We start from the raw sequence: 111,414 nt of genomic DNA, 5'->3' as shown, positions 1-111,414 counted from the left end.
TCATATCGGCCGCGGAGCGTTTGCACCTGACGCAGACGGCGGTGAGCGCGCGCATCCGCACCCTGGAGGAACAGCTGGGACGCCGCCTGTTCGTGCGCAACAAGGCTGGCGCCCGTCTGACGACGGCAGGGGAACGCTTCGTCCGGCATGCAACGACCCTCGTGCAGGTGTGGGAACAAGCTCGTCAGCATGTGGCGCTCCCGCCCGGACGCGAAGAGGGTGTCAGTCTGGGCGGCGAACTCAGCCTGTGGCATCCGCTGCTCGCCGACTGGCTCATCTGGATGCATCGCGAATGCCCGCAGATCGCACTGCGCGCGGAGGTGGACAGCCCGATGCGCTTGCTCGACCGCGTGCATGAAGGCTCGCTCGACATTGCCGTTCTTTACAACCCTCCGCAACGTCCCGACCTGGTTTCGGAACTGCTCGTCGAAGAAAAGCTGGTGATGGTGACGAGCGCGCCAGATGGCGCGATGGACCCCGCCCAGTATGTCTATGTCGACTGGGGGCCGAGCTTTCAGGCAAACCATCAGGCGGCCTTCCCTGAACTCGGTAGTCCACCTGTGTCCATTTCGCTCGGACCGTTGGCGCTGACTTATCTGCTGTCAGTTGGCGGATCGGGCTACTTTCGCATCGGCACCGCCGAGCCGTTCTTGCGGGACGGCCGTCTGCGCCTCGTCACGGGCGCGCCGGAATTCTCATGGTCGGCCTACGTGGTGTACGCGAGACGCCAGGAAGGCAACGTTATCGACCGGGTCCGGCAGGGGCTGCGGGCCGTCGCCACTGTATTTGACGAACCGCGCGCGGACCACGAGGTGGGCTCACGGCCGACCGTTCGCGGTAGCAGGCGGCGGGCGGATCGGGGCGAATCCGTGTCACAGCGGTGACGACCGAATTGGTCGGACTATCATCGGGCGGAGCCGACCGTTATGAGCAGCGTGACGTCTTGCGGCATGTCCACCGGGTCCGGCCCGGCCACACCCGCCGGCAAATGAAACGTGCCGCCGTAGTGAATCTTGTGTGAGCCGGCAGGTAGCGGCTCCAGTAACAGGAAGTAGCCGTCGCCTACGGCCGTGCCCTGACCGCCGACAGTATTGAAAATCCACGGAGAAGGAGCCGTAAACGTGAACTGGTCGGTTATCGTCCGATACGCGCTGACATTGGCGATTGGGACATCGTCGACAGTCACGAACACGTCCTGGATGTAGTTGGCGAACTGATGCGCAATCGCCCGTTGATCGGCCGCCGTCGTTGCATGGAAGGGATCGGCGTCGAGCGACGAAGCCTCCACTTCGAGCGTCGTCAAAAAGATAGCCGTCCCTGCAGGAATAACGTTTGCAGACTGGTTGCAGATTTGGCCCGGGAGGGGGGGCGCCGACCAATACCAAACATGACCCGATTGCCCCGCCGAAATAGGACGGTTAGTGCAGTCATTAAAAGGATGTGGAAGCGGACCGAGAGGCAACGCTAACGCCCACTGCCAGAACGACGCCTCCCACTGCGCGTAGGTCTTGCCCCCAAAGCGCGCATTGAGCGGCACCACGTGAGGGCTCGCAGCCCCCGCGGGCGGTGCAGCTTTATGCGCCACCGCCGATTCGCCAGCACTATCACTACCGCCTCCACCGCATGCGGTCAATGCCGCCGCAATCGATATCACAAGCGCGGATGCCTGCAATACTCTATTGAGTCGTGGAATGAAGGTCGCGATATCTCTTCCTGCATCTTGATCATTCATGACGCTCTCCAACCGTATTTGTGCTTCTTAACTGGGAACCATCGACTCGGTCGATGGCAACGTTGAAAAGCCACTCGGATTTGCAAACCTGATCAGCCACGAAAGACAACTTCTCTAATCGCAATATCGAGCGAAAGTCTGCGAAGCTATTTGCGGTCGATCATTCGCATAAACCGAAAGGCAATAGAGGTCGCATCGACATTCACCTGAGCGGGCGAATGTGAAAAATGGGCGCACGTTGATCGCGCGGAGCCACGTATTTGCTGTGACGCAAATCATCGGCGACCGGAACCAACATATAGGGAGGACTACCTGGTCACTAAGCCAACGCAATGAGCTGAGTGGTGGCAGATGCGTGCAGAAGTTTTGCACGGAAGTCTGCTCGTGGTGACTTCATGAGTCATGCAACGCCAATAAGATTTGCATTGCATGACGTCGTTATAGCAGGGGTGAAAACTACTACAAGGCGATAAATCAGCCGGGATAAGACTTCGGTTAGACGCCACGAGCCATGCAAGAGGGCACCGGCTCAATTCAGCCGATCGTCATGGACGCCCGAGCGCACTCCGCTGCGCCGCAGGCTCGCGTGTGGCGCGCAGCACCGCTCGTTCTTGTCGACCGCACTCTTTCCACATAAGCCGGAACGGAAAATGTTCGTTCGGCACAGATCAAGCGACCTACACTGCAATTCAACGAAGACAAAAAAGATCGCCAGATCTGGCTGGACCCGAACGATCGTGTTCCGATTTCGCTTTGATCAGGCGGAGTCCGTACATGCTCCCCTTTCTGTGGAGGCGCTCATGAAAAAGGAGAGGAAGACAGCACGGCAAATTCTGTCCGGGAACCCGCGGGAGTTGGTTTCGGTCGGCCCCGACGACACGGTGCTCAGCGCGCTCCAGCTGATGGCCGACAAGGATGTGACGACGGTGCTGGTGCTGCAGGGCAGCAATCTGGTCGGCGTGCTGTCCCAGCGGGACTACGCGCGCAAAGTCGACGTGCTCGGCCGCAACGCGGCCAACACCAGGGTTGGCGACATCATGACCACTCAGGTGTTTTATGTGACGCCCGAACATACCTGCGATCAATGCCTCGCATCGATGCACACGAAGCGGATCCGGCACCTGCCTGTTATCGAATCCGGGCGTGTCATCGGCGTGCTTTCCGACAGTGACGTGCTGGAGGAACTCCTGCAGGAGGACGAGCATTTCATCCGTGTTCTCGAGGACGACATGCTCCATCTGACCATCGATACCGGCGGCGCCTATTAGACAGTCGCGCTCGAATCAGACGAGGTGAAACGTGAGCACGCAATCAACCGCGGGGACGCCTGCACCGGCCATCCTGTCCCGCTCGTCCGGCAAGCTGGCGTCCGCACGCGATGCCGTGCGCCTGATCCGCGCCGGCGATACGGTCGCCACAGGTGGCTTCGTCGGCATCGGCTTCGCCGAAGACATCGCTATTGCCATCGAGGAACTCTGTACGACGCGTGACGAGGATGCGTTAATCACCCTCCCAAAGCCCCGCGACCTGACGCTGGTCTATGCTGCCGGTCAAGGAGACGGCAAGGACCGAGGACTGAACCACCTGGCGACGCCGGGGCTCGTCAAGCGCGTCATCGGTGGACACTGGGGTCTCGTGCCGAAGCTGCAGCGGCTTGCGGTAAATAATCAGATCGAAGCCTATAACCTGCCGCAGGGCGTGATCAGTCACCTGTTTCGCGATATTGCGGCCGGAAAACCCGGCCATCTGTCACGTGTCGGCCTCGGCACCTTCGTCGATCCGCGCTTCGGTGGCGGCAAGCTGAACGAACGCACCACCGAAAACCTGGTCGAGTTGATGCAGATCGGCAACGACGAATATCTGTTCTACAAGTCCTTCCCGATCAACGTCGCGATCGTGCGCGGCACCACCGCCGATCCCGACGGCAATGTGACGATGGAGCGCGAAGCGCTGACCCTGGAGGCGCTGGCGATCGCCATGGCCGCGCACAACTGCCACGGTCTGGTGATCGTCCAGGTGGAGCGCATCGCCGAAAGCGGCTCGCTCAATCCGCGACAGGTCAAGATACCCGGCGTGCTGGTCGATTGCGTCGTGCTGGCGCCGCCTGAGAATCATCAGCAGACTTTTGCCACACCGTACAGCGCGGCGTTCGCCGGCGAGATCCGGGTGCCCACGAGCAGCATGGCGCCGATGTCGATGAGCGAGCGCAAGGTGATCGCGCGGCGCGCGGCAATGGAACTCCAGCCGAACAGCGTGGTGAATCTCGGAATCGGCATGCCCGAGGGCATCGCCAGCGTCGCCAACGAGGAAAGAATTCTCGACCTGCTGACGCTGACCACCGAGCCCGGCGTGATCGGCGGCATTCCGGCGGGAGGCTTGAACTTCGGCGCGGCGACCAATCCGCAGGCGATCATCGATCAGCCCGCACAGTTCGATTTCTATGACGGCGGCGGGCTCGACGTCGCGTTTCTCGGCCTCGCGCAGGCCGATCGGATGGGAAACCTCAACGTGTCGAGATTCGGGCCGCGCCTGGCCGGTGCCGGAGGCTTCATCAACATCAGCCAGAATGCCAGGAAAGTCGTGTTTGTCGGCACGTTCATGGCGGGCCAAAGCCAGATTTCAGTCGTCGACGGCAAGCTGCGCATCCACCGTGACGGCACGGCCAGGAAGTTCATCGACGAAGTCGAGCATCGCACGTTTTCTGGCCCGTATGCGGCGGCGGCGGGGCAACCGGTCCTCTACATCACCGAGCGTTGCGTGTTCGAACTGTGCGCCGAGGGTATGGAACTCATCGAGATCGCACCTGGCGTCGATCTGGAGCGCGATATTCTGGCCAGGATGGACTTCGCACCGATCCTGCGTTCGCCGAAGCAGATGGACGAGCGGATCTTCCTGCCGGAACCGATGGGCCTGCGCTCGAATGTTTTGCGGCTGCCGCTGGAAGCGCGTTTCATCTACGACGACGACAAGAACATCATGTTCCTCAATTTCTCGCGTCTCGAGGTGAAGCGTCCCGACGACATCGCCGCGATCCGAACTCAGGTATGCCGGATCTGCGAACCCCTGGACCACAAGGTTTATGCGGTGGTGAACTACGAGGGTTTCGTGCTGGACCCCGCGCTGGAAGACGCGTATGTCGAAATGGTCGAGGATATGGTGCAGCGCTACTATCTCGGCGTGACTCGCTTTACCACCAGCGCTTTCATGCGCGCCAAACTGGGTGACGCACTGACGCGGCGCGGGCTGTCACCTTATGTCTATGAGACGGAGGCGGAGGCGCAGGCCTTCCTGCGCGAGCAGTCGCCGGACCGCTAGCGAAGCTGAAATCGCCACGCGTGATATCAACGAGCCGGCAGCCGTCACATCGGCTTGTTGTCGCCACCCTGCAAGTGGAGCGGGTCCGGACTCTTCTGGGTTGAGCGCAGCACGCCGGTGTCGTCGAAATAGAAGTTAAACAGCAGGTACCACAGGTTGTCTTCCAGATAGCGATAGCTCCAGACCTCGCGTTTCAACATTGGAAAGTAAGTCGTTTCCTCCGGGCGGCCGAAGTTGATCAGAACGTCATTCTTCGTCCACTGGTCAGGCTCCGCGCGGTAAAACTCGTTCGGCTGCAGCACTTGCCGGACGCGGATCACCTTGCCGGTCGGGTCGATGTCCGCGGCGACGGTGACTTCCCCCATGGGCTGCGTCGGCCACATTAGCCGCCTGGAACCGTCGGGCAGGTTATAGACCTCGCGCGGCTGCCCCATTCTGGCGACCACGGCCGATTCGGGTTCGCCCGCATGGAACGCGTCCCACGGCTGCGCGCAGGCCCCGAGCGCGAATACCGCCGCGCAAAGCAGCGCGACGCGTCTGTGACAGGCACGACCGAATGCCGATCGGGATGAGTTCGATCGCCGGAATGTCATGTGCGACCCTACCCGCCAAGCTCCGGAATCAGTGCCTGTGATGTAGCCAGCCCATGTGATGGGCGTCGAGCCACTGGGTCATAGTCTCTTGCGGATGCGCGTGCCTGTATCGCCGCGCGAACACGAACGCGATGACCAGCAGGGCCGCCAACGCCACTACCAGGCCCATCATTGACTGAGTCATGGCAGCCTCCTTTCAGGTTGCGACCATGGCTATATGGTAGGCGATGCGCTCGATGTCAGGGCCCTGCCAGCCAGCGCAATTGCGGCCCCGGATAGCCCGCGACCCACGTGCCGTTCGCGCTGAAATCCCAGGTCGGACCGAAGCTCGCCGGCTCGAGCAACTGTTGATCGGTGAGTCCGCTCGAGTCGGCCACCGCCGTGCCCGCGCCGACGCCCGCCGCCGCCCCTGACGATTCGCGGTTCCAGAACACGTTCGCGGCGATGCGGCCGCTGTTCGTGCCCGCGATACCGCCTGTCGTCGCGGTCGCGCCCGGCGTGAGCCTCGACGCGGCATACGACTCGCGGATGGAGCCCGTATTGCTGCCGACAAGCCCTCCGACAGTCGCGCCGCCGCTCAGGAATTCGTCTGCATACGATTGGGCGATCGCGCCATGGTTGGTGCCGACGAGTCCGCCGACTGTGCTTTGCGCACCGGCTGTTGCCCGGCCGATCGCGAAAGACTGACCGATGCGGCCATCGTTAAGTCCGACGAGCCCACCGACCTGATCCGCGCCGGTGATGGCCACGCCCGCCCACGAGCGCTCGATACGTCCAAAGTTCTCGCCAACCAGGCCGCCGGCCACCGTACTCGTGTTGCCCGTCGCATCGATGGTGCCCGTCGCGCCGACGTTTACCATGTGCCCGTAGTTGACGCCGGCCAGCAAGCCGACCGTTCCTCCCGATGAGGTCGCGGCGCCGTCCGCCAGCGTGAAATTGCGCACGACGCCGCTCTTGCCGATCACGCCGAAGAGTCCGGTATCGGCCGCGGTCGACAGATGCAGGTCCGCGGGCAGATGCCCCATGCCGTCGAACTGCCCGGTGAACGGATTCGCGGCGGTGCCGATGCCGCCGAAGTCCGGCGCACCCGCGAATTCCAGCCCCCTGCTGCCGAGCGCATAGTTGCCGGACAGGTTGTTATTCACCGCGCTCAGATCCGCCATCGAGTTGACGAGCTGATAGGCCGTGAACTGCGTGACGAGCCCGCTGAACGGCGCAGGGCGCCACGATGCGTTGGTGTTCACCGTGCCGGGCGTGTAGCTGCCGTTCATGTCGTACAGCCCACTGACGATGCCCATGCTGCGCGACCAGTCGATCGTGCCCAGATTGGTCAGGCTGCCGCCGTTGTCGAAACCATCGGTATCGGCGGACAGCGTGAGCGAACCTTTGCCCGCATTGGCGATGGTCGTCTGCGGTGCGATCGTCAGCGAGTGCGCCGCATCGAGCGTCAGCGAGGAGGCTCCGTGCCAGCGCACGCTGGCGTCGATCGCGATGTCTCCTTCACCGGTGGCACCGAGCTTGCCGTCCCCGCCGTTCGCGATCACGGAGATCGACGCGCCGTTGCTCAGGCTTGCGCCGAGCGTGTGGGCAGTGGGGCCGTCCGCGATGAAGTCTCCAGTGGTGATGTTCCATGCTTTCGCCCGCACATCCGCGCCGCCGACCTTGACGTCTTTGCCTGACATGTCGACCGTGCCGCCGCTGCCGTCCGCATTGCGCGCGCTGATTCGCGCGCCGCGCGCATCGACGTTGCCGGAGTTGACGAGGACCCCGTTGACGGTCGTGTTGGCGACGAGCCATACGTGGCCGTCGCGGGTCGCAGTGCCGGTGGCGCGCAGCGCGCCCGAACGACCCGCGAGCGCGAAGATGTTGCCGTCGGCCGCCTGCACGTTGACGATCGCCGCCCGCACCTTGCCCGAGTTCGTCACCGTGCCGCCGCTTCCCACGTCCACGAAGACTTGTTGGTAGTTGCCGTCGTATAGATGCACCTGACGGCCCGTGGCGAATTCGGCATTGCCGTTCGGCGCGTCGATCGTCCCTGCGTTCGTGACCTTGTTGGCCGATATCAGGAACACGTCCCCACCCGACGAACTGATCTTGCCGAGATTGACGACATCCGCCGTGGAACTGCCTGTGTAAGCCGACCCGCCGATCACGGGCGGGTTGAGAAAGACATCGTTGGGGACGTCGAGGGTCGAGGCGACGAAGCGCCCGCCCGTCGACACCACGCCGCCAGGCCCGATGAGCACGCCATGCGGATTGATCAGGTAGATGGTGCCGGTGCCCTTCAGCGTGCCGTAGATCGCGGACACATCGTTACCCGTCACGCGATTGAGTGTCGCGCCCGTGCCGTTGTCGATCGATACCGTGCGGCGCGATCCGATCGAAAAACTGTTCCATTCGATGATGCCGCGCGAGCCCGCCTGCGTGATGCTGATGCCGGCATCGTTCTGAGCGATGTTTCCCGAGCCGGCGACGAAATGGCCGCCCTGAGGCAGAGTGCCCGCCGCGCACGCGACGTGCGTCGCGAGAAGTCCGGTCAGCGAAACGACGATGGCGAATGAAATACGCCCGCTTGAATGACGACGTGGCGATGCACGTCGCCGCAGCAGAGGTGGTCTTTGAGTTTTCATGCATCCCCCTTCCAGGCTTGCGCGAAACGGCTGCGCTCCGTATGAAGACTAGCAGTTCGCCTCGTCGCGACTTGCGGCAATCTCAACGATTTGCGCCGTACTGTCGGGCTTTCATACCACTCTCGCCGCAAGATGGCCGCCTGGTTCGAATGTCGTGGCTAATTTGGTCGATATTTCGGCCCGAAATGTTGTTGTGCGACCGGGACGCGACGCTGGTTATTTACCATCGCCTTCCACGTTGATGACAATTTCAATGCAAGTTTGAAATACCGTTATTACGACAGGTTATTAAGCGTCGAACCTTCAACCGCCGTCGATTTCCGCAAAGGCCCATGCGGTGGGCATTGCGGGGTCGCGGCACCGTCCGCGCCCGGACTCGCGATCGCGCAGTGCGGCCCCCGACAGGCAGCGGCCGCGACCGGACATTTCGGTATACTCCCGCGTTTTCCCGAAACGATTATTCGCGGCCCTCCCGCGCAGCGACCGCCGTTCGACCGGCGCGCCGCCCTCGCGCGACAAGCGCGTCCGCCCCATTCATCATGTCCGATCTCTCCACGCCATTCGGCGCGCCTCGCCGTGCCGTCAACATCAATCCGAAGCCGCTCGCCGTCGCGCTCGCGCTGGTCGTGCTCGGCGCGATTTATCTCGCGCAGACCGTCAGCGTGAAGCAGGCCGCGCTGTACGTCCTCGGCGCGCTGCTCGGCATCACGCTCTATCACGCCGCGTTCGGCTTCACGTCCGCATGGCGCGTGTTCATCGCCGACGGCCGCGGCGCCGGTCTGCGCGCACAGATGCTGATGCTCGCGGTCGGCGTGCTGCTGTTCTTCCCGGCGCTTTCCGCCGGCACGCTGTTCGGTCATCCGGTGGTGGGCGAAGTGTCGCCCGTCGGCACCTCGGTGGTGGTCGGCGCGTTCATGTTCGGCATCGGCATGCAGCTCGGCGGCGGCTGCGCGTCCGGCACGCTGTACACGGTCGGCGGCGGCAGCACGCGGATGGTGGTCACGCTGATCGCGTTCATCATCGGCTCGGTGATCGGCACTGCGCATATGCCGTTCTGGTCCGCGATGCCGCATCTGCCGCCGATCTCGCTGGTGCAGACGCTCGGCGTGGTCCCGGGGATCGCGCTGAACCTCGTGGTGTTCGCGGCGATCGCCGCGCTGACCGTGCTGATCGAGAAGCGCCGTCACGGCCGCCTCGTCAGCGAAGTGGAGCGCGCACCGAACGCATCGCCGTGGCTGCATGGCCCGTGGCCGCTGCTCGCCGGCGGCGTCGTGCTCGCGATCCTCAACTTCGTGACGCTCGCGCTGTCGGGTCGTCCGTGGGGCATCACGTCGGCGTTCGCGCTGTGGGGCGCCAAGGCGTTTTCCGCATTGGGCGTCGACGTCGCGAGCTGGCCGGTGTGGAGCACCGGTCCGAACGCGGCCGCCCTCGCCGCGCCGATCAGCCACGACATGAAGTCGGTGATGGACATCGGCATCGTGATCGGCGCGATGCTCGCCGCTTCGCTGGCCGGCCGCTATGCGCCGGTGTGGCGTCTGCCGCTGCGCTCGCTGATCGCGGCGATCGTCGGCGGTCTGATTCTCGGCTACGGCGCGCGTCTCGCGTACGGCTGCAATATCGGCGCGTACTTCAGCGGCATCGTGTCGGGCAGCCTGCACGGCTGGCTGTGGCTCGTCGCGGCATTTTTCGGCAACGTGGTCGGCACGAAGCTGCGTCCGCTGTTCGGCCTGCCGGTCGAACGGGTCAAGCAGACGGGCTGCTGATCGGGCGGCTTCGGCCGCATATCGGGCGAGGGCTGCGCTTGCGCCCCGCCCGCGCAGTTCCAAAGTCGTCTGAACCAAGTCGAGTCTTCTACCTGGCGCCCGTCTGAAGCCGTTGCGCGATCTGGTCGGCTATCTGCGCCGCGCTGTTCCTGACCGCCGTCTTTTCATCGCGGCCGGACAGAACCACCTTCGCCGCGATCACGTACGGATTGAGCTTGATCACCGCGCCCGGCATATCCCTGCTCTTCCCCTCTTCAACACTTTCATAAAGCGGCGGCAACTCCGGCGCAGCCAGGTTATCGCAGGAAACCGCGACCTGAAACTGGCTTTGGCCCGCCCCCATGCCCACCATCGCGCGACGCAGCCGGTTACCCTCATCGACGCTGAGAAAAACGCCGCGCACCTGCCAGCCGTCGTGCGGCAGCGGCTCACCCGGCGCGACGCGGCGCGCGTCGACTCCGGCCTTCTTCAGATCGTCCGTCAGGGATTGCGCCATCAGCGCAACGATCTCGCGCGCCCGCGCCTGCGGGTCCTGCTGCTGGCGCAACGGACCCGCCGGCACCAGATTGCCCACGATGCCTCGCGCGCGGTGACCCGGCCCGCTGTCAGGGGCGATATTCGCGGCATCGAGATCGAAATCGGCGACATAGACGACCGCCGGCGCGACAGACGCCGCAAGCGCCGCCGATGCATCCGCCGCCAGACATCCTTCCGCACTGGCACACACATACGTCGCCAGACAGACCATTCGCAGCCATCGAAACATCATTGCGCACCTCCGCGCTGATCGCCTGGTACTGGCCGCATGGCAACGACGAATTACGGCACTCACATCCAGGCTCTTTACCCATCTTAGGACTTTCGATCGTCTGCATCGCGATCCGAAAATCCTATACTGGGTCGATGCGGTTGGTGGCTACGCGCGTTGTCCGCGTATGCCTTGGCGCGAGTCCGACAAACGGAAAACAAAGCCATGCTGACGATCGACGACATTCGCGCCGTGCCGCTGTTCTCGACCCTCCCCGACAGCGAACTGGAAAACCTCGCGCACGCGGCCGCCGACCTGCATCTGTGCGCGGGCGAGTTCGCGGTTCATGAAGGCGGCGAGCGCGCGTTATATGCGGTGCTGTCGGGCAAGATGGAAGTCATCAAGACGTTCGACGGTATCGAGCGGACCTTGGGCTGGCGTCTGCCCGGCACGATCTTCGGCGAAGTGCCGCTTGCGCTGAGTTCGCCGTTTCCGGGCGCCTATCGAGCCGCCGAGCCTTCGCGCGTGATGCGCGTCGACGCGCCGCAATACTATGCGCTCGCGGCGGCGTCGCCGGAGGTGGCGTTCAAGATGGGCGCGCTCGCGCGCGAACGCATCGGCGGGCTGCAAAGCCTTTCCGCCGAGCCGCCGAAAGCGCGTGTGACGATCGTCGGCAACCGCTGGGACGATGCGTGCACGCTGCTGCGCCAGTTTCTCGCGCGCAATCAGATCAGCGCCGACTGGCTTTCGCCGGATGCGCCCGAACTGGCCGCGCGTTGGCCCGGCACCTGTCCAACGGAAAGCGAGTGCCCCGCGTTGCGCCTCGCCGACGGCACGGTGCTGAGCCGGCCCGCGACCCGCGAACTGGCGGGACTGCTCGGCCTTCAGACGCAGCCGCGTCTGGACGGATACGACACGGCGATCATCGGCGGCGGCCCCGCGGGGCTGGCTGCCGCGGTGTACGGCGCGTCCGAAGGTCTGCGCACACTGGTGCTGGAGCGCGAGGCGCCGGGCGGACAGGCGGGCACGTCCTCGCGCATCGAGAACTATCTCGGCTTTCCCAATGGCGTTTCCGGCGACGAACTCGCGAGCCGCGCGCTGCAACAGGCACGGCGGCTCGGCGCGGAAATCCTCGTGACGCGCTCGGTCGAGCGCATCGATGTAAAGACGCGGCGGATTCATCTCGATGGCGGCGACGCCGTGCACGCGCGGACCATCATTCTCGCGACGGGCGTCACGTGGCGGCGGCTTGCGATCGACGGCTTCGACCGCTTCATCGGCAAGGGGATCTACTACGGCGCGGCGCGCAGCGAGGCGGGCGCGACCCACGGGCTCGACGTCCATCTGATCGGCGGCGGCAATTCGGCCGGCCAGGCGGCGTTGTTCTTCGCCAATCATGCGCGCAGCGTGACGCTCGTCGTGCGCGGCGATTCGCTCGAAAAGGGCATGTCGCGCTATCTGGTCGAACAGCTTGCGGGCAAAACGAATGTCGCGGTGCGCTTGCGCTCGGAGGTCGTCGGCGCGCATGGCGATACGCATCTGACGGCCATCGACATTCGCGATTCGACGACGGACGCAGTAAGCCGGCACGATTGCGGCGGCCTGTTCGTCTTCATCGGAGCGGATGCGCAGACGGAGTGGCTACCGTCCGAAATCGCGCGCGACGCACGCGGCTATGTTTTGACCGGCGACGACGTCGTCAAGGCCGCACGCTGGCCGCATCATCACCGCGATCCTTATCTGCTCGAATCGAGTGTGCCTGGCGTGTTTGCGTGCGGGGATGTGAGGCTGAGCCCCGTGAAGCGCGTCGCTTCGGCCGTCGGCGAAGGCAGCATGGCGATTGCTTTCGCGCACAGGTACTTGCAGTCGGACGGTGCGTGAGTTCGTTGACGGTCGCTATGTATTCGCAGGCAGCGCGGCGCGTTCCAATACCGTCATCGGGCCGAGCCTTTCGATCACGTCCAGTTGAGCCGCGTCACGCACGAACAGCGAACCCGCAAACCCGAGCGCGTTGATCGACACGCCTTCGACACGCTCTTGCGATCTCGGCACGAGCAGCATCCAGCGCCGCGTGACCAGCAGGTTGTAGGGTGCCGCATGACACCACACGCGATCAATTTCGAGCGCGCCGACACCCGCCGCTTCGAGCAGCGTGCGATAGCGGGACAGCGCCAGCTTCGGCGCATCCGCGCGCGTCAGATCATCCGCGTCGAAGCGCGCGAACGCATGCCAGAACGGCAGCTCCGGCAAGCGGTCCTGCGCACCCAGCAAGGGCTCGATAGGCACCGGCGGACCGGTGTCCCCGAGCGGCAGCGGCACGATCTGCAGATGCTTGTGGGGCTGGCTCGCGCCCGACTCCGTGCCGGCGTTGTAAAAGCCGATGCCATCGAATTCGGCCATGCACGCGAGCAGCGCTTCGAAATCGGCAAGATCGAGCAGCGCTTCCTGCGGTTCGAATGCGCGCGTGACGATCAGCAGGTGATGATCGATCACGTTGAATTTGTTGAGCAACGCGAGATGCGTATCCGAGATATCGGCGACGAACAGATCCGGGTCGGGCGGAAGAAACGGGTTCGCTTCGGGGCGCCTTGCGGTCTGCAGTTTGTGCGCTTGCTCGCGCTGTTGTTCCTTGTGCGTCAGGCTCGACACCTGACGCACGAGAAAACGGATGCCGCCACTGTCGATCATGCACTGTTGGGTGCCGATCGGCCGCAGCGCGCCGCAACCGAGCGCATGGTCGGTCTGTCGCAGAATGGCGGGCCACAGCGTGCCCGGAATCAGGCGTCGTTGTCGTTCCATAGCATGTCGGCAGGTATGGCGGTGCGTGTGAAGCAAGTGAAAGCGCAGCCGCTACAGCTTGTAGCCTATCGTGCGCAAAAGATCCTTGCGCCATTGAACGTCTTCCGCGCTTTCGGTGCCGACGGGCGGAAAGCCATCGATCACGCCGACGATCCCGCGCCCCTGATCCGTTTCAGCGATCAGCACTTCGACGGGATTCGCCGTTGCGCAGAAGATGCGGCAGACCTCGGGCACGGCCTTGATCGTGTTCAGCACGTTGACGGGGAAAAAGCCGTCGCCCAGAAACACGAAGAAGCTATGGCCCGCGCCGACGTTGGTCGCGTTCTGGCATGCCATCTCGACGAGGCTGTCGTCGGTGCCGGAGCGCCGCACGAGGCGCTTGCCGGAGGCCTCGCAAAACGCGAGGCCGAACTTGATGCCGGGCACCGTGCCGACCATCGCTTCGTGAATATCCTCGACGGATTTGATGAAGTGGCTTTGCCCGAGGATGAAGTTGGTCGCTTCGGGCTTGACGACCTTGACGGCGGACAATTGCATGGTGGACCTCGCTGCATTGCGGCAATACGCCGATGAAAACACGTCGAACGCCGGCCAACCCGACTGCGGATGGTTCGCGCGTCAGCCTGTCTTCGTCGATCCGGCTTCTAGCCTAGTACGAAATCCGGGCGTCTGGCGAACGACGTTGCGGGTCTACCCGGAAACGACGTTCGCGTCTATAACCAAGTTATCGCGGCATCGTGCTACGGAGGGCTCCGTCATAGCGTTTCGACCCGCTTTACACCCCATCGCGCCGCAACAGCCCGTCCGAGTCAACAAGGTCAAGCGCCGGTTTACGCCCCCGACCGAGTGTGCAAGTATCTTCACCAAGCCGCATCCCGCACACTCTTGCGAGGTCCAAGATGGCCTGGAAACTTTGGAAGACCGAGAAGCAGAACGACGAGACGCGAAGCTGGCCGAGCGGGACCCATGAGTCGTTGAAGCAGCTTCTGGACATGTACCTGGTCAGCGACGCGCCACCGTTTGCGAACTGGGCCGCGCCCGGGATCGCCTTCACGCCCGAAGTCGAAACGCTCGCCCGAAACGGGGTGCGGGGTTATCAGCTTGCCCTTTGGCTGTGGCTTTTCGCCGAGAAGCACGGCACCATCGCGGCAAAAATGGTGCGCGAATCTTTTTGCCTGCTCGCCGACGCGATGCAACCGTCTGCCGGCGACAGGATCGACACGCTGCTCGACCTCGAAAACCGCCTCGCGCATTCTGTCGAAGACCTTTCCGCTCAACAGCGCAGCTTCCGTCTGGAGGGTATGTCCGTCGAGCTGCCGATGGAGTTTTTCCTCGCTACCGCATTCCTGCGGCTCGCGCCGGATTCTCCGTATGCGGGGACCGAAGGTATCCACCTGCAAGGCAATGACTTCAAGCTGGCCGACTGTTTTCGTCATGCAACCGAAGAGGGGCTGGCGGTATTCCGGCCGATGGTAGACGCGGTCGAGTTCGACGCGAAATCGCTGCCCGACTGGAAATGGAGCGCTCATCCCGGCGCGGCCGAGCGACACCTGCAACGCCGCCACAAGAATCCGCTGTTCGCGCTTCATCGCCAGATGGTGACCGCTCACGAAGTCTATGAGGCACGGCTTGCTGACGCCCGGGCCATCGAGGAGGTCAGGAGCGAGCTCAACGAGATCAGCCGGTCGTTCTCCGGGACGACCGAATTGCCGTTGAACTGGCAGCCCTTCCTCGAACGATACCGGGACCATGTCGACAGGCTCGATGAACGCCGGCTCGTGGTTGGCGGACAGAGCACGTCCGTCGGCAATGCAATTGCGGAGTTGCGCGCGGACATACTTGCAACCTGGCGCGCTTCGATTCACAAGAACCGGCACAGTCTCGCGACCCTGGAGCAGGACGAAGCGAAACGGACCGAGCGGCGCGCGCTGCTGTATGGATGCGACTGGACGGCTCAGCTTTTGAGCCACGGGTCGCTGATTCCGCCAGAAGAGGTGGTGCCCGCGCTGCTGAGCGAGCCCCCCTCCGAGCTGGAAAAGGTGGTGACGGGTCTGCGGGGCGAACCGCGACTGCATGAGACGCTGGCGCAGTGTCGTGCAACTGCGCATCGGCTCGTCAACGAGCTTCGCGCGGCCGGCCATCAGCTTCCCGATATCGACGACAAGCTTCGCATTCTGGATGGTGCGCCCGGGCAGTTGCCGGACTGATCATCTTGCTGGTGTGCGGTGTCTTGTTACCCGTGGATGCCACGCCCGACCGACCAAAGGCCACTTATGAATTCTTCCTCACGCGCCCCGCTCGATGCAGCGACCGAGGCGGCATCCACGCTTTCGGAGTACCTGGAGCTGTCGCTAGACAAAGGACAGAGCCTGATTTTCGTGCTCTCTCACGGCGAAAATAGCGAAGTCTATCTTGGGGACCCCAGCGAGCCAGACGCGGACTGGACAAGCTGCGCGGCCATTCCGAACACGGTCGTCCACGCGCTTCTGGAGACCACCCGGTCAGGGTTCAACCAGTTGGTCATCGAAGGACAGGCCTACCGCTTCGCCCGGACCTTCGCGCAAGTTGCCGGGCATGGCGCTGTCGTCTTCACGCCCGCGTAGACGTCGTAGCCAATCACGTTGCCGCCTTTGAGCATGGATGATCATAGCGATTTCGTCGTGCGCAACATGTCGTCCAGCGAGGTCGATCTCGCGATCGAATGGGCTGCGGCAGAGGGATGGAATCCGGGCCTCGACGACGCGCGATGCTTCTGGAATGCAGACCCCAACGGCTTTTTCGTCGGTATCTGGCGCGGCGAGCCGGTGGCATGCATCTCGGCAGTCGCCTACGACGAGCGTTTCGGTTTCATTGGCCTCTACATCGTCAAGCCGGCATTTCGCGCCAGGGGTTTCGGTCTGCGCACCTGGCAGCACGCGATGCGCTATCTGGGAGATCGTACGATCGGCCTCGATGGTGTCGTTGCCCAGCAGCAAAACTATAGGAAATCCGGCTTCCAGCTCGCGTATCGCAACATCCGCTTTCAGGGCGTCGTGCGAGCCGCGTCGACGCCCAAGCTGACGAACGCGCGGGAGGTACCGTTCGCGCAACTGCTTGCCTACGACAGCGCCTGTTTTTCGACCGCCCGTTCCCGCTTCCTCGCGGACTGGATCGCGCAACCACAGGCGGTGGCCCTGGCAAATGTGCGCAACGCCCAGATCAGAGGGTACGGCGTGCTGCGCCGTTGCAGGAGCGGCTACAAGATCGGGCCGCTCTTTGCCGACGACGCACGGACTGCCAGCGAGCTATTCGACGGCCTGGTCGCGAGCGTCGCGGGCGAAGTCATCGCGCTCGATGTCCCGGAAGTCAACGCGGCTGCCGTCGCGCTCGCGCAACGCTACGGCATGGTGAGCGCGTTCGAAACGGCGCGCATGTACACGCGCGCCGCGCCGGTGATTCCGGTGCAACGCGTGTTCGGGGTGAGTACGTTCGAACTGGGTTGACGGCAATGCAACGGAACGATCATCGAGCGGCCGTCAGCGACGGCTCACGCTGACCGGAAATGGTGAAAAGGCGCACGGTCTCATCCAGCACTTGAGCGGAGTCGATCAGCCGTTGCGCGGTGGCCGTCGCTTGCTCCACCAGCGCGGCATTTTGCTGGGTCGCGCTGTCGAGGTGCGTGATTGCCTGATTCACCTGCATGATGCCTTTGGCCTGCTCGTCGCTTGCGTTTGACACATCGTCGATGATGGTCAGTACGCGTCTGACCGTCTCGTCGATCACTTTCATCTGCGACGCGGTGCGGTCGATCAGTTCCGTTCCTTGCGAGACTTCCGCGACGGTCAGATCCACCACGGACTTGATTTGCCTTGCAGACTCCGCGCAACGTTGCGCCAGCATGCGCACTTCGGTGGCGACGACCGCGAACGATCGGCCGGCGTCGCCGGCACGGGCGGCTTCGACCGCCGCGTTCAGTGCAATGATGTTGGTCTGAAAGGCGATCCCATCGATCACGCCCGTGATATCGGCGATACGCTGCGACGCCGACGTAATGCCGGACATGGTGCGCTCAACGTGACCGACGATCTCGCCGCCAAGCGCCGCGGCATCCTGCGCTTCCCGGGCAAGTCCGAGCGCGGATGCGGCGGCGTCTGCATTGGCCTTCACGCTGGTGGTGAATTGCTCCATGGTCGCGGCCGTTTCCTCGAGCGACGCCGCTTGCGATTCAGTGCGGCGCGCGAGATCCTCATTACCGCTCGACATTTCCCGAGCGGAGTCGACCACACCGCCGATCTGGCCACGCACGTCCAGCACGATCGCGCCGAGGTTCGCCTTCAGTTGGTTCAGCGCGCTCAGTACGTCGCCGAAATCGCCGTTCCTCGAGATCCTCATTTCGGCAGTCAGGTCACCGGCAGCCATACGGGTGGCGAAACTGGAGAGCCCCGCGAGCGGCGCACCCAACTGCTTACTCAGCGCGAACCAGGCGAGGCCGGCCAGCACTGCGGAGACGGCCGTCGCAGTCCAGTACGGCAACGGCGGCAGCCCGCCGTACTGCACCGCGCCGACGAGCGGAAAGACCAGCGGCGCGATCGCGTAGCCGATCCCGATGCGCGCCACGACCGACATGCGTGTCAGTGCCTGAAGCTTGCCGGCTATCCCGGTACGCACGAGCTTCCCGCGGCGCAACTTGTGCGAACGCAACGTGCCTTCGCGCATCCGCGCATAGGTTGACTCGGCAAGCCTCACTTCGTTGCGGGATGGCTTGGTACGAACGCTCAGATAGCCGACGATCTGACCGCTCTCGATCACTGGCGTGACGTTCGCGCATACCCAGTAATGGTCGCCATTCTTGCGGCGGTTTTTCACCAGCGCCGTCCACGGCTGACCCGCGCGGATCGTCTCCCACATGTCGGCGTAGGCCTCGCGCGGCATGTCGGGATGCCGGACGATGTTATGTGGCGCGCCGAGCAACTCTTCTCGCGTGAAGCCTGAGATCGCAATGAACGCGGGGTTGCAGTACTGAATCCTTCCTTTCAGGTCGGTTGCCGAGACAAGCATTTCCGAGGCGGGAAAATCGAATTCGCGTTGTGTTACAGGCTGGTTATTGCGCATGAAAGTCGTTAGCGAGGCACCGCGCTCTGCTGAAGGCGCCGGAATGTCGGTCAATGGACGTTCTAACGGCAATACCCTCAAAATATTGAGGGTTATCTGACTAGCTTAGTCGGGTAATCGAAAGCATCGCCCCACCAAGTGCTATGAACCTGTGGCGGCGACGCCAGGCGACATGAACGTCACTTGCGCGAGCCCCTCTTCTTCCTTTCCGGAGCTTCGACGGTGGGGTCGACCGGCGTGAACGGTGCCTGAAAATGATCGACGAGGAAATCGATGAAGGCTCGCGCCCGCGCCGTCTGATTGCGCTGCCTCGGGTAATAGACGAACAGATCCGCCGACGGCAGCACGGTATTCGGCAGCACCAGCTTGAGGCGCCCGCTCTGTACGTACTTGGCCAGATCCCATTCGGAGCGAATCAGAATCCCGTGACCGTCGAGCGCCCACCGAAGCGCAATGTCGCCGTCATTGCTCGATAGCACGCCTTTGACCTTGATCGCCTCGATGTGGTCATTCACGATGTAGCGCCACACGCCATAAGCATCATCGTTCTGCCGATGAATGATGCAGCGATGCTGATGCAGGTCCTCCACCCGCTCGGGCGTTCCGAAACGCTCCAGATACTTTGGCGACGCGCAAAGAAAACGGCGATTGCTCATGATGCGCCTTGCGCTCAGCCGACTGTCCGGCAGCTCGCCGAACCGTATCGCCATGTCGAACGCGCCTTCGACGAGATCGACCGGCCGGTCCGTCACCTCGAACTGCACTTCGACGTTCGGAAAACGTTTGGCGAAGTCGGAGACGAGCGGTGCGATGGTCGTCCTGCCGAAACCTAGCGTCGCGTTGATGCGCAACGGCCCATGGGGATCGCGCCGGGCACCGGAGATGGCCTCCTCCATCTCGCGGACCTGCCCGACGATCTGGGACGCGTAGCGCAGATAGGTCTCTCCCTCGGGCGTCAGGCTGACGCTGCGCGTGGTCCGGTTGACCAGACGCGCGCCGAGCCGCTGCTCGATGATCCCCAGCCGCTTGGTCGCCGCTGGCGGACTGAGATCGAGCGCGCGGGCGGCGCCGGACATGCTCCTGAGTTTCGCAAGGAGAATGAAGAACTCGAAGTCGGATGCGGGTGCAGTACTCACTTTTGGTGAAATATGTAGTGAACGCAAGTGAATTTTAGCAAGCTCTTTCGCGGCTAAGCTACGCACCACATTGCAGCCCGGGTGGCTCAATAACTGTTCAAATCTCTGGAGACAGTGGCGTGAGAATCGTTGAAATCCGCGAAAAGACCGTTCCGATCAGTTCCCCGATCCGGAACGCCTACATCGACTTCAGCAAAATGACCTTGAGTCTCGTCGCGGTCGTCACCGACGTGATCCGCGACGGCAAGCCGGTGATCGGCTACGGCTTCAACTCGAACGGCCGCTATGGCCAGGGCAAGCTGATGCGCGAGCGCTTCATCCCGCGCCTGCTCGAGGCCGACCCGGCCTCGCTCGTCGACGACTCCGGCGACAACCTCGATCCCCACAAGATCTGGGCGACGATGTTCATCAACGAGAAGCCCGGTGGCCACGGTGAGCGCTCCGTCGCGATCGGCACGATCGATATGGCGGTCTGGGACGCGGTGGCGAAAATCGCCGGCAAACCGCTGTTCCAGTTGCTCGCCGAGCGGTACGGCAACGGCGAGGCCAACCGCAAGATCTTCGTCTATGCGGCGGGCGGCTACTACTATCCGGGCCAGGACCACGAAAAGCTCAAGGATGAGATGCGCAGCTACATCGACCGCGGCTACACGGTCGTGAAGAAGAAAATCGGCGGCGCGTCGCTCGACGAAGACCTGCGACGCATCGACTCGATCCTCAGCGTGCTGCAGGACGGACAGAAGCTCGCGGTCGATGCCAACGGCCGCTTCGATCTCGATACCGCGATCAGCTATGCGAAGGCGCTGTCCCAGTACGACCTGTTCTGGTACGAAGAGGCGGGCGACCCGCTCGACTTCGAGTTGCAGGCCACGCTGCGCAACTACTATGACAAGCCGATGGCGACCGGCGAAAACCTGTTCTCGATGCAGGATGCGCGCAACCTGATCCGCTACGGCGGGATGCGCCCCGATCGCGACTGGCTGCAATTCGATTGCGCGCTGAGCTACGGCCTCGTCGAATATCTGCGAACGCTCGACATGCTGCATCAGCATGGCTGGTCGAGAAGCCGTTGCATTCCGCACGGCGGGCACCAGATGTCGCTGAACATCGCGGCGGGCCTCGGACTTGGCGGCAACGAATCGTACCCGGACCTGTTTCAGCCATACGGCGGTTTCCCGGACGGCGTTCGCGTCGAGAACGGATATATCACGATGCCGGAGCTGCCCGGCATTGGCTTCGAAGGCAAATCCGACCTGATCGCCGAGATGCGCAAGCTGGCTGAATAGCGCGCGCTCGCAACGGCATCGACCAACATTCCCGCTCGCATGGTTCATAAAAGACGGAACGAAGCCGGCTCAATGCGGCCCTCCCACGCTTTTCGCGTGGCAGGGCCGCATTTTCCCTTTGAAGACGCCACGCACAGGAGACAGAAATGCCAGTATCGAAAGTAAGAAGAGCACTTTCCAAGCTGTACGTTCAGGTCGTCATCGGGATTGTGGCCGGTGTCCTGCTGGGTCACTTCTACCCCGATCTCGCGTCGCAGATGAAGCCGCTGGGCGACCTGTTCATCAAGCTGATCCGGATGCTGCTTGCGCCGATCATCTTCGCGTCGGTCGTGGTCGGGATCGCGCGCATGAACGACCTCCATCAGGCGGGCCGGGTAGGCGTGAAAGCCCTTCTCTATTTCGAACTGGCATCGACGGTCGCGCTGATTGCGGGGATGGTGGTCGTCAATGTCGTCAAGCCCGGCAGCGGCATGAACATCGATCCGTCGCAAATCGATGCCGCCGCGATTTCGACCTATACGCACGCGGCGCAGCAACACGGCATGCTCGACTTCTTCATGAGCATCGTTCCGAATAGCATCGTCGGGGCATTCGCCAAGGGCGAGATGCTTCCGGTCATTTTCTTTTCAGTTCTGCTCGCTATCTCGCTGGCGAAGCTGGGAGTCCGTACCGCGCCATTCGTCGACATGCTCGACATGTTCCTTCAAGGCATGTTCGGCGTGGTGCGGATCGTCATGTACGTGGCTCCGATCGGCGCATTCGGCGGCATGGCCTTCACGATCGGCAAATACGGCATCGGCACGTTGGCATCGTTCGGCGAGCTGATGCTTTGTCTCTACCTGACCTCGTTCTTCTTCGTGTTCGTCGTACTTGGCCTTGTCATGAAGATGTGCGGGCTTTCGCTATGGAAGTTTCTCCGCTACATCAGGGACGAGATTCTGATTACGCTCGGCACGGCGTCGACAGAAGCGGTGTTGCCGCAGATGCTGATCAAGATGGAGGCGATGGGCTGCCCTCGCCCCGTCGTCGGCATGGTCCTGCCCACCGGCTACACGTTCAATGCCGACGGAACGGCGATTTATCTGACGATGGCGGCGCTGTTCATCGCCCAGGCGATGAACGTCCACCTCAGTATCTGGGACCAGTTGCTCGTGCTCGGTGTGCTGCTGCTCACATCGAAAGGCTCAGCGGGCGTGGCCGGGGCGGGATTCGTCGCACTGGCCGCGACGCTGGCCTCGATGCACAAGATTCCCGTCGAAGGCCTCGTGCTGCTGCTCGGCGTGGACCGCTTTCTGAACGAGGCGCGTGCGGTCACGAACCTGATCGGCAATGGCGTTGCCACTGTCGTCGTCGCTCGTTGGGAAAGGCAACTCGATTGGAAGCTGGCGCGCGCGGTGCTGAATCGCGACAACACGGCTCACGTCCAAACATCGGGTCCTGCCGCGCAACCCGCGGTCAGTTCGGCATCGCCGACCGAAGCGGAGGCGCTCCTCGATGGCTCACCGAACCATCAATAGAACTGAACTTTTCGGAATGGGTGCCGTTAACCCAGCGGTATCTCACTCTTCCGAATTCAGCATGAAACTGACCATCAAGTTCCGTCTTCTCGCCACCCTCACCTTGCTCGGGTTCCTGCTGACGGTGACTGGCGTACTGGGTATCGCCGGCATGCGTGGTTCGAACCATGCCGTTGCGCAGGCGTACACCAACGACGTGGCCGCCGCAACCGCGCTCGGCAAGTCCAACCTGAACCTGACCGTAGTGCGCACCACGCTCGATCGCGTGCTGCTGCACCCGGAGGCGGCGGATCGAGCCGCTCTCATCGATAAGGCGCGCAACTACCTTGCGGTCTCCGACAAGGCCTGGAAAGAGTACCGCGCACTGCCCGTTTCCGACGCGGAGGCGGCCTTGTCGAAGGCCGTCGCCGACGCCCGCGAAGCGATGCTGCGTGGCGCACTCGAGCCGATGATCGACGCAATGAGCCGCGGCGATCACGATGATGCCGACCATATCGCAATGGTCGTTATGCCGCCGTTTGCGGCGGCTCTAACGCAGAAATCCGCGGAGCTGGACAAGTTTCGCAACGCGCAAGGCAATAACCGCTACATGACAGCGCAGGACCGCTACGACACCCTCGTGACCATTACCGCGATTGCGATCGCCGTCGGTCTTCTGACCTGTGTCACCTGCGGCTTCACGCTGCTGCGCGCAATCGCGCGCCCGATCGACATGACGGTGCGCCATGTCGAGCGACTCGCTCAGGGTGACATGTCGCAGCAATTGCGCTTCGACAGTAATGACGAAATGGGTCGCCTCATCCGAAGCGTTGGGCAGATGCAGAAGGACATCGGCACGATGATCGAACAGATCGCGCGCGGCAGCGAGTCGATCGCGTCCGCGACCCAGCAAATTTCGGCCGGCAACGCGGACCTGTCGGCGCGCACCGAGGCGCAGGCGGCGTCCATCGAGGAAACGGCGGCGAGCATGGAACAACTGACCAATGCCGTCACGGAGAACGCGGCGCACGCGCGTGAGGCGCGCGAGTTGGCCGACGCAACGAAGGCGACGGCCGGTGCGGGCGCGGACGTGGTGCGTCAGGTCATCGACGCGATGAGCGACATTCACGACGGCGCGAAGAGAATGGGCGAGATCATCGGCGTGATCGAAGGTATCGCCTTTCAGACCAACATCCTCGCGTTGAATGCGGCTGTCGAGGCCGCTCGCGCCGGAGAGGAAGGACGCGGCTTTGCCGTCGTCGCGGGCGAGGTGCGCAATCTTGCCCAGCGTTCGGCGACCGCGGCGAAGGAAATCAAGGAGCTGATCGACGCGTCGACCGCGCGCGTCGCCGACGGTTCGCGCCTCGTCGGCCGGGCCGGTGAGACGATGGGCGAAGTACAGACGGCCGTCGGTCGCGTCACGTCGATCATGAGCGACATCGCGACGGCTTCGGCCGAACAGAGCGATGGCATCGAGGAAGTCAATCGCGCGATTACGCAGATGGATCAGATGTCGCAGCAAAATGCCGCGCTCGTCGAGCAGGCAGCCGCCGCGGCCGCGTCGCTAACCGAGCAGACTGGCCTGTTGACGCAGGCGGCTGGCCGCTTCCGCTTTGCCTCCATGGCCTGATGCCACGCTATAGGCTCGCGTGCCGCTCCGCGCTTCAGGTCCGCGAGACGCCGGAGGCCGTGGTGTCGGAGTCATTGGCAGGCACCGCCTCGAGAAAGCCGCGCCCCATCTCCGCCTCGAAGCGCGCAGCGCTGCCCTCCCAGATGATGCGCGCATGTTCGAGAACGTAGACGCGATCGGCATGCGGCAGCGCAAACCTGACGTTCTGCTCGCCCAGCAACACGGTGATAGGCGTGGATTTCTGCAGCGAATCCAGCGCTTTCGACAATTGCTCGAGAATCACGGGCGCGAGGCCGAGAGTCGGCTCGTCGAGAATCAGCAGCTTCGGCTGGGTCATTAATGCGCGCGCGATCGCGAGCATTTGCTGCTCGCCGCCGGACAGCGTACGCGCGGTTTGTCCCTGGCGCGACTTCAGGATCGGAAACAGATCGAACAGCCACGACAGCTGTTTCGCGCGCGCCGTGTCGGCGAGATGATATCCGCCGAGTTCGAGATTCTCGCGTACCGTCATGTCGCCGAATAGCTCGCGCGTTTCCGGGCATTGCACGAGGCCGGCGCGCGAGATCGCCGCACCGCTGATTCCGCGCAGATCGCGCCCGTCGAAGCGAATCGTCCCCTTGTACGGCACGAGGCCGGAGAGCGCGTTGAACAACGTCGTCTTGCCCGCGCCGTTGAGCCCAACGACCGAGACGAACTCGCCCTCGCGCACTTGCAGACTGACGTCGTCGAGTGCGCAAGCCTTGTCGTAGAGCACGCGCACACCGCTCACCTCGAGGATCGTGGGCTTCGCATTGCCCGCGGCGCCGGTGCGCTGGCGCAACTCCAGCTTGCTGCCCAGATAGACGCGGCGCACCGTCTCGTTCTGCATCACCTGTTCGGCGGTGCCTTCGGCGACACGCTCGCCGAGGTACATCGCGAGCACGCGGTCGGCGAGCGCGGACAAACTCTTGACGTTGTGATCGACCAGCAGCACCGCGCGCCCTTCGGCGCGAAAGCCGCGAATCAGCTCGGAAAACGCGTGCGATTCCGCCACCGTCAGTCCCGCGAACGGCTCGTCCACCAGCACGACCTGCGGGTCGCGCGCAATCGCCTTGGCCATCTCCATGCGGCGCAGATCCGCAAACGGCAGCGTCGCGGGATGCCGATGCATGACGCCGGCAAGGCCCACCCGCTCGGCGATTTCCTGCGCGCGCTGGTGCACGTGGGGTTCGGCAGCGAGTTTGACGAGCGAATCAGGCAGCAGCGCGAGCTTGATATGTTCCAGCACCGTTTGCCGATGCAGCGGCCGCGAATGCTGAAACACGATGCCCACGCCCGCGCGCGCGATCCGGTGCGGCGCCCAGCCGGCCATCTCCACGCCGTTCACTTTGACCGACCCCGCATTGGGCCGCTCGATGCCCATGATCAGCTTCATGACCGTGGACTTGCCCGAGCCGTTCGGTCCAATCAGACCGAGGATCTCGCCGGGCCGGATGTCGAACCCGATATCCTTGACGGCGACGAGACCGCCGAAGCGCTTGGTCAGCCCGCGTACGGAGAGCAGCGGCGTGTCGTTCATTGGCGCTCCCTCGCGCGTAGCAGATTGCCGAGCAGACCGTCTGGAAAGAACAGCAGCGCAGCGAGCGCGACCGCCGCGACGACGAACGTGTTGAGCTGGCCGAGCGGTCGCAGGAACTCGCCGGCGACGATCAGGAAGATCGAGCCGAGCACCGCGCCGAGTATCGTGCGGCGTCCGCCGAGCACGGCCGCGATGATGATCTGCACGCCCACGCTGAGATCCACCACCGTGCTCACGGAAGCCGTGCCCTGGTAGAACACCAGCATCGCGCCTGCCACGCCCGAGAAAACGGCGCTGATGCAGAAGGCGACGAGCTTGTGCCGCGTGACATTGAAACCCAGCGCCTGCGCGCCGGTTGCGTCCTGACCGCTGGCCTGCAGGATCAGACCGACTGCCGAACGCGACAGGCCGAACAGCAGGATCGCGCAAACGATCAGGAACGCGAGCGCGATCCAGTAGTTATGGTTCGCATCGACCGACATCACGTCCGGCACCATCATGCCGATCTCGCCGCCCGTTATGCCCGCGAAGATCACGATGGCGTTCTGCAGCAGCAGCACGGCCACGAGCGTAACCAGCCCGAAGTAAGGACCGCGCAGCCGCAGCGCGGGCACCGCCAGCAGCAAGCCGCCCACCAGCGCGACGCCGCCGCCCGAGAGCACGCAAACGGGTATGGGCAGGCCCCATCTGGCGTTGAGGATCGCAGCTGAATAGGCGCCGAGTCCGATCAGGAACGTCGGCCCGAAGTTGACCTCGCCGGCAAAGCCGAACAACAGGTCCCACGACATCGCGAACACGCCGAAGTAGAACGCCACCGTGAGCACGCCGAGGATGTAGCCGGAAAGCCACCACGGCAACGTCGCGGCGATCACGACGAGCGCAACGGCGATCCATGCGCCACGCGAACGGAGAAGAACGGACATAGGGGTACGCTCCATTCGCACTGTTAGCGGCGTCCCAGGAAGCCCTGGGGCCGCACGTACACGACCAGCACCAGCAGCAGCAACGCGGGCAGCGGGCGGAGCGTCGGCGCGATCAGATAGGCCGTGACGGTCTCCAGATAACCCACCACGTAAGCGGCCATCAACGAGCCCGATACACTGCCGAGCCCGCCCAGCACGACGATCGAGAACGCGCTGGCCGTCAGCTGCCCCGCATTGTTCGTGCTCAGGCCAAGGAACGAAGCGAGCAGCACGCCCGCTATGCCGGCCAGCACGCCGTAGATGCTCCACGCGAGAAGATAGATCCGGGAGAGTTCGAAACCGAGCAGCGTGAGACCGCGCGGATTCATCGAAGCCGCGAGCAGCGCCTTGCCTGCACGCGTGCGGTTCACGAACAGCCACAGCATGCCGATCACGGCCCAGCAGACCACCGCGATCATGATTTCGTTGTACGGCACGCGCACGCGGCCCACCATCGCCACGCCGCTGATCAGCGGGCGCATCGTCACCGGGTTGTCGGTGAAGAGCCACGCCATGCCCTGCTGGATCATGATGCCCCACAGCAACGTGCCGGTGAGCACGAAGATTTCCTTCTCTTCGCCGGGAATCGCAGCCGAACGTTGAATGGGCCGCACCACCATCAGGTAGGTGACGAAGGCCGTCACGAGACCCGCGATCACGCCGAGCAGCGTGCCGAGATAGGTGCCAAGCCCCGCCTCGCCCGCGAGCATCCAGCCCATCAGCGCCGCGACCAGCATCACGCCGCCGTGCGCGAGATTCAGGATGCCGGAGACGCCGAAGATCAACGTGAAACCGATCGCGCCCAGCGCATAGAGGGAGCTGATTGCAAAGCCGTCGACGAGAATCTGCAGTAGCAACATGCCCGGCCTTTCATGTTGGTTAGGGTGTCGATTCGTGCGCTGTCCGGGCCTTCGCTATGCGCAGGTCCGGACAGTCGCGATCATCGCGCGGCTAGTTCGCGCTTGCCTGCTGCACCTTGATGAAGGTCGGGAATTTCACCGCGCCGTTGGCGATCGACTTGGGCCAGATCGCGACCTGCTTGCCGTTCTGCCATTGCAGGTTGATGCCCGTGATATAGCCGGGCCCGTACTTCAGCGCGTGCGTGAACTGATCGCTCTTGCCATAGAACTGCCAGCGACCGATCGTGCCCACGTAGTCGGTTTTTTCGAGCGCGTCGACCATCTGGTCCGGATCGGTCGAGCCCTTGTTGCGCTTGATCGCGTCCGCGATGATGTAGACGAGGTCGTAGCTCGTGAAGCCGCAATACGCCGGAGAAACGCCGAACTTCTTCTGGTACTCATCCGTGAAGGGCACCGTTTTCGGCGTGATCGCCACGCCCGGCGCGGCGGCCGAGGCCGTGATCACGCCTTCAGTCGCGCCGTTCGTGTCCTTCCAGAAGCTCGTGGTCGTGGCCTGCGAGCTTTGCCCCGACATCGGGATCGGCACTTGCTGGTCGTGCCATTGCACGGTCGGCTGCACGCCCACGTGGCTGATGCCGGTGGTGATCGTATCGGGGTGCTTCGCCTCGATCTGATTGAAGATCGGCGTGAAGTCGGAGGTATCAGGATTGAAGCGGATGTGATCGAGCACCTGAAGTCCCGCTTTGGGCAGGCATTCGAGGTAGCGTTCGTCGAGCGGCTTGGTCCACGCCGCATCTTCGCTCATGACGACGGTCGTTTTCATCTTGAACTGGCCGACCAGAACGTCGTGCGAGAAGTCGCAGATAGACTGCGCGATGAATGCGGACGTCATCCAGCCGTGGAACGTGTACTTGTAGTGGTCGTAGTCGTCGTGAACGTGCTTCGAGATGTCGTTGCTAGCCGCGCCGGGAGTGATGAAGGGCACCTTCAGGCGCCCCGACCACGGTTCCATCGCGAGCGCCACTTCGCTGATGTAGCTGCCGATCACGGCGACCACCTTATCCTGGGTCGCCGCGCGCTGGAAGGCGCGCACGCCGTCGGAGGCCGATGAATGGTCGTCGTATGCGACGATCTGGATGGGCCGGCCATCGACGCCGCCGCTCGCGTTGATCTGGTCCGCGGCGAGCTGCGCCGCCTTGCTGATCGAAGCGCCCGCCACCGAGGATTCTTCGCTGATCACGCCGATCTTGATCGGCTCGGCCGCCGCATGAGCGCCTGCCGCCAGACCTAGCCCCGCCGCTACCATCCCCGTCGCGACGACGCAATGAAGGTTTCGCCACACATTGTTACTGGACATCATGCATCTCCGATTCGAATGGATCGTTGAGCAACAATTGCCCGCCACATTGCAGCAACTTAAGAATGCGCACACAACAATATTCACCCGTTTTGCCGCGCTCAATCGGTACAAACGATGACCGGGTCCCTACGGACTTCATGGTGCAGAGCGGAAAAATCTTGCCGCTCGCACCGCCGGATGCCGTTTTTTCTTAGTGGGATCGATGGCTATGGGCTGCAAGATTCGCGGTCTTCTTTCTCCCTCATTCGTCATCCGAAGCATTGTGTTTCGCCTCGTTTTGGCGGGTTCGTGCGCTTCAATGACCAACGTGCCGTCGCCTCGCAACGCTCTCGAACGTACCCGGCTTAAAGCGCCTTAGAAGGACAGCCGATTTGCCAACATCTGACCTATATTTGATCGCAGCAACGGTCCGCGAGTCACATCTCTCTCGCTTCCCGCCCCGGCCACACCGAACTGGGCGCATCTGACTGACCCCGCACCAACTCCGCCGAAGCAATTGCGTCAGCGCCCCACTCCCACAGTTTTACGGCGACTTTTCGTCCGGCCCAGATTCGTCCCGATCACGCGACCTGGCTTCCCTGCTTTCAAGGAGGACTCTTATGGCGACAGCGATAAACCGAATCCATGCAAGTGAGATCCGTCCGTATGGAATAACGAAACGGAGTATTGAATATGAACTCAATCTTCAAAGCGGTGATTGTGGGAGCTTCGTTTTCGATCTGTGCCGACGCAACGTTGGCGCAAAAGGTCGAGACCCCTCCTCATCAGGGCAATACGACGTATGTAACCTACTACCTTAACCATCTATTGGCGAACATCGACATGGGCGATGAGGGCTCCGATTCGGTGATCGAGGGCTTTGGTATCACGCGTAACACGAGCGGGCAGAAAACCTTCGACGGCATGTCGGTGCACTGCGTCTTCTACTACGGGGTACGTGGCGGCAAGGAGACAGCACAAGGCGCCTGCACCGAGATGGATGCCGACGGCGACAAGGTGTTCACCACGTTCGTGGCGGGCGCCCACACGTTGATCGGGGGCACCGGAAAGTACCAGGGCATCACCGGTAGTGCGACGTTTTCTGCCAGTCCGCTGCGCCCGCCCGCACCCGGCACGTTTGCGGTCGAGATCGATCACAAGGTGAGCTGGAAGCTCAAGTAGCTGCATGACGCAGCGCATCAACCCGCGCCATGGTCGGTTGGAGGGCGCGGTCGCGGCGCGGGACCGGAACACTCTGCAAGCGTACCTCCGTGCGGGTCCGAACATTACGCGGCAACCCTGCTTGCTGACATATGTACGTCATGATAGGTTGCTGCAATTCCCGCTGCCGCATCTGGCATCTCTTTTCGCAACGCTACGCGCGCGATAAAAAAAGCGGGATGGGTTGATCTGGACTCATCGTACGCATACGCCTTTCCCCGAGAGGAATTCAAGAGCCATGGCTTCAATGATCCAGCGAACGACCCTGTTCGCCTGTCTTCGCGCGGCTTCTGTCGCGGCTTCCCTGTCGATCGCCGCACTTGGCGCGCACGCCGCCGATCTCGTGATCGCAGGACGGGACGACATCTACGGCCGCGGACTCGCGCAGGCGGTGGACGGCTACAAGAAGCAGCACCCGGGCGTCGATATCGAGTTGCTGAAGCTGCCGAATAACGACCTGTATCAGAAACTGAAGCTGTCGTTACGCGAAAACACGCGCGCTTATGACCTGGTGATGATGGACGACACCTGGTCCCCCGAATTCATCGCCAACGGATGGCTTCAGCCGCTGCCCGCCACGCTCGCGGATGCCGACATGGTGACCTCGACGATCTCCCTCGGACGCGCGTCGACCGGAACCTTGTATGCGATGCCGATCGTCGGCAATGTCGAGATGTTCGCCTATCGCAAGGATCTGCTCGCGAGTCGCGGCCTGCAGCCGCCGCGCAGCTGGGACGACGTGCTGAAGATCGCACAGACCATCGGGACCGCCGACAAGGACGTTTCGGCTGTCGTGTTTCGTGGCGTGAAGGGCAACCCCGTCGTCACCGGTTTCCTGCCGATCCTTTGGGCCTATGGCGGAGAAGTCGTCGACACGAACGGCAAGGTCACGATCGATTCACCCGAAGCGCTGGCCGCGCTGAAGATGCTGCTCGCGCTGAAGAAGTGGGCCCCGAAAGATGTCGACGTGTATGGCGCCGGTGAAGTGCGCGACGCATTGCAGGGCGGCACGGCCGCGCAAGCGATCGAAGTGTGGCCCGCCTGGCTGCCAGCGCTCGACGATCCGGCGAAGTCGCGCGTCGTCGGCCAGGTCGCGCTGCAACCGCCGCCCGGCCAGGTCAAGGGACCGGCGCCGATGCTAGGCATCTGGCAAATGGGCATTGCCAAAGACGCCGCGCATGCGAAGGTGGCGGCGGATTTTCTCGCCTACCTGACTTCGTCGGCGACGCAAACACAACTGGCTGTACTCGGCATTCCGCCGACGCGCAAGAGCGTCTTCGTCAATCCGACACTCGTCAAGCAATATCGCTGGTATCCGGACCAACTGAAGGCGCTCGAAGCGGGCCGTGCGCGGCCTCGCGTGAAAGATTGGCAGCAGATCGAGGCGATTCTCGGCGACGCGTTGCAACTTGCGCTGACGGGGCAGGCCACGCCCGACGCAGCGTTGCATCAGGCTGCACAGAAGATCGGCCAGGCCAACGCCGCAGTGCAGTGATAGCGGCAGTGACAGCGCAGGCAAGCGTGGAAACCGATCGATGAGCCGCTTGCGACCTTATCTGCCGCTGCTCGTCCTGATGAGCCCGGCCGCGGTCGTGCTCGGCGCGCTGGCGCTCTACCCGGTCGCGCGCGTGCTGATCGATTCGTTTTTCTCGGTGGATTACGCGTCGGGGCGTCGCTCGTTCATCGGGCTCGTCAACTATCGATCGGTCATTGCCGACGGTGAGTTCGGCACGAGCTTCGTCAATACGATCCAGTTCATGATCGTGGCCTCGCTCGCTGAAGTGCTGTTCGGACTTGCGCTCGCGCTGCTGTTCGTCCGCGCGTTTGCGGGCCGGCGCATCGCGTTGCCGCTCGCCGTGCTGCCGATGATGCTCTCGACGCTCGTGTGCTCCGCGATCTGGCGCAACTGGCTCAACTACCGAGGCTTTCTGAATGCGCTGCTCAAGGCGATAGATCTGCCGGCGGTGCCCTGGCTATCCGATCCGCACCTCGCGCTGTGGTCGCTAATGCTGGTCGATGTCTGGCAATGGACGCCGATGGCATTCCTGATCATTCTCGCGGGGCTACAGTCGATTCCGCCTGAAATCGCCGAGGCGGCACGCACCGACGGCGCGAACGAATGGCAGTGCCTGCGCTATATCACGCTGCCGCTCGTTGCACCGCACGTCGCGCTGGCGATGCTGCTGCGCTCGATCGATACCTTCAAGCTGTTCGACAAGGTCTACGCGTTGACGGGCGGCGGCCCGGGCAATGTCACGCAGACGCTGTCAACGTACATCTACGACACGGGTTTCCGCTTCTTCAACGTTGGACCCGCCAGCGCGGCTTCGGTATTGATGCTGCTCACGTGCGCGGTGCTGGTCTCGGGATACATATGGAAATCGGCAGTCAAGCGCGAGCGTTGATGCCGCTCGCCCGCTTGCAGGGTTTCGCGCGACGCTCGTCCGGTGCCGCGGTGCGAGGACTATTGCGGCTCGTTGCGCTGGCGGTGTTGCTGCTGCCGTGCATATGGATGGCTGGCGCGGCCTTCACGCCCACGCTGGAACGCCTCGCCCATCCGCTCGCGCTGTGGCCTTCGGCGCCCACGCTCGAGCATTTCGCGGCGGTGTGGGAAAGCGGCATGGCCCAGTCGGTGCTGAACTCCGTGTGGGTCGCGGTGGGCGCCACGTTGCTCGCACTCGCGCTGGCTTTTCCGGCCGCCTATGCGCTCGCGCGACTGGCGTTTCCGGTGCGACTTGATCTGCTGTTCCTGATGCTCGTGCTGGCACTGAAGCTGATGCCGCCGATCACCGTGGCCGTACCGCTGTTTTCGCTGGCCAAGTGGCTCCATCTGCTCGATTCGCTGTTTGGGCTGGTACTCGCCTATCAGCTGTACGCGTTGCCGATCGCGATCTGGATGTTGCTGCCGTTCGTGCGCGACGTGCCGATCGAATTCGAGGAGGCCGCGGCGCTCGATGGCGCGAACCTCGCGCAGCGCATCGTCTTCATCGTCGTGCCGCTGTGCGCGCCGGGTCTCGTTGCCACCGCGATCTTCGTGTTCATCATCGCGTGGAACGAGTTTCTGCTGGCGCTGTTGTTCGTCTCGTCGCCGAGTCACTTCACACTGCCGCTCACCATGGCGGGTTATGTGACCGAGAACGGCATCGACTGGGGCGAACTGATGAGCGCGGGGCTGATTTCGTCGGTGCCGACGCTTCTGCTCGCGGGCTACGTGCAGCGCTATCTGCTGCAGGGCTTTTCGGGCGGCTTGAAATAACGGGCTGCAACTTCGCGTCGACGTTGCAGCCGACGCTTTGCTTATCCAGAGGTTTTCTTGCGCCCTGCCGTGACCTGTCCGTCCGTTTCGCCCGCTGACTGGATGTCGGCGATCGATGGCAGCCGCTTGCTGTCCGCACTGACCTTGCCAGGCAGCCATGACACCTGCGCCTACACGGTCGATGACCGGCTCGCGCGCACGCAACATGCCACGCTCGACGATCAGTTGCGCCATGGCGTGCGGGTCCTCGACATCCGCTGCCGTCATCAGCGCGATCGCTTTGCGATTCATCATGGCGGCATCTCGCTGGGTCTGAGTTTCGACGATGTGATACGTACATGTGCTCGGTTTCTCGCGCGCCATCCGGGGGAATCGATCGTCATGTCGGTCAAGGACGAATGGCCCGCGCTCGACTGCACCCGTGCGTTCGCCGCGACCTTCGAATGGTATGTGGAGCGGCACGCGGAGGTGCGCTGGCACCTTGCTTCCGAACTGCCGCTACTGGACGCGGTGCGCGGAGGCATCGTGCTACTGCGGCGCTTCGCGAGTGCAAAGCCGCTCGGCATCGACCTAACGGCCTGGGCTGACAACGCGACGTTCGATATCGACGACGTGCCGGCGCCGTTCACCATCCAGGACGAATTCCGCGTGCCGGTGCCGGCATCGATCGCTTACAAGTGGCGCGCCATCGATTCGCTTCTCGATCTCGCGCCTGGCATGTGCGACGAGCGTTGGGTCATCAACTTTTGCAGCGGCACGGGGATGGCGGCGCCGCCGGTCGTCGTAGCGTGCGGCGATACACAGCATCGCGGTATTCACGAGCAGCTTGCCGAGCGACTCGCCGATGGTCCGCAACGATGCAGCACCATGCTGCTCGACTTTTGCGACTGGCAGGACTGGCGCCTCGTTGATGCGTTGATTGATTGCAACCGGCGCCGATAACGCATCGCTGCGGGCATGAGGTTGCCCGCGAACCTCAGCGTGATTCCTTGGCTCGCGGCTGCCGCGGTGGCGGCCTCGATTCTGGTCCGCGCCTCACCGGTTCACGCGTACAGGCGTCCGGCGGTGTGACATAGGGAACGTCGTCGCGACAACACGCATAGATCGGAAATCCATACGCGTTCGTGCCGACGATGGTCGTTGGGCCGTGCAGCGGGCACACCGCCTTCATGACGCCTCCTCGAAACGCATCGATCAATCTTCTCCATCTTACGCTCGCGCGGTCGGGCGGCAGCCGCGTTGCAAGGAAGCGTCGGCGGAATTGTCATTTCTTGCACGCCATGCAATGATCGATCCCGGTGTGGGATGGTGTCATTCCGGCCGTTGCTGACATTTTGGGATGCCCTGCCATTCAGTCGAAGAGCCTACTCCTCGCCGCCGGCTGTTCCAGTCCGTTGTTTCGACGCTCAAAACATCGACTTGGCTCGGCTCGATCTGCGATGACGGCGATTTCTGAATAAGGGTATTCACCTACCCCTTCTTCCCGAAAATTTAACATTTTGAAGTTAGAATTAACCCTCTAAAATCGATTGTTATCTCATCTGATGACAGTTGAAATAGAGAGATCCAAGCGTCGGGGCAGCCGAACGACCTACCGGCGCGAGTCCGGGCCAGTTGGTGGGCTGTGACTCGATGGAAAAACAGCATGTCGTATTTCGACTGATGAATACCGACATGAAAATGCGATTCGGCACAACTGTTTTCTCGGTGTTTATTTAGTCTTACTAATAAGACTTTTGCTCCGGATCCTCACCGACGATATTCCGCATACTGATTGCGGATACGGTCTCCGGAGCAGGCGGGTTCGAACTTCAATCCAGGAGAAGCAATGAAAGACCATTCGTCCGAAGCTTTGATGAAATCCTGCAGAACGAATGCGTCGACGTGCTTTTCGCCCGCCACCGAAGCGTTTGAAGGAACACAGAAACTCGCTGGCCTGGACCGGCAGGCGGGGAGCACCGTTCGGGGCAACTGGAACCTTTGAGCAGTGCGCCGGCGCGGCACGTCGCCGCTAGCTGACGCACCAGCTCCATTCGCGCAATACCACAAGCCTATAAAAACCCGCGCAGTTCAATCAATGCCGAAGCCGTTCCTCCGTTGACGCTGGAGGCGGCAGCGCATTGTGGCAAAGCAATGGCGGGTTGTGCGAGGCGGCCATTGGGTATTCACGATCCTCGCAGACATTTCGATCACGGATGGAAAGGATGACGAAACGAACCGTAGTAGTAACGGGCGGCATGGGCGGCCTCGGAGAAGCGATCAGTACGAAACTGCACGACGCAGGGTATGCGGTGGTAGTCACGCACTCGCCGAGCAACACCGGTGCCGACAAATGGTTGGCTGATATGGAAACTCAGGGCCGAAGCTTTCGCGCCTACCCGGTCGACGTGGCCGATTACGACTCATGCCAGCGTTGCGCGGACAAGATTCGGGCGGAAGTCGGCCCGGTCGACATCCTGATCAACAACGCTGGCATCACCCAGGACATGACCCTCCGGAAGATGGACAAGGTGAATTGGGATGCGGTCATCCGCACCAATCTCGACTCGGTCTTCAACATGACCAAGCCGCTGTGCGAAGAGATGGTCGCACGAGGCTGGGGGCGCATCGTCAATATCTCGTCCGTCAACGGCTCGAAAGGCTCGGTCGGCCAGACCAATTACGCCGCAGCCAAGGCCGGCATGCACGGCTTTACCAAGTCACTGGCGCTGGAAGTGGCGCGCAAAGGGGTCACGGTCAACACCATTTCGCCGGGCTACCTGGCCACCAAGATGGTCACCGCGATTCCGCAGGAGATCCTCGACACGAAGGTCCTGCCGCATATCCCGATGGGACGTCTCGGCAAGCCCGACGAAGTCGCGGCGCTCGTGCTCTATCTGTGCTCGGAAGATGCCGGCTTCGTGACCGGCTCCAATATCGCGATCAACGGCGGCCAGCACATGCAGTGATGCGACAGACCGCGCCGGTACGCGCCGGAACACCGGACGAATCGGCGTGAACCATTCACGCAACACCCCTGTGCTTCCATGAGAGAGGAACGTGTCATGAGTGAGACCTGGATGGGCCTGATCATTGGGGGCACGGCCCTCAGCATCGCAATGCTCATGGTGATTGATCACTATCGCCGTGAGCGCAGAAGGGCAAGACTGCTACGACATCTGGATCATCATGAGTGGTGGCATCAACCGCGCGGGCGAATGTAAGTGCATCGACCGCGCCAATAAAAAATCAGATACATCGAGAGGCTGAAGAATGACACCGGAAATCACCGGACAACAAAAGGCCACAGGCCATCAGATCACGGTTCGTACGAGGCGCGGCGGCATGCGGGTCGCCGCAGTGTGGCAGGTATTGATGCCGGTCGCCGATGCCATCGAGGACGTACGGATCACGAGCAACCGCAAACATGATGTCGAAGACATGACGATTGCGTTTGCCGACAGGTTCTCCGGATCGCTGCACACCGTTCTCAAGAAGTTCGAGACGATGCCGTGGGTGGCCGCCGCGGAGCTTTGCTGAACACCGAGGGCCGTGCCGCTTGCGATGGGTCGCGTCGCTACGAGGACCGGCGCGCGTCACGCTGCCTGGGTCGCCAGGTAGCTGGCGGGCGCGTGGGCCTCGCAAAGGTTGTATGGCATAAGCGGGCCCATTGAAGTCGGACGTACACGACCGGACCCAGCCGGTCACCACCTGAGAGAAGTGGATGAAAACAACAATCAAGAGAGGGCCCCCGGACAGGGAGAGCCCCTATACACCGCTGACCGCTGGAGATGCGATTTCGCATCTCGAACGGATCCTGTCCCACGATGGCGTCGATTCGTTGTTCAGCCGGACCTACTGGCGCGCGCGCGTCCAGCAAGTGAGCGCTACCCAAGGACTGACTCCGCAGCAGCAGGCAAGGCTGGTGAAGCTGCTCGAGTCGCTGCATCCCCCGGTCCCGAGCGAGGAGACGTGCTAGTCACGCGTCGACGCGGACGTACGTCGTCCGCGATCGCTCAGAGCTGATCGTCGACATCCAGCAGCCGATCCTCCACATGCAGATCTTCGGCGCACTCTCCCTGCAAGGGCAACTCCTTGCCTTCCGCTGGGAAGTGATCGCGGACCATCCGGCACAGGCGTTCGCGCACGAGCACACGTTGTGCCGTGTCCATCCGCGCGTAACGCTGAATCTGCGCAGCCGAAAAGTGCAGTGTCAGCACGCATCGCGCATCCAGCGTCGTGTCGCCATGTGACTCGATCACCCAGGAAGCCTGGATGAGGAAGTTCCGGCCGTCGTCGTAACCGCTGATCGCGGGCGCTTTCGGTGACTCGAATAGCGTGGAAAGAGCCAGTTCGATTTCTTCGATGCGCTGGTTCAGATCGATGTCTTTCATTGAAAGTCCTCCTTGTGGTCGAGGCCCCGGCCTCGACCATTACGCGAGCAAAATCCGTGTCCGGCTGTCGCTGTCTGCGCAGTGCTTCGACTGGAGCCAGACTCGTGATCCCGTTGCCGCTCACTGGCAATATGTACCGTTGCCCCATCAGCAGATATTCAAGCGGGTAAGGAGTGATCCGCACGCTTCACACAGCGACAAAACGACGACGCCGCGCACATATCGCCGGTTCAGATCGCGCGGCCAAGAAGATCAAGGAACTGATCGACGAGTCGGTCGCTCGCGTCAAGACCGGTCAAGCTCAGGTCGACGAATCGGGCCGCACCATCGACGAAGTCGTGTCCGCCGTGCGTCGCCTGACCGACCTGATGGGTGAGATTACCGCCGCATCGCGCGAACAGCATCAGGGCATCGAGCTGGTCAATCAGGCGATCGTGCAGATGGACAAGGTCACTCAACAGAACGCCGCGCTGGTCGAGCAGGCGGCCGCCGCGGCGAGCTCGCTGCAGCAGCAATCAGGCACGCCGGTGCAACAGGCAGCCGTATTCGCCGTCGACTGATACGCCAGCATCGGTTTCGCGTCACCGGTCGCCTCGTCACCATCGCGGCCCGGTATGACCACGCAGCGGGCGGCGATGCCGCGGCCTGCGCAAAGTGCGAAAAGCGCCTCATGCATGCCGACGCCGCATCGCCCCCTTGAACGACCAACCGTTGAGCGCCAGAAAGACGAGCAGCGTCGCACCGAAAATGCATTGGCGTCCTGCTTCGCCTATCTGCAGCGCGGTCAACAGACTCGTGAGAACCGTCAGCAGTGCAGCGGCGAGCGCGACCGCGATGTAGTCGCCCCGTCCGCCCGCGAGCGACACGCCGCCGATCACCGCGACGACGACGCTCGGTAGCACATAGGTCGTTCCGAGCCCGAGAAACGCCTGGCCGACATAGCCGACGAGCAGCACGCCCGTCACAGCGGCAATGATGCCGCTCGCGACATAGACCGCGATGCGGATCGCGCGCACGCGCGTACCGGCGATGGCGGCAGCGACCGGATTCGCGCCGGTCGCCATCAGGCGACGCCCCCAGGCTGAATGGTCGAGAAAACGCCACATCAACGCGCCGGCGCCGAGCCAGATCAGCGCGACGCTCGGCACGCCGCCGAGCGTCCTGCCGGCGAGCGCGGCGAGTGCGGGACTCGCGGCCGTATTGACGTGCATGACCGACGACCAGACGATCAACGCGCCGTCGACGAGACTCGCCATCGCCAGTGTCATCACGAGCGGCGGAATGCGCAGCAGCGTGATGCCGACACCATTGAGCGCGCCCACCAGCGCGCCCGCCAACGTCGCGACGGCGAACGCGGCCGGCAATCCAGCCGATGCCGCTCCGAGCAGCGCGGCGCCAAGAATGCCGCCCAACGTCGCGGCCGCGCCTACCGACAGATCGAGCCCCTGCTCTCCCGCGATCATCACGAGCGACTGCGCGAGGCCGAATAGCCCCAGAAACGTCGCGATTTTCAACTGATTGGCGACCTGCCCGAGGCTTGCGAAGCCCGGCACCGCGAACTGCCCACTGATGAGCACGATCACGGCGAGCGCCAGCAAAAAGGCGCGGCGCGAATTCGGTTTCATCGTCACACTCTCCTTTTCGCGCCCACGAACGTGAAGCCGAGCGCAAGCACGATCACGGCACCCTTGAACACTTCCTGGTAGTTGCTCGGGATGCCCGCGAAGTAGATGACGTTGCCGATCAGCGTGAGCACGAGCGCGCCGCAGACGGCGCCGAGCATCGTGCCGCGCCCACCCGCCAGCGAGATACCGCCGATCACCACAGCCGCGACCGAGTTCAGCGTGTATGGCAATCCCAGACGCGCATCGCCGGACGCGGTTTGCGCGCTCAGGCAGAGCGCCGCCGCAAACACGAAGAGCCACGCGAGCAGATAGCCGAGCAGTTTGACGAGCCGGACATCGATGCCGGCCTTGAACATCGCATCGGCGTGGCTGCCGGTCGCGATCAGTCGCCGTCCGAAGCGATGCCGCTGCAGGACCGCCCACAGCGCGATCGCAGCGAGCACCGGCAGCGCCGCGAGCGGAATCACCGAGATACGCGCCGCGAACCATTCGCCCAATGCGTCGGGCACCGCGCCGCCCGGCTGCGGGATCAGCAGCAGAGCACAGCCAAACCAGACGGCGCCGGTCGCGAACGTCGCGATCAGCGCGCTTTGCTTCGCATAGCCGACCAGCAGACCGTTGCACGCGCCGGCAAGCAGCGCAGCGGCCAGCGCGGCGACAAAGGTCGCGCCGAGGCCCCACCCCATCAGACCGGGCGCGGCCGCGAGCACGCAGTTGACCAACGAGATTCCCGCGCCCATCGACAGATCCAGCTCTCCCATCAGCACGACGACCGCCTGCGCCATGCAGATCAGGACCACCGGCGCGGCGTTCTGCATGTTGCTCGCGAGCGAATCGGCGGTGAGAAAGTCCGGCTGCAGCCATGCATTCGCGATCACGACCGCGAGCAGCATGACGAGCGCGGGCAGCGCACTGGCGGCACGCGCGCAGGATATCCTCAGCGCCGCGCCGATCCGTTTGCCTGGCGACCAGCCGCCAGTGTCGGCAAGTCCGTCTCCCAGTTGCGCCTTCATGCCGCGCTCCGGCCGAACAGCGCGCTCGTCACGCGGGATTCATTCATCTCATCACCTTCCAGCTGCGCGATGATCCGACCTTCGTACATGACGATCAGGCGGTCGCACACCGCGAGCAATTCTTCGGTATCCGAGGCATAGACGAGCACGGCCGTCCCCGCTTGCGCGAATGCACCGATCGTCTCGTAGATTTCCCTGCGGGCGATCACATCGACGCCCTTGGTCGGATCGCTGAGCAGCAGCACGTCGACCTGCCGGTTCAGCCAGCGCCCGATCACCACTTTCTGCTGATTGCCGCCCGACAGATCCCGCACCGGCTGGCGCACGTCGGACGTCTTGATGCGCAGTCGCGCGACCACGTCGTCGACGAACCGGCGGATCGGCGCGCGACGCAGCCGCCACGGGCTCGCCGCGAAGTTCACGCTGACCTGCGCCAGATTGAATTCGACCGGGTGATCGAGCCACAGGCCCTGCCGATGCCGGTCGTTGGGCACGAGGCACACGCCCGCGGCGATCATCTGACGCGGCGAACGCGGCATGATCGTCCTCGCTCCAGCTCGTCCGTCGAGCCTCACCTCGCCGCCGTCTGGCACGCGAAAGCCCGCGAGCGCGTCGAGCAGTTCTTCCTGGCCATGGCCTTGCAGTCCCGCGATGCCAAGAATCTCTCCGCGTTCCAGTTCGAAGCTGACGCCGCGCAGCCGCGCGCCGGCGCGCAGATCGGTGACGCCGAGCGCGACGATTCTTTCGGTGTGCGCCGGATCACCCCCACGTCCACGTTTGCCGTCGTGCCCATGCGTGGCAGCCGCGCCGCCCATCAGTTCGAGCACACGCGCTTCGTCGAGTTGCCCGCGCACCGCTAGCTCGCCGACCGCGCGGCCGTTGCACAACACCATCACGCGATCGCACAGCGCTTCGATCTCCGCCATCCGGTGCGAAATGAAAACCACCGCCGTGCCGCGCGCCGTCAGGCTACGCACGACGCGCATCAGGTTGTCGACTTCAACGGCGGCGAGTGCGGCGGTCGGTTCGTCGAGAATCAGGATGCGCGGCCCGAGCGCAAGCGCCCTCGCGATCTCGACCAGTTGCTGATCGGCGGCGCTGAGGCTGCCTGCGCTCGCTTCGATATCCCAGCCGGGTCTCAGGCTCTCCAGCAGCCGCGTGGCGCGATCGCGCGTGCGCCGCTGATCGAGAAAGCGACCCGTATGGCACAGCTCCGCGCCAAGAAACACGTTCTCCCACACCGGCAGATCCGGCGCGAGACCGGGATGCTGATGCGCAATCGCGATTCCCGCCGCGCGCGCCGACTTCGGCGAGCCGGGTCGCAGCGGCGCACCGATCATTTCGATCGTGCCGTCGTCCGGTATCGTGTCGCCGGCGAGAATGCTCGACAACGTCGATTTGCCCGAGCCGTTGGCGCCGAGCAGCCCCAGCACTTCGCCGGCGTTCAGCGTGAGGCTCGCGCCGTCGAGCGCGAGCACGCCGCCATAGCGTTTCGCCAGTCCCTTCGCGGTGAGCACGGACATGAGCGGCGCTATTGCGTGAACAGCGCGTCGAGCTGGGCTTCGCTCAGCCATTGGCCGAGAAAGTAGCTGTCGGGCTTGTCGCTCATCGAAGCAAGCGTAGCGTCGAGGTTCTCGGCGGTTACGGTCTTGGTGATCGGGAAGTAGTAGGTGTTGTCGGGCAGCGGCTTGAGCGTGCGACCGTGCGCGAGGCGTACCGCGATGCCGAGCGCCGTGCGGCTGATATCGGGCGGATTCACCTGCACGAACACCTTCATCGGATTGCCGGCGTCGCGCTGCTTCTTCCATTCCGTCAGAAAGCCCTTTTGCGCTTCGCCGGTCATGATCGGCACGCGCCGGTTCGCGTTCTCGAATGCGCGCAGAACGCCGAGCGCCATCGCGTCTTCAGTGAATACCGCGTCGATCTGCGGTTGCGCCGCGATCACCGTCGCCATCACCGCTTGCGCCTTGGCCTCGTCCCATTCGCCATAGCCGGACCAGACGACCTTGATGCCCGGATACTTCGCGAACGTCTCGAGCGCGGCCTTCTTGCGCGCCTCCGCCGCCGGATGTCCGGGGATGCCGTCGAGCACCACGACATTGCCCTTGCCGTGCAGTTGCTCCGCGATCCATTCGGCGTAGCGTTGACCCCACTTGTAGTGATCGACGGTCACGTTCGTCGCGTAGCGATTGGCCACCGCCTGGTCGAACGACACCACCGGGATCTTGCTGCGCTGCGCCTCCGAGATCACGCCGTTGAGCGCGGTGGCCGAGTTCGCGTCGACCATGATCGCGCCCACCTTCTGGCGAATCATGTTGCGCATGTCCTGAATCTGCTGACCAGTGTTGGCGCCCGATTGCTGCACGATCAGCTTGTCGGCGAGGCCCCTGGTTTTGTAGGTCTGGAACTGCTGATTGGCGCCGTCGATCATCTGGTTGCGCCATTCGGTGCCGAAATAGCCGTTCGACAGGCCGATATCGGGCGCGGCGGCCAACGCCGATGCGCACGCGAGGCTAGTCGCCACGGTGGCAAGCAAAGTGCGCGGTTTCATGTCGTCGTCTCCTGATGTTTGGTGCGCGCGCGAAGGCGCCAGCCGCGGCGTGCGGCCGGCTCCGCGCATCTTCTGGTGGGCGATGCGGTTTCAGTGCACAGGCGCGGATGCCGCCGTCCCGACACCGGGATCGGCCGGCAACGCCGCGCCTACATGAAGTTCGCCGCGCGGCGGCAGCGCGTCGTGCGTGCTCTTGAAGATGTCGCCATCCTTCATCACCAGCGTGATCTTGCTCGGGTCCTGCAGCACGGTGAGGTCCGCGAGCGGATCACCGTCCACCAGAATGATGTCGGCAAGATAGCCCTCGCGAATCTGGCCAAGCTCGTCGGGCATCATCATCAGCTCGCCGCCGTAGCGCGTGGCCGAGATCAGCACCTCCATCGGCGTCATGCCGATGTAGTCGACGAAGTATTGAAGGTCGCGCGCGTTCGTGCCGTGCGGCATCCACGCAAAGCCGTAGTCGCCGCCCGGCAGAATGCGGATGCCGCGCTTATGCATCTTCTGCAGCGTCACCGCGGCGGTTTCGAGCTCGCGCTTGTAGCCCATCTTCGTCGCCAGTTCCTCGCTGATGCCCCACTTCTCCGCGTGATACAGCGTGCTGATCAGCCAGCCGATGCCCGGCGCGACGAAGTGCTTTTCCTTGTTTGCTTCGAGCATGTCGAGGGCTTCCTCGTCGGCGAAGCTCGCATGGAAGATCAGTTCGAGCCCGTGCCGCACGCATTGCTTGACCGATTCGCTCGAACGCGCATGCGCGGCCACGCGCTTGCCGGCGCGTTTCGCCTCGGCAGCGAGCATCGCGATCTCTTCCTCGGAAAACGGCGACGATTCCGCCGAAATGCCCGCGATGTACTCGCCCGACAGATTGATCTTCAGATGATCGACACCGTACTTGACGAACATGCGCGTGGTCGCGCGCATTTCTTCCGGCCCGCTCACGACCGCGCCGAAGTTCAGTTCCTTGAACGGCATGTGCGGCAGCGTGTTGTCCGCGAGGCCGCCGAGAATGGTGATTTCCTGGCTGCCCGCCAGATAGCGCGGTCCCGGAAATTCGCCGGCGTTGACCGCGTTGCGCAGCACGACATCGAGTCGCGGCTTGGCGGCGGCCGCGCCCAGTGCCGAGGTCCAGCCCATTTCCAGATAACGCTTCGCGACGCGCACGCACCACAGCATGTGCTCCTCGGGCGGCATGAACTGGATCGCTGACAGCGACGGTTGGTCGTTCCACGAGAAATGCGTGTGCGCTTCGGTCATGCCCGGCATCAGGAATGCGCCACGGCCGTCGATACGCTGTGCCTGGGGCGCGTTGATCGGCTCTTCGCCGCGAGCGACGCGGACGATGCGCTGCCCGTCCACCAGCACCTGACCTCTGAAGGGCTGAGCACCGCTACCATCGAAAACCGATACGTTGGTAAACAAGATCGAACTCATGTCTGTCTCCTCCACGTGGGGCCGAACGCGCGCGGGCGTCCGCCGCCGGTTGGTTACTGCCTTACTGTGCCTGTTTCCCGCTCGGGGGCCCGTCGATCGCCGTTCTGCGCGGCTATTCTGATCGACGCGGCGCCCACCTGTTCAATGCGTCACCGAGCCCCTTGATAGAAGCGCTTCAACTCCGCCGTCGTTTCGACGGGTTTTTCGAATGTGGTCCAGTGACCACAGCCGCTCAGCACGACGACTTTCGCGCCCGCAATACGCTCGCCCATCGCCTTCACCGCATCGGGTTTGCCAACGCCGTCCTGGTCGCCTGTCACGAGCAGCGTCGGCACCTGGATGTGTTCGATCTCCGCCGCCTGCGCGCCAGCCAATGCCTCGCAGCTTTGCGCGTAACCTTCGGGCGATTGACGCATCACGCTTTCGCGCACGAGCGCGAGCGTCACGGGCCGCTGCGACTTGGTTTCGTCGCTGGTGGCGCCTTTGACGATCGCATCGGCGATTTCCTGCAGGCCCGGCACGCCCTTGTCGCGCGCGATGCGCGCGCGCTGGCGCATGCCGTCGCGCGCGGCGTCGGGCGGAGCGACGAGCGGCCCGAACAGCGCGAGGCTTTTAACCAGCTCGGGATGCCTGACGGCCAGATGCTGCGCGACGATGGTGCCCATCGAATGCGCGACGATGTCCGCGTTATTCACCTGCAGCTCGCGCAGCACGGAGGCGATCGTGTTCACGTAGGAATCGATCGACAGCTTCTGCGCGGGCAACGGCGAACGCGCGCTGCCAGGCAGATCGATGCGGATGACCTTCCTGCCTTCGAACGCCGGCAGCACCGGCGTCCAGTTGTTCGAGGAACCGCCGAGACCGTGGATGCACACGACCGGCGCGCCGTCGCCTTCGATCTCGATGAAGATGCCTTGCACTTGCGTCGTTGCCATGTTTACGCCACCTCGTTTTCAAGGACGCCGATGCGCGGAATCTCCATGCGCACGACATCGCCGCTTTGCAGAAATTTCGGGGGATTGAAACCGATGCCGACACCCGCCGGCGTGCCCGTCGCAATGACGTCGCCGGGCTGCAGTTCCATGCCGGCCGACAACGTCGCGATGATCGTCGGGATATCGAAGATCAGCAGCTTCGAGTTCGATTCCTGACGCAACTCACCGTTGACCCAGCAACGCACGTCGATGTTCGACGCGTCCAGTTCGTCGGCCGTCACGAGATACGGGCCCATCGGGCAGAAGCCGTCGAGCGACTTGCCGATGAACCACTGACGATGCAGCTTTTGCAGATCGCGCGCGGTGACGTCGTTGATGATCGTGTAGCCGAACACGTGATCGAGCGCCTTCGCCTTCGAGATCGCGCGACCTGCCTTGCCGATGACGACACCGATCTCGACTTCGTAGTCCATCTGTCGCGTCACGTCGGCATGGCGCGGAATGCGCTCGCCAGTCGCGATGATCGTCGATGCGGGCTTCGTGAAAACGACCGGTGCTTCAGGTATGTGCTCGCCTGCCTGCGCGCTCTTGTCGAAACCGGACCTGCTGAACTCTTCGGCGTGGTCGTGATAGTTCTTGCCGATACAGAACAGGTTGCGGCGCGGCTGGTCGATCGGCGCGAGGAGCGTCGCCGACGCGAGCGGGCGCCCTTCGCCGCGCGGGCACAGCGACTCGCGCAGGTCGGCGAATTGTTGTACCAATTGGACCATGTCGCCGGCAAAGCCGTCGCAGAGTTGCGATACCGGCCAATAAACTCCGGCTTCGGGGTCGACCAGGGCGACCGCCCTCGCCCCGTCGTGGCGCAAAGTTGCTAATTTCATGATGGGCCTTTAATCTAGGTCTGGTGGGTCAATCTGGAACCACTGTAGGACCAAATCCGGACAAAAAGAACCAGGGTTAACCAAAAATCAGAACCAATTGGTTCTTGTTTGAATGCGCAGCAGGACTGGGTATGAGTGACGTCGACACAAGGCTGACGGTCAGGGCGAAGGGAGCACGGGAGCTCGCCAGCTATCTGGAGGAAGCGATTCGCAGCGGACGCTTCGCCGAAGGCGTGCGCCTGCCGCCCGAACGCGAACTTAGCGAGGAGTTCGGCGCTTCGCGTGGCGCCGTCCGGCGAGTCCTCGCCGATTTGAAAGAGCGTGGGCTGATCCGGCAGACGGTCGGCAGCGGCACGTTCGTGCTGCCTGGCGCAAGCGTGCCGGCGCCGCCGCTACCCGAGGCGAAGCCGCACGCCGTGCAGACGAGCCCAGCCGAACTGATGGAAGCGCGGCTTTTGATCGAGCCGCTGATGCCCGGGCTCATCGTCCGATATGCGACGGCGGCCGACTTCGCGCAGATGAGCGACTGCATCGAGCGTTCCGAGGCGGCGCAAACCATCGAGGAGTTCGAGCACTGGGACGGCGAACTGCATCGCGCGTTGGCGGTCGCCACGCACAACACCTTCTTTCTGCGCGTGCTCGAATTGACCAACGAGGTGCGCGAACAGGGCGAGTGGGGACGTCTGAAGCGCCTGTCGCTGACGCCCGAGCGGCGCAGTCAATATGAGGCGCAGCATCGCTCGATCGTGGATGCGCTTCGCGATCGCGATGCCGAGATGGCTTGCGAGCTATTGACGAGCCACCTGCGGCAAATCAGGGAAAACCTGTTCGGACGTTGACAGCTTTACGAATACTTGCGGCGGCACGCATTCAAGGGTTGCGATTTCCTTCCGGGGGTATCGAATCTGTTTATCAGACGCGATGCGAGACCACGCCAGACCCAACCTGGATGCCTCATCCGCGGCGTTCGTCGAGCCCTACCGGGGCGAGCTTCCGCGCGACGCAGATCGCCGCCGCCCGCGCACGGACCGGGCAATGCGCGATTCATGCGGAACCATGCGTATGTGGTTAACCCGCTCTTTCAACCCTTGGCGCGCGTGCTTATCGTGCTGGGTGCGCGCGGCAGGCCAACAACTTCAAGCAGCCTGCCGGCGCGTAACGTCTTCTGCGGCGCCGGGGCGACCGTCACATCGGCGAGTCGAAAAGCGCCCGCAGAAGCGAACAGATACCTGCACCGCCGGCATGGCCGGACGGGTTCGCAGCCGAGCGGGCCACAACCGGGAGGCCGCCGTAGAGGGGACAAAAGATGTTCGGATGCAAGCTGATTGACGTCAACGCATTATCTGGCCCACGCGCCCGAGCGCCGGTCCAGGGGCGCCTACGCCTATCCCCTCACGGCCATGTCCATGCCGTGCCCACGCCCCACGACAAGACACCGTCCGGTCATTAGCCACTGGCAGGCTCACTGCCGCATTTCATGACCGCCGCTACTCCCAACCGATCAATCAATCCCTCGGCTCCGGGTGTGCAAACCGTTACGCCGGACCCCGCTCACAGCGCTCTCGCAGCAATGAACAAGGGGTCCGATTTTCAACGTTGTTTACGTGGTTCGTTAGCAAGGAAATCGAATGCAAAACAAAAAGCGCACTTTGCTTAAGGCCGCCGCCGCACTCGTGCTGGCAGGTTCGAGCGTGGTCGCCCATGCGGACGATGTGGTCAAGATCGGGCTCATCGTGCCGATGAGCGGTCCGTTCGCGTCCACGGGTCGTCAGGTCGACGCGGCGGTCAAGCTGTATATGGCCCAGCATGGCGACACGGTCGCGGGCAAGAAAATTCAGCTCATCCTGAAGGACGACACCAACGTTCCGGATACGACCAAACGCCTCGCACAGGAGCTGATCGTGAAGGATCACGTGTCGGTGCTGGCCGGCTTCGGCCTCACGCCGCTCGCGCTCGCCGCCGCGCCGCTCGCGACCCAGGCGAAGGTGCCGATGATCGTAATGAACGCGGCCACCGCGATGATCACCGAGCAATCGCCCTACATCGTGCGCTCGGGCTTCACGCTGCCGCAGAACACGTTGGGTATCGCGCGTTGGGCGCCGAAGAACGGCATCAAGAAGGTGGTCACGCTGGTGGCCGACTACGGTCCCGGCATCGACGCGCAGAACTCCTTCAAGAAGGTCTTCGAATCGGAAGGCGGCAGCGTCGTCGAGCAATTGCGCGTGCCGGTCGCCAATCCGGACTTTTCGCCGTTCCTGCAGAAGGTCGCCGACCTGAAGCCTGACGCGTTGTTCATCTTCGTGCCGTCGGGTGCCGGCGCCGCGTTCATGAAGCAGTTCGCCGAGCGCGGCCTGAGCAAGCAGGGCATCAAACTGATCGGTACCGGCGACGTGGTGGATGACGACATCCTGAACGCCATGGGTGACGTGGCGCTGGGCGCGGTGACGTCGATGCACTACTCGGCCGCTCTCGACAATCCCGAGAACCGCGCCTACGTGGCCGCCTTCGAAAAAGCCAACCCCGGCATGCGCCCGAACTTCCACAGCGTCGGCGCCTATGACGGCATGCACCTGATCTACGCGGCGCTGCAAGCCACCAAGGGCGACACAAACGGCGACAAGCTGCTGGCAGCCATGAAGGGGCAGAAATGGGTCAGCCCGCGCGGCCCGGTGGAACTCGATCCGCAGACCCGTGAAATGGTCCAGAACGTGTACATCACCCGGACGGAACGCGTGAATGGCCAGCTGTTCAACGTGTCGTTCGACAAGGTAGACGCCGTCAAGGATCCGGCCAAGATCAAATAAGCTCGCAAAAGCGAGACAGGCCGTCTCCGGATGATTCGATTTGCCCGTCGCGCCCCTCGCACTGCCAGGGGCGCGGCGTTTCGGCGGTAAAAACTCATGCTAACCATTCTCTTCGACGGCATTGCCTACGGCATGCTTCTGTTCGTGCTGGCGAGCGGCCTGGCCATCACGCTGGGATTGATGAACTTCGTCAATCTGGCTCACGGCGCCTTCGCCATGGTGGGCGGTTACGCCACCGTGCTCGCGATGTCGCGCCTGGGCATCCCTTTCCTGTGCGCATTGCCGATTGCGTTCGTCGCGTCCGCGGTGCTTGGCGGCATTCTCGAACGCACGCTTTATAAGCGCGTGTACGGGCAGTCCGAACTCAACCAGGTGTTGTTTACGATCGGCCTGACCTTCATGGCCATCGCGACGGTCGACTACTTCATGGGCTCGACCCAGCAGTTCCTGAACCTGCCGCAATGGCTGCAGGGCCGCACGGTGTTCGCCGGCATCGGCATCGGTTACTACCGGCTGTTCGTGATCCTGGTCTGCGTCGTCCTCGTCGTCGCGCTGCAGCTGATCCTGACCAAAACCCGCTTCGGCAGCCGCCTGCGCGCATCGGTGGATGATCCGCGCGCGGCGAGCGGCCTCGGCATCAACATCAACTTCGTGTTTCTGACCACCTTCGCGTTCGGCTCGGGCCTCGCCGGCCTCGGCGGCGCGCTGGGCGCGAACATGCTCGGCCTCGATCCGATCTTTCCGCTCAAGTTCATGATTTATTTCCTGGTCGTGGTCGCGGTGGGCGGCACGACCTCGCTGACCGGTCCGCTGCTGGCTTCGCTGCTGCTCGGCATCGCGGACGTGGCGGGCAAGTACTACATCCCCGATCTGGGGGCATTCATCATCTACGGCGTCATGATCATCACCCTGATGTGGCGACCACAGGGTCTATTCGTCAGGGCGGGGGGCAAATGAAGTCGGCAACTTCTAGCGAAATGGGCACATCGACGATCGTGCCCGCAGTCCGCAGCATGGGCAGGCAGTGGTCGCGCTGGCGCCCGGTGGAAATCATCTTCTGGATCGTGGCTCTGGGCGTCTGCATGATGCCGCTGAATAACTTCCTGCTGCTCAACGAGATGGCGATCCTCGCGTTGTTCGCGGTATCGCTGGACCTGATCCTCGGCTATACCGGCATCGTGTCGCTGGGCCATGCGGCCTTTTTCGGTCTCGGCGCTTATTCGGCTGCGTTGCTGGCCAAGTACTTCAACGTCGATCCGCTGCTGGGCATGCTGCTCTCATGCGGGGTCGCGGCGCTGGCGGGCCTCGTCACCAGTGTGCTGGTGATGCGCGGTTCGGACCTCACGCGTCTGATGGTGACGCTCGGCGTGGCCTCGATCCTGCACGAACTGGCCAACAAGCTCGGCTGGCTCACCGGCGGGGCCGACGGCATGACGGGCGTGCCGATGGTGCCGCTGTTCGGTCACATCGAGTTCGATCTGTTCGGCAAGGTGGCCTACACGTATTCGATCGTCACGCTGTTCGTGCTGTTCGTGATCGGCCGCGCGGTGGTCAAGTCGCCGTTCGGCATGTCGCTGCAGGTGATCCGCCAGAATCCGCTTCGCGCGGCGGCAATGGGCGTGCCGGTCAACCTGCGTCGCACCGCCGTCTACACGTTGAGCGCGGCCTACGCGGGCGTGGCCGGCGCCCTGCTCGCGCAGACCACCGGCTTCGCGTCGCTCGACGTGCTCGACTTCCACCGCTCGGCCGACGTGCTGCTGATGCTGATGATCGGCGGCGCGGGTTATCTGTATGGCGGCATCATCGGCGCGGTCGTATTCAGGTTCATGCAGGACCGGCTGGCGGACATCACGCCGCAATACTGGCAGTTCTGGATCGGCTTGCTGCTGGTGATCATCGTGATCGTCGGTCACGAGCGGCTCGTGCGTCCGTGGACGTGGTTCCGTCGCAGCGGGAGCAAAGCATGACGATCGCACTGCAAACATTCAATCTGATCAAGCGCTTCGGCGGCCTCGTCGCCACCAATGACGTGTCGATCGCGGTCGAGAAAGGCGCTCGCCAGGCGCTGATCGGCCCCAACGGCGCCGGCAAGACGACGCTGATCAATCAGCTGACGGGCGTGCTGTCGCCGACTTCGGGCCGCATCGAGCTGGAAGGCCACGACATCACGTCGCTGTCCGTGCACAAGCGGGCTCGCGCCGGGCTCGTGCGCACGTTCCAGATCAACCAGCTGTTCAAGCACATGACGCCAGCCGAATCGCTGTCCGTCGCGATCTCCGAGCGCGACGGTCTGGGCGCGCGCTTCTGGCGCGCGCTCGGTCAGCGCGGCGAAATCATGGACGAGGTCGCTTCGCTGCTCGAACAATGCAAGTTGCTCGACGTGATGAGTCGCGAAACGCGCGTGCTGCCCTACGGCAAGCAGCGCCTGCTCGAAATCGCGCTGGCGCTGGCCGCAAAGCCGCGCGTGCTGCTGCTGGACGAGCCAGTGGCCGGTGTTCCCGACGGCGAACGCCGCGAGATTCTCAATACGGTCGCCGCGTTGCCCGACGACGTGACCATTCTGCTGATCGAGCACGACATGGACCTCGTGTTCAGCTTCGCCAACCGCATCTCTGTGCTGGTGAGCGGCGGTCTGCTCACCGAGGGCGCATGCGCGGAGATCGCCCGCGATCCTCGCGTGAAGGCCGTGTATCTGGGCGAGGAGCTGGTTGGAGGTGAATATGTCTGAATTGCTGAAGCTGGAAGGAATCGTAGCGGGCTACGGCGAAGCCAAAATCCTGACAGGTATCGATCTGGCCTTGGATCAAGGCCAGGCACTCGCGCTGCTTGGCCGCAACGGCACGGGTAAAACCACGCTGATCAACAGCATCGTCGGTCACACGCGTCGGTTTAGCGGGCGGATCTGGCTCAATGGCAAGGACGTCACCGGATTCAAGCCGCACCAGCGCGCGCTGGCAGGCATCGGCTGGGTGCCGCAGGAGCGCAACATCTTCAAGTCGTTGACGGTCGAAGAGAACCTGACCGCGATCGCCGTGCCCGGTCCCTGGGACCTGGCGCGCATCTACAGGATGTTTCCGCGCCTGGAGGAGCGCCGCGCCAATATGGGCAACCAGCTTTCCGGCGGCGAGCAGCAGATGCTGGCCATCGGTCGCGCGCTGATGCTCAATCCCAGGGTCCTGCTGCTCGACGAACCGCTCGAAGGGCTCGCGCCGATCATCGTGCAGGACTTGATGCGCATCCTCTCGGAGATCATCCGCGACGAAGGCCTGTCGGTGATCCTGGTCGAGCAGAATGCGCGCAAGGCGCTGAGCATCACGCACAACGCCGTGGTCCTGGAGCGCGGCTCGGTGATTCATTCGAGCACCGCGGCCGAGCTGCTGGCCCAGGATCACAAGATCGATACCTTGCTGGCCGTGTCTCAACACTGAACTGTGCGCTTTGCGTGGCCGGGCTACGCGGCGAAAGTCGTGACCGCCCGGTTGAACGCATCCGGTCTCGCGACATTCATCCCATGCGACGCACCGTCGATCGTTTCGCGTTCGGCAAACTCGATCCACTGTTCGAGCTTGTCGACCGTATTGCGGAACATGCGGGGACTTCTCTGGCCGTCGATCAACAACGTACGGCACTTGATATCGCGCGCGGCATCCGGCGTATAGGCCGGAAGCGGATCGAGCAACTGCTTCGGCAGCGTGAGCGCGTTGTCGAGCGCCATGCGACGAAAGCTCTCCGGGCTTTTGTTCCAGTACCCCGGCATGCTCACGGAGTCGACGAACATCGACAAGCCGGCGTCGTACTCGCCCCGTTCGATCAGTTCCGCGACCCGCGCGCGCAACACGTTGGTCGCCGGCGGCATGAACGCGGGCTGCCCCCGCGGTTCGGTTTGCAGCGGGCCGCCGGGATCGGCTAGCGTCAGCGTTTTCACGAGGCGCGGATAGGCGCGCGCGAGATGGAAAGCCACGCACCCGCCCCGCGAGTGACCGACCAGATGAACGGGCGCCAGCTCGAGCGCCGTGATGAATCCGGCCATTTCCTCGACGTGCGCCTCCCAGCTGAAGTCGCCGTGTCCAAACGCATCGATCTCGGGCCAGTAATGGCTCAAGCTCGGCGCGAAGCAGCGAAACCGGCCAGACAGCGAGGCCATCTGGGCGTCCCAGTAGCGATAGTCGCAAAGCGAGCCGTGCACGAACACCATCGGCTCGCCGCTCCCGGACTCGACATACGGTATGGCAACGCTCGATGCGGTGGTCACGAACGACGGCGCGGACGCGCCATCGGCTGAGGCCAGAATCGATGGGCTGGTACGTGCATTCATCAAAGGGCTCCTTTGGCGACACTATCGATGGTGTTCTGGCAAAAGAAAATCGCATAATATTGATGGAATCGATCTACTTTTCTGATACGAATCCTCATGGCAACGGAAATGAAAGCGCTCGATCTGGACGTGCTGTCGATGATCATCGCGGTCGCGGACGCCGGCACGATCAGTCGCGCGGCGCAGGTCGTGCACCGCTCGCAATCGGCGGTGAGCATGCAGATCAAGACGCTCGAGACCGCGCTCGGCAAGGCGCTGTTCGTGCGCAAGCCTCGCAGCGTGGTGCCGACGCAGGACGGCGAAATGCTGTTGACCTACGCACGACGGATGATCGCGCTGCGCGATGAAGCGTGGGCAGCGGTGGTTCGGCCCGACGTGACCGGGCGCGTGGTGATCGGCGTGCCGGACGACTATGCGACGTCACTGTTCCCGCCGATCCTCAAGAAGTTTTCGGCGACCTATCCGAAGGTGGAGATTCAGGTGGTGGGCCTGCCGAGCGTCGCTCTAGAGCCGATGTTGAAGGACGGCACGGTCGATCTCGTCTGCGCGACGCGCGTGAAAGGATTGCACGGCGAGTTCCTGCGTCACGAACCGATGGTGTGGGCCGCCGCCCCGGGCGCGACCGAGATCTGGCGCGAAAGGCCCTTGCCCATCGCCGTGTTTTTGCCTGGCAGCGTCGCGCGAGAGAAAGCCATCCGGAGCCTGGAGCGCGCGCGCATCACGTATCGCACGTCGTATGAGAGTCCGAGCCTGCTGGGTCTGCTGACGATGGCCGAGGCCGGCCTCGCGGTGACCCCTTTGGCCAAGTGCGCGGTACCGGCTCACTTCTCGCTGCTGGGGGCCGCGAATGGCCTGCCGGAAATCGGCACGCTCGAAGTCGTGCTGGCGCGAAGCGCGGCTTCGAAGCGGCCCGTGTGCGATTTTCTCGCGGAACGGATCCTCGCCGACCTGAAGAATTAACCCGGAAGACTTCAAGAAGACTCCTCCGCGCCGGCTCGGCACGACGCACACATCCGCCACGCAGCCTTCGGCGCAGCGACCGTTTCCGCCACCTCGCGCCACCAGCGTTCACCGCGATGCACCGCCGTCAGATCGAGGCGCTCGCCCATGCGCGGTGTCGACAGCGCGACGCCGCGCGCGAGCGCCAGCCCGGTCACCCTCTCGAACGGTTCCTGCCAGCGATGCATCGCGAGGTCGAAGGTGCCGTTATGAATCGGCACCAGCCAGCGGCCGCGCAGGTCGATATGCGCCTGCACGGTTTCTTCAGGCTGCATATGGACGTATGGCCACATCGCGTCGTACGCGCCGGTCTCGATCAAGGTGACGTCGAATGGTCCGAGGCGCTCGCCGATCGCGCTGAATCCATCGAAGTAGCCGGTGTCGCCGCTGAAGAACACGCGCAGGTCGTTATCGACGATCACCCACGACGCCCACAACGTACGGTTGCCATCGAACAGGCTGCGCCCGGAGAAGTGCTGTGCGGGTGTCGCGGTGAACTGCGATGCCTTCGACCACCGTGCCCTGCCACCAGTCGAACTGCCGGACCTTCGCCGCGTCGATACCCCATTCGATGAGCCGGTCGCCGACCCCGAGCGGCGTCAAGAACACCTCGGTACGCTGCGCCAGGATCAGGACGGTCTCGCGGTCCAGATGGTCGTAGTGATCGTGCGACAGGATCACGCCGTGCAGCGGCGGCAAATCGTCGAGCGAGATCGGCGGCGCATGAAAGCGCTTCGGACCGAGATTGCGGAACGGCGACGCTCTCTCGGCGAATACGGGATCGGTCAGCCAGAACTTGCCGCGCAACTTCAGCAGCATCGTCGAGTGACCGAGCCGGTAGAGGCTTCGGTCGGGCGCCGCTTCGAGTTGCGCGCGTGTCAGCGTTTCGACGGGCAACGCGTCGGCCGGCACGGTGCCGCGCGGCTTGTTGAACAGCACCGTCCATGCGAGCCCGAGCGTTTTGCGCAGGCTTTCCGCCGGGCGCGGCTTGACGTTGCGAAAGCGCTCGCCGTCATGCTGCGGCGACAGGCTGAATTTCGCGCGGCTGCGTTGCACGGCGTTCACGCCGAGCATTCGGCGGAGATAGGCGGGAAGCGACGTCATAAAGTTGACCTGCCGAAGAAAAATGTACACCCGGCAGTGTAGTTTATTTCCGAGAAAAGTAAACTGACCAGTGTAAAATTGACGGATGGAATCCCCTGCCCGCCCCCAACGTCTGACTGACCGAAAGCGCGTCGCGATCGTCACCGCCGCGATCGACGAATTCCTCGCCGCCGGATACGACGCAACCAGCATGGACCGCATCGCCGCCCGCGCGAGCGTCTCGAAGCGCACGGTCTATAACCATTTCCCGAGCAAGGAAGCGCTTTTCGCGGCGATTCTCCAGCAGCTATGGGACGCGAGCCACGACGGCGATGCGCCCAACTACCGCGCCGATCAACCGTTGCGCGCGCAGTTGCTCGATCTGCTGGAGCGCAAGCTGAGGCTGCTTCACGACGAATCCTTTTTGTCGCTGGCACGGGTGGCGATCGCGGCTGGCATCCATTCGCCGGAGCGCGCGCGCGATATGGTCGCTCGCATGGGGGAGCGCGAGGAAGATCTGACCGCGTGGGTCCGGGCGGCTGCCGCGGACGGCCGCATCAAGACCGGGGACCCCGTCTTCGCCGCACTGCAGTTGCAGGGGCTCGTAAAGGCCTTTGCCTTCTGGCCGCAAGTGGCGATGGGTCAAGTGCCGCTCGATGCCGGCGAGCAGAAGCGCATCGCGGAGGCAGCGGCGGATATGTTTCTCGCGCGTTATGCGTGAGTGGGTTTGCCGGGTCGCGTTCGCTTTGGCTCCCCCGCCGAGGCAAGAAGTTCTTTGCTCGAAGGCGGCGGTGCGCGCAGCGGCCTTCCGTGAAGCAGCACCGGGGGAGTGAAGTCTTTCTTTTTCGCAAACGTTTGCTTTGAGGTATCAAGTCTCAGCTTGCGAAGCCGAAAACGCGTACATCGCCTCGAAACTTTGGAGACCCGATGTGACGCGCGTTGTGCTCTTACTTGCCGTAATGTTCATGACAGGCTGCGCACAAGTGCAGCAGCCCACTACGGCTCAAGCCGAGAAACCTGCGGTGTCGAACGTGATCATGAAGTTCGACATTCCCGCCGATGCACTCGGCGCGCGCGATCCGCAACTGGCTACGGTGCTCGCCAAGGCAGGCGCGCTCGCCGCCGCGCAGAAGCGGCCCACGGTGATCCGCGTGACGGCGCTGGGCCAGGACTTCAAGTACATCAACGAGGCGATCTGGCGGGGCGTGCCGCAACAGGGACTCAAACCCGCACTCGAAAATCTGACGACCGGCGCGAACCAGACGTACAGCGTGTCGATCCAGCCGCTACGTGCGGGAAGCTGACACGATGCGCCTGATTGCTTTCGCCGCGGCATCGCTATGCTTGAGTTCGGCCGCGTGGGCGGGCCAGCCCGCCGCCGGCGCACCGGCAGCCGCCGCCCCTGCCACCCTGGCCTCCGCGGACAAGGTCTACCCGCCGCTGCCCACGCTCGCGATGCTGCCGCCCTCCACCGGCGACGATGACGACCTCCCCGCGCCGCGCTCGAGCTCGCGCAACAAGAAGAAGACGCAAAAACGCGATTGCCACTGCGCGATGCCAACACCGCGCCTCGTCGTCTCCGATGAATCACGCGCCTATCTGAAGGACATCGAGCGGCAGCTCGATTCCGCGCTGGCGCAGTAAAGCGGGACCTGGAGCCCGACCCATGGACCAGCACAAGACCAACGGCTTCCGCCCTTTGCGGTCGTGGGCCATCTGCGCCTGGGCGGCGCTGGTGGTCATCGGCAGTTCGTCCGCGCAAGCCGCCCCGAGCGCCGATGATTGCTTCGACAAAGCTGGCGCCTACCAGGGCGTCAATCCGCACGTGCTGCGCGCCGTCGCATGGCGCGAATCGAAAGGCGACACGACCGCCATCAACCGCAACGCCAACGGTTCGATCGACGTGGGCCAATTGCAGATCAATTCGATTCACTTTCCGGAACTGGCGAGCCAGGGCATTCCGCACCGCGCGCTCACGGACCCGTGCGTGAATATCTTCGTGGCCGCCTGGCTGCTCAAGCAGAAGATGGTGCGGCACGGCAACACATGGCGCGCGATCGGTGCGTATCACTCGGAATCGCCGCGCGAGCGCGACGCCTACGCGCGCAGCATTCAGGCGATTCTCGTCAGCTGGGGGCTGTTGCAGCCGGAGCGGTGAGATTCAAAGCGCGGGCCGTGCGGGTCGTTGCCAGCGCATCGCGCTGCGCTACCTCCCCGCCGATGCAAGCTCCATTCGCTTGCGCTGCAGGAAGCGCCGCACGGCCGGGTCACGCTCCAGACCGATCGCCAGATCGTACGCACTGAGGGCTTGTGCCGTCGCGCCGGCACGCGCGAGCAGATTGGCGCGCGCGGCCCAGTAGGGCTGGTAGTCGGTGAGCCGCGGATCGTCCGCATACGGCGCCAGCGCGTCGAGCGCCGCCTGCGGGCCGTCACGTTCCGCCACCGCGAGCGCGCGGTTCACGGCGACTACCGGCGACGCTGCAATCGAAAGCAGCCCATCGTAGAGCTGCACGATCTCGTCCCAGTTCGGCCGCCCCGTCCGGCAGCGATCCACATGCGCCGATTGCAGCGCGGCCTCGAGCTGAAAGCGCCCGATGGCGTTGAACGCGTTCGCGCGCCGCAGCAGTGCGTTCGCCGTGCCGATCATCGGTGCGTTCCATGTTGCAGGGTCTTGTGCCGACAGCGGCACGTAGTCGCCAGCCGCATCGCGCCGCGCATCGCGCCGCGCCTGGGCAAACAGCATCAGCGCGAGCAGGCCCAGCGTCTCCGGTTCTTCGGGAAGCAGTTCGACGAGCAGTTGCGCGAGATACAGCGCCTCGTCGGCGAGCTCGCGCCGCTCGGTATCGCCGCCGATGGGGTCCGTCCACCCTTCCGCATACGCCGCGTAGACCGCTTCGAGCACCGCGTCGAGCCGGCCGGGCAGCTCCTCGCGCTCGGGCACGCTGAACGGAATGCCCGCTTCGCGGATCTTGGTCTTCGCCCGCACGAGGCGCTTGCTCATCGCGGCGGGCGACATCAGGAACGCCGACGCAATCGTCTTCGCTTCCAGCCCCAACACCACTTGCAGCATCAGCGGCGTGCGAATCGGGGCCTCGAGCGCGGGGTGCGTGCACGCGAACAGCAGCGCCAGCCGCCGGTCGGGCAACGCGTCTGTCGCGCACTCGTCGATTTCGTCGGCGAGAATCAGCAGTTGGTTCGCCACATCGTCGCCGACCTGGCGATGACGCGCGCCGTCGATTGCCCGGCGGCGCGCAACCGTCATCAGCCACGCTTCTGGACTGGCCGGACAGCCGTGCTCCGGCCAGTCCGCGAGCGCCGCCGCGAAAGCATCGGCGAGCGCGTCCTCGGCTGCCGCGACGTCGCGCGTGCGCATCGCCAGCAGCGCGACGAGCTTGCCGTAGCTGCGGCGAGCGACCGCCTCGGCGATCGACCGCGCGACGCCGTCATTGCCTCGGGCGTCGCCGGACGGGCTCATGCAGACGGCGCTTCGTACGGAGCGGTCCAGACCGGGCGCACCTCCATCACGCCGTGCGCCGCGCCGGGACAGCGCGACGCCCACGCCATCGCCGCGTCGAGGTTAGGCACGTCGATCAGGTAGTAGCCGGCGAGTTGCTCCTTCGTATCGGAAAACGGGCCATCGAGCACCTGCGGCTTGCCGTCGACGAGCCGCACCGTGGTGGCCGTGTTCGAGTGCTGCAGCCGGTTTGCGCCCACCAGAGCCCCCGATTTCTTCAACGATTCGGTGTACGCGTGATAGGCGGCAACGCCTTGCTGCCGCTCGCTGTCGGTCATCTTGTTCCAGCTGCTTTCTTCCGAGTAGATCATCAACAGGTATTCCATTTGAGCCTCCGTCACAGGGTTAAGGCGGATGAATTGCATCGGCCGCCATATCAATGACGCGCGGGCTGCGTGCGGACGGACAGGCGGCGTCAAAAAAATTCGCGGACGGCCACCTGGGACCCACGCTGTGTTGGAAAGAGACGTTTGAATCGCAGCCCGTTCGACCGTGTTTCGCAAAGCATTGTCGGACGGGTTGGCTGGGTTGTCGACCCGGGATTGGCGGACAGTGCAGAGAGCGCCGGCCGGGGATCGGACGCCAGGACATCCGAAACCAACGCAAAAAAAATGGCGCCGCAGGCATTCAGCCCGCGGCGCCATTTCGTGGCGCTACGACGCGAACAACACGCCGTAGCCCGACAGCACACTTACATCGTCACGCCGTCGGCGACTTCCTTGAAGTCCTCGATCTGGTCGAAGTTCATGTATTGATAGATCTTGTCGCCGTTGGCGTTGAGCACGCCCATATCGGCCATGTACTCTTCCTTGGTCGGGATCTTGCCCAGACGCGAGCAGATCGCCGCCAGTTCCGCCGAGCCGAGGTACACGTTCGTGTTCTTGCCGAGGCGGTTCGGGAAGTTGCGGGTCGACGTCGACATGACCGTCGCGCCTTCGCGCACCTGGGCCTGGTTGCCCATGCACAGCGAGCAGCCCGGCATTTCGGTACGCGCACCAGCCGTGCCGAACACGCCGTAGTGGCCTTCCTCGGTCAGCTGCTTCTGATCCATCTTGGTCGGCGGAGCCACCCACAGCTTGACCGGGATGTCGCGCTTGCCTTCGAGCAGCTTCGACGCGGCGCGGAAGTGACCGATGTTGGTCATGCACGAGCCGATGAACACTTCGTCGATCTTGGCACCGGCCACGTCCGACAGCGTCTTCACGTCGTCCGGATCGTTCGGGCAGGCCACGATCGGCTCGTGGATGTCGGCGAGGTCGATCTCGATGACGGCCGCGTACTCGGCGTCGGCATCCGGCGACAGCAGTTGCGGGTCGGCCAGCCACTGCTCCATCGCCTTGATGCGGCGCTGCAGGCTGCGCGGGTCCTGGTAGCCCTGGGCGATCATCCACTTGAGCAGCGTGACGTTGCTGTTCAGGTATTCGATGATCGGTTCCTTGTTCAGGTGCACCGTGCAACCGGCGGCCGAACGTTCGGCGGAAGCATCCGACAGTTCGAACGCTTGCTCGACCTTCAGATCGGGCAGGCCTTCGATTTCGAGAATGCGGCCGGAGAAGATGTTCTTCTTGCCTTGCTTGGCAACCGTCAGCGTGCCCTGCTTGATCGCGTACAGCGGAATCGCGTTGACCAGGTCACGCAGGGTCACGCCCGGCTGCATCTTGCCCTTGAAGCGGACCAGCACCGATTCCGGCATGTCCAGCGGCATCGTGCCGGTGGCGGCCGCGAACGCGACCAGACCCGAACCTGCCGGGAAGCTGATGCCAATCGGGAAGCGCGTGTGCGAGTCGCCGCCGGTGCCGACGGTGTCGGGCAGCAGCATGCGGTTCAGCCACGAGTGGATCACGCCGTCGCCCGGGCGCAGCGCGATGCCGCCACGGTTGCTGATGAAGTTCGGCAGCGTCTGGTGGGTCTTCACGTCGACCGGCTTCGGATAAGCGGCAGTGTGGCAGAACGACTGCATCACGAGATCGGCCGAGAAGCCGAGGCACGCCAGGTCCTTCAGTTCGTCGCGGGTCATCGGGCCGGTGGTGTCCTGCGAGCCGACCGAGGTCATCTTCGGTTCGCAGTACGTGCCCGGGCGAACGCCCTGGCCTTCCGGCAGACCGCAAGCACGGCCGACCATCTTCTGCGCCAGCGAGAAGCCCTTGCCGCTGTTGGCCGGCTGCTTCGGCAGGCGGAACAGCGTCGACGGAGCGAGACCCAGCGCTTCACGCGCCTTGGCGGTCAGGCCGCGGCCGACGATCAGCGGAATGCGGCCGCCGGCGCGCACTTCGTCGAACAGCACGTCGGACTTGACCTGGAACTCGGCGATCACTTCGCCGTTCTTTAGCGCCTTGCCTTCGTACGGGCGCAGTTCGACCACGTCGCCCATTTCCATCTTCGACACGTCGAGTTCGATCGGCAGCGCGCCGGCGTCTTCCATCGTGTTGTAGAAGATCGGAGCGATTTTGCCGCCGAGGCACACGCCGCCGAAGCGCTTGTTCGGGATGAAGGGGATGTCTTCGCCCGTGAACCACAGCACCGAGTTGGTGGCCGACTTGCGCGAGGAGCCGGTGCCGACCACGTCGCCCACGTACGCGACCAGGTGGCCCTTTTCCTTCAGCGACTCGATGAACTTGACCGGGCCGCGCTTGCCGTCTTCTTCCGGCGTGATGCCGGGGCGCGCGTTCTTCAGCATCGCCAGCGCGTGCAGCGGGATGTCCGGACGGGTGGTCGCGTCCGGAGCCGGCGACAGGTCGTCGGTATTGGTTTCGCCCGTCACCTTGAACACGGTGATGGTCAGGCTTTGCGGCACTTCCGGACGGCTCGTGAACCATTCGGCGTCGGCCCAGCTTTGCATCACGGCCTTCGCATTGGCGTTGCCCTTGTCGGCCAGTTCCTTGACGTCGTGGAACTGGTCGAACATCAGCAGGGTTTTCTTCAGCGCGTCGGCGGCCACGGTGCCCACTTCGGCGTCGGACAGCAGTTCGATCAGCGGCTGGATGTTGTAGCCGCCCAGCATCGTGCCGAGCAGTTCGGTGGCGCGCTCGCGCGAGATCAGTGCGCAGGCGGTCTCGCCTTTGGCCACCGCGGCGAGGAAACCTGCCTTCACGCGGGCTGCTTCGTCCACGCCGGCGGGCACGCGGTTGGTGATCAGGTCGAGCAGCGTCTGCTCTTCGCCAGCGGGCGGGTTCGTCAGGAGCTCGACCAGCTCGGCGGTCTGCTGAGCCGTCAGCGGCAGGGGAGGAATGCCGAGCGCGGCGCGTGCGGCCACGTGAGCACGAAAGTTTTCAAGCATGGGGGACCTGCTGGTATTTGCGTTTCAGGGAAAGGCTTTTTAGGCACTCCAAGCTGTGCCGGGCACTGCTTCGATCGCGATTTTAATTGCAATCCCCCTCCACGGTCAAATGTCTTATGTCTTATATAAGAGTTGGCCAGCGGACACCGGCGATGCTCGATGCGCTTCGGGTGCTGTGCGCACGCTTCCCCGCCATCGCAAAAGCACCGACTGTGTAAGCCGTTTCAATCATTCGCCGTCGCTCGAATGCTTTGATTACTGCCCGCTTAACGCCTACAACTGAGGATGTCCGGCGATGTTCTTCCCGGCCGGATTCAACCGGCGGCGGAGGTGCAAATGAGCTATCAACTGATGGGCAGCATCCTCGAAGTGTGCGAATGCAAGGTGCTGTGTCCTTGCTGGATCGGAGAAGATCCCGACAACGGCTCGTGCCGCAGTGCGATGGCTTACCACTACGAGCGAGGCACGATCGACGGCGTCGATGTATCGGGCCTGACGATCGCGTTCGCGGCGTTCATTCCCGGCAATGTGCTCAAAGGCGGCTGGCGCGTCGCGATGTTCGTCGACGAGCGCGCGAGCGACGCGCAATTCGATGCTCTGGTAAGCGTGCACCGTGGCGAGCGCGGCGGCCCCCTCGCGGATCTCGTGCAGTTGATCGGCGAAGTCGTGTCGGTGGAACGCGTGCCGATCGAATACACGGTCGTCGACGGCAAGGGCAGGATGAAAGTCGGCGAAGCAATCGATGCCGAGTTGGAACCTTATCGCGGCCCGACCGGCGAGCCGACCAAGCTGGTCGAAAGCATCTTTTCGACGATACCGGGCTCCCCTGCTTTCGTCGGCAAGGCGAACTCTTTCCGCCTGCGGCACGAAAAGCTCGATCTCGATCTCGCGTTGAGCGGACATAACGCCATTCAGGGATCGTTCAACTTCGCGTCGTGAAGATGCTCGCACGCTCGCGGCTGTTCGCGCCGCTCTTCGTCGCATTGACGAGCAGCGCGTGGATCGCGTTATGGGCGTGGGACGCGGGGCCTTATGCGCGTTACCTGCGTCACACAAGCTGGGACGAACTGCCGCTCGTCGGCCCGATATGCCGCGCGATGCCCGGTGCTAGCGTCACGATCGCGGCGCTGCTGCACAGCGCCGCATGGCTGCTGATGATCGCGGCGATGATGCTGCCGAGCGCCTTCCCGCTGTTCGACACCTTCCGGCGGATGACCGTCGCGCACGACAACCGGCGCACGCTGATGGCGCTTCTGATCGTCGGTTATGCGACGACGTGGGCGCTGTTCGGCGTGGTCGCGCACGGCTTCGACGCGGCGCTCCATCTGGTCGCCGCGCAAGTTCCGAGCTTGCTTGCGAAAGGCTGGCTGATCGGCGCGGCGATCGTCGCGCTCGCGGGCCTCTATCAGTTCAGCAGCCTCAAACATCGATGTCTCGACAAATGCCGCTCGCCGCTGATGTTCATCACCGGGCATTGGCGGGGCAAAAGCGCGCGCCGCGAGAGCTTCGTGCTCGGCATCAGTCACGGCGCGTTCTGCGTCGGCTGCTGTTGGGCGCTGATGCTGCTGATGTTCGCGGTCGGCACCGGCAGTGTCGGCTGGATGCTGGCGCTGGGCGCGATCATGTCGGCCGAGAAGAATTTCCGCTGGGGCAGGTCGATCGGCAAGCCGCTCGGCGTCGCGTTGCTTGCATGGTCCGCGTGGATCGTCGTACAGCACTCCTCCCTCATTGCCTGAGCCGTGCCCGGCGGCCTGCACGCACCTGCCCCGTTATCGCTCTGCGCTTCCAAAGAATGCCGCGAGTTCGTCGGCAACCGCGCGCGGTTGTTCTTCTGGAATGAAGTGCCCGCAGTGACTAATGGTGCGGCCTTGGACGTCGGTGAAAAAGGCTCGCAGAGGGGTCGCCATATCGGCGATGGAGCCTTGATCGGAACCGAGCGTCAGCAGTGGCAAATCGAGCCTGCCTCGCTGCTTCAATTCCGCGTTCTGCCGGGCGGACACGTGCGCGGCGCGGTAATACGCAAGACCCGCGCGCAAGCCGCCGTCTTTCTTCAGAATCCGCAGATATTCATCGATATCGGCGTCAGTGAACGTGTCGGGATTGGCCGTCTTTCGCCGCAAAAACCAGTCGAGGTATTCGCGCTCCTTGCCGGCAAGCAGCACTTCCGGCAGATCCGGTAGGACGTGAAAAGCAAAATGCCAGGTACGCCATGCACGCTCGGGCGCGATCGGCAACGCATCGGGCAACGTCACGCCGGGGATCCCCGCATCCAGCAGCGCAAGGCGACGGACCTCGTCGGCGAACATCACCGCGTAAGGAAAAGCCACCCACGCTCCAATGTCGTGTCCGGCGAGAAAGTACCGGCTCACTCCGAGTTGCTGGAGCAAACCGTGGACATGGCTCGCAAGGGTCTGCGTGTCGTAGCCGTCCATAGGACGATCCGAATCACCTTGTCCGGGAAGGTCCGGTGCGACGATTCGATAGGTCTTTGCAAGCAGCGCGATCACGTTGCGCCACGCGAACCAGCTCTGCGGAAAGCCCGCGAGCAACACGATCACGTCACCCTGTGGGTTTCCACCGGTGACGTAGTGCAGTCTCAGTCCGTCTACGGTTGCGAACTTGTGCTCGAATCCTTCCAACCCCGGAACGGGCCTTGATGCTGGCAGCGTGCTTACGATTTCGGAACTCCCAGATGGCATGGGCGAGTGAAGTGCTTTCACGAACGAGACTCCTTTGGGTTGAGTGATTACATCGTTGAACGGCTGTTTCTCATCGGCGGTTTACCTTAGGAAATAGTCATTTCCTAACTTGGCGAGCAGCACTGGTAACTGATGCGATGCTATATCTGGCTGTGCTTAGTCCAGCAGACGCATGGCCTGCTCCGCCGCCGCCATTATGTGCGCCCGGGGCCGCCCGACTTTGCCGACGACCCTCAAACCTTGCGTCAAACTCAGCAGGGCGCGGCCGGTAGCGTCCGCATCCACGGCAGCCGCGATCGAACCGTCTGTCTGGCCCAGCCGGATCAGACGGCACAACAGCCGCTCGGTTCGCTGCAAAGAAGCGGCGACATGACCCGCGACCTCATCATCGAAGGCCAGCAGATCGATCGCGCTTCCGACTACGAGACAGCCCCGCTTGCCCTCGTCGCCGATTGCAGACTCGGCATAAAACCGCAGAACGGCCCGTACCTTGTCGCGGCCCGTCTGCTCCGCGTCGAGCAGCCTTTGCAACTGGCTATTTCGTAGATGGATGTAGCGCTCGAGCGCGGCAAGGAACACCGCTCGCTTATCGGTGAACGCCTTGTAGATACTGCCGGCCGTGAGGCCCATCGCGGCACCGAGATCGCCGAGAGACGTCCCCTGATAGCCGCGTTCGCGAAAAATCTGGATTGCGCCGTCCAGCGCGATGTCCATATCGAATTCGCGAGGACGACCTGGAGCTCGAGGCTGTCTGGCAGGATGGTGGCGTGCGGTCATGGCGCGATTATAGGAAATGGTCATTTCCTAATCAAGATGTCCCGTCGCGTAGGGTTCCGAAAACCGCGCTCCGGTTTCGAGGCAGTCGTGCAAAACTTGTCCACCGCCTTATCCACTTTTTCTGTGCACAACTTCTATCGGCGCGGTCACTCGGGGCGATCGGGCGCGACGCGCTCCAGCGAATCCGGTGTAGTCTGACGGTATGGTGCTCATTTCGGAGGCGGCATGGAACGGGAGCTAAAGCTGCGCGTTGCGAACGAAGATCTCGGCAAATTGCGCAACGCATCGATACTCGCGCAATCGGAAGCCACAGCGGGAACGCCTCACCTGCTGACCAGCACCTATTTCGATACACCGGAGTTTTCATTTCACTGGTGCGGGGCTTCCCTGCGCGTGCGCAGCGTCGGCAACGAGAAAATCCAGACGCTGAAGCTCGAAGGCTCGGCCAAGGCGGGGCTGTTCGACAGGGACGAGTTCGAGATGCCCGTGACGAGCGACGTGCCCGATCTGAAGCTGCTGTGCGACCAGATCCCCGACGACAGCGACTGCGGGAAGCTGATTCGCGACGAGACCGTTCCCGCCCAACTGAAGCCCGTATTCGTCACGCGGATCAACCGCTCGGCATTTGCGCTGCGCCAGCCGTCCGGATACGAACTCGAGCTTGCTCTGGACGAAGGAACCATCGAGGCGGAGCCGGGCTCGGTGCAGATCGCCGCCGTGGAACTGGAATTGAAACAGGGCGATCCGGACATGCTGTACCGCGTCGCGCTGGAAATGCTCGAAACCGTGCCGCTGCGTATCGATCATCGCAGCAAGGCCGATATCGGGTATGCACTGCTGGTAGCCGAGCACAGCGAGGCGGTGAAAGCGCAACCGGTGCGACTGGACAAGCGCGATTCGATCGAGGATGCATTCTGCGTGATTGTGCGCAACTGTCTGGACCAGGTCCACGCGAATGAGCTGGGCGTCGTGTCGGGCCACGATCCATCGAGCGTCCATCAGATGCGCGTGGGGCTTCGCCGCTTGCGTTCGGCCCTCGACCTGTTTGCGAAGGTCATCCCCGCCGCTCCCGGCTTCGACGAGGAGTTGCGCTGGATTGCCTCGGAACTCGGCGCCGCGCGCGACTGGGAAGTGCTCGCGGGATCGACGCTCGAACATGCCGGCGCCGACGGCGGTACGGAAGAGATCCGCCCCGTCAGAGAGGCTTGCGAGCAGATTGCGGTCAACAACCGGCAGCGCGCGGCGGCCGCGGTCGAATCGGTTCGCTATACGCGGCTCGCGCTCCAGCTGGCGCTCTGGGTGAGCCGCAAGGGTTGGCGAGATGAGATGTCCGACGAACAGCGCGACGTGATCAGCAGCCCGGTGAAGCCCTTCGCCGCCGATGTTCTGCGCCGTCGGCACAAGAAACTGATCAAACGTGGCAAGGGTTTGGCCGATCTCGACGATCACAGCCGTCACCGCGCCCGCATCGCGGCGAAGAAAGTTCGATACGCCACCGAGTTCTTCGCGTCGCTATGCCCGCGGCGGGTCGTCCGCCACTATGTCGAGGCGCTCACCGCGCTTCAGGACGATCTCGGCTGGCGCAACGATGCCGTCGTCGCCGATCAGCTGCTGAAGTCGCTGCTGACGACGGCGCCCGAGGCGGCCTCGGGCGCGGCCTTCGCACGTGGCTTCCTCGCGTCGCGGGTCGCTGCCGATCATCGGACATTGAAGAAGCTGTGGAAGCGCTTCAAGCTGCTTTCGTCACCGCACTGATGGTCCGAACAAGCGCGACCATGCCGCGCGCACGCGGCGCGCGCGATCCTCGAACAGGTACGACGCAGCGAGCGCAAACAGGCCTGACATGACCCCTGTCGCGATGTGTTCGAGCGCATGAAAGCGGTAGTGGCTCAGATGAGAATAGGCATCGCCGATGGCGGTCAGGCAACCGACGAGCAGTGCGTTGCTATAGCGATTCCCGTACCACTTCGCCGCCGGCGTGAAGGTGAGCAGCAGCGCGAGCACACCGGTGAGCAGCCCGGTCTTGAATGCGATCGCCCAGTGCGTGAGGCTCATCACGTTGCCCCAGCTCCCCGGCATACAGGTCATGCACGCGCTGGTTGGCTGCCAGAAACGCTGGACAAGCAGTTTGAAGCGGCGTTTCCATGCGCTTCCCATGATGTGCTCCACGATGTCCGGCGTGAGATTCCACGCGGAAATGGTACATCGCGAGCGCGCCGTAGCGTGGAACTTCGCTATGACGACCGATCTCGATTACGCGCTCGCGTGGCGCCCGTAATCACCGCGATGCCGAGCAGTATCACGGCCACGATGGCAATGATGTGCTGCGCGACATGCAGCGCCATCAATCCCCACGCGACGCCACCAATGAAAATGATCCATCCGACCAGATAGATGAGCAGGGTCATCGTTGTTCTCCTTGATCCACGGGCCTATCTCTAAGCACATTGCGCGCCTGATGTCATCTGCCGACGTGTCTGGCATAGTCTGTGCGTCCCACATCACCGTTTGCGCGGCCCTGCAGGCAGCGCCCTCTTCTATTACCGATCGATATGGACGCTCCCCGCACCCCACCCCGCCCAAACGCGCCGCCGTCCGGTGGTCGCACCGGCTTCGTATGCGTGCGAGGCGCGCGCGAGCACAATCTGTAAAACGTCGACGTGCAGATTCCACGCGATGCGCTGGTCGTGTTCACGGGCGTGTCGGGCTCGGGCAAATCATCGCTGGCGTTCGGCACGCTGTACGCGGAGGCGCAGCGGCGCTACTTCGAATCGGTCGCGCCGTATGCGAGGCGCCTGATCGAACAGGTCGGCGTGCCCGAAGTCGATGCGATCGAAGGGCTGCCGCCCGCGGTTGCGCTGCAACAGCAACGAGGCGCACCGAGCGCGCGTTCATCGGTGGGCAGCGTGACGACGCTGTCGAGCCTCGTGCGCATGCTGTATTCGCGAACCGGTGACTATCCCCCGAAACAGCCGATGCTGTTCGCCGAGGACTTTTCTCCGAACACGGTGCAAGGCGCCTGCCCGACCTGCCATGGATTGGGCCGCGTGTACCAGGTCACCGAGAAATCGATGGTGCCCGACGACTCGCTCACGATCCGCGAGCGCGCGATCGCAGCGTGGCCGCCGGCGTGGCACGGGCAGAATCTGCGCGACATCCTCGTGACCCTCGGCTACGACGTCGACACGCCGTGGCGCGATCTGCCGAAAAAGGATCGCGACTGGATTCTCTTCACCGACGAACAGCCGACCGTGCCCGTCTATGCCGGCCTCACGCCGAAGGAGACCCGCGCCGCGCTCAGACGCAAGGACGAGCCGAGCTATCAGGGCACGTTCACGAGCGCGCGCCGGTACGTGCTGCACACCTTTGCGACCACCCAAAGCGCGCTGATGAAAAAGCGCGTGTCGCAGTACATGGTCGGCAGCGAGTGCCCGGCTTGCGATGGCAAACGGCTCAAGAAAGAAGCGCTGTCGGTGAAATTCGCCGGATTGGATATCGGCGAGTTTTCACAGTTGCCGCTCGCCGAACTCGCCGCGATTCTCGCGCCGATTGCACGCGGCGAATGGCCGGAGCCGCAGACGTCGACCACCGGCCAGGGCAGCGTACTCAGCAAAAGCGCGATGCGTGACGCCGTCGACAAGCGGGTCGCCGCCGGCGGCTCCGCGCACAAGGCGTCGCCCGATGTCCGGCGCACGCCGAACCTGTCCGGGGAGAAACGCCTCGCCGCGCAGCGGATCGCCGCCGAACTGCTGGAACGCCTGACCACGCTGGTCGAGCTGGGCCTCGGCTATCTCGCGCTCGAACGTGGCACGCCGACGCTGTCGTCGGGTGAATTGCAGCGCTTGCGACTGGCCACGCAATTGTCGTCGCAACTCTTCGGTGTCGTGTACGTGCTCGACGAGCCATCGGCCGGCTTGCATCCCGCCGATGGCGAAGCGCTTTTCAGCGCGCTGCAGGAACTGAAGGCGGCAGGTAATTCGCTGTTCGTCGTCGAGCACGATTTGCAGATGATGCGGCGCGCCGACTGGCTGGTCGATGTCGGTCCGGCGGCCGGCGAAGCGGGCGGTCACGTGATTTATAGCGGGCCGCCGCAGGGACTCGCGACGGTCGAGGCGTCACAGACGCGCCGCCATCTGTTCGCCCCGCCCGCGCAAGTCGATCGCGTACCGCGCGACGCCGCCGGCTGGCTGCGGCTCGCCAATATCACGCGCAACAACCTGCACGGCTTGAACGCCGCGTTCCCGCTCGGCTGCCTGACGACGGTCACCGGCGTCTCGGGCTCCGGCAAATCGAGCCTCGTGAGCCAGGCGCTCCCGGAACTGGTCGCGCGGCGGCTGGGAAAGATCATCGAAAGCCCGGACGATGACGAACCGGACCCGCTGCTCGCCACCGCGACGACGCCCACGAGCGGCCATATCGCCGACGGCATGGACGCGCTGCGCCGGCTCGTACGTGTCGATCAGAAGCCGATCGGACGCACGCCGCGTTCCAACCTCGCGACCTACACAGGTCTGTTCGACCACGTGCGCAAGCTGTTCGCGGACACGCCCAGCGCGCGCAAGCGTCGCTATAGCGCCGGGCGCTTCTCGTTCAACGTCGCGCAAGGCCGCTGCCCGACCTGCGAAGGCGAAGGCTTCGTCAGCGTCGAATTGCTATTTCTGCCGAGCGTGTATGCGCCTTGTTCGACCTGTCACGGCACCCGCTATAACGCATCGACGCTGGAGATCACGTGGCGCGATAAAAACATCGCCGAGGTGCTGGGCCTGACCGTCGATGCCGCGTGCAGCTTCTTTGCCGATGAGCCGGGCGTGATGCGCGCGCTGAATGCGCTGCGCGACATCGGCCTCGGCTATCTGCGGCTCGGCCAGCCCGCCACCGAGCTATCGGGCGGCGAGGCGCAGCGCATCAAGCTCGCCACCGAACTGCAACGCGCACAGCGCGGGGACACCTTGTACATCCTCGACGAACCGACGACCGGCCTCCATGCCGCCGATGTGGACCGGCTGATGGTGCAACTGCAACGGCTCGTCGAGGTGGGCAATACCGTGGTGGTGGTCGAGCACGACATGCGGGTGGCCGCGCAGAGCGACTGGGTCATCGACGTCGGCCCGGGCGCCGGCGACGCCGGCGGGACGATCGTGGCGAGCGGCACGCCGGCCGAAGTCGCGTGCAGGAAGGAAAGCCGCACGGCCGTGTATCTGCGGCAACACCTCGTGGCTTGAGCTGGGGACGCATGCATAAGACCGATCAGTGTTCTAAGCTTTCTCTGCAGGCCCGTCAGGTAGCAAGCACTGAGCGGGCAGCAAAACGCGCGACGCACATGGACCTCTGACATGCCCCTATCCAGTCCAGTCTCGAATGTGTCGACCAGACCGCCCGCCCCTCGCCTGACGACGCTCAGTCACATACAGATCGCGTCGCTGTGGTTTGCGCTGTTTACCCAATGGATGACGGTCGTTCCGGTGCTGGTGCCGTCACAGGTCGCCGAAATGCTCGGACGCGATGCCGCATTGAAGGAAGGGGTGGCCGGCTCCGTCATTGCGTCCGGCGCGTTCGTTGCAATGATCGTGGCGCCGCTGGCCGGCGCCCTTTCAGATCGCTCCATCGCAAAACATGGACGTCGGCGATCGTTTCTCGTCACCGGCGTGTTCGGCACTGCGGTTGCCCTGGTATGGCTTGCTTCGTTCAACAGAGGGGCGAGCGTATGGCTGTATGCACTCGCGTTCCTGAATCTGCAGTTCTGGTGGAACTGGGCGGCGGGTCCGTATGCCGGGCTGGTGCCCGATGTCGTGCCCAAACGGGAAACCAACCGCGCGAGCGCGTGGCTCAACGTGATGTCGGTGCTCGGCACCATCAGTGGCAACGTGGTGCTCGTCGTGCTCTATTCGCCGGGCCGCCTCTATCCGACGGTGGCCACGTTCATTGCGATCATGCTGCTCTGCCTTTGGCTGACGATTCGCGGCTCGCGCGAGCCGACGCCTGTCAGATCCCATCAACGGTTCGAACTCCTCGCGTTCTTGCGCTCGTTCTATCTCGACCCGCGCCTCCACCGAAACTTTTACTGGGTGCTGGTAACCCGTCTGTTCGGCAACATGGGAATCTGGTCGATCTTCACCTTCATGTTGTACTACCTGCAGGATGTCATCGGCATTCGTCATCCGACCGGAGTGATGAACGGGCTTCTCGGTGTCGGCGTGGTGCTGGCGATCCCGGCCAGCCTGTTGGGTGCTCGGCTCGCCGACCGCCACGGCGCGGTCCCCGTCGTCCGCCTGACAAGCTGGATCATGGCCGGAGCCGCAATCGGCTTTGTCATGCTGGCGCTGCATCCGAACCTGTCGCTGGTGATCGCGGTCGGACTCGTTTTCTGCGCCGCCTACGGGACCTATCAAGCCGTCGACTGGGCGCTCGCGCTGCAAGTGTTGCCAGACGATGCATCCAGCGGCAAGGACATGGGCATCTGGCAAGTGTCGATGGTGCTGCCGCAGATCCTCGGCCCCGCGGCGACCGGGTGGATGCTGTCGTGGGTGAAGGCGCTTGCGGGTGCCGGAACCGCCTACGTCGTCGCGTTCGTCGTCGCAGCGGGGTGGTTCGTGCTCGCGGCGTGGTTCGTCTCGCACATCAGGATTGCTTCGCAGCAACACGTATCCAGCGGACTCGCCGGGCGATCGTCATAGAGCCACGGCCCCGCCTGTTGCAGGTTCATCCGGCCGTAACGGAGGCAGAAATGGCTCGCGCAGACGTCGATGTCACGGAACAAAAACGCTTGAACGACGCGCATACGGCGCAAGTGCCATGGAAGCAGTGGGGGCCGTACCTGAGCGAGCGGCAATGGGGAACCGTCCGCGAGGACTACAGCGAAGATGGCGACGCCTGGAACTATTTCACCCACGACCAGGCGCGTTCGCGCGCTTACAGGTGGGGAGAAGACGGGCTCGGCGGACTATCCGACGACCAGCAGCGACTCTGCTTCGCGCTCGCACTCTGGAACGGGCGCGACCCGATTCTGAAGGAACGCCTGTTCGGGCTCACCAATAGCGAAGGCAATCATGGCGAGGACGTGAAGGAATATTACTTCTATGTCGACAGCACGCCCACGCACTCGTACATGAAGTATCTGTACAAGTACCCGCAGCGGGAATATCCGTACGTCGACCTGATCGAGACGAACCGCGAGCGATCGCGAGAAGAACTCGAGTACGAACTGCTCGATACCGGCGTATTCGATGACGACCGGTATTTCGATGTGTTCGTCGAATACGCGAAGCGCGATCCACAAGACATCTTCGTGCGCATTTGCGTGCACAACCGCGGGCAGGACGCGGCGCAGCTTCGAATCCTGCCGACGCTATGGTTTCGCAATACGTGGTCGGAGAACCACGACGATCCCAGGCCGTCGCTGTGCGAAGACGCGCCGGGCGTCATTCGGGCGCGCCATCATGAACTGGGCGACTACTGGCTCTATTGCGAAGGCGCGACGGAACTGCTGTTCACGGAAAACGAAAGCAATGCACGGCGTCTGTGGAATCAGCCCAATGCTTCGCCGTATGTGAAGGACGCGTTCCACGCGTATGTGATCGGCGGGCAACGCGAGGCGGTGAATCCCGCCAGAACGGGAACCAAGGCGGCGGCCCATTGCGTATGCGACGTACCCGGCGGCGACAGCGTGACGATCCGGCTGCGCCTGAGCGCGGCGAGCCGCGACAACGCGTTCGACGGCTTCGAGAACACCTTCAACGAACGCATTGCCGATGCGGACGAGTTCTACGCGCGCATCGCGCCGAAATCGCTGACGGAAGACCAGCGCCGGGTGCATCGTCAGGCGTTGGCGGGCATGTTGTGGGGCAAGCAGTACTACTACTTCGATCTCGAACTGTGGCTGCGCGAGCATGGGAGTCATCCGTTGCTCGACGGCGAGCGGCTCGACGTGCGCAACACCGGGTGGTTCCACATGCTGAATGCGGACGTGATCTCGATGCCGGACAAATGGGAATACCCATGGTACGCGGCCTGGGATCTGGCGTTCCACACGATCTCTCTGGCGCTCGTCGACTTCGATTTCGCGCAGGAGCAATTGCTGCTGATGTTGCGCACCTTGTATGTCCATCCGAGCGGCCAGATTCCGGCCTACGAGTGGAACTTCAGCGACGTCAATCCTCCGGTGCATGCGGCCGCCACGCTTTGGCTCTACCGGTACGGCAAAGAGCTGGGACGGGCCGACCCGCGCTTTCTCGAGCGCTCGTTTCAGGGGCTGATGCTCAATTTCAACTGGTGGGTCAATCGCAAGGACCCGGCAGGACGCAACGTGTTCGCCGGCGGCTTTCTGGGGCTGGACAACATCGGGGTGTTCGATCGCAGCGCGCAGCTGCCGACGGGTGGATCGCTGGAACAGGCGGACGGAACCGCGTGGATGGCGTTTTATTGCCAGTGCATGCTGGAGATGGCGATCATCCTGACGGAATACGATCCGATGTACGAGGAGATCGCTTTCAGGTTCGTCCAGCACTTCATGTGGATCGCGTATGCAATGGATAGGCGCGGCGAACATCCGGACGACATGTGGGACGAGCATGACGGCTTCTTCTATGATCTGCTGCGGCTTCCCGACGGCCAGACCATGCGTCTGAAGATCAGGTCGATGGTGGGGCTGCTGCCGCTGTGCGCGACGACAGTATTCGAGACAGATTCGGTGACACGGTATCCGAAACTGATGGAGCTGATCGCCCAGTTCCGCAAACGCTACCCGGAGCTGCTCGCGCACGTGGCGCCGACGGATACGGGCTTCATCGGCCATCGGGAGCGCAGGCTCCTGTCGATCCTGAACAGACGCAAGCTCGAACGCGTGCTCGGATACCTGCTCGACGAGAATGAGTTCCTCGGACCGCATGGCATCCGTTCGCTCTCCCGCTATCACCTCGATCATCCGTATGTGCTCAACATCGGCGGGACCGATTACAAAGTGCAGTACCTGCCGGCCGAATCCAATACGGGCATGTTCGGCGGGAATTCCAACTGGCGAGGTCCGGTATGGATGCCGGTGAACCTGCTCGTTGTCAGGGCACTGATGAACCTCTACAGCTTTTTCGGCGACGAGTTCAAGGTGCAATGCCCGACCGGGTCCGGGCATTACATGACGCTGTTCGAGGTGACACAGGAAATCGTCCGGCGACTGACGGGTACGTTCTTGCGCGATGCGGATGGAAGACGTCCCGTCTACGGCGGGACCAGCAAGTTTCAGGACGATCCGCACTGGCGCGACCTGATCCTGTTCTACGAGTATTTCCACGGCGACAACGGTGCGGGGCTCGGAGCCAGTCATCAGACCGGCTGGACGGGCCTCGTCGCACCTCTGTTGGACATGTTCGGGCGGATCGATGCTCGAACCGTACTCGACAGCGACCGCTGGCGCGTGATGGCCGGCGCTTCCGCGCACGAGGCGGGCAGCAGCGACAATGCTCTCAACGCGCACCGTCCGTGACCATCGCTCCGGATGTCTTGAGGCCCATGACTATGCCTAGGAGGCTCAAAAGCGTCACAGTAGCGGCCATGATCGCGGCCAGATGCAGACCCTCGGCAAGATGGTCGAACTCCGGCCGCACAAGGGCGCCGAACAACCCCACGCCGAGCACGCCGCCAATCTGACGCGCGGTGTTCAACACGCCCGATGCAATGCCCATGTACGACGGTTCCACGTGCGCCAGCACCGCGGTGTTGATCGACGGCACCGCGAGCGCGACACCGACGCCAACAGTGAGCAGCGGCAGCGCGACTCCTAGCGCACCGCTATCCACCCGCGCGAACGCAAGCGAAACATAGCCGAGCGCCGCCAGTGCCTGGCCGACAAGCATCGGCAGGCGATAACCGAAACGCGCGGTGAGCGAACCCGACGCGACGTTTGCGACTGCGACTACCGCTGTCATCGGCAGGAACGCGAGGCCGGTTTCGAGCGGTGTGTCGTGACGCGCGTTCTGGAAAAACAGACTCATCGCAAACATCAGTCCGTAGTAGCCGAAATTCAGCGACAGCCCCGTTAACGCGCTGACGTTCACCGCGGCATGGCGGAACAGCGCGAGCGGTAAAAGCGGCTGCGCCTGCCGCGCCTCGACGATGACGAACAGCCCGCCCGCAACGGCCGCGACGCCAAGTCCGGTCAACACGGTCATGCTGGTCCAGCCCAGCCTGCCGCTTTCGACAACCGCATACGTCAGCCCGACCAACGCAACGACGGCAAGCGTCTGGCCGGCCAGGTCGATGCGACGCGCCGCGTGACCTTGCGTGTCGGGCGCATGAGCGATGGTCAGCCAGATGCCCGCGACGCCGATCGGCACGTTGATCAGAAAAATGGCCGGCCAGCCGAAGCGGTCGACGAGCACGCCGCCGACCAGCGGCCCCGCCCCCAGCGCGAGCGCCGCGGTGCCCGCCCAGACGCTAACCGCCCTGGCCCGCGCATGCGGGTCCGGGAACGCCGCGCCGAGCAGCGCCAGCGACGACGGCACGCACAGCGCCGCGCCGATGCCCTGCACCACCCGCGACCCAACCAGCAGCGCCGCGCCATCCGACAGCCCGCACCCCACCGACGCGCAGGTAAACACGACGAACCCAGCGACGAACATGCGCCGCGCGCCGAACCGGTCGGCCAATGCGCCAGCGGACAGCAGCAGACTCGCGAACGCCAGCGTGTACGCGTTGACGACCCATTCCAGCGCCGTCGAATCGAGGCCGAGGCCATCGCGCATTCGTGCGAGCGCGACGTTCACCACCGTGACGTCGAGACAGATGATGACGAAGCCGAGGCTCGTCGCGAGCAAAGCAAGACGTGGTGACCGGGCCGGTGAGCTGAGCTGTTTGCGCATGATGTCCGTGCAGGAAGTCGGGCGATGCGGCACCGGGATGGGCCGCAAGCGCCGTGTACGCGGACTGTATTCCCACAGCGAAGATTGATAAACGCACGGCAAATGGCAACAGAACCAATTATTATTGGGGAATGGACCTCCTCAAAGCGATGACCGTGTTCGTGCGCGTAGTCGAAAGCGGCAGCCTGACGGCGGCGGCGGTAGCCTGCGACCTGTCGCCGACGATGGTCGGCAATCATCTTCAGGCGCTGGAAACGCGGCTAGGCGCGACACTCATCCATCGCACCACGCGCAAGCAGCAGATCAGCGCGTTTGGGCAGGCCTACTATGAACGATGCATCGAGATCCTCGGGCTGATCGACGATTCGGAACGGCTCGCGCTCGATCACCTCGCGACGCCACGCGGACGCCTGCGCATAACCGCGCCCGTCGTGTTCAGCAACGAATGCCTGATGCCGGTGATCGCGGATTACTACGAGCGCTATCCCGAGGTGAAGCTCGATATCGTCGCCACCGATGCGCTGTCGGACCTGCTCGACGACGGCTTCGAGGCGGCGGTTCGGATCGGCGCGCTGGGCAATCCGGATCTCGTCGCACGGCCTCTGCAGCCGTACCGTCTGGTGTTGTGCGCGTCACGCGGGTATCTGGCAGCGCACGGCACGCCGTCATCGCCCGACGCGCTGCGCTCGCATCAGTGCCTGACGTACGCGTATCCGCCGCGCTCGGAATGGCACGCGGCGCAGGCCGAATGGAGCCTCGAGGGTCCGGACGGCCGCGTGCGTGTGCCCGTCGACGGCAGGCTGAGGATCGACAATTCGGAAGCGCTGCGACGGGCGGTGTTGCGCGGCCTGGGCATCGCCATGCTGCCCGAGGTCCTCGTGGCCGCGGATCTGCGAGCGAAACGGTTGGTCGAAGTGCTGCCGGCGTTTGCCGCGCCCGAGCGGCCGCTGAACCTGCTGTATCTGCGTGAGCGGCGTACGTCGCCTAAGCTTCGGAGCTTTATTGAATTTATGGTCGAACGCTTCGGCGCGGAAGCGGCATCGCCCAACGGTGCTTGACCAACCCACGCTCAATGCGAATCCTGTTGCCTCCTGCGTAGATTGTCGCGCACACGACGGGCGACCAGAACCGTCAGATAGTCCGTGATTCGTGCGCCTTCGCTGAATTCGATCCATGTCTGCGCGTACATCTGCAAGACCGTTTCCTCTGGCGTGTTGGTGGCGGCGGCAATCTGCTTGATGACTTCCTCGACGTTGCGCGTGACCATTGCCTGCTCCCAGCGTGCGGTGATGAAAGACCGTCACGCGCACGTTACCCGCCTCAGTGCGGCCGTTACTTGATCTGGGTCAATTGATTTCGCCCATGACCGACCACGAGCTGTTTGAGGCGGGTCGCAACGAGGCCTTCACTGAAACACCGGTTTTCCCGACGCATCCTTGACTCTGGTCTTCCACTGCGAGCGGATTTCCGACACGACCGAATCCGGCAACGAGATGTAGTCGAGATCGCTGGCAGCCTGCCCGCCGTTCTTGAACGCCCAGTCGAAGAACTTCAGCGTTGCCGCGCCTTGCGCCGGCTTGTCTTGCGTCGCGTGCAGCAGCACGAAAGTCGCGCCGACGACCGGCCATGCGTCCTTGCCGGGCTCGTTGGTCAGGATCTGGTAGAACGACGTCTTCCAGTCCGCGCCCGAGGCGGCCGCCTTGAAGGTCTCGGTCTTCGGCGCAACCACCGTACCGGCGGAGTTCTTCAGGCTGGTGTAGACCATGTTGTTTTGCTTCGCATACGCCCACTCGACATAGCCGACCGCGCCAGGCAGCCGTTGCACGAAGGCGGCAACGCCGTCATTGCCCTTGCCGCCCGTACCGGTCGGCCAGTTCACCGTCGTGCCTTCGCCGACCTTCGACTTCCACTCCGGGTTCACCTTCGATAGAAAGTTCGTCCAGATGAAGCTCGTGCCCGAACCGTCGGCGCGGCGTACCACGGCAATGTCCGTGTCCGGCAGTTTCATGCCCGAATTCAGCGCGGCGATCGCCGGATCGTTCCATTTCTTGATCTTGTTCAGATAGATGTCGCCGAGCACCGCGCCCGACAGAACCAGTTGGCCCGGCTTCAAGCCCGGCAGGTTGACGACCGGCACGACGCCGCCGACCACCGTCGGGAATTGGAACAGGCCAGTCTTCGCCAGTTCATCGTCCTTCATCGGCGCGTCGGAACCCGCGAAATCGACGGTCTTCGCGAGGACCTGCTTGATGCCGCCCGCTGACCCGATGCCCTGGTAGTTGACCTTGCCGCCCCCCGCCTTATGGTAGGCGTCGGCCCACTTGTTATAGATCGGGGCCGCAAACGTGCTGCCCGCACCGGTGATGTCGACGGTTTGCGCGTGCGCGGCCGCGAGCGGTAGAGCAACGGCAAGAACTGCAATTCCTCGTTTGAACAGCATGGTTTGCCTCCACGAGATTGACTGACCGGATCAATGGTTGCAGCAAGCTTCGCTCCGCGACGCAATTGCTCAACTACGCATCCTGCGGGCCCAGGGAACTTGCGTTGGACTCCCGCAACTTGCGCGGGCGCGCGGTGTTCTTGCGATGATGCATTTCAATCCGCTCCAGCACGTCCGTGTCTGTATTGAGCGTTTCCAGAAGGTTGCGCCCTTTGTTCGGCTTTACGCACCCGGCACGGCTGCCCATCGCTCGAACCTTCAAACTTAAGCACTTCAAGTTACATTCCGTTGACAGCGGGCGCGCTGCGTTCAGCGCGGGCGGGGCGCGGATTGTTCGATGTTAGGAAGAATCGCCCTCCGCGCGCCGCCGAACTACACCGGCTGAGCCGAGCGAGTCCGGGCAAGCGGGTTACTGCTTATCAGTTGGTAGTGGCGTGTCGGTGAGACTGTCCTTGATCGCAGCCATCACAGCGGGCATCAGTGGCTCGCTGCCGACCCCAGCCCCTCCCAGCGCTTGCAGCACAGTGACGATCTTGATCGCGTCATATCGACGGCCACTGCCCACCGCCTCTTCGAAGGCGTTGGCCCGCTGGTTCGCCTCGTCCGGGTCGGCACTGACAAGCAATACGGCATGCGCGAGCACCAGATGGCCCCGTCCATCGCTCGTCCGCATCGCGGCTGGCGCCTGTCGCCAATACTGCGCCGTGCCAGCAATCTTGCGCGCGTCGGTGTCGACTCCCCAAGCCAGATTGAAGCGACCGTCGCAAAATGAACCGTCCACTGCCTGGTAGTGGGTCGTGACGCCGATCAAGCGCAGCGCGCTCGCGATGACTTCGCATAAGTGCAGGTACACCGCCTCGCTCATTTTGCTCGGCTGCTGCTCGACGAAATAAGCCAGACTTAAATTTAGAATCCCGGGGCCCTGCGGTACGAGGCCGCCGCCCGACATGCGTAGCCAGACGGGGCATCCGCTGCGAAGGAAAGCGGAGCGTGCAGATTCGAACTGCGAATAGCGCAGATAGCTGCGCGGTACCACCAAAGACTTCGGCGCTTCCCACAGTTGAGCAACATTGCGGCCACGCGCCGCTAAGTCCAGCAGTGTGTGCTCTGCCTGAAGGGGGTCGTGGACGGTCGGATCAGGTTGGATGAATTCGAATGACATAGTCAAAACGCGAAACACAGCAACTGTCAGGATCGGTTGCAAGACGGCATGGCCGAGGCCGACAAAAGGAAGATCCCGTGGTTTCCGACCGGATCGAGGAATGTGGCATCAGTTTCGAGGCCAGTCAACGTTCGCGTAGAACGAGCACCCGATGGTCAACGTCACTTTGGCGGACTCCCATCGGCGCCAGGCCGCCTGCTCCATGACGCCAGGTTAGCACTCGGCGCCTACCCGCTCAGGCTTCTTGCAGAAATGCAATGCTCTCCTGATTGAATCTCTCGGGCTGTTCATACTGCGCCCAGTTGTCACAGCCCTTGATTTCCACGAGCTGCGCGTTCGGTACGGTCCTGGCGATCGCACGGGCGTTGCTGAGAAACATATTGGGCCCATCACTTGTGGGGCGTCTTGAACAGGGCGTGGCCAGGAACACTGCGCACGGCATTGTCGAGTCGGCCACTACAGGCTGAGTCGTGCCGACCGGGTATTGGCATCCTGATCGAACAGCGTTGAGGCAGGCTTCTGCTGCGCCGCAGAGTTGCCATGCTGTGAAGCGCGCCTCGATGGCAAAGTTACTGAACCAACCGGGGCATCATGATCGTCCCATAGTTGGGGCCGATGCCGTCCATCTGGCTGTTTTTGCAGTAGTTCGGATCGTTGCCCATCTGCACGGTGATGACTGCGTTGGAGCCGCTGCCTGTCTCGTTCAGAATGTGCAGGCACCCGAATGCGACGATCGGCGGAGTGCTCCCCTGTCCACTCGTGACGTTACTCACCACGGCTACCGTCACCCAGGCACAACTACCCGCCGAACCCGCCGGGACCTGACTACACGTTGCAACGTTGTGGAACGCATTGCTATTCAGGCCCGTTTCCAGATAGATCGGTTGGCCGATAGACATCGGACTCGCGTTTCCGCTCGTCATCAACCCGACTATGGCGTCGGAACCAAGCTGGCTGTTAGCAGAAGAGAGGGACGTCCATTGTCCTGCGTTGCAATTGGCGGCCTGGTACGACGCTCTGATCCCGAAGATGTACGGTTGGCCGATCGTCTGCGGAATAGGCGTGCCGTTGTTGGCCGCTTGAGGGTCGGTTGTACTGGTAGCAAGAAGAGGGGAATTGGTCGCCGAATTCCAGTAGGAGTTGTACAGGCATTGCGACATCACGATCGGGAACAGCGCCCCAACTTCGGCGGTTCCAGGACTAGCCACGACCGCGGTCGCCGTCGCACTCGTCTTCAGCGACGCGATGTTCAGCACTTGCGCCAGATACACCGGCACGCTCCCGTTGGAGTCGCTCCCGTCCTTGTGGACCGTCACCTGGACCGCGGGCACGATTTTTCCGCTTGCTACCGGCACAGTGGCCTGCGATACACCAGCCGCAACATTGGTCACATTGACATAGCCGGTAACGACATCCGACGTATGCAACTGCACGGCCGTCCCCTGCACATTGTTCTTCGGTCCGAACGAAACAGCCACGGTCTGCGAGTCGTTCCAATCCGGATTGGCGGCGCTCGCGTTGTTGCAGCTAGCGTTGCTGGCCTGGGTATAGAGGCACTGTGCCCCCGCAAGCGCCGCGGCGTCGGCGGCAGTCTGTGCCTGAGTGCGGGCCACCATCAGATTGCCAATGTCGATTGCGAGCGCCGCGAAGCTCAGGAGCATAAGCAGCAACAGGGCGACCATGATGGCCACCGCGCCCTTCTGCTTCTTCATCGATTTGGCGCGGCGCTGAGTACGCAGGGTATGGACGGTAGGCATGATGTTCTTCTTATTCGTTGTTCATCGTGGCCGTGGAGCTCAAGGTGATCGGCCCCGTCAACGGGTTGATCAGGGGGCCGAGCAGCAAGCCCGTGAACGTGTACGAGACCTTGACCGCCAACGCGGTGCCGAACGACCCGCCTGCGTTGGTTACCGAGACCGATGGCGTGGGGTTCTTCGTCGCAAACGAAATCAGGTACGAGGACGTATAGCCGGTCACGACGCTGGTGATGTCCGTCGTCGTTGGTCTGGGGCTGGTCAGTACGATGCCCGCTCGCGCGCCCTCCCTGGCGGCGTTGGTGATCACAGCCTGGTCGTACAGAGCCAGGCCGAACTCGACGATTCCGAACACAATCAGCAGCAGAAGCGGAAGTACGAGCGCGGTTTCAACGGCCACCACACCCTTTTGCTTTTTTTTCAGGTTCATCATTTGACTCCGCAGGCGGTCACGCAACTTTCACCGACAGCATCCTGTTCGCTAAAGCTTGCGCTCTGCTCTGGACGCTGATTCGGTGGACGCGATCTGGTATTTCGCAAAGGCGCGGCTAGCGCCAGGGAATCGAAGTTGGCGTGATTGAACGGCAACGAGCCAGCACACATCGAGGTAACATCGATGACGTGGCACGTTTGAAATATGATGGAATCGCGACGGTGCTCTTCGCTTGATTTCTCATGATGTCCCCCGACGATGAGTGCCACACTCCGCATGTGATTGCTGAATGCGAAGGGCCTCGGGAAGCCATCTGGTTGTCATTTTGGCTTCCGTTTATGGTTACAAAGCATACGAGCCAAATCGGGAAATTCTGCGCGCTGCCGCACAATTCTTCTGCAATAGCGGCAAAGCGGCGATCGACGACAACCCATTGGAACGGTTCATCCCCTATGAGCAACAGGATCGCGCAGCTTTTCCGGCATCTGACCTCCGGTGTGTATGTAATCGGCGTAGCCGAAGGCGAGCGCCGCAATGCGTTCACCGCGAGCTCGGTGATGCAGGTTTCGTTTGCACCATTGCTGATCGCGCTCGGCATTAGTCCCGAGCATCAGTCGTACGAACTGCTGCGCAGCGGAGCGGTGTTTGCGATCAGCGTGTTACGCGCGGATCAACAGAAACTCGCCGAGCACTTCGGCACGCAGTCGGGCCGCGCCGTCGACAAGCTCGCGACGACTCGCTGGCGTCCCGGCGTAACCGGCGCGCCGCTATTGGTCGATGCGCTCGCGCATTTCGAGTGTCGGGTGGTCGATGACGTCGCGGCGGGAGATCATCGGGTGGTGATCGGGCGTGTCGTCGATGGCGCGCTAGCCGGCGCGGGCGGAAAACCGCTGATCTACGCGGAGACTGGCAATCTCGACATGAGCGAGGCCCTTTATCCCAGCACGTTTTCGTAATGGGTGGCGTGCTGGCTGCTCAATGCCAGTGCCCGCCATGTCCTCCGTGCCAGTGGCCGTAGTGATAGCCGCCACCGCCCCAGTAGCCCCCGATCACCACTGACGGCCCCCACCATCCGTAGTAGCCCGCCCATGGATAACCGTATGGGTAGCCGTACGGATAACCGTAATAGCCCGGATAGCCGTAATACCCGGGATAGCCGTAATAAGCGGGCGCAGGAACCGCGACATACGTGCAATTCTGTCCTGACAACGGCAAGTCGTTCGGCGCCGCATTCGCGCCGGCAGTCCCGCTTGCCGGCGTAGCCGCGTTGCCGGTCGCTGATTCCGTGGTGGCGGTGGCCGCACCGCTGCTGCAGGCGTAATAACCACCCGCTCCCGGATAGTACGAATAGGGACCGTAATAGACGCAGCCACACAGCGCAAATACGCCCGCCACGCCAGTGCATAGACCAACGATTCCGCAACGCATGATCGCTCCCCCTCTCCGGGCGCAGCGCAGCCGTCTCGACACGGCATGGTTTTATTCTAGTCGTCGAATCTTGCATCAGGTACGCGCCTTGCGGAGTGCAGATATTCCGTGGAAATCAGGAGTTTCGACATGGACCTGCCCGATCCTCTCGACCCGAACGCCCCCTCGACTCCCGCACAGCCGGCCGCCGGCGCACGCATCGCCGGCGGTGGCGTTGGCGATGGTCCCGGACCCGAGGTTATGGCCGCCGCCACGCTCGACGGCAACAAGGTAATGTCTTCCGATGGCCAGGACCTCGGCAAGATTTCCGACATCATGCTGGACGTGCGCAGCGGCCGCATCGCGTATGCGGTGCTGACGGAGGGCGCGATTCTCGGCATCGGCGGCACCTTGCACGCAATTCCGTGGCGCGCGCTGACGCTCGACACGAACCGCAAGTGCTTCCGCCTGGACGCCACGGCCGAGCAGGTGAAAAGCTCGCCGGGCTTCGACAAGGACCACTGGCCGGCGATGGCCGATCGCGCATGGGGCGCGTCGGTGCACCAGTTCTATCATCGCGAACCGTACTGGGAAGCCACGCGCGGTGTCGTCGAAAGCGATCCCGCCGTACGTATCGATCCGACCACCGGGATCTGAAGGCCCTGGTTCCGGCGCTCCAGCATCGCTATCTCACGCACGCCACCGTCTTGCGACGAGCACACGAGGCGTGGCGCGCGGCAAAGGAGAAACGTCGATGATCCGACGCGCACTAATCAATCGAAAGAACATATCCTTCGTCGCGTGGGTGGCAATCGGCACGGGTTCGGTATTTCTCAGCCTTGCGCTTCCGCTGCCCGCGCTGGGCGCATTCGTGGTCGGCGCTTGTTGCGCGTATGCGGGGCGTACCGGGCGGCGGCAGGGCGCGAACCCGGTCGTCGGTTTGCTGGAGCGCAAGCAACCAGAGGTCGTCGACGACGTGAATCAGCAAGCACCGGCAACGAATTCGACGCACGAGGCGAGCGAGACGGAAGACGAAGCGGCGACGCGTTGAAGTGCCGCATTCGCACGCTCGCCGCCGGGCGGCCACTCACACACATCAAAACCGATAAACACGCTCGGCGTTGTCATGAAACAGCGCACGCTGCCCTCGCGCTGAAAAGTCCTTCGTAATCGCCTTGAACGCGTTGAAGACCGCGTCGTAACTGCTGAACAGCTTGTCGACCGGGAAGTCGCTCGCGAAGATGCAACGCTCGACGCCGAACGCCTCGATCGCGTGCAGCACGTACGGACGGATGCTGTCGACAGCGCTTTCGCACCCAACGACGCCGGCGCGAAATTGGGGCGAAGGCGCACGAATCAAACAGGCAAAAAACGGCGAAGGAAAAACGGATAATGCATGGCAGTCTGTCTCTTGCGCAGTGGTGCACTGCGCCATATCGGTATCGGTGCGGCTTACGGACAGAATGGCAGTGCGCATCACTCGCGACCAAGGCGGCTCCATCCAACTGCAACTGCAACTGCAACTGAAAGAAATTTCACTATGCGCATCCCACCGCTGAAGGCGATCATCGCGTTCGAAAGCGTTGCCCGCACGAAAAGCGTGAACCGCGCGGCCGACGAACTTGGCCTGACCGCGTCGGCGGTGAGCCATCAACTGAGCAACCTCGAATCGATCATCGGGCAGGCGCTGTTCCAGCGCTCTGGCCGCGGCCTCGTGCTGACGCCGACCGGCGAGCGTTATCTGGCCGACGTGACGGGTTCGCTCGCGGACCTGAGCCGCGCGACCGAACGCGCGTCGAGCCGTACCGACGTCGAGATCCTGCGCGTGCATTCGAGCCCGAGCTTCGGCCTGATGTGGCTGCTGCCGCGGCTGTCGTCGTTCCAGGAAGCGAACGACGACATCCAGCTGAACGTCGCCTGCTCATACGAAAACGTGTCGTTCTCGAACGGCTTCTACGACATCGACGTGCGCCACGGCTACGGCAACTGGACCAATGTCGAAGTCAAAACGGTGCGCGGCGAGTTCATCGCGCCACTCGCGTCGCCGAAGTACCTCGCGCAACATCCGGTGAAGACGCCGGAAGACCTGCTGTCGCATCGGCTGATTTATTCGGAGTCGCCGCTCGTGCAGTGGAAACAGTGGTTCGGCAGGACCGGTGTCTCCGCCGCGCACAAGACCTTCGACTTCTCGTTCGACCGCTCGTACATGTCGCTCGAAACCGCGGCGCTCGGGCTCGGCATCGCGCTCGAAAGCCTGATGCTCGCATCGGTGAAGATACGCGAAGGCCTGCTCGTGCCCGTGTTCGACGCCAGCTTCGCGGTCGAAGTCGGTGCCCATCATCTCGTCTATCCGGCGCAGAACGCGGACCTGCCGCGCGTCGAGCGCTTCCTTGCGTGGATCGAGCGCGAAGCGGCCGCCGACTTGCGGGGCTGAATCCGGGCTTTCGTTTGCATCCGGCTGCACGCCTCGCATAGCGCCGGGCGTGCGCTCCCTCCGTCATCTGAATTTTTCTCAGCTATTGCTGAACGTTTCCGCGTTGATCCGGGCGCCTCGCGAGCCGACACTCTGGGCACCAGTCAACACACAGGAGACAAACCATGTTGCTCGAGAACCGGACCATCATCGTGACGGGTGCGGCGTCGCCGCGAGGCATCGGCAAGGCCACGGCCCGCGCGCTGGCCGCGCAAGGCGCACGCGTCGTAATCCTCGATCTGCGCCGCGAAGATGCGCAAAGCGCGGCCGCCGATCTCGGCGCGAAGCATCTCGGCCTGGCATGCGACGTAACCGACAAGGACGCCTGCATCGCGGCCGCGCGCGAGACGCTGCAGCGCTTCGGGCGCATCGACGGTCTCGTCAACAACGCGGGGATCACGCAGCCGGTGCGCACGCTCGAGATCGGCGGCAAGGACTTCGACGCGATCGTCGACGTCAATCTGCGCGGCACGCTGTACATGTCGCAAGCGGTGCTTCCGGCGATGAAGGAGCAAAACGGCGGCAGCATCGTCTGCATGTCCTCGGTCTCGGCGCAGCGCGGCGGCGGCATCTTCGGCGGGCCGCACTACAGCGCCGCGAAAGCGGGTGTGCTCGGTCTCGCCAAGGCGATGGCGCGTGAATTCGGCGCGAACCAGATCCGCGTGAACTCGATCACGCCGGGCCTCATCCATACGGATATCACCGGCGACAAACTGACGCCCGCGATGTGCGAGGACATCATCAAAGGCATTCCGCTCGGCCGGCTCGGTGACGCCGCGGACGTCGCGAACGCGTGCCTTTTTCTGCTGAGCGACCTGTCGAGCTACCTGACGGGGATCACGCTCGACGTCAACGGCGGCATGCTGATTCACTGAAACACCGCGCGCCGCCAGGCGGCGCAAGCAACGCACCCGGAACACTATCCGGGGCACGTGGCCGCGGGCACGCGCAGCAGCGCCTGCCGTGGCGCACACAGGAGACATCGATGAAAGCGAAATACACCGCGACCGTTGCAGGCGACGTGATACCGCGAAACGACGAACTCACGTTCGAAGCGCGGACCTATGCGAAAGTCGCCCGGCGGCTGATTCCATTTCTGATGCTGTGCTATCTCGGCGCGTATCTGGACCGCGTGAACGTCGGCTTCGCGAAGCTGCAGATGCTCAACGATCTGCAATTCAGCGAAACGGTGTATGGGATGGGCGCCGGCATCTTCTTTCTCGGCTACTTCCTGTTCGAGGTGCCGAGCAACGTCATCCTTCATCGCGTCGGCGCTCGCCGCTGGCTTGCGCGAATCATGCTGACGTGGGCCGTCATCTCCGCGAGCTTCGTGTTCGTCAGAACACCTACCGCGTTCTATGTGCTGCGGTTTCTGCTCGGCGTAGCCGAGGCCGGCTTTGCGCCCGGCGTGATCCTTTACCTGACCTACTGGTTCCCGGCGGAGCGCCGCGCCAAAGCGTTGTCGCTGTTCTTCATGGCGATTCCGCTCGCGGGCATCATCGGTGGACCGCTGTCCGGCGCGATCATGCATTCGCTGCACGGCGCGTTGTCGATGTCGGGCTGGAAATGGCTGTTCCTGCTCGAAGCGCTGCCATCGCTCGTGCTCGGCATCGCGATTCTGCTGTATCTCGACGACGGCATCGCCAAAGCGAAGTGGTTGAACGACGCGGAGAAAACGCTGCTCACACGCAACGTCGCGAACGATGCGCAACAGACGGTCACCCACGTGTCGATTCGCGACTTCATCGGCGACCGGCGCTTGTGGCTGATGGCGGCGATCTACTTCTGCGTGGTGCTGGGCCAGTACGGCCTGACCTTCTGGCTGCCCACGATCATCCGCAAGGCCGGCGTCGCCGATCCGTTGTGGGTCGGCCTGTTCACCGCGATTCCGTATCTGTGCGCGATCGTCGCGTTGCCGCTGATCGGCATGAGCGCGGACCGTCGCCGCGAGCGTCGCTTTCACCTGGCGATTCCGATGCTGGTCGCCGCCGCTGGCTTCGCGACCTTGCCGCTGCTTGGCAGCGTCGGCGCGTCGATCGTGTGCCTGAGCGTTGCGTCGGCAGGCATTCTCGCTTCGTCGTCGCAGTTCTGGTCGCTGCCGACCGCGCTGCTCGGCGGCATGTCCGCGGCGGCCGGTATCGCCGCGGTGAACTGCTTCGCAAATCTGGCGGGCTTCTTCTCTCCGGCGATCGTCGGCTGGCTCAACGATCTCACCGGCAAGTCCACCGCCGGGCTGATCTTCATTTCCGCCGCGGTGACGCTGGGCGCCTTGCTGGTCTTTCTGGTGCCCGCGCGATCCGTGAACCGATGAACCTCTCTCTCGACCTGCTACAGGAGTTACCGATGGACACTGACACCATCACCGAGTCGGTCACGCTCGCCGAGCGTGCGTACCGCATCCGCCGCAACGCGTTGCTGATGGGCGAAGTACAGGGCCAGGGCTATGTCGGCCAGGCGCTCGACATCGCCGACGTGCTGGCCGTCGCCTACTTCGGCGCGATGCGTTACCGCGCCGAAGACCCCGAGTGGGAAGGCCGCGACCGCTTCCTGCTGTCGAATGGCCACTACGCGATTGCTCTGTACGCGGCGCTGTTCGAAGCCGGCATCCTGCCCGCCGATGAACTCGAAACCTACGGCAGCGACGACAGCCGCCTGCCGATGTCCGGCATGGCGAGCTACACGCCGGGCATGGAGATGTCGGGCGGGTCGCTCGGCCAGGGGCTGACGATCGCCGTCGGCCGCTGCCTCGGTTTGAAGCGCAAAGCGTCTGACTCCTTCGTCTACACGCTGTTCTCCGACGGCGAACTCGACGAAGGCGCGGTCTGGGAAGGCCTGATGTCGGCCGCGCACTGGAAGCTCGACAACCTGATCGCGATCGTCGACGTGAACAACCAGCAGGCCGATGGTCCGTCGACGCAGATCATGGCGTTCGAGCCGCTCGTCGACAAGCTCGAAGCGTTTGGCTGGTACACGCAGCGCGTGGACGGCAACGACATCGACGCGGTGAAGCGCGCCTTCGATAACGCGCGGCATCACGACAAACCGCAACCGCGCATCATCGTCTGCGATACGCAGATGGGCTGCGGCGTGCCGTTCCTCGAAGCACGCGAGAAGAATCACTTCATCCGCGTCGATGCACACGAATGGCAACTCGCGCTCGAAGCGCTCGAAGCCGGGAGACAAGCATGAGTACCGTTGCAAATAAACCGCGCCTGAAGACCTCGGCGATGATCGCGTCGATTGCGGCCGAAGGACAGGTCACGCGTTCCGCGCCGTTCGGTCATGCGCTGGTCGAACTGGCTCGCACGAAGGCGAACGTGATCGGCATGACGGCCGACCTCGGCAAGTACACCGACCTGCATATCTTCGCGAAGGAATTTCCGGACCGCTACTACCAGATGGGCATGGCCGAGCAACTGCTGATGGGCGCGGCCGCCGGCTTCGCGCACGAAGGCGCGCAGCCATTCGTCACGACCTACGCGGTGTTCGGAACGCGCCGCGCGTACGACTTCATTCATCAAACGATCGCCGAAGACAACCTCGACGTGAAGATCGTCTGTGCGTTGCCGGGCCTGACGACCGGCTACGGTCCGAGTCACCAGGCGGCCGAAGATCTCGCGCTGATGCGCGCGATGCCGAACATGACGGTGATCGATCCGTGCGACGCGCTCGATATCGAGCAGATGGTGCCGGCCATTGCCGCACACAAAGGGCCGGTCTATGCGCGCCTGTTGCGCGGCAACGTGCCCGCGGTGCTCGACGAATACGGCTATCGCTTCGAACTGGGCAAGGCGAAGCTGCTGCGCGACGGCAATGACGTGCTGCTGATCTCGTCGGGGATCATGACGATGCGCTCGCTCGAAGTCGCGAAGGCACTGGAGGCAGACAACGTCGGCGTGGCGGTGCTGCACGTGCCGACCATCAAGCCGCTCGACACCGCGACGATCCTGCGCGAAGCGAAGCGCACGGGCCGCATGGTGATCGTCGCTGAGAACCATACGGTGATCGGCGGGCTCGGCGAAGCCGTAGCGCGCACGCTGCTCAGCGCTGGCGTTACGCCGCCGTTCCGGCAAATCGCGTTGCCCGACGAGTTCCTCGCTGCCGGTGCGCTGCCGACGCTGCACGATCGCTATGGCATCTCGACTAACGCGATGGCTACGTCGATCAAAACGTGGCTCGGTTGACGACGCACATTGTCATGCCACCGCGCGGGCCTCGTCGGCTTTACACCCCGATGGTCCGCGTCGTCTTCAGCGCGATCCATGTCATGCCTTCACGCAGTCCTTCGAGTACCGCTTCTCTTTCCACGGCGAACACCTGCGATTGCTGAAAGGTGCGTTCGAAGTCACCTTCGGGCGACACATGCTTGACATGGATCGTCGCCTGAAATCCGCCTTCTTGCGCCTCCTCCGTATGGACACTCACGGACCAGGTTCCTTGCTGCGCGTTTGCTGATATGGTCATTGGATGCTCCTCGGTTTGTCGCGTGCGGCTGCCACCGTCAGCGTAAGGCCGTGCAACGCCAGTCTCGTTGATCCAGGTCAAGTGTCGACGCGAACCGTGAGTCACGCTCGACGCCGATCGCTCGCCCGATGCCTTCAGCTTCGCTTCAGATTCGCGCGAGCGCGTGAAAACCCTGCCGGGAAAACGCGCAACGACCCGTGCATGCGACATGCTACCGGCGCAGCGATGCACCGCGCGCGCATCGATTTCGCGCCCATCGCCCCGAGGTTTCGCGGTAAGCTTTTGCGACGTACCCGCGCCACGAGTTCGTGCCGGCGCGGCAACGCTGCCCTCATGATCGACGAACGCCGGGGTTCATCATGTGGTACGCCTTTATCGATGCACAACAACGCCTCGCTCGCGCGATGGTCGGGGGAGTTCTAACCGATTCGGGGTCGATGCAGAGCGCGCAAACGGGCTGGCTCAGCCCCAATCATGCGACCGACGCGTTCAGCCACTGGCTGCTGCGGTCCACCTGCGCTTTCGGGCGAACACCGCCATTCGCGATCCACTCGGTTGCCGTCGACGGTAGCCGCGTGAGCGTCGACGAAAGCGTCGTCGCCTCGCTGCCGCTCGGCGCGCTGCTCAGGTTCAAGCGCAACCTGCCCGCACCACTTACCCACACAGAACCACCCGTGCTGTTGTGCGCGCCACTCGCCGGACATCACTCGGTGATGCTGCGCGAGACCGTAGAGACACTGCTGGAACAACGTGACGTCTTCGTGACCGATTGGGCCGATGCGCGCGACGTACCGCTCGAGGCGGGCCCGCTATCGCTCGACGACTACGTGCAGGCGCTCGATAGCTTCGTCGCCACCGCCCGCGCGTTCGGGTCGCCGGTTCATGTGCTCGCGATCTGTCAGGCGAGCGTGCCCGTGCTCGGCGCCGCGGCGCTGCTCGCCATGGACGAGGCCGCGCCAATTGCGAGCATCTCGCTGCTGGGTGGCCCGATCGATACGCGTTTGAACCCGACCGTCACCGACCGCTTCGCGAGTTCGCATACCCTCGAGTGGTTCCACGATCATGCGATCGATATCGTTCCACCGCCCTATCGCGGCGCGGGACGTCTCGTGTATCCGGGATTCATCCAGCAGGCCGCGATTTTTGCCGCGCATCCGGAGCGGCAGTTGCGGCTCGAAGCGGACTACTGGTCCCGATGGCTCGCCGGCGACATGCCCGGTGCGCAGCGGGCGCTGCGCTCGGCAAACGAGTATGCGGCGGTCCTCGATATGACGGAGTGCTACTTCCTCGACATGCTTCGCGTGGTGTTTCACGAACATCTGTTGCCGCGCGATCTGTGGTCGGTCGCCGGGCGCCGGGTGCGAATCGCCGCGCTACGCGATACCCCGCTGTGCACGATCGAGGGCGACAGCGACGAGATCACCGGCGCGGGGCAAACCCATTGCGCGCATGCGCTGTGCGATACATCGCCGATGCGGACCGCGCGGCAGCTCACCATCGAGCAGTGCAATCACTACGATCTGTTCATCGGCCCGCGTTGGCGCGATGCGGTTTGTCCCGGCCTCTGCGAATTCTGGCGCGATGTCGAACACGCCGCGTCGGAGGTTTGCCAGCCGCGCCGCGTGGCCAGAAGTTCGGCAAACCGCAGATCGGCTTGAGGTGGCCGCGAAAACGCCGGCAGTCCGCGCGTCGCGTCACGACGCAAGCTCGCTCAGTTCCCGCGCTCCGTGCCGATTGCGGCTTCGAGGGCCAGTTCCGCCACATCGAACGCGCGGCGGATCGCCGCTTTCGCGTCGTCGTCAGCGCAGTGCGCGATGGGCTTGAGTTCGCGCGCGGGCGTGACGAGATCGAGCCGCACGTCATACAGCGGACGCGACGACCCCGGACGCAACGCCTCGATGGCGAGATGGCAGTGCGACACGAGCGCGCCAAACCGCGCGAGGCGCACCAGCTGCGCACCTGCTTCGGCTTCGAGCGGAGCGGCACCCGCGAAGCCAAGGTAGACGATCTGCATGTCAATGCCCATCTTCGCCTCCCGTTGCGATCATTGATCGGACCTGGTTCCGATACACGCAGGTCCAGGCGCTCGTTATGGGCTTATCTTGTTCTTACCCCAGAGGCGGTCATTGACGTGGGTCAAGCGCGGTGAAGGCGCTCGCCCTCAATGCATATGCATACCCCCATTGATCGCAATATCGGCACCGGTGATAAAAGCCGCCTCCTCGGAGCACAGAAACGCGATCAGCGCGGCCACCTCGTCCGGACGTCCGAGCCGGCCGACCGGAATCTGCGGCAGGATCTTCGTATCGAGAATCTCGCGCGGCACCGCTTCGACCATCGCGGTCGCGAGGTAACCGGGCGACACCGTGTTCACCGTGACGCCGTGCTTCGCGGTTTCGAGCGCAAGCGCCTTCGTAAATCCGTGCACGCCCGCTTTGGCCGACGAATAATTGGTTTGCCCGTAGGCGCCGCGCGAGCCGTTGACCGACCCCACGTTGACGATACGGCCGTGGCACCGCTCGAGCATGCCGGGCAACAGCGGCTTGGTCATGTTGAACAGGCCATCGAGATCGGTGCGCAGCACGGCGTCCCAGTGCTCCTTGCTCATCTTCGCGAAGCTCGTGTCTTGCGTGATGCCGGCGTTGTTGATCAGCACGTCGACCCTGCCCAGGTCGGTCAGCACGCGTTGCGCGCAGCGCGCGCAGGAATCGAAGTCGGCGATGTCGGCTTCGTATGCGTGAAAGTCGCGCCCCGTGTCGCGCTCGTGCTCAAGCCATGTCGGCACGTGATCGTTGTGCGTCGAGTGCGTCACCGCGACGGTCATACCCGCGTCATGAAGCGCCCGGCTGACCGCCGCGCCCAAACCGCCCATCCCGCCTGTCACCAATGCCACGCGATCCGTTCCCATCTGAACTCCTCCTTGCCGTGTCTGCCACTGACGGTGCGCGCGCCGGCTTTGCCGGCCCGCGCGGCTAAACGACACCCGCGAACGGCAGCGCGTTCTGCGAGCCCCACCACCACGCGCTCAGGCCGCCCGCGAGCGGCGCGACGCCCGGCGCGATGCCGCACGCCGCCAGCCACCACGCATACCAGGCAGAGCAAGCGCGGTTGGCCTCGTCGAACCAGTCGGCCTCGTGCTGCACGGCGAAGGCGATCGACTCGCTCCAGTCGGCGAAGCTCCACTGCGCGTACTCGCGCGCCGCGCGCTGCACGGTCTGATACGCCGACGCGTAATCGAACCAGCCTTCGGGCTGTACGAACGCCGTCGAGGTCCGGGGTAAAGCGCAGCGCCCGAGCGGCGCGTCGAATCCGGAAGCCATCATCGCTGCCCTCCAGAGCACAGCATAGGATTGCCAGGCGCGGTTGCAAACCGTCGATCGCGTCTGCCGCCGTATCGAGCGCGCGACGGCCCGCGCTTGATCTGCGTCAATCGCCCCGGCCGCCGGGCTCATAGACTCCATTTGACAGCGGGCGCAAGCCCGCTTGCGCCCGTTTCCCACGTTCTGTCACGGAGCTTTGGCGATGAGCTACAAAAGCATTCTCGTTCACCTCGATACGAGCGTTCGTGCACATCCGCGCCTCGAGATCGCATTGCAGCTCGCGCACCGCTTTCATGCGACGCTGACCGGCCTGTATTCGACGTACGTGCCGCCGCGGCACGCGTTCTTCGTGATGGCCGGCACCGCCGACTACTACGCGGAGCACGAGCGCCTGCGTCACGAGCGTGCCAGCGCGCTGGAGCGGCTGTTCCGCGCGGAACTCGCGCGCGCGAACGTCGACGGCCACTGGATCGCCGCGAACGGCTACGCGAACGACGTCGTGCCGCCCTATGCGCGGGTCGCCGATCTCGTCGTGCTCGGCCAGACCGACCCGGCCGACCCCGAGGCGTTCGTCGCCGAACAGTTCGTCGAGCACATCGTGCTGTCGGCCGGGCGCCCGGTGTTGCTGGTGCCGTCGAGCGGCACCTTCGCGGCGCCGGGCCGCCACGCGCTGATCGCGTGGGACGGCAGCCGCGAAGCGACCCGCGCGATCCACGACGCGCTGCCGTTCCTCGCGCATGCGGCAAAAGTGACGCTGCTGACGGTGCATTCGTCCGCCGATCGTCCGCCGCAGGGCATGGCTGCGGGCGACGACATCGCCCTCACCGTCGCGCGTCACGGCGTGAAGATCGACGTGCGCGAGCTGAGCGTCGCGGACCGCACGCCGGTCGGCGACGCGCTGCTGTCGCAGGCGGCCGACCTCGGCTGCGACCTGATCGTGATGGGCGCCTACGCACATTCGCGCCTGCACGAAGTCGTGCTGGGCGGCGCGACTCGCACGATGCTCGAGTCGATGACCGTGCCGGTGCTGTTGTCGCACTGAAGTGCGCGCTTAAGGAGCCGCCATGTTTCACCGCCTACTCGTCGCGCTCGACGGCAGCGCCACCGCCTCGCGTGCGTTCGACGCCGCGCTGACCCTCGCCGCCGAATCGGGCGCCGAGCTGATGCCGCTGTACGTGATCGACGTACCCATCATCGCTTACGACGCGCCCGGCTTCGACCCTTCCACGATCGAGGACGCGTTCATCGAGGAAGGCAAGCGGATCGCGGCCGACGCCCAGAACCGGATGAGCGCGCGCGGGGTCACGGGCACGGCCCGCACCGTCGAAGCCGCGATCACCGGCGAAGACGTCGCGCATCGGATCGTCGAAACGGCGCGCGAATGGCACGCCGACGCGATCGTGATGGGCACGCATGGCCGCCGCGGGTTTCAACGGCTGATGCTCGGCAGCGTCGCCGAGCGCGTGCTGCGCCGCGCCTGTTGCCCGGTGCTGATGATTCCCGCCCAGGCGAGCAGCGCGGCGCGCGCTTAGTCAGCCCCGGCGAGCGCCGACAGCGGACTCACCTGAGCGAATCCACCTGAGCCGCTAGAAACCGGCTGCTGCGCGGCGCGGCGCTTCAGGGCCGCGGGTGGCCTTGTTCGTCATGCCGCACGATCAGCACCGGTATGTCGGTCGCCCGTACCAGCGACTCCGCGACGCTGCCGAGCAGAAAGCGCTGCACGCCATGGCGGCCATGCGTGCCCATCACGATCAGATCGGCCTGGATTTCGTCGGCGACGCGCGCGAGTACCGCCGACACGTTTTCGGCGTAAGCGTCGATCACCCGCACGCCGCCCGGCACCTGCGCCTCGCGCAACAGCTCGCGCGGCCCATCGAGCGCGCGGCTGGCGAAATCTTGCGCCGCGCTCGCCGGCTCCGGCTCGAAAGCCACGTCGGCATTGTTCGACCACTTGCCGTGCCCCACCACGCAGCAGGCTTCGAGCGTGGCGCCCGTCAGCTTCGCGAGCTTCAGCGCCTCGGCGAAGGCGCGCTGCGCGCTGGGACTGTCGTCGAGTGCAACCAGAATTCGTGCATACATGTCGGACTCCCTCTGAAAGCGCTGGCATGACCCGAAGTGGCGCCGTCGCGCGTTTGCACCGACAGTGTGAAGCGCGCGCCGCCACGCGGCTTGACGCAGGTCAACGGGCCGCCGCTCGGCGTCGCCGCCGCTGGACGACATCGCCAGCAAGCCACTAGGAATATTCCTACAACCACTGCCTGAACTCCTAGCACCGCTTAAAGCGCCGCCGATATATTTCCAAGGTTAGGTCGCCAATACTGGTCGGTATGGACAGCCCCCCGTCAGCCACCTTATCGAGAGTTTTTCTCGTCGACGATGCGACCGAGGTCCGGCGCCGGCTTGCTTGTCTGATCGCGCTGATTCCCGGCATCGAAATCGCCGGCGAGTCCGCGGGCGTCGAGCACGCGTTCGACGACATCGTCGCGAGTCGCGCCGATGTCGCGGTGCTGGACCCGTGTTTCTCGGGCAAGACCGACCTGCTGCTGCTCGCTGCGCTGTCGCGGGCGCGGCCGTCCATCGTCAGCATCGTGCTGACCAATCATGACGCGACGGCGTTTCGCCGCGCGTGCGAAGCGGCGGGCGCCGACTTCTTCTTCGACAAGACCTCGGAGTTCGAGCTCGCCTGCCGCGCCATCGAAGCGATTGCCTATGCGCGCCGTGCGCATCGGGTCTGACCGCCAGGAGCCGATCATGCAAGTTGCCGCAGTCCGTGAACCCCGCCACGACGCGCCTCGCACCTCGCACGTCGTACCGATCCACGTCGCGCCCAGCACCGCGGCGGCACGCCACGCCGTCACGCGCTGCTCCACCTGCGCGATGCGCGCGATCTGCATGCCGCCCGAGCTGACGCCGGACGAACTGAGCCGGCTCGACGCGTTGATCTGCTCGACGCGCTCGATTAAACGCGGCGACGCGCTGTATCGCGCGGGCGACGAGTTTCAAAGCATCTACGCGATACGCGCCGGCTCATTCAAAACCGTGGTCATGCATCGCGACGGCCGCGAGCACGTGACCGGGTTCCAGATTGCGGGCGACTCGCTTGGCCTCGACGGCATCGGCGAGGGCAAGCAGAATTGCGATGCGATCGCGCTCGAAGATAGCGTCGTGTGCATCATTCCGTTCGCGCAGCTAGAGGCGATCTGTCGCGAGATCAAACCGATGCAGCATCACATCTATCAGATGATGAGCGGCGAGATCGTGCGCGAATCGAGCCAGATGATGCTGCTGGGCACGATGACCGCCGAGCAGCGCGTCGCGACGTTCCTGCTGAATCTGTCGAAGCGCTTCAAGGCGCGCGGCTTTTCGGCCGCGGAGTTTCATCTGCGCATGACGCGCGAGGAAATCGGCTGCTTTCTGGGCATGAAGCTCGAAACGGTGAGCCGGATGTTCTCGAAGTTCCAGCGCGAACGCCTCGTCAAGGCGAACGGCAAAACGATCCGCATCGAAGACCCGGAACGACTGGCTCGGGTTTGAGCGTCGGCGCGGCGCTCGCCTCACGTTCGTTCGCGGGACATGCCGGGTGGAACCGGCGCTCCTGAACTGATATAACTCAGTGCGTTGCGGTACGCGACCTTGCGTGGCCGCCCGGAGGAGCGATGGGTCTATCGAGCGGCGAGTCTTCCTGCTTCACCAGTGTTGCGTCCGGGTCGGACGTGTCCGTCGAGGATCGCTATTTCATGTTGGTCGAAGCGGTACAGGACTACGCGATCTTCATGCTCGACCCCGCCGGCCGCGTAACCAGCTGGAATCCCGGCGCACAGCGCATCAAGGGCTACACGCCCGAAGAAATCATCGGCCAGCATTTCTCGAAGTTCTATACCCCGGAAGACATCGCGGCCGGCAAGCCCGCTCGCGAACTGGAAACCGCCGCAACCGTCGGCCGCGCCGAGGACGAAGGGTGGCGTGTGCGTCGCGACGGCTCGCGTTTCTGGGCCAACGTGGTCGTTTCCGCCGTGCACGATGCGTCGGGCGCGCTGCTCGGCTTCGCCAAGGTCACCCGCGACTTGACCGAGCGCATGCGTCTCGCGGAACTCGAACGCGCGAGTCAGGTATCCACGCACACGCAGATCGCCCGTGAAAACGAGCAGAAACGTATTGCACGCGAACTGCACGACGATCTCGGCCAACGGCTGACGGCGCTGAAAATGAGCGTCGCGCTGCTCGAAGCGAAGCTGAATCAGCAAGCCGACACCGAGCCGCTTGCGGCGCAAACGCATGAGCTGCAAAAGCAGATCGACTGGATGGCCGCTTCGCTGCGGCGCATCGCCGCCGATCTGCGCCCTCCGCTGCTCGACGACCTCGGACTCGCCGCCGCGCTCGACTGGTTGGCCGACGACTTCACGAAACGCTACAACGTGCGCTCGAGCGTGCATCTCGAACCGTCCGAGCCGGTATGCGGCGAATTCGCGGCCACGGCGCTGTTTCGCATCGTTCAGGAGGCGTTGACGAACGTCGCGCGGCACGCCAAGGCGAGGCGCGTACGCATCGACATGATCTGCGCGGGCCCGACCGTATCGCTCGATATCGACGATGACGGCGTGGGTGTCGCGCTGGATCAGTCGCAGGGAACAACTTCATTCGGGCTGCTTGGCATCCGCGAACGGGTGCGGCAGTTGCGCGGCAACGTGTCGTTCACCAGCTCGCCCGGCCACGGTTTCAGGATCTCGATCCAGCTACCAGCCGACGCGCTCGTGTAGTGCTCACACGCCGCCGCGCGCCGCTACCGGGGATTACTCCTCGGGCGCTTCCTCGCCGATCTGCTCGCGCATCAGCAACACCGGACAGGTCGAGAAACGCAGCACCCGCTCCGCCACGCTGCCGATCACGAGGCGCCGCACGCCGCGCCGCCCATGCGTGCCGAGCACGAGCAGATCGGCGTGGACCTGCTCGCCGTGGCGCAACACGATCGTGGCGACGTCGTCGGACAGGCTCTCCGACTCGATCATCGCGGGCCGGCAACGCACATCGGCGGCGGCGCAGGCCTGCTCGGCCTCCTCGAGCACCGAGTGGCCGTCCTGGCGCAATGCTTCGACTAGCGCGAGCGGGTCGTAATAGCCGGCATAGGAAAAGATCGGCGTCTTGTCGACTACATAAACCGGATGCACGACGGCCTTCGTCAACGCGGCGAGATTCACCGCTTCTTTGAGCGCGCGTTTCGAGAAAGTGCTGCCGTCTAGCGCGACGAGAATATGTTGGTACATGCCGATTCTCCACTGAGGTTGGATTTGTCAACGCGCGTGGCGCGCCCCTGCTACAGATAAAAAGGCCCGCCCGCACTGCCCGGATGCGGCTCCCGCCACTGGCCACGCAGCACCGCATCCGCCCGCAACGACGGCGCATCGCGCGGACACACGAGCACGGGACAAGCCGCGTCACGCAGCGTGCGCGACGTCACGTGTCCCGGCAATGGATGCGGCATGCCGCGCATGCCGTGCGAACCCATCACGATCAGGTCCGCGTGCCAGCGTTGCGCTTCGTCGAGAATCGCGGTCGACGCATCGCCGGAATCGTCGTTGAACTCGAGCAACGCGGTTTCCGCCGCGCGCCGGCTCTGTTCGAGCATCGCCGCACCGCGCCGCAATACATCGATTCGCTGCTGCAACACGACTTCGAACGGCAGCCATTCGCACCACGCAAAGCGGTCGTCGGCCGCGTAGACGACCTTGATGCACGAGTCGGGCGGCGCGACCGCGAGCGAGGTGCGCAGCGCGTCGAGCGCGGTGTCGCTGCCATCGATCGCGACCAGCACGCGGCCCACCGCCGCGGCATCGCTCATGTCGGTCGCGTCGGTCGCGTCGGTCGACCTCGCCGGCATATACAGCACCGGACGTCCGATCGACGCGACCAGTTCCTCCGGATCGATACGGCCACCCCAGCGATGTTCGCGCGAATGCGCGGCCACCGCGACCAGATCCGCATCCCATTGCGCCGCCGTATGAGCGAGCGCTTCGGCCGCGCCCTGATGCAGCGCGGTCAGATCGACGATTTCGGCGTCGGTCGCCGCGACGACGCCGTGCAACGCGATCACCGCGTCGCGCAGCGCAGCCTGCGCACCGTGCAGCATCGCGCGATGCGTCTCGCACCAGTCCGGATAGCTGAGCATCAGCGTCGGATAAAGCGCGGCCGGATTGCAAACGATATTGACGAGACGAAAGCGCGCGTCCGCGGCGACGAACTGCTGGGCGACGCGCGTGGCGAGCGCCAGTCCGGCGCCGCCCGCGGACGCGATCATCACGCGGTGAAAGGAGTTGCGCTCGGCGGCAGTGTTCATCGGCTTTCCTCGGATCGTCGCGCCTCGGCCCGTGACGGGGCCCCAACGGTGCGCGCTTACATAATGAACGCCGGCGCGGCGGGCGGCTTGATCTGTATCAAGCGACCATGGCCCGTGAGCAAATCATCAGCGGATCGCGAGCACGGCCGCGCCGGTCAGCTTGCCGTGGCGCAGATCGTCGAGCGCGCGGTTCGCGTCGCGCAACGGGTAGGTGGTCGTCTCGATCGCTAGCCGGGTCTCCGCGGCGCTGCGCATGAACGCAAGCCCATCGTCGCGGGTCAGATTGGCGACCGATACGACGCGCCGCTCGCCCCACAGAAACGCGTACGGGAACGACGGAATGTCGCTCATATGAATGCCGCCGCACACCACCACGCCGCCCTTCGCGACCGCCTGCAGCGCCAGCGGCACCAGTGCGCCGACCGGCGCGAACAGCAGCGCGGCGTCGAGTTCGCTGGGCGGCGCCTCGTCGCTGCCGCCCGCCCATGCCGCGCCAAGGCGCAGCGCGAGTTGCTGGGCCGCGTGATCGCCGGGACGCGTGAACGCATAGACGGTGCGCTGCTGGTGACGCGCGACCTGCGCGACGAGATGCGCGGCCGCGCCGAAACCGTAGATGCCGATCCGTTCGGCGTCGCCCGCCATGCTCAACGTGCGGTAGCCGATCAGACCCGCGCACAGCAGCGGCGCGGCCTCGATATCGCCGTAGTGCGGCGGCAGATGAAAGCAATAGCGGCTATCGGCGACCGTGCGCTCGGCATAGCCGCCGTCGATCGTGTAGCCGGTGAAGCCAGCGTCTTCGCAGAGATTTTCGCGGGCGGACAGGCAGTAGCGGCAGTGCCCGCAGGTGCGCCCGACCCACGGCACGCCGACCCGCTCGCCCACCTTGAAACCGCTGACGCCCGCGCCCAATTCGGCCACCACGCCGACGATTTCGTGGCCTGGAATCACCGGCCGTTTCGGATGCTCGAGTTCGCGATCGACCAGATGCAGGTCCGTGCGACACACGCCGCAGGCATGAACGTCGATCAGGATCTCGCCGGCGCCGGGCCGCGGATCCGGCACTTCCCGCTCGGTCAGCGTCGCCGAACTGCCGTCGAACACCATCGCTCGCATCGGGTTTCTCCTTCTGACGCTTCGGCGGCGGCACGCTGACGTCATGCAGACCGCGAGGTGCGCGCCGTTTTCATCAGATCAGCATAGGCGCGCCATTGTGTCGCGCGATCGGCCGCTGCCCTGAACCATTTGATCGAGGTCAATAAGGGCCGTTTCGCCGTCCGTACACTGATCTTATTCCTGATAGGCGCAGGACGCGCAAACGCTCGGGCAGCAGGTACCTGGCCAATCCGAACCAGTCATTTATATTGCGGAGACTTATCATGCGTTTGACCGTTCATCTCGACACGTTCGATCGTGTCAACCCGATGGCCTTCGCCATTCTCTGGCTCGACAAGGACACGCGGCGATGGTCGCGCGAAGGTCATTTCGCGCTCGACTTGCCCGAATGGGGCGCGTTGCATGTGGATTGCGGCAATACGCTGGTGTGCGCGCCGCATGGCACGGCGCCGGTCTGCGTGCTCGAGGGGCTCGATCTCAACCAGCTCGACGGGCCGTTCGAAGGCGAGATCGGCCGCGTGCAGTGGTGCGCGGACGGCGGCAGCAGCCTGATCAGCGGTCACTGGCGCGTGCAATGCATCGACGTCGAACAGACGGAACCGGAAAACAGCGTCTTCGCAACCGACGAAAACGCGTGAATGGGCGCGTCGTAACCGCCGAGGAGGCGATCGCCACGACTGCCGTCGCTGATCTCGAGCGCGTGCGGCCAGCGCACGCTTTGTGCTTCGTCCGCACGCCGTGGGCCTGTTTCACGCGACTGCCGCTCGATCAGCAATGGGGCGACGGCACCACCGCCGTACCACTCTGGACGTGACGAAAAGAGGCCTGGAGCTGCGTCAGGTTGTGAACATCGAGTTTCGCGTAGATTTTTCGCACGTGGTCGATCACAGTGTTTTCGCGAATACCCATCAGTTGCGCAATATCCCCATGCGAGCGTCGGAGCAACAGGTAAATGCAGAGTTGCCGCTGCCGTTCGCTCAAGCCAAGCTGAAATCCCCGCGTCTCGATTTCGAACGCGAGCGGAGGGAAATGCTCGGTGTAGTTAGCGATACATGCGTGGTCCGCGCTCACTGCTGCGTGGTCGAAGCGATACGCTCTGAACGTAAATCGACCGGCGGCGTTGAACCGTTCGAGGACAGGTGGCGCTGCGGCGCAGCCTCGCCAGATTCCGTTGAAATTGGCGAGTAGCGGCGCTAGCCAACCCGGGAGCCGGGTATGTTGCGCGTGGCTGACCGACTCTCCGCCTGCCAGCGCGAGCATCCGCATGCCGTCGTCGTTCTGCAACATGATCTTGCCGGTGTCGTCGGCCACGATAACCGACGAGCGGCCATCTTCCGTGTGATCGGGATGCCGGCCTTTGGGCGACGTGAGCGCATGCGCGATATGTGCCGACAAGGGTCGAATGTCGGCGAGATCCCGTTCGGAAAACGGCCGGCCGCCCGGCATTCTCTTGAGCGTCACGCTGCCCCACCCGCGCTTCCCATCGAAGGCCGTCAGTTCCAGGCTGTGCCGGATGTGCATAGGGCGGTAGAGCTCGTTATACATCGTGCTGTTGAGCAATACCCCGTCGTGGCGTGCCGAGTTTTCGTATCCTCGTCCGCGCCGCATCGCAGTCGAAAAGCTAACCCCCATCGCGTCAACCTGCATTTCCGTATTGTGCACTTCGGACATGTAGAGCGGCATCATTGCGTAGATGGCCTCGTTCTGGCTGTACATGTCGCTAAGCGCATACTGCGCGTCCGCGTAGAAGAACATGCCCCAGTCCGCGCCGACCAGCGTACGAAGCGTTTCGACGACGTGCGGAATGACGATGTGCGGATCAGATCCAAGCGAGCACAGTCGCCGGACGTGACCTGACAAAGCAGCGTGTTTTGAAGACATTTCTGTCTCCGGAATCGTAGAAATCCGCTATTCCTTTGGTTGCTTCATATACTGTCAGACGTTAGGCACGACTGTTACTCCCATTTGCGAGGGTATTGGTCCAGCGGAGATGTAAAGATGGGACGAGTCGATGACATTCATGCGGCGGTGCGGCTCGTCTATCAGGCGGCGCTCGATCCCGGGGAATGGCATGCGGCGCTCGATTCGGTCGTGAACGCTATTGGTGCACATAAAGCGGTGCTCAACGAAGTGACCGGAGATGCCGTTGGTGTCGTCGCGTCGACCGGCATCGACCTCTATTCCGCGTCACGACTGCACCGCGAGTTCGCGTCACGAATGCCGTACTGGATCAGCGCCATTCCGGCAGGAACGTCATTGCGTCAATCGTCAGCGATCTCCGACGCGGATTTCAGACGCTCTGATCTGTATAACGAGGCGGTTCGTCCAGCTGGCGGGTTCTACGGGATCGTCACGCCACTCGTGCGCACGCCTGTGCGTCAGGTCTATCTTTCGACCGGCCGCGAATTAGGTGCAGCGGATTTCGATAACGAAGACGTAGACGCCTTGAATGTCGTTGTGCCCCACCTTATCAACTCGCTCGAAGTGGGCAAGCGGCTCGTGCGCGCGGACGCGAACGTCAAGTCGGTATTTGATTTGCTCGATCGCGCGAGCGTCGGCGTCATTCTGTTCGACGCCGCGCTGTGCCCTGTGTTCGTGAATAGACGCGCCGAGGCGCTTGCATCGAGTGGCAACGGATTGGTGCTGTCCGAACGCACGGTGGCGGCGACGAGGCACGCGGAAACACTGTTGTTGCAGAAGGCGATGGCCAGCTCGGTTGGCTTGCATGACATAAAACGCAGCGGCCGCGAGAGTGCGATACAACGAGCCGCCCCCACGCGCTGCTATCTTTCGCGCGATCCGCCGCGCCTGCCACTCGTCGTCAGGATCATGCCATTCGACCTGCACCAGCGGTCTGGCGCGTATGGAGATGCGGGCGAATCCAACACCACACGTGGCGCTCTGTTCCTGACGGAGGCCGATCGTGCGCCGAACGTCGATGCGGACGTACTCGTTGAAACGTTCCAGCTCACGCGCCGCGAGGCTCAACTTGCAGTGTTGCTTGCCAACGGCTACTGCGTCGAAGAGGCGGCAACGAAGCTCACAATCGGCTTAGGCACAGCGCGGGGATACCTGAAACAGATATTGGGCAAGACCTGCACACATAGACAGGCCGAGCTCGTCGCGCTGATCCTGCGCAGCAGCCTGCAAGCTTTCGAATCTGCCGATGGCCGCTAGAGTCGCGGCGGCAAGGCCGTCTCCGCCAGACCGGCAAGCGGGCGTTTTTCGCGCACGCGCTGACTCAGCATGCCAAGCACGAGTAGTGCTATCGGATAGAGGATCCTGTAGTTCGAATCCGCCATCAGGAAACCACAGGACAGAAATGCGAGCGGTGTCAGAAGCCATCGCTGTGCTCCGCGTTCGATCTTCCAGCAAGCGAAGATACATACCAGGTAGAGCACCAGGAAATTCTGGTTAGCAACGATCAATAGATCCGAGATCTGGATATGAAATGCCGTCACCCCTGCCAGTACGGCCGCAAAGCTTGCCGCCACCAACAGTACTGCGTTGCGAGGCGTTCCTTGCGCGTCCAGGCGCGCAAACACTCCGGGCAGCAGGCGGTTCCTGCTGGCGGCATAGAAAAGACGACTGGCAGCGAAGACCCACGCATTGGCTGTCGCCTGGATAATCACGACTGTCACCAGCGCGAATGCAGACTGCCAGCGCAAGGGAACGAGATGGGCAATCCCTTCCGCCGCGTTCACCGACGACTGGTTACTTGACGCACCGTTTACGGTGCCTGCCAGCAGGGAATACAACACCACTACGACGAGAAAGCTAGCCAGATAAACGAGCTTGATCGTTCGCTGCGGCTGCTGGAACTCTTCGAGACCGAACGAGACGTTCTCCCAGCCTACAAATGCCCAGAAAAGCAGAGCACTCACTCTCCAGACCTGCGATGGCTTGACGCCTGTCCAGTCGGGACGCGTCCACAACAGCATACCGGTGCGCAGGTCGGCGTGCCTCGTCACGCAAAGGGCGAGCACGGCAGCGACGATCAATGCGAGCGAGAGCTTATTGACGAGCGCAGCCTTGCGAATGCCGACCAGGTTGAACGTAATGGCGACCAGCAAGATCGAGATGCAGATGGGCACATGAGCACTCTTGCCGAGGCCAAAGGCAACGAGCGCATAGCTTGCCCCGATCATCGATTGGGCCGGCACGGTAAGCGGGAACGTGCCGCATAGAACGGCCGTGACGGCAGATTCGGCACGCCGCCCGAGCGCGGCTTCGGCGTAACGCGAAATGCCCGCGGCGGAGGCGTAGCGCGTGCCAAGGATTGCAAACACCCAAAGCAGCGGAAGGCAGGCGATCGCGCAGGACAACCATCCGAATGCCGCGATTTGCGGTGAGCCGAGCTGCAGCGCAAGGCCCGGAAGACCAAACACGCCGGAGCCGACGACCATCCCGACAGCCAGCGCCGTGCCGCCGAACAGCGAAATCTGCCGACGCAATTCTGGCACTTCTTTCTCCTTCGCTGTTTCCTGTGCTGTGACTCGATGCAAGTCCAGCTCGATTGCGGTGACTAGCACGGTCGTATTCATGCTAGATGTCGCGCGAAGGCGAAACACCCCATGCGCAGGGGGCATCTGCGAGTCGGCCGCGAGCGAACGGAGCGTCAGTTGGCCGTACCGTCGCCAGGCGCGAATCGGCTGGAGGCACAGCGGAAGGTTCTCCTGGGCAGCACCCGGCGCGTCAGGCGGTCGTCAATGGCAGCGTCACACGGGCCTCCAGACCGCCAGAGCAGCGATTTTCGAGTTCGAGTTCGCCGTGCATGGCGAGCGTCAGGCGTCGCGCGATGGCGAGACCGAGGCCGCAGCCGTGCGTCGAAGCCGCCGCTTCGGGCGCACGGTACCACGGAGCGAACACCGTCTCCAGAAGGGCTGGAGCGATGCCCGGCCCGGAATCGACGACGGCGAGCACGAGGCGCTGCGCGTCCACACTCACACTGAGACGGACATCCGCGCCATAGCGCAATGCGTTGTCCACGAGGTTCGCTAGCACGCGGCGCAGCGCATGAGGACACGTCATCACGGGACGCCCTACGCGCCCCTCGAGTGCGATGGCGCGTCCGGCGTCGCGATAGTCGGCGATCAGCGCGCCAAGCAGGGCGTCCGCATCGACGGAACGCATGGGCTCCAGTGCACTGCATTGCATGCGCGCGCAGGAGAGACTGCCCTCCACCAATTCGGCCATCTCAGCCAGATCGCGGGCGAGCGCGTCGCGCACCGCACGGTCCTCCACAGGTTCGGAGCGCATGCACATGCGCGTGAGCGGCGTGCGCAGATCGTGCGCATAGGCGGCGAGCACATGGAGCAACTCCGCCTGCCGGCGAGCGCGATAGCGCGTACATACATTGAAAGCGCGAGCGAGACGGGCGATGGCCGGCGGTCCCATCCCTTCGGGTAAGACGTACTCCGTTGCGTCGCCAGGGTTCCGCGCGATCTCCGCCGTCATGCGCTGAACGCACACGCGCAGCTCCACGACTTTCAGAGCCGCAAGGGCCGCCGCGAGAACGGCAGGCAGCATGACTGGCGGACCGACGCGCACAAGCATTTCCCAGCTGGCCTCATGCGTAGCAAATGGAGCGTAAGCGCAGGCGGCCGCGAACAGCACCCACAATGCACACGACCACGCGGCAAAGGACAGCCACGCGGACGTGCTCATGCGTACGCCAAGGGTGTTGGGTGCGTCGATCGAGTGTGCGCTCATATCCGTTCTCCTGTACTGGCCGCTTCGTACCACTGCCGCACGCGCATTGACAGACAGCCAGCACCATGCCTCGCTCGGCATCGTCAGGATAGTGCCCACCAAGGGCGTCCACCAGCATATGAACGTATGGGTTCAACCTACATAGGTTCACGCCAAGGTCACCCGTCACGAGCCTATACGGACGTATATGAAACCCATCCTTAAACATCTCCCTACCCAGTCCTCAATGGAATGGTTCTACCGCTTCGTTCTGGTTAATCTTCTCGCAGCGGTATTTAAAACGCATCTGCACGCGCTTATCACAGGTCATGGAAAAACCCGATCACATCCTGGTTGTCGACGACGACCGCGGCATACGCGAGCTGGTTGCCGATTATCTCGAACGAAACGGCATGCGCGTTTCGGGCGCGGCCAATGGACGGGAAATGCACGAGATTATCGGCAAGCAGGCACCCGACCTGATTCTGCTCGATCTGATTCTGCCCGGAGAAGACGGCCTCGCGCTTTATCGCACGTTGCGTGAGAACCGCCATCGTGCGGTGCCCGTTCTGATGCTGACGGCGAACAGCGACGTCACCGACCGCATCATCGGGCTCGAAATGGGCGCGGACGACTATATGTCAAAGCCGTTCCAGGCCCGCGAGCTTCTCGCACGGATAAGGGCGGTATTGCGCCGCACGCGCATGCTGCCGCCGGACGTGCAGCCAGTGGACGACACAGCCGTTCTCGGCTTCGGAGAGTGGCGCCTCGACACTACCGCGCGTCATCTGCTCGAATCCAATGGCAACGTCGTGACGCTCAGCGGCGCCGAATACCGACTACTGCGCGTGTTTCTCGACCATGCGCAACGCGTCCTGACGCGCGATCAGTTGCTCAACCTGACGCAGCGCCGCAACGCCGATCCATTCGACCGCTCGATCGATCTGCTGGTAAGCCGGCTCCGGCAAAAATTGAATGACACCGCACGCGCCGCCCGCTACATCAAGACGCTGCGCAACGAGGGCTACATCTTTTCGGCGCCGGTCACGCTTCATCGTGAAACTCGCGAAACCGTGCAGTACGCAGGGGCGCAGGTTAAGAGCGAAGCGCTCCGACAGCAGCGAAGTTTCTTTGGTGTCGCACGATTTTTGTAGCGATGCGTACCGACCGCGCCGGAGGATACAACGGCCTACCTATCACCCGCACGCGGAAACAAGCCCGATACGTGCGAGGCCTCTAATGACTCCACGCAACGGCGACTCACCCACGCGGCCAGCGAAACCTGCTGACATGGAAGCCACGAATACGAAAGCCATCGTAATGGAGGGCCCGGGCGGCCCTGATGCATTGCGGGCGCCATCGACGTCAGGATCGGAGGTGTTTATCCGCTCGAGCAAGCGGCCAAAGCACACGAGGACATGGAGAGCCGCAGCACGACGAGCAAGCTGCGGCTGATTCCCTAGCGCCGCTTCGCATGTGCTTTCAGCTCTCACCAAGCGCTCCCTTGAGCGTGGCGAGAAGTACAGAAGCGCTGAAGGGTTTGAACAGACAATCGTACGCGCCCTGCGCTATCAGGTTATTGCGCACGGCCCCGTCCTTGCGAGCGGTAATGAAGACGACCGGCACGCCTTTACCGAGTCGTTTCAACTCGCGAAAAAGCGCGAGCCCGCCCATACCCGGCATGCTGACATCGAGGAGAAGACAATCGGTTTGATCGACGACTCCAGAAGCAAGAAAGCTTTCCGCCGATGAGAACACGCTCACAGCATATCCAAATACCCGCACCAGTTCGGGAAGCGCCTCCCGCACTGAATCGTCATCATCAACCAACGTTACTCGCATGATTGCCCGCCATTAAAACTCGTTGAGACCGCTACACCGCTGCCAAAGGATGCACGAACGCGATCTGCCGATCTACGATACCTTGGTATCTTTCGAACAATAAATTCCGGCAAGAAGAGTGCAAGCGCGCCGCACACGGCGTCAAAGCGCGCGCGGGCAGGACGTGGCGGCCGTGATCAGACTCCAGGCAGGGCATCCGTATATTTAGGCAATTCAGGTTTCGCCGAGACGGATACCTATACCAAAGAACAGTCCCGTACGCAGTTAGATTGACGACAGACATGCGAAAGCACGATGGTTTGAATTGACCGCTGCCGGTAAATTTGGGCCATGAAATCTCATCGAGGCGGCCGTTGCTCGCGCATCACTGACTCGTTTGGTTCTTCCCGGCAAGGAGTAGTGCGCAATGCTCGTTCAGGTCGCTCCGCTGACACGATTCGACCGTGTGCTGCTTTCACTTCTTGCATTTTTCTGTTTGAGCGAAACATCGTTGGAAATGGTCTTCTCTGATTCACAGGAAGACATCGCCGCGGTATTGCTTGCAAAGGCGACATGGATGGCGCTAATCGCGGGAACGTTTATGCAGCGTCGATATGCCGCCCGTTTACTCTCATATCTATGCGTCGTCAGCGCTATCGCAGTCGGGCTGTCTCTGCCGGATATGGCCAGCAAGGCGCCCTTCTTTTTTTTGATTCTGACGATTGACGTGCTGCTCAAATTTTCGATGTTCGTTCGGGTGGCGGTCGTCTCATCGCATCCCATCGACCCTTAGGATCGGCCGGGTACTTCGACGACAGCGATTTTCGAGGCGGTGCCTGGGGTGGCGCTAGAAGTTGCAGGCGAACTGCCGACATCACCAATAGCGTCGCATCGAAGAAAGTGTATCCTTGCGCAACAATTTTCGTTGCAGCGGCGATGCATAAAAAAACAACTGTCTTGTGGGACGATGGCGAGCGTGTCTTGTGGAGAGGACCGTCCTCGGTGGTGGCCGGTCAGAGCGAGCTGTTCGTGCGGCTTGCCGCTGACCAGCCGATGCCCGCCAGCCTCGATCGTCTTGCCCACGAGTTCGGGCTGAAGGACGAGCTTGACAGTGCGTGGGCGGTACGGCCGCTAAGGCTGGTGCGCGAAGGCGGACATGCGTCGCTGGCATTCGAGGACCCAGGCGGCGAGCCGCTCGCGCGTCTGCTCGGCGCACCCATGGAGATTGGCTATTTCCTGGAACTCGCCATTGGCATTGCCGCCGCGCTCGGCAAGCTTCACCAGCGCGGCCTGATCCATAAGGATCTGAAGCCCGCGCATATCCTCGTGCATTGCGCCGACGAACAGGCGCGGCTCACCGGATTCGGCCTGGCCTCGCGTCTGCCACGCGAGCGCCAGGCGCCCGAGCCACCCGAAACCATCGCCGGAACACTTGCCTACATGGCGCCCGAGCAGACCGGCCGGATGAACCGCTCGATCGATTCGCGCAGCGATCTGTATGCGCTCGGCGTCACGTTCTATCAGATGCTGACAGGCGTCCTGCCGTTTGCCGCCACGGACGCCATGGAATGGGTGCACTGCCATATCGCCAGAATGCCATTGGCACCCAACGCGCGGGTGGAAGCCATCCCCGCCGTCATCTCCCGCATCGTCATGAAGCTGCTCGCCAAGACAGCCGAGGAGCGTTATCAGACTGCCGCCGGTGTCGAGCATGATCTGCGGCGTTGCCTCGCGGACTGGGAGCGTCAGCGCCGCATCGACGACTTTCCGCTGGACGAGCACGGCACCCCCGACCGGCTGATGATTCCCGAGAAGCTTTACGGACGTGAGCGGGAAGTCGAGACCCTGGTCAGCACCTTCGATCGGATTCTGGATAGCGGCACGCCCGAGCTCGTGCTGGTTTCCGGTTATTCGGGCATCGGCAAATCGTCGGTGGTCAATGAACTACACAAGATCCTGGTGCCGCCACGGGGATTGTTTGCGTCCGGCAAGTTCGACCAGTACAAGCGCGACATTCCGTATGCGACGCTGATCCAGGCATTTCAAAGCCTGGTGCGCATGCTGCTGGGCATGTCCGACACGAAGCTGGCAGGCTGGCGCACAAGACTGGCCGAGGCGCTCTCGCCCAATGCGGCGCTGGTGAGCGACCTGATCCCCGAACTGAAGCTGATCATCGGCGAGCCGCCCCCGGTCCCGGAGCTCGAACCACAACAGGCGAAACAGCGCTTCCTGCAGGTGTTCCGGCGCTTCATCGGTGTATTCGCTCAGGCCGACCATCCGCTGGCCCTGTTTCTCGACGACCTGCAGTGGCTCGATGCAGCGACCCTGGACCTGCTCGCGGACCTGCTGATCCAGCCGGAACTGCGCTACCTGATGGTCATCGGCGCCTATCGCGACAACGAGGTGGATGCCGCCCATCCGCTGACGGCCCGGCTTGAAGCGATCCGCAGCGCGGGCGCGAAGATC

At 63.5% G+C, this 111,414-nt stretch carries 108 protein-coding genes and 2 pseudogenes (1 of these 110 only partly in view); 59 read left to right on the top strand and 51 right to left on the bottom strand.

Annotated features, from left to right (window positions below; all coding sequences use genetic code 11):
* Window positions 1–884 carry the 3' portion of a LysR family transcriptional regulator gene (locus AB3X89_RS00550; protein WP_368581311.1) on the top strand. Its footprint begins 52 nt before the window's first position, so the window shows 884 of its 936 coding nt (coding positions 53–936); its start codon lies off the left edge, out of view; it ends in the stop codon at window positions 882–884.
* Window positions 885–904: 20 nt separating this feature from the next.
* On the opposite strand, the gene AB3X89_RS00545 is transcribed toward AB3X89_RS00550, so the two are convergent.
* Window positions 905–1,732, bottom strand: a complete 828-nt coding sequence (locus AB3X89_RS00545; protein ID WP_368581310.1) for a hypothetical protein — start codon at window positions 1,730–1,732, stop codon at window positions 905–907.
* Between the two features lie 800 nt (window positions 1,733–2,532).
* Here AB3X89_RS00545 and AB3X89_RS00540 point away from each other — a divergent pair.
* Both AB3X89_RS00540 and AB3X89_RS00535 read left to right on the top strand, forming a co-directional pair.
* The gene (locus AB3X89_RS00540) at window positions 2,533–3,000 is read left to right on the top strand and encodes a CBS domain-containing protein (protein ID WP_368581309.1); all 468 of its coding nucleotides are present in this window, start codon (window positions 2,533–2,535) and stop codon (window positions 2,998–3,000) included.
* Window positions 3,001–3,031: 31 nt separating this feature from the next.
* Complete coding sequence (locus AB3X89_RS00535; protein ID WP_368581308.1) at window positions 3,032–5,047, top strand: acyl CoA:acetate/3-ketoacid CoA transferase; 2,016 nt, start codon at window positions 3,032–3,034, stop codon at window positions 5,045–5,047.
* Between the two features lie 44 nt (window positions 5,048–5,091).
* On the opposite strand, the gene AB3X89_RS00530 is transcribed toward AB3X89_RS00535, so the two are convergent.
* From AB3X89_RS00530 to AB3X89_RS00520, 3 genes are read right to left on the bottom strand one after another with little or no spacing between them, the layout of a single operon-like run.
* The gene (locus tag AB3X89_RS00530) at window positions 5,092–5,640 is read right to left on the bottom strand and encodes a hypothetical protein (RefSeq protein WP_368581307.1); all 549 of its coding nucleotides are present in this window, start codon (window positions 5,638–5,640) and stop codon (window positions 5,092–5,094) included.
* Between the two features lie 28 nt (window positions 5,641–5,668).
* Complete coding sequence (locus AB3X89_RS00525) at window positions 5,669–5,824, bottom strand: hypothetical protein (RefSeq protein ID WP_368581306.1); 156 nt, start codon at window positions 5,822–5,824, stop codon at window positions 5,669–5,671.
* 55 nt (window positions 5,825–5,879) lie between these two features.
* Complete coding sequence (locus AB3X89_RS00520) at window positions 5,880–8,270, bottom strand: filamentous hemagglutinin N-terminal domain-containing protein (RefSeq protein WP_368581305.1); 2,391 nt, start codon at window positions 8,268–8,270, stop codon at window positions 5,880–5,882.
* Window positions 8,271–8,809: 539 nt separating this feature from the next.
* Here AB3X89_RS00520 and AB3X89_RS00515 point away from each other — a divergent pair.
* Complete coding sequence (locus tag AB3X89_RS00515) at window positions 8,810–10,033, top strand: YeeE/YedE family protein (RefSeq protein ID WP_368581304.1); 1,224 nt, start codon at window positions 8,810–8,812, stop codon at window positions 10,031–10,033.
* Window positions 10,034–10,121: 88 nt separating this feature from the next.
* On the opposite strand, the gene AB3X89_RS00510 is transcribed toward AB3X89_RS00515, so the two are convergent.
* Complete coding sequence (locus AB3X89_RS00510; protein ID WP_368581303.1) at window positions 10,122–10,802, bottom strand: DUF4410 domain-containing protein; 681 nt, start codon at window positions 10,800–10,802, stop codon at window positions 10,122–10,124.
* A gap of 204 nt (window positions 10,803–11,006) precedes the next feature.
* Here AB3X89_RS00510 and AB3X89_RS00505 point away from each other — a divergent pair, with 204 nt between their 5' ends.
* A complete protein-coding gene (locus AB3X89_RS00505; RefSeq protein ID WP_368581302.1) occupies window positions 11,007–12,662 on the top strand; it encodes an FAD-dependent oxidoreductase in 1,656 nt (551 codons plus the stop codon).
* A 15-nt stretch (window positions 12,663–12,677) separates the two neighbouring features.
* On the opposite strand, the gene AB3X89_RS00500 is transcribed toward AB3X89_RS00505, so the two are convergent.
* Both AB3X89_RS00500 and AB3X89_RS00495 read right to left on the bottom strand, forming a co-directional pair.
* Window positions 12,678–13,580 carry a DUF4922 domain-containing protein gene (locus AB3X89_RS00500; RefSeq protein ID WP_368581301.1) on the bottom strand — a complete coding sequence of 301 codons (903 nt, stop codon included), beginning with the start codon at window positions 13,578–13,580 and terminating at the stop codon, window positions 12,678–12,680.
* A gap of 51 nt (window positions 13,581–13,631) precedes the next feature.
* Entirely contained in the window at window positions 13,632–14,117 is a 486-nt protein-coding gene (locus tag AB3X89_RS00495; protein WP_368581300.1) for an adenosine-specific kinase, read from the bottom strand.
* Between the two features lie 311 nt (window positions 14,118–14,428).
* Here AB3X89_RS00495 and AB3X89_RS00490 point away from each other — a divergent pair, with 311 nt between their 5' ends.
* From AB3X89_RS00490 to AB3X89_RS00480, 3 genes are all read left to right on the top strand, one after another.
* Window positions 14,429–15,787: a tryptophan leader peptide gene (locus AB3X89_RS00490; RefSeq protein ID WP_368581299.1), complete on the top strand. Its 1,359-nt coding sequence runs from the start codon at window positions 14,429–14,431 to the stop codon at window positions 15,785–15,787.
* 66 nt (window positions 15,788–15,853) lie between these two features.
* Window positions 15,854–16,183 carry a hypothetical protein gene (locus AB3X89_RS00485; protein ID WP_368581298.1) on the top strand — a complete coding sequence of 110 codons (330 nt, stop codon included), beginning with the start codon at window positions 15,854–15,856 and terminating at the stop codon, window positions 16,181–16,183.
* Window positions 16,184–16,216: 33 nt separating this feature from the next.
* Entirely contained in the window at window positions 16,217–17,062 is an 846-nt protein-coding gene (locus tag AB3X89_RS00480) for a GNAT family N-acetyltransferase (RefSeq protein ID WP_368581297.1), read from the top strand.
* Window positions 17,063–17,081: 19 nt separating this feature from the next.
* Here the strand turns inward: AB3X89_RS00480 and AB3X89_RS00475 are convergent, their stop codons facing one another.
* Entirely contained in the window at window positions 17,082–18,671 is a 1,590-nt protein-coding gene (locus tag AB3X89_RS00475; RefSeq protein WP_368581296.1) for a methyl-accepting chemotaxis protein, read from the bottom strand.
* A 179-nt stretch (window positions 18,672–18,850) separates the two neighbouring features.
* The gene (locus AB3X89_RS00470) at window positions 18,851–19,807 is read right to left on the bottom strand and encodes a LysR family transcriptional regulator (RefSeq protein WP_368581674.1); all 957 of its coding nucleotides are present in this window, start codon (window positions 19,805–19,807) and stop codon (window positions 18,851–18,853) included.
* 119 nt (window positions 19,808–19,926) lie between these two features.
* Here AB3X89_RS00470 and AB3X89_RS00465 point away from each other — a divergent pair, with 119 nt between their 5' ends.
* The 3 genes from AB3X89_RS00465 (at window position 19,927) to AB3X89_RS00455 (ending at window position 24,219) form a co-directional block, all read left to right on the top strand.
* Window positions 19,927–21,093, top strand: coding sequence for a mandelate racemase/muconate lactonizing enzyme family protein (locus AB3X89_RS00465; RefSeq protein ID WP_176378267.1), 1,167 nt, complete (start codon window positions 19,927–19,929; stop codon window positions 21,091–21,093).
* Between the two features lie 146 nt (window positions 21,094–21,239).
* Complete coding sequence (gene dctA, locus AB3X89_RS00460) at window positions 21,240–22,610, top strand: C4-dicarboxylate transporter DctA (RefSeq protein WP_368581295.1); 1,371 nt, start codon at window positions 21,240–21,242, stop codon at window positions 22,608–22,610.
* A 61-nt stretch (window positions 22,611–22,671) separates the two neighbouring features.
* Entirely contained in the window at window positions 22,672–24,219 is a 1,548-nt protein-coding gene (locus tag AB3X89_RS00455) for a methyl-accepting chemotaxis protein (RefSeq protein ID WP_368581294.1), read from the top strand.
* A 34-nt stretch (window positions 24,220–24,253) separates the two neighbouring features.
* On the opposite strand, the gene AB3X89_RS00450 is transcribed toward AB3X89_RS00455, so the two are convergent.
* The 4 genes from AB3X89_RS00450 to AB3X89_RS00435 form a co-directional block, all read right to left on the bottom strand.
* A complete protein-coding gene (locus AB3X89_RS00450) occupies window positions 24,254–25,777 on the bottom strand; it encodes an ATP-binding cassette domain-containing protein (RefSeq protein ID WP_368581293.1) in 1,524 nt (507 codons plus the stop codon).
* Window positions 25,774–26,700, bottom strand: coding sequence for a branched-chain amino acid ABC transporter permease (locus AB3X89_RS00445; protein WP_368581292.1), 927 nt, complete (start codon window positions 26,698–26,700; stop codon window positions 25,774–25,776). Before AB3X89_RS00445 ends, AB3X89_RS00450 begins: the two co-directional genes overlap by 4 nt.
* Window positions 26,701–26,723: 23 nt before the next feature.
* On the bottom strand, window positions 26,724–27,599 hold the full coding sequence (locus tag AB3X89_RS00440) for a branched-chain amino acid ABC transporter permease (protein WP_368581291.1): 876 nt from the start codon (window positions 27,597–27,599) through the stop codon (window positions 26,724–26,726).
* A gap of 91 nt (window positions 27,600–27,690) precedes the next feature.
* Complete coding sequence (locus AB3X89_RS00435) at window positions 27,691–28,956, bottom strand: ABC transporter substrate-binding protein (RefSeq protein WP_368581290.1); 1,266 nt, start codon at window positions 28,954–28,956, stop codon at window positions 27,691–27,693.
* A gap of 675 nt (window positions 28,957–29,631) precedes the next feature.
* Here AB3X89_RS00435 and AB3X89_RS00430 point away from each other — a divergent pair.
* The 9 genes from AB3X89_RS00430 to AB3X89_RS00390 all read left to right on the top strand — a co-directional run bounded on the left by AB3X89_RS00430 (window position 29,632) and on the right by AB3X89_RS00390 (window position 37,373).
* Window positions 29,632–30,120, top strand: a complete 489-nt coding sequence (locus AB3X89_RS00430; protein WP_368581289.1) for a hypothetical protein — start codon at window positions 29,632–29,634, stop codon at window positions 30,118–30,120.
* Window positions 30,121–30,397: 277 nt separating this feature from the next.
* Window positions 30,398–31,654 carry an ABC transporter substrate-binding protein gene (locus tag AB3X89_RS00425; RefSeq protein ID WP_368581288.1) on the top strand — a complete coding sequence of 419 codons (1,257 nt, stop codon included), beginning with the start codon at window positions 30,398–30,400 and terminating at the stop codon, window positions 31,652–31,654.
* Between the two features lie 40 nt (window positions 31,655–31,694).
* A complete protein-coding gene (locus AB3X89_RS00420; RefSeq protein WP_368581287.1) occupies window positions 31,695–32,564 on the top strand; it encodes a carbohydrate ABC transporter permease in 870 nt (289 codons plus the stop codon).
* Window positions 32,564–33,415 (top strand): carbohydrate ABC transporter permease, encoded by an 852-nt coding sequence (locus AB3X89_RS00415; RefSeq protein ID WP_368581673.1) that lies wholly within the window; start codon window positions 32,564–32,566, stop codon window positions 33,413–33,415. The genes AB3X89_RS00420 and AB3X89_RS00415 overlap by 1 nt, the downstream gene beginning before the upstream one ends.
* A gap of 102 nt (window positions 33,416–33,517) precedes the next feature.
* Complete coding sequence (locus tag AB3X89_RS00410; protein ID WP_368581286.1) at window positions 33,518–34,357, top strand: phosphatidylinositol-specific phospholipase C; 840 nt, start codon at window positions 33,518–33,520, stop codon at window positions 34,355–34,357.
* Window positions 34,358–35,243: 886 nt separating this feature from the next.
* Window positions 35,244–35,399 carry a hypothetical protein gene (locus AB3X89_RS00405; RefSeq protein ID WP_368581285.1) on the top strand — a complete coding sequence of 52 codons (156 nt, stop codon included), beginning with the start codon at window positions 35,244–35,246 and terminating at the stop codon, window positions 35,397–35,399.
* 220 nt (window positions 35,400–35,619) lie between these two features.
* The gene (phbB, locus tag AB3X89_RS00400) at window positions 35,620–36,363 is read left to right on the top strand and encodes an acetoacetyl-CoA reductase (RefSeq protein ID WP_368581284.1); all 744 of its coding nucleotides are present in this window, start codon (window positions 35,620–35,622) and stop codon (window positions 36,361–36,363) included.
* Window positions 36,364–36,667: 304 nt separating this feature from the next.
* Entirely contained in the window at window positions 36,668–36,934 is a 267-nt protein-coding gene (locus AB3X89_RS00395; RefSeq protein ID WP_176111277.1) for a hypothetical protein, read from the top strand.
* Between the two features lie 184 nt (window positions 36,935–37,118).
* On the top strand, window positions 37,119–37,373 hold the full coding sequence (locus tag AB3X89_RS00390; protein WP_368581283.1) for a hypothetical protein: 255 nt from the start codon (window positions 37,119–37,121) through the stop codon (window positions 37,371–37,373).
* Between the two features lie 37 nt (window positions 37,374–37,410).
* Here AB3X89_RS00390 and AB3X89_RS00385 read toward each other — a convergent pair whose 3' ends face one another.
* Window positions 37,411–37,788, bottom strand: coding sequence for a DUF3022 domain-containing protein (locus tag AB3X89_RS00385; RefSeq protein WP_368581282.1), 378 nt, complete (start codon window positions 37,786–37,788; stop codon window positions 37,411–37,413).
* 239 nt (window positions 37,789–38,027) lie between these two features.
* Between AB3X89_RS00385 and AB3X89_RS00380 the strand changes: the two are divergent.
* Window positions 38,028–38,348, top strand: a pseudogene (locus AB3X89_RS00380) (methyl-accepting chemotaxis protein); the annotation flags it as partial.
* A gap of 108 nt (window positions 38,349–38,456) precedes the next feature.
* On the opposite strand, the gene AB3X89_RS00375 reads toward AB3X89_RS00380, so the two are convergent.
* The 7 genes from AB3X89_RS00375 to AB3X89_RS00345 all read right to left on the bottom strand — a co-directional run bounded on the left by AB3X89_RS00375 (window position 38,457) and on the right by AB3X89_RS00345 (window position 46,221).
* Window positions 38,457–39,413, bottom strand: coding sequence for an ABC transporter permease (locus AB3X89_RS00375; protein ID WP_368581281.1), 957 nt, complete (start codon window positions 39,411–39,413; stop codon window positions 38,457–38,459).
* 2 nt (window positions 39,414–39,415) lie between these two features.
* Window positions 39,416–40,426 carry an ABC transporter permease gene (locus AB3X89_RS00370; protein ID WP_368581280.1) on the bottom strand — a complete coding sequence of 337 codons (1,011 nt, stop codon included), beginning with the start codon at window positions 40,424–40,426 and terminating at the stop codon, window positions 39,416–39,418.
* The gene (locus AB3X89_RS00365; RefSeq protein WP_368581279.1) at window positions 40,423–41,949 is read right to left on the bottom strand and encodes a sugar ABC transporter ATP-binding protein; all 1,527 of its coding nucleotides are present in this window, start codon (window positions 41,947–41,949) and stop codon (window positions 40,423–40,425) included. The genes AB3X89_RS00370 and AB3X89_RS00365 overlap by 4 nt, the downstream gene beginning before the upstream one ends.
* Before the next feature lie 8 nt (window positions 41,950–41,957).
* Window positions 41,958–42,977 (bottom strand): ABC transporter substrate-binding protein, encoded by a 1,020-nt coding sequence (locus AB3X89_RS00360; RefSeq protein WP_368581278.1) that lies wholly within the window; start codon window positions 42,975–42,977, stop codon window positions 41,958–41,960.
* Window positions 42,978–43,067: 90 nt separating this feature from the next.
* A complete protein-coding gene (locus AB3X89_RS00355) occupies window positions 43,068–44,405 on the bottom strand; it encodes an amidohydrolase family protein (protein ID WP_368581277.1) in 1,338 nt (445 codons plus the stop codon).
* Between the two features lie 149 nt (window positions 44,406–44,554).
* The gene (locus tag AB3X89_RS00350) at window positions 44,555–45,340 is read right to left on the bottom strand and encodes an alpha/beta fold hydrolase (protein WP_368581276.1); all 786 of its coding nucleotides are present in this window, start codon (window positions 45,338–45,340) and stop codon (window positions 44,555–44,557) included.
* Between the two features lie 2 nt (window positions 45,341–45,342).
* Window positions 45,343–46,221: a fumarylacetoacetate hydrolase family protein gene (locus AB3X89_RS00345; RefSeq protein ID WP_368581275.1), complete on the bottom strand. Its 879-nt coding sequence runs from the start codon at window positions 46,219–46,221 to the stop codon at window positions 45,343–45,345.
* A 131-nt stretch (window positions 46,222–46,352) separates the two neighbouring features.
* Between AB3X89_RS00345 and AB3X89_RS00340 the strand changes: the two genes are divergently transcribed.
* The 6 genes from AB3X89_RS00340 (at window position 46,353) to AB3X89_RS00315 (ending at window position 52,453) form a co-directional block, all read left to right on the top strand.
* Entirely contained in the window at window positions 46,353–47,060 is a 708-nt protein-coding gene (locus tag AB3X89_RS00340) for a FadR/GntR family transcriptional regulator (RefSeq protein ID WP_368581274.1), read from the top strand.
* Between the two features lie 789 nt (window positions 47,061–47,849).
* Entirely contained in the window at window positions 47,850–49,025 is a 1,176-nt protein-coding gene (locus AB3X89_RS00335; protein ID WP_368581273.1) for an ABC transporter substrate-binding protein, read from the top strand.
* A gap of 96 nt (window positions 49,026–49,121) precedes the next feature.
* The gene (locus tag AB3X89_RS00330; protein WP_176111280.1) at window positions 49,122–49,982 is read left to right on the top strand and encodes a branched-chain amino acid ABC transporter permease; all 861 of its coding nucleotides are present in this window, start codon (window positions 49,122–49,124) and stop codon (window positions 49,980–49,982) included.
* A gap of 20 nt (window positions 49,983–50,002) precedes the next feature.
* Window positions 50,003–50,992 carry a branched-chain amino acid ABC transporter permease gene (locus AB3X89_RS00325; RefSeq protein WP_368581672.1) on the top strand — a complete coding sequence of 330 codons (990 nt, stop codon included), beginning with the start codon at window positions 50,003–50,005 and terminating at the stop codon, window positions 50,990–50,992.
* Entirely contained in the window at window positions 50,989–51,753 is a 765-nt protein-coding gene (locus tag AB3X89_RS00320) for an ABC transporter ATP-binding protein (protein WP_368581272.1), read from the top strand. Before AB3X89_RS00325 ends, AB3X89_RS00320 begins: the two co-directional genes overlap by 4 nt.
* Window positions 51,746–52,453 (top strand): ABC transporter ATP-binding protein, encoded by a 708-nt coding sequence (locus tag AB3X89_RS00315; protein ID WP_368581271.1) that lies wholly within the window; start codon window positions 51,746–51,748, stop codon window positions 52,451–52,453. The genes AB3X89_RS00320 and AB3X89_RS00315 overlap by 8 nt, the downstream gene beginning before the upstream one ends.
* A 23-nt stretch (window positions 52,454–52,476) precedes the next feature.
* On the opposite strand, the gene AB3X89_RS00310 is transcribed toward AB3X89_RS00315, so the two are convergent.
* On the bottom strand, window positions 52,477–53,340 hold the full coding sequence (locus AB3X89_RS00310) for an alpha/beta fold hydrolase (RefSeq protein ID WP_368581270.1): 864 nt from the start codon (window positions 53,338–53,340) through the stop codon (window positions 52,477–52,479).
* Window positions 53,341–53,448: 108 nt separating this feature from the next.
* Between AB3X89_RS00310 and AB3X89_RS00305 the strand changes: the two genes are divergently transcribed.
* A complete protein-coding gene (locus AB3X89_RS00305) occupies window positions 53,449–54,300 on the top strand; it encodes a LysR substrate-binding domain-containing protein (RefSeq protein ID WP_026228833.1) in 852 nt (283 codons plus the stop codon).
* Window positions 54,301–54,311: 11 nt separating this feature from the next.
* On the opposite strand, the pseudogene AB3X89_RS00300 reads toward AB3X89_RS00305, so the two are convergent.
* A pseudogene (locus AB3X89_RS00300) lies at window positions 54,312–55,158 on the bottom strand (MBL fold metallo-hydrolase).
* 370 nt (window positions 55,159–55,528) lie between these two features.
* Here AB3X89_RS00300 and AB3X89_RS00295 point away from each other — a divergent pair.
* The 4 genes from AB3X89_RS00295 to AB3X89_RS00280 all read left to right on the top strand — a co-directional run bounded on the left by AB3X89_RS00295 (window position 55,529) and on the right by AB3X89_RS00280 (window position 57,580).
* A complete protein-coding gene (locus tag AB3X89_RS00295; protein WP_368581269.1) occupies window positions 55,529–56,143 on the top strand; it encodes a TetR/AcrR family transcriptional regulator in 615 nt (204 codons plus the stop codon).
* A gap of 208 nt (window positions 56,144–56,351) precedes the next feature.
* Window positions 56,352–56,726, top strand: a complete 375-nt coding sequence (locus tag AB3X89_RS00290) for a hypothetical protein (protein ID WP_026228832.1) — start codon at window positions 56,352–56,354, stop codon at window positions 56,724–56,726.
* Between the two features lie 4 nt (window positions 56,727–56,730).
* A complete protein-coding gene (locus AB3X89_RS00285; RefSeq protein ID WP_368581268.1) occupies window positions 56,731–57,066 on the top strand; it encodes a hypothetical protein in 336 nt (111 codons plus the stop codon).
* A 22-nt stretch (window positions 57,067–57,088) separates the two neighbouring features.
* On the top strand, window positions 57,089–57,580 hold the full coding sequence (locus AB3X89_RS00280; RefSeq protein WP_368581267.1) for a lytic transglycosylase domain-containing protein: 492 nt from the start codon (window positions 57,089–57,091) through the stop codon (window positions 57,578–57,580).
* A 48-nt stretch (window positions 57,581–57,628) separates the two neighbouring features.
* On the opposite strand, the gene AB3X89_RS00275 is transcribed toward AB3X89_RS00280, so the two are convergent.
* The 3 genes from AB3X89_RS00275 to acnB all read right to left on the bottom strand — a co-directional run bounded on the left by AB3X89_RS00275 (window position 57,629) and on the right by acnB (window position 62,213).
* The gene (locus tag AB3X89_RS00275; RefSeq protein ID WP_368581266.1) at window positions 57,629–58,897 is read right to left on the bottom strand and encodes an RNA polymerase sigma factor; all 1,269 of its coding nucleotides are present in this window, start codon (window positions 58,895–58,897) and stop codon (window positions 57,629–57,631) included.
* Complete coding sequence (locus AB3X89_RS00270; protein WP_368581265.1) at window positions 58,894–59,262, bottom strand: YciI family protein; 369 nt, start codon at window positions 59,260–59,262, stop codon at window positions 58,894–58,896. Before AB3X89_RS00270 ends, AB3X89_RS00275 begins: the two co-directional genes overlap by 4 nt.
* Before the next feature lie 365 nt (window positions 59,263–59,627).
* Window positions 59,628–62,213, bottom strand: a complete 2,586-nt coding sequence (acnB, locus tag AB3X89_RS00265) for a bifunctional aconitate hydratase 2/2-methylisocitrate dehydratase (RefSeq protein WP_368581264.1) — start codon at window positions 62,211–62,213, stop codon at window positions 59,628–59,630.
* 336 nt (window positions 62,214–62,549) lie between these two features.
* On the opposite strand from acnB, the gene AB3X89_RS00260 reads away from it, so the two are divergent.
* Complete coding sequence (locus tag AB3X89_RS00260) at window positions 62,550–63,152, top strand: DUF1326 domain-containing protein (protein ID WP_018436175.1); 603 nt, start codon at window positions 62,550–62,552, stop codon at window positions 63,150–63,152.
* Window positions 63,153–63,154: 2 nt separating this feature from the next.
* Window positions 63,155–63,949 (top strand): DUF2182 domain-containing protein, encoded by a 795-nt coding sequence (locus AB3X89_RS00255; RefSeq protein ID WP_368581671.1) that lies wholly within the window; start codon window positions 63,155–63,157, stop codon window positions 63,947–63,949.
* A 33-nt stretch (window positions 63,950–63,982) separates the two neighbouring features.
* Here the strand turns inward: AB3X89_RS00255 and AB3X89_RS00250 are convergent, their stop codons facing one another.
* Entirely contained in the window at window positions 63,983–64,933 is a 951-nt protein-coding gene (locus AB3X89_RS00250; RefSeq protein WP_368581263.1) for an alpha/beta fold hydrolase, read from the bottom strand.
* A 135-nt stretch (window positions 64,934–65,068) separates the two neighbouring features.
* On the bottom strand, window positions 65,069–65,626 hold the full coding sequence (locus tag AB3X89_RS00245; protein ID WP_368581262.1) for a TetR/AcrR family transcriptional regulator: 558 nt from the start codon (window positions 65,624–65,626) through the stop codon (window positions 65,069–65,071).
* Window positions 65,627–65,914: 288 nt separating this feature from the next.
* On the opposite strand from AB3X89_RS00245, the gene AB3X89_RS00240 reads away from it, so the two are divergent.
* Window positions 65,915–67,444, top strand: coding sequence for a CHAD domain-containing protein (locus tag AB3X89_RS00240; protein WP_368581261.1), 1,530 nt, complete (start codon window positions 65,915–65,917; stop codon window positions 67,442–67,444).
* Here the strand turns inward: AB3X89_RS00240 and AB3X89_RS00235 are convergent.
* Window positions 67,433–67,846, bottom strand: coding sequence for a hypothetical protein (locus tag AB3X89_RS00235; protein ID WP_368581260.1), 414 nt, complete (start codon window positions 67,844–67,846; stop codon window positions 67,433–67,435). The genes AB3X89_RS00240 and AB3X89_RS00235 overlap by 12 nt on opposite strands.
* Window positions 67,847–67,923: 77 nt before the next feature.
* Complete coding sequence (locus AB3X89_RS00230; protein ID WP_013093753.1) at window positions 67,924–68,097, bottom strand: hypothetical protein; 174 nt, start codon at window positions 68,095–68,097, stop codon at window positions 67,924–67,926.
* Window positions 68,098–68,349: 252 nt separating this feature from the next.
* Between AB3X89_RS00230 and AB3X89_RS00225 the strand changes: the two genes are divergently transcribed.
* The 3 genes from AB3X89_RS00225 to AB3X89_RS00215 all read left to right on the top strand — a co-directional run bounded on the left by AB3X89_RS00225 (window position 68,350) and on the right by AB3X89_RS00215 (window position 75,164).
* Window positions 68,350–70,911 (top strand): excinuclease ABC subunit A, encoded by a 2,562-nt coding sequence (locus AB3X89_RS00225; protein WP_368581259.1) that lies wholly within the window; start codon window positions 68,350–68,352, stop codon window positions 70,909–70,911.
* Window positions 70,912–71,022: 111 nt separating this feature from the next.
* Window positions 71,023–72,363 (top strand): MFS transporter, encoded by a 1,341-nt coding sequence (locus AB3X89_RS00220; protein ID WP_368581258.1) that lies wholly within the window; start codon window positions 71,023–71,025, stop codon window positions 72,361–72,363.
* 50 nt (window positions 72,364–72,413) lie between these two features.
* Entirely contained in the window at window positions 72,414–75,164 is a 2,751-nt protein-coding gene (locus AB3X89_RS00215; RefSeq protein ID WP_368581257.1) for a glucosidase, read from the top strand.
* On the opposite strand, the gene AB3X89_RS00210 is transcribed toward AB3X89_RS00215, so the two are convergent.
* A complete protein-coding gene (locus AB3X89_RS00210; RefSeq protein WP_368581256.1) occupies window positions 75,145–76,539 on the bottom strand; it encodes an MFS transporter in 1,395 nt (464 codons plus the stop codon). The two genes, AB3X89_RS00215 and AB3X89_RS00210, sit on opposite strands and share 20 nt — an antisense overlap.
* Window positions 76,540–76,670: 131 nt before the next feature.
* On the opposite strand from AB3X89_RS00210, the gene AB3X89_RS00205 reads away from it, so the two are divergent.
* Window positions 76,671–77,597 (top strand): LysR family transcriptional regulator, encoded by a 927-nt coding sequence (locus tag AB3X89_RS00205; RefSeq protein WP_368581255.1) that lies wholly within the window; start codon window positions 76,671–76,673, stop codon window positions 77,595–77,597.
* An 11-nt stretch (window positions 77,598–77,608) separates the two neighbouring features.
* On the opposite strand, the gene AB3X89_RS00200 is transcribed toward AB3X89_RS00205, so the two are convergent.
* From AB3X89_RS00200 to AB3X89_RS00175, 6 genes are all read right to left on the bottom strand, one after another.
* On the bottom strand, window positions 77,609–77,806 hold the full coding sequence (locus AB3X89_RS00200) for a DUF3562 domain-containing protein (RefSeq protein WP_368581254.1): 198 nt from the start codon (window positions 77,804–77,806) through the stop codon (window positions 77,609–77,611).
* A 138-nt stretch (window positions 77,807–77,944) separates the two neighbouring features.
* Window positions 77,945–78,979: a phosphate ABC transporter substrate-binding protein PstS gene (gene pstS / locus AB3X89_RS00195; protein ID WP_368581253.1), complete on the bottom strand. Its 1,035-nt coding sequence runs from the start codon at window positions 78,977–78,979 to the stop codon at window positions 77,945–77,947.
* Window positions 78,980–79,388: 409 nt separating this feature from the next.
* On the bottom strand, window positions 79,389–80,141 hold the full coding sequence (locus tag AB3X89_RS00190) for a lipoate--protein ligase family protein (protein WP_368581252.1): 753 nt from the start codon (window positions 80,139–80,141) through the stop codon (window positions 79,389–79,391).
* Window positions 80,142–80,376: 235 nt separating this feature from the next.
* Window positions 80,377–80,520 (bottom strand): alpha/beta fold hydrolase, encoded by a 144-nt coding sequence (locus tag AB3X89_RS00185; protein WP_368581251.1) that lies wholly within the window; start codon window positions 80,518–80,520, stop codon window positions 80,377–80,379.
* A gap of 190 nt (window positions 80,521–80,710) precedes the next feature.
* A complete protein-coding gene (locus AB3X89_RS00180; protein WP_368581250.1) occupies window positions 80,711–81,898 on the bottom strand; it encodes a pilus assembly protein TadG-related protein in 1,188 nt (395 codons plus the stop codon).
* A 10-nt stretch (window positions 81,899–81,908) separates the two neighbouring features.
* Window positions 81,909–82,328: a TadE/TadG family type IV pilus assembly protein gene (locus tag AB3X89_RS00175; protein ID WP_368581249.1), complete on the bottom strand. Its 420-nt coding sequence runs from the start codon at window positions 82,326–82,328 to the stop codon at window positions 81,909–81,911.
* A 452-nt stretch (window positions 82,329–82,780) separates the two neighbouring features.
* Here AB3X89_RS00175 and AB3X89_RS00170 point away from each other — a divergent pair, with 452 nt between their 5' ends.
* Window positions 82,781–83,284 (top strand): flavin reductase family protein, encoded by a 504-nt coding sequence (locus tag AB3X89_RS00170; protein WP_368581248.1) that lies wholly within the window; start codon window positions 82,781–82,783, stop codon window positions 83,282–83,284.
* 19 nt (window positions 83,285–83,303) lie between these two features.
* Here AB3X89_RS00170 and AB3X89_RS00165 read toward each other — a convergent pair whose 3' ends face one another.
* Complete coding sequence (locus AB3X89_RS00165; protein WP_368581247.1) at window positions 83,304–83,756, bottom strand: hypothetical protein; 453 nt, start codon at window positions 83,754–83,756, stop codon at window positions 83,304–83,306.
* A gap of 129 nt (window positions 83,757–83,885) precedes the next feature.
* On the opposite strand from AB3X89_RS00165, the gene AB3X89_RS00160 reads away from it, so the two are divergent.
* Window positions 83,886–84,392: a PRC-barrel domain-containing protein gene (locus tag AB3X89_RS00160; protein WP_368581246.1), complete on the top strand. Its 507-nt coding sequence runs from the start codon at window positions 83,886–83,888 to the stop codon at window positions 84,390–84,392.
* 97 nt (window positions 84,393–84,489) lie between these two features.
* Complete coding sequence (locus AB3X89_RS00155; RefSeq protein ID WP_368581245.1) at window positions 84,490–84,786, top strand: hypothetical protein; 297 nt, start codon at window positions 84,490–84,492, stop codon at window positions 84,784–84,786.
* A 45-nt stretch (window positions 84,787–84,831) separates the two neighbouring features.
* Here the strand turns inward: AB3X89_RS00155 and AB3X89_RS00150 are convergent, their stop codons facing one another.
* Window positions 84,832–85,170 (bottom strand): amidohydrolase, encoded by a 339-nt coding sequence (locus AB3X89_RS00150; RefSeq protein WP_368581670.1) that lies wholly within the window; start codon window positions 85,168–85,170, stop codon window positions 84,832–84,834.
* Between the two features lie 105 nt (window positions 85,171–85,275).
* On the opposite strand from AB3X89_RS00150, the gene AB3X89_RS00145 reads away from it, so the two are divergent.
* From AB3X89_RS00145 to AB3X89_RS00125, 5 genes are all read left to right on the top strand, one after another.
* A complete protein-coding gene (locus tag AB3X89_RS00145; protein ID WP_018436002.1) occupies window positions 85,276–86,169 on the top strand; it encodes a LysR substrate-binding domain-containing protein in 894 nt (297 codons plus the stop codon).
* A 164-nt stretch (window positions 86,170–86,333) separates the two neighbouring features.
* Window positions 86,334–87,083 carry an SDR family NAD(P)-dependent oxidoreductase gene (locus AB3X89_RS00140; RefSeq protein WP_368581244.1) on the top strand — a complete coding sequence of 250 codons (750 nt, stop codon included), beginning with the start codon at window positions 86,334–86,336 and terminating at the stop codon, window positions 87,081–87,083.
* Window positions 87,084–87,193: 110 nt separating this feature from the next.
* Window positions 87,194–88,519, top strand: coding sequence for an MFS transporter (locus AB3X89_RS00135; protein ID WP_368581243.1), 1,326 nt, complete (start codon window positions 87,194–87,196; stop codon window positions 88,517–88,519).
* Between the two features lie 32 nt (window positions 88,520–88,551).
* Window positions 88,552–89,397 (top strand): transketolase, encoded by an 846-nt coding sequence (locus tag AB3X89_RS00130; RefSeq protein ID WP_368581242.1) that lies wholly within the window; start codon window positions 88,552–88,554, stop codon window positions 89,395–89,397.
* The gene (locus AB3X89_RS00125; RefSeq protein WP_368581241.1) at window positions 89,394–90,392 is read left to right on the top strand and encodes a transketolase family protein; all 999 of its coding nucleotides are present in this window, start codon (window positions 89,394–89,396) and stop codon (window positions 90,390–90,392) included. The genes AB3X89_RS00130 and AB3X89_RS00125 overlap by 4 nt, the downstream gene beginning before the upstream one ends.
* A gap of 40 nt (window positions 90,393–90,432) precedes the next feature.
* Here the strand turns inward: AB3X89_RS00125 and AB3X89_RS00120 are convergent, their stop codons facing one another.
* Window positions 90,433–90,672: a hypothetical protein gene (locus AB3X89_RS00120; protein WP_368581240.1), complete on the bottom strand. Its 240-nt coding sequence runs from the start codon at window positions 90,670–90,672 to the stop codon at window positions 90,433–90,435.
* Between the two features lie 359 nt (window positions 90,673–91,031).
* On the opposite strand from AB3X89_RS00120, the gene phaZ reads away from it, so the two are divergent.
* On the top strand, window positions 91,032–92,330 hold the full coding sequence (gene phaZ / locus AB3X89_RS00115; RefSeq protein WP_368581239.1) for a polyhydroxyalkanoate depolymerase: 1,299 nt from the start codon (window positions 91,032–91,034) through the stop codon (window positions 92,328–92,330).
* Window positions 92,331–92,383: 53 nt separating this feature from the next.
* Here phaZ and AB3X89_RS00110 read toward each other — a convergent pair whose 3' ends face one another.
* The 3 genes from AB3X89_RS00110 to AB3X89_RS00100 all read right to left on the bottom strand — a co-directional run bounded on the left by AB3X89_RS00110 (window position 92,384) and on the right by AB3X89_RS00100 (window position 93,995).
* The gene (locus AB3X89_RS00110; RefSeq protein WP_368581238.1) at window positions 92,384–92,698 is read right to left on the bottom strand and encodes a hypothetical protein; all 315 of its coding nucleotides are present in this window, start codon (window positions 92,696–92,698) and stop codon (window positions 92,384–92,386) included.
* A gap of 135 nt (window positions 92,699–92,833) precedes the next feature.
* Window positions 92,834–93,580, bottom strand: a complete 747-nt coding sequence (phbB, locus tag AB3X89_RS00105; RefSeq protein WP_368581237.1) for an acetoacetyl-CoA reductase — start codon at window positions 93,578–93,580, stop codon at window positions 92,834–92,836.
* Window positions 93,581–93,644: 64 nt separating this feature from the next.
* On the bottom strand, window positions 93,645–93,995 hold the full coding sequence (locus AB3X89_RS00100; RefSeq protein WP_368581236.1) for a polyketide synthase: 351 nt from the start codon (window positions 93,993–93,995) through the stop codon (window positions 93,645–93,647).
* 199 nt (window positions 93,996–94,194) lie between these two features.
* On the opposite strand from AB3X89_RS00100, the gene AB3X89_RS00095 reads away from it, so the two are divergent.
* Both AB3X89_RS00095 and AB3X89_RS00090 read left to right on the top strand, forming a co-directional pair.
* Complete coding sequence (locus AB3X89_RS00095; RefSeq protein ID WP_368581235.1) at window positions 94,195–95,034, top strand: universal stress protein; 840 nt, start codon at window positions 94,195–94,197, stop codon at window positions 95,032–95,034.
* A gap of 22 nt (window positions 95,035–95,056) precedes the next feature.
* Window positions 95,057–95,524, top strand: coding sequence for a universal stress protein (locus tag AB3X89_RS00090; protein ID WP_368581234.1), 468 nt, complete (start codon window positions 95,057–95,059; stop codon window positions 95,522–95,524).
* An 85-nt stretch (window positions 95,525–95,609) separates the two neighbouring features.
* Here the strand turns inward: AB3X89_RS00090 and AB3X89_RS00085 are convergent, their stop codons facing one another.
* On the bottom strand, window positions 95,610–96,071 hold the full coding sequence (locus AB3X89_RS00085; RefSeq protein ID WP_368581233.1) for a universal stress protein: 462 nt from the start codon (window positions 96,069–96,071) through the stop codon (window positions 95,610–95,612).
* Window positions 96,072–96,319: 248 nt separating this feature from the next.
* On the opposite strand from AB3X89_RS00085, the gene AB3X89_RS00080 reads away from it, so the two are divergent.
* The 3 genes from AB3X89_RS00080 to AB3X89_RS00070 all read left to right on the top strand — a co-directional run bounded on the left by AB3X89_RS00080 (window position 96,320) and on the right by AB3X89_RS00070 (window position 98,749).
* The gene (locus tag AB3X89_RS00080) at window positions 96,320–96,727 is read left to right on the top strand and encodes a response regulator (protein ID WP_368581232.1); all 408 of its coding nucleotides are present in this window, start codon (window positions 96,320–96,322) and stop codon (window positions 96,725–96,727) included.
* A 16-nt stretch (window positions 96,728–96,743) separates the two neighbouring features.
* Window positions 96,744–97,526 (top strand): fumarate/nitrate reduction transcriptional regulator Fnr, encoded by a 783-nt coding sequence (gene fnr / locus AB3X89_RS00075; RefSeq protein ID WP_368581231.1) that lies wholly within the window; start codon window positions 96,744–96,746, stop codon window positions 97,524–97,526.
* A 122-nt stretch (window positions 97,527–97,648) separates the two neighbouring features.
* Window positions 97,649–98,749 (top strand): PAS domain S-box protein, encoded by a 1,101-nt coding sequence (locus AB3X89_RS00070; RefSeq protein ID WP_368581230.1) that lies wholly within the window; start codon window positions 97,649–97,651, stop codon window positions 98,747–98,749.
* 33 nt (window positions 98,750–98,782) lie between these two features.
* On the opposite strand, the gene AB3X89_RS00065 is transcribed toward AB3X89_RS00070, so the two are convergent.
* From AB3X89_RS00065 to AB3X89_RS00055, 3 genes are all read right to left on the bottom strand, one after another.
* Window positions 98,783–99,253 carry a universal stress protein gene (locus AB3X89_RS00065; protein WP_368581229.1) on the bottom strand — a complete coding sequence of 157 codons (471 nt, stop codon included), beginning with the start codon at window positions 99,251–99,253 and terminating at the stop codon, window positions 98,783–98,785.
* A 50-nt stretch (window positions 99,254–99,303) separates the two neighbouring features.
* Window positions 99,304–100,323 carry a universal stress protein gene (locus AB3X89_RS00060; RefSeq protein WP_368581228.1) on the bottom strand — a complete coding sequence of 340 codons (1,020 nt, stop codon included), beginning with the start codon at window positions 100,321–100,323 and terminating at the stop codon, window positions 99,304–99,306.
* A 126-nt stretch (window positions 100,324–100,449) separates the two neighbouring features.
* Window positions 100,450–101,436: a zinc-dependent alcohol dehydrogenase family protein gene (locus tag AB3X89_RS00055; protein WP_368581227.1), complete on the bottom strand. Its 987-nt coding sequence runs from the start codon at window positions 101,434–101,436 to the stop codon at window positions 100,450–100,452.
* Window positions 101,437–101,699: 263 nt separating this feature from the next.
* Here AB3X89_RS00055 and AB3X89_RS00050 point away from each other — a divergent pair, with 263 nt between their 5' ends.
* Window positions 101,700–102,074, top strand: a complete 375-nt coding sequence (locus AB3X89_RS00050) for a DUF3564 domain-containing protein (protein WP_368581226.1) — start codon at window positions 101,700–101,702, stop codon at window positions 102,072–102,074.
* Window positions 102,075–102,204: 130 nt separating this feature from the next.
* Here the strand turns inward: AB3X89_RS00050 and AB3X89_RS00045 are convergent, their stop codons facing one another.
* Complete coding sequence (locus tag AB3X89_RS00045; RefSeq protein ID WP_368581225.1) at window positions 102,205–103,317, bottom strand: helix-turn-helix transcriptional regulator; 1,113 nt, start codon at window positions 103,315–103,317, stop codon at window positions 102,205–102,207.
* 117 nt (window positions 103,318–103,434) lie between these two features.
* Between AB3X89_RS00045 and AB3X89_RS00040 the strand changes: the two genes are divergently transcribed.
* Window positions 103,435–104,613: a helix-turn-helix transcriptional regulator gene (locus tag AB3X89_RS00040; RefSeq protein WP_368581224.1), complete on the top strand. Its 1,179-nt coding sequence runs from the start codon at window positions 103,435–103,437 to the stop codon at window positions 104,611–104,613.
* On the opposite strand, the gene AB3X89_RS00035 is transcribed toward AB3X89_RS00040, so the two are convergent.
* Together AB3X89_RS00035 and AB3X89_RS00030 are read right to left on the bottom strand one after the other, a co-directional pair.
* Window positions 104,610–105,980 (bottom strand): APC family permease, encoded by a 1,371-nt coding sequence (locus AB3X89_RS00035; protein ID WP_368581223.1) that lies wholly within the window; start codon window positions 105,978–105,980, stop codon window positions 104,610–104,612. The two genes, AB3X89_RS00040 and AB3X89_RS00035, sit on opposite strands and share 4 nt — an antisense overlap.
* Before the next feature lie 151 nt (window positions 105,981–106,131).
* Window positions 106,132–107,148, bottom strand: coding sequence for a sensor histidine kinase (locus AB3X89_RS00030; RefSeq protein WP_368581222.1), 1,017 nt, complete (start codon window positions 107,146–107,148; stop codon window positions 106,132–106,134).
* Between the two features lie 308 nt (window positions 107,149–107,456).
* Between AB3X89_RS00030 and AB3X89_RS00025 the strand changes: the two genes are divergently transcribed.
* On the top strand, window positions 107,457–108,281 hold the full coding sequence (locus tag AB3X89_RS00025) for a response regulator (protein ID WP_368581221.1): 825 nt from the start codon (window positions 107,457–107,459) through the stop codon (window positions 108,279–108,281).
* Between the two features lie 192 nt (window positions 108,282–108,473).
* Window positions 108,474–108,590, top strand: coding sequence for a zinc-binding dehydrogenase (locus AB3X89_RS00020; RefSeq protein WP_368581669.1), 117 nt, complete (start codon window positions 108,474–108,476; stop codon window positions 108,588–108,590).
* A 19-nt stretch (window positions 108,591–108,609) separates the two neighbouring features.
* Here the strand turns inward: AB3X89_RS00020 and AB3X89_RS00015 are convergent, their stop codons facing one another.
* Window positions 108,610–108,969 (bottom strand): response regulator transcription factor, encoded by a 360-nt coding sequence (locus AB3X89_RS00015; protein WP_368581220.1) that lies wholly within the window; start codon window positions 108,967–108,969, stop codon window positions 108,610–108,612.
* 406 nt (window positions 108,970–109,375) lie between these two features.
* Between AB3X89_RS00015 and AB3X89_RS00010 the strand changes: the two genes are divergently transcribed.
* Window positions 109,376–109,741 carry a hypothetical protein gene (locus tag AB3X89_RS00010; RefSeq protein ID WP_368581219.1) on the top strand — a complete coding sequence of 122 codons (366 nt, stop codon included), beginning with the start codon at window positions 109,376–109,378 and terminating at the stop codon, window positions 109,739–109,741.
* Between the two features lie 143 nt (window positions 109,742–109,884).
* A partial coding sequence (locus AB3X89_RS00005) for a serine/threonine protein kinase (RefSeq protein WP_368581218.1) occupies window positions 109,885–111,414 on the top strand: 1,530 nt, incomplete at its 3' end.

The organism is Paraburkholderia sp. BR14320, from assembly GCF_040948665.1.
Classification (GTDB): domain Bacteria; phylum Pseudomonadota; class Gammaproteobacteria; order Burkholderiales; family Burkholderiaceae; genus Paraburkholderia; species Paraburkholderia youngii.
The sequence above is the reverse complement of the archived record's forward strand: the minus strand, read 5'-3'. Positions and strand labels throughout refer to the sequence as shown.

What these genes read in the sequence shown, in the direction of transcription:
- AB3X89_RS00175 (WP_368581249.1), bottom strand. Translation starts at nt 82,328, where the DNA reads ATGATGAACCTGAAAAAAAAGCAAAAGGGTGTGGTGGCCGTTGAAACC.
- AB3X89_RS00525 (WP_368581306.1), bottom strand. Translation starts at nt 5,824, where the DNA reads ATGACTCAGTCAATGATGGGCCTGGTAGTGGCGTTGGCGGCCCTGCTG.
- AB3X89_RS00450 (WP_368581293.1), bottom strand. Translation starts at nt 25,777, where the DNA reads ATGAACGACACGCCGCTGCTCTCCGTACGCGGGCTGACCAAGCGCTTC.
- AB3X89_RS00230 (WP_013093753.1), bottom strand. Translation starts at nt 68,097, where the DNA reads ATGACCCTGCTCATCTATCTGGTCGGATGGATCATTTTCATTGGTGGC.
- AB3X89_RS00285 (WP_368581268.1), top strand. Translation starts at nt 56,731, where the DNA reads ATGCGCCTGATTGCTTTCGCCGCGGCATCGCTATGCTTGAGTTCGGCC.
- AB3X89_RS00145 (WP_018436002.1), top strand. Translation starts at nt 85,276, where the DNA reads ATGCGCATCCCACCGCTGAAGGCGATCATCGCGTTCGAAAGCGTTGCC.
- AB3X89_RS00320 (WP_368581272.1), top strand. Translation starts at nt 50,989, where the DNA reads ATGACGATCGCACTGCAAACATTCAATCTGATCAAGCGCTTCGGCGGC.
- AB3X89_RS00440 (WP_368581291.1), bottom strand. Translation starts at nt 27,599, where the DNA reads ATGTTGCTACTGCAGATTCTCGTCGACGGCTTTGCAATCAGCTCCCTC.
- AB3X89_RS00295 (WP_368581269.1), top strand. Translation starts at nt 55,529, where the DNA reads ATGGAATCCCCTGCCCGCCCCCAACGTCTGACTGACCGAAAGCGCGTC.
- AB3X89_RS00505 (WP_368581302.1), top strand. Translation starts at nt 11,007, where the DNA reads ATGCTGACGATCGACGACATTCGCGCCGTGCCGCTGTTCTCGACCCTC.
- AB3X89_RS00495 (WP_368581300.1), bottom strand. Translation starts at nt 14,117, where the DNA reads ATGCAATTGTCCGCCGTCAAGGTCGTCAAGCCCGAAGCGACCAACTTC.
- AB3X89_RS00315 (WP_368581271.1), top strand. Translation starts at nt 51,746, where the DNA reads ATGTCTGAATTGCTGAAGCTGGAAGGAATCGTAGCGGGCTACGGCGAA.
- AB3X89_RS00035 (WP_368581223.1), bottom strand. Translation starts at nt 105,980, where the DNA reads ATGAATACGACCGTGCTAGTCACCGCAATCGAGCTGGACTTGCATCGA.
- AB3X89_RS00330 (WP_176111280.1), top strand. Translation starts at nt 49,122, where the DNA reads ATGCTAACCATTCTCTTCGACGGCATTGCCTACGGCATGCTTCTGTTC.
- AB3X89_RS00190 (WP_368581252.1), bottom strand. Translation starts at nt 80,141, where the DNA reads ATGTCATTCGAATTCATCCAACCTGATCCGACCGTCCACGACCCCCTT.
- AB3X89_RS00340 (WP_368581274.1), top strand. Translation starts at nt 46,353, where the DNA reads ATGAGTGACGTCGACACAAGGCTGACGGTCAGGGCGAAGGGAGCACGG.
- AB3X89_RS00060 (WP_368581228.1), bottom strand. Translation starts at nt 100,323, where the DNA reads ATGAACACTGCCGCCGAGCGCAACTCCTTTCACCGCGTGATGATCGCG.
- AB3X89_RS00180 (WP_368581250.1), bottom strand. Translation starts at nt 81,898, where the DNA reads ATGCCTACCGTCCATACCCTGCGTACTCAGCGCCGCGCCAAATCGATG.
- AB3X89_RS00150 (WP_368581670.1), bottom strand. Translation starts at nt 85,170, where the DNA reads ATGGCGCAGTGCACCACTGCGCAAGAGACAGACTGCCATGCATTATCC.
- AB3X89_RS00335 (WP_368581273.1), top strand. Translation starts at nt 47,850, where the DNA reads ATGCAAAACAAAAAGCGCACTTTGCTTAAGGCCGCCGCCGCACTCGTG.
- AB3X89_RS00270 (WP_368581265.1), bottom strand. Translation starts at nt 59,262, where the DNA reads ATGGAATACCTGTTGATGATCTACTCGGAAGAAAGCAGCTGGAACAAG.
- AB3X89_RS00100 (WP_368581236.1), bottom strand. Translation starts at nt 93,995, where the DNA reads ATGATGGCTTCCGGATTCGACGCGCCGCTCGGGCGCTGCGCTTTACCC.
- AB3X89_RS00065 (WP_368581229.1), bottom strand. Translation starts at nt 99,253, where the DNA reads ATGTACCAACATATTCTCGTCGCGCTAGACGGCAGCACTTTCTCGAAA.
- AB3X89_RS00385 (WP_368581282.1), bottom strand. Translation starts at nt 37,788, where the DNA reads ATGAAAGACATCGATCTGAACCAGCGCATCGAAGAAATCGAACTGGCT.
- AB3X89_RS00110 (WP_368581238.1), bottom strand. Translation starts at nt 92,698, where the DNA reads ATGGGCATTGACATGCAGATCGTCTACCTTGGCTTCGCGGGTGCCGCT.
- AB3X89_RS00140 (WP_368581244.1), top strand. Translation starts at nt 86,334, where the DNA reads ATGTTGCTCGAGAACCGGACCATCATCGTGACGGGTGCGGCGTCGCCG.
- AB3X89_RS00345 (WP_368581275.1), bottom strand. Translation starts at nt 46,221, where the DNA reads ATGAAATTAGCAACTTTGCGCCACGACGGGGCGAGGGCGGTCGCCCTG.
- AB3X89_RS00280 (WP_368581267.1), top strand. Translation starts at nt 57,089, where the DNA reads ATGGACCAGCACAAGACCAACGGCTTCCGCCCTTTGCGGTCGTGGGCC.
- fnr (WP_368581231.1), top strand. Translation starts at nt 96,744, where the DNA reads ATGCAAGTTGCCGCAGTCCGTGAACCCCGCCACGACGCGCCTCGCACC.
- AB3X89_RS00455 (WP_368581294.1), top strand. Translation starts at nt 22,672, where the DNA reads ATGAAACTGACCATCAAGTTCCGTCTTCTCGCCACCCTCACCTTGCTC.
- AB3X89_RS00200 (WP_368581254.1), bottom strand. Translation starts at nt 77,806, where the DNA reads ATGGTCACGCGCAACGTCGAGGAAGTCATCAAGCAGATTGCCGCCGCC.
- AB3X89_RS00310 (WP_368581270.1), bottom strand. Translation starts at nt 53,340, where the DNA reads ATGAATGCACGTACCAGCCCATCGATTCTGGCCTCAGCCGATGGCGCG.
- AB3X89_RS00215 (WP_368581257.1), top strand. Translation starts at nt 72,414, where the DNA reads ATGGCTCGCGCAGACGTCGATGTCACGGAACAAAAACGCTTGAACGAC.
- AB3X89_RS00500 (WP_368581301.1), bottom strand. Translation starts at nt 13,580, where the DNA reads ATGGAACGACAACGACGCCTGATTCCGGGCACGCTGTGGCCCGCCATT.
- AB3X89_RS00125 (WP_368581241.1), top strand. Translation starts at nt 89,394, where the DNA reads ATGAGTACCGTTGCAAATAAACCGCGCCTGAAGACCTCGGCGATGATC.
- AB3X89_RS00025 (WP_368581221.1), top strand. Translation starts at nt 107,457, where the DNA reads ATGGAAAAACCCGATCACATCCTGGTTGTCGACGACGACCGCGGCATA.
- AB3X89_RS00155 (WP_368581245.1), top strand. Translation starts at nt 84,490, where the DNA reads ATGATCCGACGCGCACTAATCAATCGAAAGAACATATCCTTCGTCGCG.
- phbB (WP_368581284.1), top strand. Translation starts at nt 35,620, where the DNA reads ATGACGAAACGAACCGTAGTAGTAACGGGCGGCATGGGCGGCCTCGGA.
- AB3X89_RS00205 (WP_368581255.1), top strand. Translation starts at nt 76,671, where the DNA reads ATGGACCTCCTCAAAGCGATGACCGTGTTCGTGCGCGTAGTCGAAAGC.
- AB3X89_RS00090 (WP_368581234.1), top strand. Translation starts at nt 95,057, where the DNA reads ATGTTTCACCGCCTACTCGTCGCGCTCGACGGCAGCGCCACCGCCTCG.
- AB3X89_RS00390 (WP_368581283.1), top strand. Translation starts at nt 37,119, where the DNA reads ATGAAAACAACAATCAAGAGAGGGCCCCCGGACAGGGAGAGCCCCTAT.
- AB3X89_RS00240 (WP_368581261.1), top strand. Translation starts at nt 65,915, where the DNA reads ATGGAACGGGAGCTAAAGCTGCGCGTTGCGAACGAAGATCTCGGCAAA.
- AB3X89_RS00480 (WP_368581297.1), top strand. Translation starts at nt 16,217, where the DNA reads ATGGATGATCATAGCGATTTCGTCGTGCGCAACATGTCGTCCAGCGAG.
- AB3X89_RS00220 (WP_368581258.1), top strand. Translation starts at nt 71,023, where the DNA reads ATGCCCCTATCCAGTCCAGTCTCGAATGTGTCGACCAGACCGCCCGCC.
- AB3X89_RS00170 (WP_368581248.1), top strand. Translation starts at nt 82,781, where the DNA reads ATGAGCAACAGGATCGCGCAGCTTTTCCGGCATCTGACCTCCGGTGTG.
- AB3X89_RS00260 (WP_018436175.1), top strand. Translation starts at nt 62,550, where the DNA reads ATGAGCTATCAACTGATGGGCAGCATCCTCGAAGTGTGCGAATGCAAG.
- AB3X89_RS00055 (WP_368581227.1), bottom strand. Translation starts at nt 101,436, where the DNA reads ATGCGAGCGATGGTGTTCGACGGCAGTTCGGCGACGCTGACCGAGCGG.
- AB3X89_RS00420 (WP_368581287.1), top strand. Translation starts at nt 31,695, where the DNA reads ATGAGCCGCTTGCGACCTTATCTGCCGCTGCTCGTCCTGATGAGCCCG.
- AB3X89_RS00070 (WP_368581230.1), top strand. Translation starts at nt 97,649, where the DNA reads ATGGGTCTATCGAGCGGCGAGTCTTCCTGCTTCACCAGTGTTGCGTCC.
- AB3X89_RS00030 (WP_368581222.1), bottom strand. Translation starts at nt 107,148, where the DNA reads ATGAGCGCACACTCGATCGACGCACCCAACACCCTTGGCGTACGCATG.
- phaZ (WP_368581239.1), top strand. Translation starts at nt 91,032, where the DNA reads ATGTGGTACGCCTTTATCGATGCACAACAACGCCTCGCTCGCGCGATG.
- pstS (WP_368581253.1), bottom strand. Translation starts at nt 78,979, where the DNA reads ATGCTGTTCAAACGAGGAATTGCAGTTCTTGCCGTTGCTCTACCGCTC.
- AB3X89_RS00040 (WP_368581224.1), top strand. Translation starts at nt 103,435, where the DNA reads ATGGGACGAGTCGATGACATTCATGCGGCGGTGCGGCTCGTCTATCAG.
- AB3X89_RS00010 (WP_368581219.1), top strand. Translation starts at nt 109,376, where the DNA reads ATGCTCGTTCAGGTCGCTCCGCTGACACGATTCGACCGTGTGCTGCTT.
- AB3X89_RS00530 (WP_368581307.1), bottom strand. Translation starts at nt 5,640, where the DNA reads ATGACATTCCGGCGATCGAACTCATCCCGATCGGCATTCGGTCGTGCC.
- AB3X89_RS00165 (WP_368581247.1), bottom strand. Translation starts at nt 83,756, where the DNA reads ATGCGTTGCGGAATCGTTGGTCTATGCACTGGCGTGGCGGGCGTATTT.
- AB3X89_RS00540 (WP_368581309.1), top strand. Translation starts at nt 2,533, where the DNA reads ATGAAAAAGGAGAGGAAGACAGCACGGCAAATTCTGTCCGGGAACCCG.
- AB3X89_RS00305 (WP_026228833.1), top strand. Translation starts at nt 53,449, where the DNA reads ATGAAAGCGCTCGATCTGGACGTGCTGTCGATGATCATCGCGGTCGCG.
- AB3X89_RS00325 (WP_368581672.1), top strand. Translation starts at nt 50,003, where the DNA reads ATGGGCACATCGACGATCGTGCCCGCAGTCCGCAGCATGGGCAGGCAG.
- AB3X89_RS00520 (WP_368581305.1), bottom strand. Translation starts at nt 8,270, where the DNA reads ATGAAAACTCAAAGACCACCTCTGCTGCGGCGACGTGCATCGCCACGT.
- AB3X89_RS00275 (WP_368581266.1), bottom strand. Translation starts at nt 58,897, where the DNA reads ATGAGCCCGTCCGGCGACGCCCGAGGCAATGACGGCGTCGCGCGGTCG.
- AB3X89_RS00510 (WP_368581303.1), bottom strand. Translation starts at nt 10,802, where the DNA reads ATGATGTTTCGATGGCTGCGAATGGTCTGTCTGGCGACGTATGTGTGT.
- AB3X89_RS00445 (WP_368581292.1), bottom strand. Translation starts at nt 26,700, where the DNA reads ATGTCCGTTCTTCTCCGTTCGCGTGGCGCATGGATCGCCGTTGCGCTC.
- AB3X89_RS00475 (WP_368581296.1), bottom strand. Translation starts at nt 18,671, where the DNA reads ATGCGCAATAACCAGCCTGTAACACAACGCGAATTCGATTTTCCCGCC.
- AB3X89_RS00415 (WP_368581673.1), top strand. Translation starts at nt 32,564, where the DNA reads ATGCCGCTCGCCCGCTTGCAGGGTTTCGCGCGACGCTCGTCCGGTGCC.
- AB3X89_RS00245 (WP_368581262.1), bottom strand. Translation starts at nt 65,626, where the DNA reads ATGGACATCGCGCTGGACGGCGCAATCCAGATTTTTCGCGAACGCGGC.
- AB3X89_RS00045 (WP_368581225.1), bottom strand. Translation starts at nt 103,317, where the DNA reads ATGTCTTCAAAACACGCTGCTTTGTCAGGTCACGTCCGGCGACTGTGC.
- AB3X89_RS00135 (WP_368581243.1), top strand. Translation starts at nt 87,194, where the DNA reads ATGAAAGCGAAATACACCGCGACCGTTGCAGGCGACGTGATACCGCGA.
- AB3X89_RS00360 (WP_368581278.1), bottom strand. Translation starts at nt 42,977, where the DNA reads ATGAAACCGCGCACTTTGCTTGCCACCGTGGCGACTAGCCTCGCGTGC.
- AB3X89_RS00080 (WP_368581232.1), top strand. Translation starts at nt 96,320, where the DNA reads ATGGACAGCCCCCCGTCAGCCACCTTATCGAGAGTTTTTCTCGTCGAC.
- AB3X89_RS00545 (WP_368581310.1), bottom strand. Translation starts at nt 1,732, where the DNA reads ATGAATGATCAAGATGCAGGAAGAGATATCGCGACCTTCATTCCACGA.
- AB3X89_RS00130 (WP_368581242.1), top strand. Translation starts at nt 88,552, where the DNA reads ATGGACACTGACACCATCACCGAGTCGGTCACGCTCGCCGAGCGTGCG.
- AB3X89_RS00085 (WP_368581233.1), bottom strand. Translation starts at nt 96,071, where the DNA reads ATGTATGCACGAATTCTGGTTGCACTCGACGACAGTCCCAGCGCGCAG.
- AB3X89_RS00410 (WP_368581286.1), top strand. Translation starts at nt 33,518, where the DNA reads ATGTCGGCGATCGATGGCAGCCGCTTGCTGTCCGCACTGACCTTGCCA.
- AB3X89_RS00430 (WP_368581289.1), top strand. Translation starts at nt 29,632, where the DNA reads ATGAACTCAATCTTCAAAGCGGTGATTGTGGGAGCTTCGTTTTCGATC.
- AB3X89_RS00375 (WP_368581281.1), bottom strand. Translation starts at nt 39,413, where the DNA reads ATGAAACCGAATTCGCGCCGCGCCTTTTTGCTGGCGCTCGCCGTGATC.
- AB3X89_RS00485 (WP_368581298.1), top strand. Translation starts at nt 15,854, where the DNA reads ATGAATTCTTCCTCACGCGCCCCGCTCGATGCAGCGACCGAGGCGGCA.
- AB3X89_RS00365 (WP_368581279.1), bottom strand. Translation starts at nt 41,949, where the DNA reads ATGTCCGTGCTCACCGCGAAGGGACTGGCGAAACGCTATGGCGGCGTG.
- AB3X89_RS00210 (WP_368581256.1), bottom strand. Translation starts at nt 76,539, where the DNA reads ATGCGCAAACAGCTCAGCTCACCGGCCCGGTCACCACGTCTTGCTTTG.
- AB3X89_RS00185 (WP_368581251.1), bottom strand. Translation starts at nt 80,520, where the DNA reads ATGTTTCTCAGCAACGCCCGTGCGATCGCCAGGACCGTACCGAACGCG.
- AB3X89_RS00355 (WP_368581277.1), bottom strand. Translation starts at nt 44,405, where the DNA reads ATGAGTTCGATCTTGTTTACCAACGTATCGGTTTTCGATGGTAGCGGT.
- AB3X89_RS00435 (WP_368581290.1), bottom strand. Translation starts at nt 28,956, where the DNA reads ATGTCCAGTAACAATGTGTGGCGAAACCTTCATTGCGTCGTCGCGACG.
- AB3X89_RS00050 (WP_368581226.1), top strand. Translation starts at nt 101,700, where the DNA reads ATGCGTTTGACCGTTCATCTCGACACGTTCGATCGTGTCAACCCGATG.
- AB3X89_RS00425 (WP_368581288.1), top strand. Translation starts at nt 30,398, where the DNA reads ATGGCTTCAATGATCCAGCGAACGACCCTGTTCGCCTGTCTTCGCGCG.
- AB3X89_RS00515 (WP_368581304.1), top strand. Translation starts at nt 8,810, where the DNA reads ATGTCCGATCTCTCCACGCCATTCGGCGCGCCTCGCCGTGCCGTCAAC.
- AB3X89_RS00370 (WP_368581280.1), bottom strand. Translation starts at nt 40,426, where the DNA reads ATGAAGGCGCAACTGGGAGACGGACTTGCCGACACTGGCGGCTGGTCG.
- AB3X89_RS00015 (WP_368581220.1), bottom strand. Translation starts at nt 108,969, where the DNA reads ATGCGAGTAACGTTGGTTGATGATGACGATTCAGTGCGGGAGGCGCTT.
- AB3X89_RS00350 (WP_368581276.1), bottom strand. Translation starts at nt 45,340, where the DNA reads ATGGCAACGACGCAAGTGCAAGGCATCTTCATCGAGATCGAAGGCGAC.
- AB3X89_RS00235 (WP_368581260.1), bottom strand. Translation starts at nt 67,846, where the DNA reads ATGGGAAGCGCATGGAAACGCCGCTTCAAACTGCTTGTCCAGCGTTTC.
- AB3X89_RS00395 (WP_176111277.1), top strand. Translation starts at nt 36,668, where the DNA reads ATGACACCGGAAATCACCGGACAACAAAAGGCCACAGGCCATCAGATC.
- dctA (WP_368581295.1), top strand. Translation starts at nt 21,240, where the DNA reads ATGCCAGTATCGAAAGTAAGAAGAGCACTTTCCAAGCTGTACGTTCAG.
- AB3X89_RS00405 (WP_368581285.1), top strand. Translation starts at nt 35,244, where the DNA reads ATGAAAGACCATTCGTCCGAAGCTTTGATGAAATCCTGCAGAACGAAT.
- phbB (WP_368581237.1), bottom strand. Translation starts at nt 93,580, where the DNA reads ATGGGAACGGATCGCGTGGCATTGGTGACAGGCGGGATGGGCGGTTTG.
- acnB (WP_368581264.1), bottom strand. Translation starts at nt 62,213, where the DNA reads ATGCTTGAAAACTTTCGTGCTCACGTGGCCGCACGCGCCGCGCTCGGC.
- AB3X89_RS00120 (WP_368581240.1), bottom strand. Translation starts at nt 90,672, where the DNA reads ATGACCATATCAGCAAACGCGCAGCAAGGAACCTGGTCCGTGAGTGTC.
- AB3X89_RS00095 (WP_368581235.1), top strand. Translation starts at nt 94,195, where the DNA reads ATGAGCTACAAAAGCATTCTCGTTCACCTCGATACGAGCGTTCGTGCA.
- AB3X89_RS00160 (WP_368581246.1), top strand. Translation starts at nt 83,886, where the DNA reads ATGGACCTGCCCGATCCTCTCGACCCGAACGCCCCCTCGACTCCCGCA.
- AB3X89_RS00255 (WP_368581671.1), top strand. Translation starts at nt 63,155, where the DNA reads ATGCTCGCACGCTCGCGGCTGTTCGCGCCGCTCTTCGTCGCATTGACG.